The 115,343-nt window shown below is 42.0% G+C and carries 95 protein-coding genes, 3 pseudogenes and 2 other annotated features (1 of these 100 cut by a window edge); of the genes and pseudogenes, 73 read left to right on the forward strand and 25 right to left on the reverse strand.

The features are described 5' to 3' along the window. Positions 1-40: 40 nt before the first annotated feature. Positions 41-1,903: a beta-N-acetylhexosaminidase gene (locus DVW06_RS06325; RefSeq protein ID WP_003128608.1), complete on the reverse strand. Its 1,863-nt coding sequence runs from the start codon at positions 1,901-1,903 to the stop codon at positions 41-43. 28 nt (positions 1,904-1,931) lie between these two features. Beyond that, complete coding sequence (locus DVW06_RS06330; protein ID WP_041119810.1) at positions 1,932-2,558, reverse strand: YesL family protein; 627 nt, start codon at positions 2,556-2,558, stop codon at positions 1,932-1,934. 701 nt (positions 2,559-3,259) lie between these two features. Here DVW06_RS06330 and DVW06_RS06335 point away from each other — a divergent pair. From DVW06_RS06335 to DVW06_RS06365, 7 genes are all read left to right on the forward strand, one after another. Then, positions 3,260-4,603, forward strand: coding sequence for an alpha-L-fucosidase (locus DVW06_RS06335; protein ID WP_005472737.1), 1,344 nt, complete (start codon positions 3,260-3,262; stop codon positions 4,601-4,603). Between the two features lie 78 nt (positions 4,604-4,681). Further along, on the forward strand, positions 4,682-5,635 hold the full coding sequence (locus DVW06_RS06340) for an ABC transporter permease (protein WP_003128614.1): 954 nt from the start codon (positions 4,682-4,684) through the stop codon (positions 5,633-5,635). A 15-nt stretch (positions 5,636-5,650) separates the two neighbouring features. Continuing rightward, entirely contained in the window at positions 5,651-6,565 is a 915-nt protein-coding gene (locus DVW06_RS06345; RefSeq protein ID WP_003128615.1) for a carbohydrate ABC transporter permease, read from the forward strand. 19 nt (positions 6,566-6,584) lie between these two features. After that, entirely contained in the window at positions 6,585-8,234 is a 1,650-nt protein-coding gene (locus DVW06_RS06350) for an extracellular solute-binding protein (RefSeq protein WP_021149119.1), read from the forward strand. Between the two features lie 90 nt (positions 8,235-8,324). Then, entirely contained in the window at positions 8,325-11,351 is a 3,027-nt protein-coding gene (locus DVW06_RS06355) for an alpha-mannosidase (RefSeq protein ID WP_003128619.1), read from the forward strand. Positions 11,352-11,379: 28 nt separating this feature from the next. Further along, on the forward strand, positions 11,380-13,617 hold the full coding sequence (locus DVW06_RS06360) for a glycoside hydrolase family 3 protein (RefSeq protein ID WP_005472730.1): 2,238 nt from the start codon (positions 11,380-11,382) through the stop codon (positions 13,615-13,617). Next, positions 13,611-15,005 (forward strand): glycoside hydrolase family 1 protein, encoded by a 1,395-nt coding sequence (locus DVW06_RS06365; RefSeq protein WP_003128624.1) that lies wholly within the window; start codon positions 13,611-13,613, stop codon positions 15,003-15,005. The genes DVW06_RS06360 and DVW06_RS06365 overlap by 7 nt, the downstream gene beginning before the upstream one ends. A gap of 121 nt (positions 15,006-15,126) precedes the next feature. On the opposite strand, the gene DVW06_RS06370 is transcribed toward DVW06_RS06365, so the two are convergent. After that, positions 15,127-15,987 carry a MurR/RpiR family transcriptional regulator gene (locus DVW06_RS06370; RefSeq protein ID WP_003128626.1) on the reverse strand — a complete coding sequence of 287 codons (861 nt, stop codon included), beginning with the start codon at positions 15,985-15,987 and terminating at the stop codon, positions 15,127-15,129. Between the two features lie 217 nt (positions 15,988-16,204). Here DVW06_RS06370 and rpsO point away from each other — a divergent pair, with 217 nt between their 5' ends. The 5 genes from rpsO (at position 16,205) to celB (ending at position 22,858) form a co-directional block, all read left to right on the forward strand. Beyond that, entirely contained in the window at positions 16,205-16,474 is a 270-nt protein-coding gene (rpsO, locus tag DVW06_RS06375; RefSeq protein ID WP_003128628.1) for a 30S ribosomal protein S15, read from the forward strand. A 393-nt stretch (positions 16,475-16,867) separates the two neighbouring features. Next, positions 16,868-18,985: a polyribonucleotide nucleotidyltransferase gene (gene pnp, locus DVW06_RS06380; protein WP_003128630.1), complete on the forward strand. Its 2,118-nt coding sequence runs from the start codon at positions 16,868-16,870 to the stop codon at positions 18,983-18,985. 188 nt (positions 18,986-19,173) lie between these two features. Then, entirely contained in the window at positions 19,174-19,941 is a 768-nt protein-coding gene (locus DVW06_RS06385; RefSeq protein WP_003128632.1) for a DeoR family transcriptional regulator, read from the forward strand. 160 nt (positions 19,942-20,101) lie between these two features. Beyond that, positions 20,102-21,493, forward strand: coding sequence for a glycoside hydrolase family 1 protein (locus DVW06_RS06390; protein ID WP_137264509.1), 1,392 nt, complete (start codon positions 20,102-20,104; stop codon positions 21,491-21,493). 3 nt (positions 21,494-21,496) lie between these two features. Then, on the forward strand, positions 21,497-22,858 hold the full coding sequence (celB, locus tag DVW06_RS06395) for a PTS cellobiose transporter subunit IIC (RefSeq protein WP_029487281.1): 1,362 nt from the start codon (positions 21,497-21,499) through the stop codon (positions 22,856-22,858). Positions 22,859-23,037: 179 nt separating this feature from the next. On the opposite strand, the gene fni is transcribed toward celB, so the two are convergent. Genes fni through mvk form a run of 4 tightly spaced genes read right to left on the reverse strand, consistent with a single transcriptional unit; the run spans position 23,038 to position 27,098 of the window. Next, on the reverse strand, positions 23,038-24,078 hold the full coding sequence (fni, locus tag DVW06_RS06400) for a type 2 isopentenyl-diphosphate Delta-isomerase (RefSeq protein ID WP_003128636.1): 1,041 nt from the start codon (positions 24,076-24,078) through the stop codon (positions 23,038-23,040). Continuing rightward, positions 24,078-25,157, reverse strand: a complete 1,080-nt coding sequence (locus DVW06_RS06405; RefSeq protein ID WP_003128637.1) for a phosphomevalonate kinase — start codon at positions 25,155-25,157, stop codon at positions 24,078-24,080. The genes fni and DVW06_RS06405 overlap by 1 nt, the downstream gene beginning before the upstream one ends. After that, the gene (gene mvaD / locus DVW06_RS06410; RefSeq protein WP_003128638.1) at positions 25,154-26,173 is read right to left on the reverse strand and encodes a diphosphomevalonate decarboxylase; all 1,020 of its coding nucleotides are present in this window, start codon (positions 26,171-26,173) and stop codon (positions 25,154-25,156) included. Before mvaD ends, DVW06_RS06405 begins: the two co-directional genes overlap by 4 nt. Beyond that, positions 26,166-27,098, reverse strand: coding sequence for a mevalonate kinase (mvk, locus tag DVW06_RS06415; RefSeq protein ID WP_003128639.1), 933 nt, complete (start codon positions 27,096-27,098; stop codon positions 26,166-26,168). The genes mvaD and mvk overlap by 8 nt, the downstream gene beginning before the upstream one ends. Positions 27,099-27,512: 414 nt before the next feature. Between mvk and DVW06_RS06420 the strand changes: the two genes are divergently transcribed. Then, positions 27,513-28,157: a deoxynucleoside kinase gene (locus tag DVW06_RS06420; protein WP_003128640.1), complete on the forward strand. Its 645-nt coding sequence runs from the start codon at positions 27,513-27,515 to the stop codon at positions 28,155-28,157. Between the two features lie 95 nt (positions 28,158-28,252). Further along, positions 28,253-29,155: a magnesium transporter CorA family protein gene (locus DVW06_RS06425; protein ID WP_003128641.1), complete on the forward strand. Its 903-nt coding sequence runs from the start codon at positions 28,253-28,255 to the stop codon at positions 29,153-29,155. A 4-nt stretch (positions 29,156-29,159) separates the two neighbouring features. On the opposite strand, the gene DVW06_RS06430 is transcribed toward DVW06_RS06425, so the two are convergent. Continuing rightward, positions 29,160-29,795: a pentapeptide repeat-containing protein gene (locus DVW06_RS06430; RefSeq protein ID WP_021149133.1), complete on the reverse strand. Its 636-nt coding sequence runs from the start codon at positions 29,793-29,795 to the stop codon at positions 29,160-29,162. A 337-nt stretch (positions 29,796-30,132) separates the two neighbouring features. Between DVW06_RS06430 and nox the strand changes: the two genes are divergently transcribed. The 13 genes and pseudogenes from nox (at position 30,133) to DVW06_RS06500 (ending at position 41,078) form a co-directional block, all read left to right on the forward strand. Then, positions 30,133-31,467 (forward strand): H2O-forming NADH oxidase, encoded by a 1,335-nt coding sequence (gene nox / locus DVW06_RS06435; RefSeq protein ID WP_003128643.1) that lies wholly within the window; start codon positions 30,133-30,135, stop codon positions 31,465-31,467. 191 nt (positions 31,468-31,658) lie between these two features. After that, positions 31,659-31,780: a sequence feature (ribosomal protein L20 leader region), on the forward strand. 48 nt (positions 31,781-31,828) lie between these two features. Continuing rightward, on the forward strand, positions 31,829-32,350 hold the full coding sequence (gene infC, locus DVW06_RS06440; protein WP_003128645.1) for a translation initiation factor IF-3: 522 nt from the start codon (positions 31,829-31,831) through the stop codon (positions 32,348-32,350). Between the two features lie 60 nt (positions 32,351-32,410). Then, positions 32,411-32,611: a 50S ribosomal protein L35 gene (gene rpmI, locus DVW06_RS06445; RefSeq protein WP_003128650.1), complete on the forward strand. Its 201-nt coding sequence runs from the start codon at positions 32,411-32,413 to the stop codon at positions 32,609-32,611. Between the two features lie 61 nt (positions 32,612-32,672). Beyond that, entirely contained in the window at positions 32,673-33,032 is a 360-nt protein-coding gene (rplT, locus tag DVW06_RS06450; protein ID WP_003128653.1) for a 50S ribosomal protein L20, read from the forward strand. A gap of 243 nt (positions 33,033-33,275) precedes the next feature. Beyond that, positions 33,276-33,784 (forward strand): annotated as a pseudogene (locus DVW06_RS06460) (YitT family protein). Between the two features lie 622 nt (positions 33,785-34,406). Then, positions 34,407-34,640, forward strand: a complete 234-nt coding sequence (locus DVW06_RS17440; RefSeq protein WP_123836298.1) for a hypothetical protein — start codon at positions 34,407-34,409, stop codon at positions 34,638-34,640. Between the two features lie 12 nt (positions 34,641-34,652). Continuing rightward, the gene (locus DVW06_RS17040) at positions 34,653-35,321 is read left to right on the forward strand and encodes a pilin N-terminal domain-containing protein (protein ID WP_225585958.1); all 669 of its coding nucleotides are present in this window, start codon (positions 34,653-34,655) and stop codon (positions 35,319-35,321) included. A gap of 95 nt (positions 35,322-35,416) precedes the next feature. Further along, entirely contained in the window at positions 35,417-36,025 is a 609-nt protein-coding gene (locus DVW06_RS06475) for an MptD family putative ECF transporter S component (RefSeq protein ID WP_003128664.1), read from the forward strand. Then, positions 36,022-36,711, forward strand: coding sequence for an energy-coupling factor transporter transmembrane component T (locus DVW06_RS06480; RefSeq protein ID WP_003128666.1), 690 nt, complete (start codon positions 36,022-36,024; stop codon positions 36,709-36,711). The genes DVW06_RS06475 and DVW06_RS06480 overlap by 4 nt, the downstream gene beginning before the upstream one ends. A gap of 4 nt (positions 36,712-36,715) precedes the next feature. Continuing rightward, the gene (locus DVW06_RS06485) at positions 36,716-38,143 is read left to right on the forward strand and encodes an ABC transporter ATP-binding protein (RefSeq protein WP_137264510.1); all 1,428 of its coding nucleotides are present in this window, start codon (positions 36,716-36,718) and stop codon (positions 38,141-38,143) included. 136 nt (positions 38,144-38,279) lie between these two features. Then, a complete protein-coding gene (locus DVW06_RS06490; protein ID WP_123866861.1) occupies positions 38,280-38,987 on the forward strand; it encodes a response regulator transcription factor in 708 nt (235 codons plus the stop codon). Beyond that, a complete protein-coding gene (locus tag DVW06_RS06495) occupies positions 38,977-40,332 on the forward strand; it encodes a sensor histidine kinase (RefSeq protein WP_003128670.1) in 1,356 nt (451 codons plus the stop codon). Before DVW06_RS06490 ends, DVW06_RS06495 begins: the two co-directional genes overlap by 11 nt. Before the next feature lie 107 nt (positions 40,333-40,439). Continuing rightward, a complete protein-coding gene (locus DVW06_RS06500) occupies positions 40,440-41,078 on the forward strand; it encodes a PepSY domain-containing protein (RefSeq protein ID WP_029487279.1) in 639 nt (212 codons plus the stop codon). Positions 41,079-41,159: 81 nt separating this feature from the next. On the opposite strand, the gene DVW06_RS17190 is transcribed toward DVW06_RS06500, so the two are convergent. The 3 genes from DVW06_RS17190 to DVW06_RS06510 form a co-directional block, all read right to left on the reverse strand. Then, the gene (locus DVW06_RS17190; protein ID WP_005472698.1) at positions 41,160-41,330 is read right to left on the reverse strand and encodes a hypothetical protein; all 171 of its coding nucleotides are present in this window, start codon (positions 41,328-41,330) and stop codon (positions 41,160-41,162) included. Between the two features lie 75 nt (positions 41,331-41,405). Then, the gene (locus DVW06_RS06505; protein WP_003128673.1) at positions 41,406-41,849 is read right to left on the reverse strand and encodes an acyl-CoA thioesterase; all 444 of its coding nucleotides are present in this window, start codon (positions 41,847-41,849) and stop codon (positions 41,406-41,408) included. Between the two features lie 82 nt (positions 41,850-41,931). Continuing rightward, on the reverse strand, positions 41,932-42,876 hold the full coding sequence (locus DVW06_RS06510; protein WP_086269353.1) for an aldo/keto reductase: 945 nt from the start codon (positions 42,874-42,876) through the stop codon (positions 41,932-41,934). Positions 42,877-43,008: 132 nt separating this feature from the next. Beyond that, positions 43,009-43,212, forward strand: a binding site (T-box leader). 391 nt (positions 43,213-43,603) lie between these two features. On the opposite strand from DVW06_RS06510, the gene hisS reads away from it, so the two are divergent. The 4 genes from hisS (at position 43,604) to DVW06_RS06530 (ending at position 49,801) form a co-directional block, all read left to right on the forward strand. After that, positions 43,604-44,917, forward strand: a complete 1,314-nt coding sequence (gene hisS, locus DVW06_RS06515) for a histidine--tRNA ligase (RefSeq protein WP_003128675.1) — start codon at positions 43,604-43,606, stop codon at positions 44,915-44,917. Beyond that, on the forward strand, positions 44,914-46,686 hold the full coding sequence (aspS, locus tag DVW06_RS06520) for an aspartate--tRNA ligase (protein ID WP_003128677.1): 1,773 nt from the start codon (positions 44,914-44,916) through the stop codon (positions 46,684-46,686). Before hisS ends, aspS begins: the two co-directional genes overlap by 4 nt. 165 nt (positions 46,687-46,851) lie before the next feature. Then, entirely contained in the window at positions 46,852-47,727 is an 876-nt protein-coding gene (locus DVW06_RS06525) for a YitT family protein (RefSeq protein ID WP_005472693.1), read from the forward strand. Between the two features lie 205 nt (positions 47,728-47,932). Further along, entirely contained in the window at positions 47,933-49,801 is a 1,869-nt protein-coding gene (locus tag DVW06_RS06530) for an acyltransferase family protein (RefSeq protein WP_096711010.1), read from the forward strand. 129 nt (positions 49,802-49,930) lie between these two features. On the opposite strand, the gene dhaL is transcribed toward DVW06_RS06530, so the two are convergent. The 4 genes from dhaL to DVW06_RS06550 all read right to left on the reverse strand — a co-directional run bounded on the left by dhaL (position 49,931) and on the right by DVW06_RS06550 (position 54,481). After that, positions 49,931-50,530, reverse strand: a complete 600-nt coding sequence (gene dhaL, locus DVW06_RS06535) for a dihydroxyacetone kinase subunit DhaL (protein WP_003128682.1) — start codon at positions 50,528-50,530, stop codon at positions 49,931-49,933. Positions 50,531-50,544: 14 nt separating this feature from the next. Continuing rightward, entirely contained in the window at positions 50,545-51,528 is a 984-nt protein-coding gene (gene dhaK, locus DVW06_RS06540) for a dihydroxyacetone kinase subunit DhaK (RefSeq protein ID WP_137264511.1), read from the reverse strand. Next, positions 51,528-51,929 carry a dihydroxyacetone kinase phosphoryl donor subunit DhaM gene (gene dhaM, locus DVW06_RS06545; protein ID WP_137264512.1) on the reverse strand — a complete coding sequence of 134 codons (402 nt, stop codon included), beginning with the start codon at positions 51,927-51,929 and terminating at the stop codon, positions 51,528-51,530. The genes dhaK and dhaM overlap by 1 nt, the downstream gene beginning before the upstream one ends. 221 nt (positions 51,930-52,150) lie before the next feature. Continuing rightward, complete coding sequence (locus DVW06_RS06550; protein ID WP_137264513.1) at positions 52,151-54,481, reverse strand: HAD-IC family P-type ATPase; 2,331 nt, start codon at positions 54,479-54,481, stop codon at positions 52,151-52,153. Positions 54,482-54,756: 275 nt separating this feature from the next. Here DVW06_RS06550 and rpsN point away from each other — a divergent pair, with 275 nt between their 5' ends. After that, on the forward strand, positions 54,757-55,026 hold the full coding sequence (rpsN, locus tag DVW06_RS06555) for a 30S ribosomal protein S14 (RefSeq protein WP_021149158.1): 270 nt from the start codon (positions 54,757-54,759) through the stop codon (positions 55,024-55,026). Positions 55,027-55,298: 272 nt separating this feature from the next. Continuing rightward, a complete protein-coding gene (queG, locus tag DVW06_RS06560) occupies positions 55,299-56,489 on the forward strand; it encodes a tRNA epoxyqueuosine(34) reductase QueG (protein ID WP_021149159.1) in 1,191 nt (396 codons plus the stop codon). 223 nt (positions 56,490-56,712) lie between these two features. On the opposite strand, the gene DVW06_RS06565 is transcribed toward queG, so the two are convergent. After that, a complete protein-coding gene (locus tag DVW06_RS06565) occupies positions 56,713-57,069 on the reverse strand; it encodes a hypothetical protein (RefSeq protein WP_021149160.1) in 357 nt (118 codons plus the stop codon). Positions 57,070-57,240: 171 nt separating this feature from the next. On the opposite strand from DVW06_RS06565, the gene DVW06_RS06570 reads away from it, so the two are divergent. From DVW06_RS06570 to DVW06_RS06595, 6 genes are all read left to right on the forward strand, one after another. After that, on the forward strand, positions 57,241-58,116 hold the full coding sequence (locus DVW06_RS06570) for an SPFH domain-containing protein (RefSeq protein ID WP_003128704.1): 876 nt from the start codon (positions 57,241-57,243) through the stop codon (positions 58,114-58,116). A gap of 4 nt (positions 58,117-58,120) precedes the next feature. Continuing rightward, entirely contained in the window at positions 58,121-58,618 is a 498-nt protein-coding gene (locus DVW06_RS06575) for an LURP-one-related/scramblase family protein (RefSeq protein ID WP_003128705.1), read from the forward strand. 39 nt (positions 58,619-58,657) lie between these two features. After that, complete coding sequence (scrK, locus tag DVW06_RS06580; protein WP_003128707.1) at positions 58,658-59,527, forward strand: fructokinase ScrK; 870 nt, start codon at positions 58,658-58,660, stop codon at positions 59,525-59,527. A gap of 103 nt (positions 59,528-59,630) precedes the next feature. Then, a complete protein-coding gene (locus DVW06_RS06585; protein WP_060813023.1) occupies positions 59,631-60,386 on the forward strand; it encodes an alpha/beta fold hydrolase in 756 nt (251 codons plus the stop codon). Between the two features lie 120 nt (positions 60,387-60,506). Then, complete coding sequence (gene trhO, locus DVW06_RS06590; protein WP_003128711.1) at positions 60,507-61,460, forward strand: oxygen-dependent tRNA uridine(34) hydroxylase TrhO; 954 nt, start codon at positions 60,507-60,509, stop codon at positions 61,458-61,460. Positions 61,461-61,626: 166 nt separating this feature from the next. Then, a complete protein-coding gene (locus tag DVW06_RS06595) occupies positions 61,627-62,565 on the forward strand; it encodes a 2-dehydropantoate 2-reductase (protein ID WP_003128712.1) in 939 nt (312 codons plus the stop codon). Between the two features lie 224 nt (positions 62,566-62,789). On the opposite strand, the gene DVW06_RS06600 is transcribed toward DVW06_RS06595, so the two are convergent. Then, entirely contained in the window at positions 62,790-63,761 is a 972-nt protein-coding gene (locus DVW06_RS06600; protein ID WP_137264514.1) for an AraC family transcriptional regulator, read from the reverse strand. Positions 63,762-63,991: 230 nt separating this feature from the next. Between DVW06_RS06600 and DVW06_RS06605 the strand changes: the two genes are divergently transcribed. From DVW06_RS06605 to DVW06_RS06615, 3 genes and pseudogenes are all read left to right on the forward strand, one after another. Beyond that, entirely contained in the window at positions 63,992-65,308 is a 1,317-nt protein-coding gene (locus DVW06_RS06605) for an MFS transporter (protein ID WP_060813022.1), read from the forward strand. 18 nt (positions 65,309-65,326) lie between these two features. Continuing rightward, a complete protein-coding gene (locus DVW06_RS06610) occupies positions 65,327-67,333 on the forward strand; it encodes an alpha-L-rhamnosidase-related protein (protein WP_229080354.1) in 2,007 nt (668 codons plus the stop codon). 102 nt (positions 67,334-67,435) lie between these two features. Beyond that, positions 67,436-68,709: pseudogene (locus DVW06_RS06615) on the forward strand (MFS transporter). A 164-nt stretch (positions 68,710-68,873) separates the two neighbouring features. On the opposite strand, the gene DVW06_RS06620 reads toward DVW06_RS06615, so the two are convergent. Beyond that, positions 68,874-69,662 carry a PHP domain-containing protein gene (locus tag DVW06_RS06620; protein WP_003128717.1) on the reverse strand — a complete coding sequence of 263 codons (789 nt, stop codon included), beginning with the start codon at positions 69,660-69,662 and terminating at the stop codon, positions 68,874-68,876. A 137-nt stretch (positions 69,663-69,799) separates the two neighbouring features. Here DVW06_RS06620 and DVW06_RS06625 point away from each other — a divergent pair, with 137 nt between their 5' ends. The 6 genes from DVW06_RS06625 to DVW06_RS06650 all read left to right on the forward strand — a co-directional run bounded on the left by DVW06_RS06625 (position 69,800) and on the right by DVW06_RS06650 (position 75,502). After that, complete coding sequence (locus tag DVW06_RS06625; protein ID WP_003128718.1) at positions 69,800-70,663, forward strand: helix-turn-helix transcriptional regulator; 864 nt, start codon at positions 69,800-69,802, stop codon at positions 70,661-70,663. 255 nt (positions 70,664-70,918) lie between these two features. After that, positions 70,919-71,992 (forward strand): Gfo/Idh/MocA family protein, encoded by a 1,074-nt coding sequence (locus DVW06_RS06630; protein ID WP_003128720.1) that lies wholly within the window; start codon positions 70,919-70,921, stop codon positions 71,990-71,992. 26 nt (positions 71,993-72,018) lie between these two features. Beyond that, on the forward strand, positions 72,019-72,768 hold the full coding sequence (locus tag DVW06_RS06635; protein ID WP_060813021.1) for a sugar phosphate isomerase/epimerase family protein: 750 nt from the start codon (positions 72,019-72,021) through the stop codon (positions 72,766-72,768). Next, positions 72,765-73,484, forward strand: coding sequence for a ThuA domain-containing protein (locus tag DVW06_RS06640; RefSeq protein ID WP_003128724.1), 720 nt, complete (start codon positions 72,765-72,767; stop codon positions 73,482-73,484). Before DVW06_RS06635 ends, DVW06_RS06640 begins: the two co-directional genes overlap by 4 nt. Beyond that, positions 73,481-74,449 (forward strand): sugar phosphate isomerase/epimerase family protein, encoded by a 969-nt coding sequence (locus DVW06_RS06645; RefSeq protein WP_003128726.1) that lies wholly within the window; start codon positions 73,481-73,483, stop codon positions 74,447-74,449. The genes DVW06_RS06640 and DVW06_RS06645 overlap by 4 nt, the downstream gene beginning before the upstream one ends. A 15-nt stretch (positions 74,450-74,464) precedes the next feature. Next, positions 74,465-75,502: a Gfo/Idh/MocA family protein gene (locus DVW06_RS06650; RefSeq protein WP_003128728.1), complete on the forward strand. Its 1,038-nt coding sequence runs from the start codon at positions 74,465-74,467 to the stop codon at positions 75,500-75,502. Positions 75,503-75,626: 124 nt separating this feature from the next. Here the strand turns inward: DVW06_RS06650 and DVW06_RS06655 are convergent, their stop codons facing one another. After that, the gene (locus tag DVW06_RS06655) at positions 75,627-76,535 is read right to left on the reverse strand and encodes an ArsR/SmtB family transcription factor (protein WP_003128730.1); all 909 of its coding nucleotides are present in this window, start codon (positions 76,533-76,535) and stop codon (positions 75,627-75,629) included. Between the two features lie 246 nt (positions 76,536-76,781). Between DVW06_RS06655 and DVW06_RS06660 the strand changes: the two genes are divergently transcribed. The 9 genes and pseudogenes from DVW06_RS06660 (at position 76,782) to DVW06_RS06700 (ending at position 88,058) form a co-directional block, all read left to right on the forward strand. Continuing rightward, positions 76,782-78,026 (forward strand): extracellular solute-binding protein, encoded by a 1,245-nt coding sequence (locus tag DVW06_RS06660; RefSeq protein ID WP_005472664.1) that lies wholly within the window; start codon positions 76,782-76,784, stop codon positions 78,024-78,026. Between the two features lie 221 nt (positions 78,027-78,247). Continuing rightward, positions 78,248-79,129, forward strand: a complete 882-nt coding sequence (locus tag DVW06_RS06665) for a carbohydrate ABC transporter permease (RefSeq protein WP_137264515.1) — start codon at positions 78,248-78,250, stop codon at positions 79,127-79,129. A gap of 10 nt (positions 79,130-79,139) precedes the next feature. Further along, positions 79,140-79,973, forward strand: a pseudogene (locus DVW06_RS06670) (carbohydrate ABC transporter permease). A gap of 19 nt (positions 79,974-79,992) precedes the next feature. Next, complete coding sequence (locus DVW06_RS06675) at positions 79,993-81,783, forward strand: glycoside hydrolase family 2 protein (protein WP_137264516.1); 1,791 nt, start codon at positions 79,993-79,995, stop codon at positions 81,781-81,783. Positions 81,784-81,815: 32 nt separating this feature from the next. Beyond that, positions 81,816-83,210, forward strand: coding sequence for a glycoside hydrolase family 43 protein (locus tag DVW06_RS06680; protein WP_137264517.1), 1,395 nt, complete (start codon positions 81,816-81,818; stop codon positions 83,208-83,210). A 317-nt stretch (positions 83,211-83,527) separates the two neighbouring features. Beyond that, entirely contained in the window at positions 83,528-84,451 is a 924-nt protein-coding gene (locus tag DVW06_RS06685) for an alpha/beta fold hydrolase (RefSeq protein WP_003128737.1), read from the forward strand. Between the two features lie 128 nt (positions 84,452-84,579). Beyond that, entirely contained in the window at positions 84,580-85,653 is a 1,074-nt protein-coding gene (gene serC / locus DVW06_RS06690) for a 3-phosphoserine/phosphohydroxythreonine transaminase (RefSeq protein WP_003128738.1), read from the forward strand. After that, positions 85,654-86,838 (forward strand): phosphoglycerate dehydrogenase, encoded by a 1,185-nt coding sequence (locus DVW06_RS06695; RefSeq protein WP_003128739.1) that lies wholly within the window; start codon positions 85,654-85,656, stop codon positions 86,836-86,838. Next, a complete protein-coding gene (locus tag DVW06_RS06700) occupies positions 86,838-88,058 on the forward strand; it encodes a DUF1015 domain-containing protein (RefSeq protein ID WP_003128740.1) in 1,221 nt (406 codons plus the stop codon). The genes DVW06_RS06695 and DVW06_RS06700 overlap by 1 nt, the downstream gene beginning before the upstream one ends. Before the next feature lie 66 nt (positions 88,059-88,124). On the opposite strand, the gene DVW06_RS06705 is transcribed toward DVW06_RS06700, so the two are convergent. Together DVW06_RS06705 and DVW06_RS06710 are read right to left on the reverse strand one after the other, a co-directional pair. After that, the gene (locus tag DVW06_RS06705; protein WP_003128741.1) at positions 88,125-89,477 is read right to left on the reverse strand and encodes an Nramp family divalent metal transporter; all 1,353 of its coding nucleotides are present in this window, start codon (positions 89,475-89,477) and stop codon (positions 88,125-88,127) included. A 503-nt stretch (positions 89,478-89,980) separates the two neighbouring features. Further along, positions 89,981-91,909 carry a BglG family transcription antiterminator gene (locus tag DVW06_RS06710; protein ID WP_005472654.1) on the reverse strand — a complete coding sequence of 643 codons (1,929 nt, stop codon included), beginning with the start codon at positions 91,907-91,909 and terminating at the stop codon, positions 89,981-89,983. Positions 91,910-92,034: 125 nt separating this feature from the next. On the opposite strand from DVW06_RS06710, the gene DVW06_RS06715 reads away from it, so the two are divergent. The 4 genes from DVW06_RS06715 to DVW06_RS06730 are packed head-to-tail and all read left to right on the forward strand — an operon-like array spanning position 92,035 to position 95,424. After that, positions 92,035-92,346 (forward strand): PTS sugar transporter subunit IIB, encoded by a 312-nt coding sequence (locus tag DVW06_RS06715; protein ID WP_005472652.1) that lies wholly within the window; start codon positions 92,035-92,037, stop codon positions 92,344-92,346. A gap of 22 nt (positions 92,347-92,368) precedes the next feature. After that, the gene (locus tag DVW06_RS06720; protein WP_003128746.1) at positions 92,369-93,601 is read left to right on the forward strand and encodes a PTS sugar transporter subunit IIC; all 1,233 of its coding nucleotides are present in this window, start codon (positions 92,369-92,371) and stop codon (positions 93,599-93,601) included. A 31-nt stretch (positions 93,602-93,632) separates the two neighbouring features. Further along, positions 93,633-93,995 (forward strand): PTS lactose/cellobiose transporter subunit IIA, encoded by a 363-nt coding sequence (locus tag DVW06_RS06725; RefSeq protein ID WP_003128748.1) that lies wholly within the window; start codon positions 93,633-93,635, stop codon positions 93,993-93,995. Continuing rightward, positions 93,988-95,424, forward strand: a complete 1,437-nt coding sequence (locus DVW06_RS06730) for a glycoside hydrolase family 1 protein (RefSeq protein WP_005472648.1) — start codon at positions 93,988-93,990, stop codon at positions 95,422-95,424. The genes DVW06_RS06725 and DVW06_RS06730 overlap by 8 nt, the downstream gene beginning before the upstream one ends. A 257-nt stretch (positions 95,425-95,681) precedes the next feature. Here the strand turns inward: DVW06_RS06730 and DVW06_RS06735 are convergent, their stop codons facing one another. Then, the gene (locus DVW06_RS06735) at positions 95,682-98,024 is read right to left on the reverse strand and encodes an ABC transporter ATP-binding protein/permease (protein WP_003128750.1); all 2,343 of its coding nucleotides are present in this window, start codon (positions 98,022-98,024) and stop codon (positions 95,682-95,684) included. Between the two features lie 138 nt (positions 98,025-98,162). Between DVW06_RS06735 and DVW06_RS06740 the strand changes: the two genes are divergently transcribed. From DVW06_RS06740 to DVW06_RS06775, 8 genes are all read left to right on the forward strand, one after another. Then, a complete protein-coding gene (locus DVW06_RS06740; protein ID WP_003128751.1) occupies positions 98,163-98,648 on the forward strand; it encodes a MarR family winged helix-turn-helix transcriptional regulator in 486 nt (161 codons plus the stop codon). A 174-nt stretch (positions 98,649-98,822) separates the two neighbouring features. Beyond that, positions 98,823-100,607 (forward strand): glycoside hydrolase family 13 protein, encoded by a 1,785-nt coding sequence (locus DVW06_RS06745; protein ID WP_003128752.1) that lies wholly within the window; start codon positions 98,823-98,825, stop codon positions 100,605-100,607. A gap of 305 nt (positions 100,608-100,912) precedes the next feature. After that, positions 100,913-101,965, forward strand: coding sequence for an aspartate-semialdehyde dehydrogenase (locus DVW06_RS06750; RefSeq protein ID WP_137264518.1), 1,053 nt, complete (start codon positions 100,913-100,915; stop codon positions 101,963-101,965). Positions 101,966-102,085: 120 nt separating this feature from the next. Next, a complete protein-coding gene (locus DVW06_RS06755; RefSeq protein WP_003128755.1) occupies positions 102,086-103,768 on the forward strand; it encodes a ribonuclease J in 1,683 nt (560 codons plus the stop codon). A 349-nt stretch (positions 103,769-104,117) separates the two neighbouring features. Beyond that, positions 104,118-105,560: an MFS transporter gene (locus DVW06_RS06760; RefSeq protein WP_003128757.1), complete on the forward strand. Its 1,443-nt coding sequence runs from the start codon at positions 104,118-104,120 to the stop codon at positions 105,558-105,560. Between the two features lie 197 nt (positions 105,561-105,757). Continuing rightward, positions 105,758-106,441 (forward strand): metal-dependent hydrolase, encoded by a 684-nt coding sequence (locus DVW06_RS06765; protein WP_003128759.1) that lies wholly within the window; start codon positions 105,758-105,760, stop codon positions 106,439-106,441. A gap of 38 nt (positions 106,442-106,479) precedes the next feature. Then, entirely contained in the window at positions 106,480-107,811 is a 1,332-nt protein-coding gene (locus DVW06_RS06770; RefSeq protein ID WP_003128761.1) for a DRTGG domain-containing protein, read from the forward strand. Between the two features lie 47 nt (positions 107,812-107,858). After that, on the forward strand, positions 107,859-108,815 hold the full coding sequence (locus DVW06_RS06775) for a DHH family phosphoesterase (RefSeq protein WP_003128762.1): 957 nt from the start codon (positions 107,859-107,861) through the stop codon (positions 108,813-108,815). 188 nt (positions 108,816-109,003) lie between these two features. Here DVW06_RS06775 and dapD read toward each other — a convergent pair whose 3' ends face one another. Genes dapD through dapA form a run of 3 tightly spaced genes read right to left on the reverse strand, consistent with a single transcriptional unit; the run spans position 109,004 to position 111,379 of the window. After that, positions 109,004-109,717 (reverse strand): 2,3,4,5-tetrahydropyridine-2,6-dicarboxylate N-acetyltransferase, encoded by a 714-nt coding sequence (dapD, locus tag DVW06_RS06780; RefSeq protein WP_003128763.1) that lies wholly within the window; start codon positions 109,715-109,717, stop codon positions 109,004-109,006. A gap of 12 nt (positions 109,718-109,729) precedes the next feature. Further along, on the reverse strand, positions 109,730-110,485 hold the full coding sequence (gene dapB / locus DVW06_RS06785) for a 4-hydroxy-tetrahydrodipicolinate reductase (protein ID WP_003128764.1): 756 nt from the start codon (positions 110,483-110,485) through the stop codon (positions 109,730-109,732). A gap of 12 nt (positions 110,486-110,497) precedes the next feature. Then, positions 110,498-111,379, reverse strand: a complete 882-nt coding sequence (gene dapA, locus DVW06_RS06790; RefSeq protein WP_021149191.1) for a 4-hydroxy-tetrahydrodipicolinate synthase — start codon at positions 111,377-111,379, stop codon at positions 110,498-110,500. A 187-nt stretch (positions 111,380-111,566) separates the two neighbouring features. Here dapA and DVW06_RS06795 point away from each other — a divergent pair, with 187 nt between their 5' ends. From DVW06_RS06795 to DVW06_RS06810, 4 genes are all read left to right on the forward strand, one after another. After that, positions 111,567-112,763 (forward strand): M20 metallopeptidase family protein, encoded by a 1,197-nt coding sequence (locus DVW06_RS06795; RefSeq protein ID WP_005472632.1) that lies wholly within the window; start codon positions 111,567-111,569, stop codon positions 112,761-112,763. Continuing rightward, positions 112,747-114,051: a diaminopimelate decarboxylase gene (gene lysA, locus DVW06_RS06800; RefSeq protein ID WP_003128767.1), complete on the forward strand. Its 1,305-nt coding sequence runs from the start codon at positions 112,747-112,749 to the stop codon at positions 114,049-114,051. Before DVW06_RS06795 ends, lysA begins: the two co-directional genes overlap by 17 nt. A gap of 18 nt (positions 114,052-114,069) precedes the next feature. Then, complete coding sequence (gene dapF, locus DVW06_RS06805; RefSeq protein ID WP_003128768.1) at positions 114,070-114,900, forward strand: diaminopimelate epimerase; 831 nt, start codon at positions 114,070-114,072, stop codon at positions 114,898-114,900. A gap of 271 nt (positions 114,901-115,171) precedes the next feature. Further along, on the forward strand, positions 115,172-115,343 hold the 5' portion of the coding sequence (locus DVW06_RS06810; protein WP_005472630.1) for a zinc ribbon domain-containing protein YjdM. The gene runs 155 nt beyond the window's last position; only the first 172 of its 327 coding nucleotides appear in the window; its start codon is at positions 115,172-115,174; the stop codon falls past the right edge of the window.

A 115,343-nucleotide genomic window follows, 5' to 3' on the forward strand; every position in this document is an offset into this window, starting at 1 on the left:
CTCCTTGTTTTCTGCACTATTTTTTGTACTTTTTTTGTACTTATACATCAGATATCTTGCTGGCACTATAAATGCCATGGAAAAGATTTCTTCCCAAACTGCCGACACTTGAGGGATCATCTACTGGCAACAGTGGCATCTCTAGTTCTGGTAATCTAGTGATGTGACCATCCAAATAGTTCTGCAAACGCCATTGTGCCATCTCGGCACGTTTAGATAGAGCGCCGTAGCGAAGATCGATCACTTCAAACCCAAAGGGGCGGTTCCATTCAAACCACAGATCTCGATGAGATTGATGCAAGTGTTGTAATTCCTGCTGATAGTGCTGAATCATCTCAAGGGCTTTTTGAAGGTTCTCACGTTTTTTTTCATGATAGGCTTCTGAGATCCAGGGACTCAAAGAAGCTTTCAAAGCTAGTACCACCGCTAATTGGTGATAAAAGCGGAACATCCGTTGTGTGTCCTGTGTCCCCGTGACTGCGGCCAATCGTTGGGCCAGTTCCTCATAATGTTGGGTCAATGGCACCTCTCTGAATGTCTTTTCATAAAGGCCATAAAGAATATCTTGATAAAGCAATAATTTACTTGGATTTGATCCAGAAGGATTTTCGGCAGCAACACCGGGAGTTTGGTCAAAAAGATCCAGCAAAAGAAAATCTTCTGCTTGTGATCCATGAAATAGTTTCAAGTGATCTGTGACTATCTCCCGCGATGGCGTGGCATAAAACTGGGCCTCGCTAAATAATTGTAGACCTAACAAGCTGGCAATCATCGGGGTCTCTGCGCCGTCATCTCCCCATAAGGTAGCATAGACTTCAGTGATGCCATTTGCTTTGGCACTTCTTAATGCTTGCTCCATTGTAGCGATGGTTTTGCCATAATTGGGTGCCAGTCCATTCCATGTCCAAATACCGCCAGCAAATACTGTGGGTTGGTTTAGCTTTTTATGTTCAGCAAACAGTCGTTGATATGTTTGAAAATCATGATGATAATAATCCCAGTACACCATGTTGACTGCTGGAATTTGCTGAATGACTTCTGGAGGAATGACGACTGCTGGATCATAGTAATCGCCTGTTGGAGAACCAATCCGAAAGAACATGTCACTCCACATCATGGGTTCTAATTGTAGCTGTTCACAGAGAGTGATGACGTGTTTTAAATGTTTAATCATGATGGCAAAGCGATCTTCTAAACCATTGTGTTCGAGGTAACGGCCTTTTCCTAATTGGTGTGCTTCATCCATACCAATATGGATTTTATTTGTTTTGAAGCAGCTGCGAATGGAACGAAGAGCGGCTTCAAGAAAAATGTAAGTTTTGGGCTCACCAACTAGCAGAATGTCTTCCGTGTCACGTATCTCTTTGGCAAAATGCCACTTTAATGGATTTGTCAAATGAGCGAGTGTTTGGATCGCAGGAACTAATGTAACGCCTAATTGGTCAGCGTAATGGTCCAATTCCCGTAAGTCAGATTGACTGTATCTCCCTCGCAAATGACCAAAATAAGGATATTCAGGAATTTCGTAAGTATCTTCCATATATAGCATGAGACTGTTGAGCCCCATTTTGCTGCTCAACAAAATGAAACGTTTCAACTGAGGTACTGTCAGTACTGCATTTCGAGATAAATCGATCATAGGACCGATTTGGTCAAATTGCGGAGTCTCTTCGTGGACAAAATCGGTATCTGCTTGCATCCATAGAAGGAGCCCTCGAAATAAATGGGCTTTTTCCTGATAGTAAATCGTGGCTTTTTCTGTATTGGAAATGATTTTCAATGATCCTTTTCGGCGGATCAATTCAAGCGGTTTGCCGGTTTCTGATAGTGACAAGCCAAGTTCAGGAGCAACGATTTGAAAAAAAGCGGCGACGTTTTCGTTGGTGACAATCTTTATCTCCATGATTCACTTCTCCTTTAGTAAAAAATCGTCAGTGTTCATTTGTTAGCAACTCTGTTTTTTGGATCGCTTGATAGGCGAACCAACTGATTGGCCAGAGAAGCAAAGGGATGAAGGCAATGAATAACAAAATCGGCAAAAAGGTAGCGGCGAATGTAACCAAAAACACACCTAAGATCATGGCAATCGTTTGTGGCACACTAACGATCATTAAAAGAAACGCATTCCTGAAATAGACCCAAAAAGGAAGATGGTAGCGGACAAAGACCGGCAGCAAATAAAAGCTGATGAGCAAACCGCTGATAAAGAGTACCGTCAATCCGAAATGGAGAAAGGCATTTTGCAAGAATGTACTGGAGATCCGCAGCTCGATCCATAGCAGCAGCAAGATCGCCATTTGCAGCAAACCTAGTTGATTACTACGCCAAAAATTTTTGGCTGTCTGTTGTTTGAACCAATTATAAAGTTCAGCAGGCAGTGGTTTTTTTGCAAATAATTCAAAGAAATAGCGAATAACAGTAGCCGTCGCTGGAAAGAAGCCAAAAATGATTCCCCCCCGTAAGACAAAAAAGAACCACAAAAAATGCAATCGAATCACCATCAGCAAATAGTCACCCAACCGGTAAGATAGATCAAATAACCCTCGTGATTGTTTCATGGACACCCCTCTTTTAACTAATTGATAAAAAGTAGAAAACTACTAGCCAAATAGTAGCAAGAAATGGACCTTTTAGAAAGCGTATTCAAAAAATTACATAGCCGAACCAGCTAATACATACACCTTCCTAAAGCTATCTTTTGAAAACATTCGATTGCGACGAGGAGCGCTAGCCCGCAGGAGCAAGTTTTCTAGATAAAGAGAAAAGTACGACGAGGAGCGCTAGCCCGCAGGAGCAAGTTTTCTAGATAAAGAGAAAAGTACGACGAGGAGCGCTAGCCCGCAGGAGCAAGTTTTCTAGATAAAGAGAAAAGTACGACGAGGAGCGCTAGCCCGCAGGAGCAAGTTTTCTAGATAAAGAGAAAAGTACGACGAGGAGCGCTAGCCCGCAGGAGCAAGTTTTCTAGATAAAGAGAAAAGTACGACGAGGAGCGCTAGCCCGCAGGAGCAAGTCTTCTAGATAAAGAGAAAAGTACAACGAGGAGCGCTAGCCCGCAGTTTTCTTACAAATGAGAAAGGTGAAATTGCTAGAGTGAACATGGCGTCTGATACCGTAAGCTAAAACTTCAATTGAAGTGGTGTGTTTTTTAAAAAGAGTGCTCTTTTGTTACAAAAAAATAAAGTTTGACATAGCTGCTGAAACTACATATTGATAGCGCTTTATTTTTTCGTTAGATTAGTGGCGAAAGGGGTTGGATAAATTGACAACAATTCGTGGGGACATTGAGTCTGCGAAAAACAGTAAGCAGGATGATCGTTGGTACCCTGAGTCAGAGATGCTGGCCAAGCGTTTGGAATGGTTCCAAGATTTAAAATTTGGGGTAATTTTCCATTATGGCTTATACGCACAAGCGGGTATCGTTGAATCATGGCAACTATCAGAAAAAGATGAATGGGCAAGGGAAAATAAAGCTTATCGAGAAGATATCAACACATTGCGTCTTGATTATTGGCAACTGATCAAAGCGTTTGCACCGATAGAATTAGATACTGATCAGTGGGCTGAAACGTGTAAAAAAGCTGGCTTCAAGTATTGTTTGTTCACAACGAAACACCATGACGGCTTTAATCTCTTCAATACGCTGGAGTCAGAATTCAAAATTGGCGGTAAATTGAGTCCTTTTAAACGAGATATCCTAAAAGAAGTTTTTGCCTCGTTCCAGCAAGCGGGTATTGCTACTGGGGCTTATTATTCTAAGGCGGACTGGTACTCACCGTTTTATTGGCTGGATGATGAAACGATCAAAGGGCGTCACGCAAGTTATGATCCATTAGAACAGCCAGAAATCTGGTCGCGGTATGTGGATTTTGTTCATCGACAAATTCATGAAATCACTGGCAACTATGGAAAAGTGGATTTGCTATGGCTAGATGCCGGCTGGTGTGGGCAGGGGAAAGAAGATTTACAGATGGATCGCTTAGCGGAGATTGCCCGGCGAAACCAGCCAGAATTGATCATTGTTGATCGCATGATGGGCGGTAGACATGAGAATTATGTGACGCCAGAACGCAAGATTCCTTCTTTAGAAGAAATCCCAACAAAAGTTTGGGAGAGTAATATACCTATAGGCAATGACTGGGGCTATGTTCCCCATGACACCTTTAAAAGCAGCCAAGAGTTAGTCGATACATTAATCGATGTCGTCAGTAAAGGCGGAAACTTAATTTTAGGAGTGGGTCCAACACCAGAAGGAACTTTCACGAAAGAAGAGACCCAGCGCCTGCTTGAAGTGGGTGATTGGTTGGAACAATATGGGGAAGGCATTTACGAGACCCGAGCTAGACCAGAAGCGTGGACGGAGAATTGGCATCTTACCTATAGCAAAGATCAAAAAACACATTATGCCTTTCGCAGTATCACAACAAATTTGCAGCCGCGAATTTTTCTGAAGGAGATCCATGCAGATGAAAAATCCGTGATCACAGATTTAGCAACCAATCAATCACTGACGATTCATGGAACGGGTGAAAACGCCTATATTGCTTCATCAGAAGTGCATCAGCCTGAACTTGGAGCAGTTGGCATTCGCATTTCTACACATTGAAGAAAAAATACACATTGCTTTGAAAGCGAATTCATTTCATATTTAGTATACAAACCAAAAACACAAGGAGGAGTATGAATGGAAACAACAACGATCAGAGAGCCTGTGTCAGCATCAAAAAGTAAAATCAAAGAAATGAAGACTAAATTAAAAAAGAGTCGACAGTTATATTTGTTTGTCCTGCCTGCTTTTTTGATTATTCTGATTTTTTCTTATGGGCCGATGTATGGTGTGATCATCGCCTTTAAAGACTATATGCCTTCTTTGGGAATATTCGAAAGTCCTTGGGTAGGGTTCAAACATTTTCAACGCTTTTTTGATTCTTATTACTTCTGGGATCTAATGAAAAATACATTAGGTATCAGTTTGTACTCTTTGATCGTCGGATTTCCGCTACCGATCATCCTTGCACTGGCTTTGAATGAAATCAAGGATGGTCCATTCAAAAAAATTACCCAGACAGTCACGTATGCCCCAAACTTTATCGCAGTAGTGGTAATGGTCGGAATGGTTATTGCATTTCTGTCTCCTTCCACTGGGATCATCAATCACTTTCTAGATTTTATCGGCGTGGGAAGAATCAATTTTATGACTGAACCGCGGTGGTTCAAAACAATCTATGTATTATCAGGCGTCTGGCAAGGCACAGGTTGGGGATCGGTTATTTACTTGGCAGCATTGTCTGGAGTGGATACTCAGCTGCATGAAGCTGCCACCATCGATGGTGCTTCTCGGCTCCAAAGAGTTTGGTATATCAATATTCCAACGATAATGCCGACCATGGTGATTTTACTGATCATGAGTTTTGGTAGTTTGATGTCGGTGGGATTCGAAAAAATCATTTTGATGCAAAACCCATTGAATATGGAATCATCGAATGTCATTGCAACCTTCGTTTATCAGCAAGGGCTTTTAGATGCACAATATAGTTTTGCAGCAGCTGTTGGGTTATTCAACTCGTTGATCAATTCCATTCTCTTGATTTTAGTCAACGGGATTGCGAAACGGCTGAGCGATTCGAGTCTCTTATAGAAAGGTGGTATAGGAATGAAAACAACTTCATTAGTGAAAGATACACGTGCAGATAAAATCTTTTTGGTTTTTGTTTATTTCTTTTTAGCCATAGCATTACTAATCGTTCTCTATCCATTGATCTATATCGTTAGTGCGTCGATTTCAAATCCTCATTTAGTCAACTCGGGGGAAATGTGGTTATTGCCAAAAGGGGTCACCTTTGAAGGCTATCGAACTCTCTTAGGCAATAGCAGCATCTGGCGCGGCTACTTAAATACGATCTATTACACTGTTTTAGGAACATCCATCAATTTGTTGGTGACACTGCCTTGTGCTTATGCACTCTCCAGAGATGATTTTTATGGCAGAAGAGCTTTTACCAATTTCATGCTAGTGACAATGTTTCTTTCTGGGGGCTTGATCCCTAGCTATTTACTGATCCGCAGCTTAGGGATGTTGAATACGGTTTGGGCTTTGGTTATCCCAGGAGCTGTCTCTGTCTATAATGTGGTCGTTACGCGGACCTTTTTTCAAACGACGATCCCAAGAGAGATGGAAGAAGCGGCAATCGTGGATGGCTGCTCGGATTTTCGCTTATTCATGCAGATCGTACTGCCTTTATCTACGCCAATCATTGCAGTTATGGCACTTTTTTACGGGGTAGGACACTGGAACAGTTTCTTCAGCGCATTGATCTATCTGTCAGATAAATCCATGTATCCATTACAAATGATTTTACGGGAAATTTTGATTTTACAAGATATGTCATCAAATACTGTCAGCAATGTGACTTCCGAAATGGCCAGTATGTTATACAGCAAGCAACAGTTAGCAGAGGTCATCAAATACGGTGTCATGATCGTTTCATCATTACCGGTCATTATTGTCTATCCATTTTTGCAGAAATATTTTGTCAAAGGCATGATGGTAGGATCAATTAAAGGATAAAACATAGAGGAGGAAGAAGATGGGAATGAAAAAAATTTTAGGAGTAACAGGGGTGTTTTTGTGCAGTGCGCTTTTACTCAGTGGGTGCGGGAACACAAAAAAGGAAACAACCGGAGAAAATGAAGGGGTAGCCATCAATCATGACAGCCAATTTCCGATCATTAAAGAAGGCGAAGAACTGACGCTGAACATTATGGCGCCAGGAGTAGGTATGGCAGAATGGGAAGATATGCCGACGCTGCAGGATTATCAAGAAAAAACAGGAATCAAACTGACTTATACGACACCCCCTTCTGCTGACTTTAGTACCAAGTTGAACTTAGCATTTGCTTCAGGGGATCTGCCGGATATCGTTTATGGCGCAGGATCGAATTCGCTCACTTCTTCAATGGAGATCGATTATGGTTCCCAAGGAATTCTGCTGCCGTTAGAAGAATATATCACGCCGGAAATTATGCCTAATCTTTATGCATTGACCCAAGAAGATCCGTCCATCTTAAAATCGATCACCACACCAGATGGCCATATTTATTCATTGCCGATGATTTCGAGAAATGCGACATCTATTTGGTGGCAAGGTCCGATGTGGTACAACGGAACGTGGCTAGATAAGTTGAATGTCAAGGAACTGCCAAAGACAACGGATGAATTGTATGATTTGCTGACACGATTCAAGAACGAAGATCCCAATGGTAATGGCAAAGCCGATGAGATTCCTTTGACCGATGTCGATATGAATTCAACAAGGGTATGGCTGATGGCAGCTTTTGGGTTACGGACACGAGGCGTTCAAGTAGATGATGATGTGGTTTCTTATACACCAATCTCGGAAAACTATAAAGCATTCCTTGAGTATATGAACAAATTGTATAGTGAAGGTTTGTTGGATGCGGAAGTTTATGGCCAATCCGACGAACAGAAAAAAGCAAAAGGACAAAATGATCAGTTGGGCTTGTTCGCCGATTACTTCAGCTTCTTTACGACAGGCCGCAGCGAGATTGAAGCGATGAACGATGCCATGTTCCAACCATTGACTTCAAAATGGTCGCCAGAAGCAGTGATTCCAGGAAGTCCACGAATTTCTCGGGGCACCTTTGCCATCACAAATGTCAATCCATCGCCGGAAGCTTCGATGCGCTGGGTGGATTACTTCTATTCTGAAGAAGGTACGAAATATATCGAACAAGGACCTGAAGGCGTTCTTTGGGAGTACAAAGAAAATGCTGACGGCCAAAAAGTACGAGTTTATGCAGAAGGCATTGATACAGAAAATACAGAAGATGAACGTGGCAAGATCACACCAGCATACGGGTTGACAACACCGAACATTGTTATCGATACGACAGGTGAATATCAAATCTTGAAATCCGCGGATGAACAACCTGATACTCGTTTCAGTGACTGGGTGGCCAAAGAAACAGCAGATAAGATGGATGACATTGCGGAAGTGCCATTTCCATTACTTTATCTGACTGTAGAAGAAAATGATAAAGTGGCTGCTACGGCTACTGACTTGACAACGTATGTCGAACAAATGGAAGCCAAATTCATTACGGGTGTCGAGCCAATCAGTAATTGGGATAAATATGTTTCGACGATCGAGTCCATGGGGATCGATGACTACATTTCCGTTTACCAAACAGCATATGATCGTTGGAAAGAGAACTAGAGTCACGGCAATAGGAGAAGCGGGCTTGGACAATTTCTTGTCTACCCGCTTTTTTCCTCCTCAGAAACCGAGTAAAGGAGAGAATACAGCGTGCAGTTATTTGAATTTGAACGTATCCGTAAGATTTTATTTCAATTAAAGAATTACCGGATTCGCTATCAGGTGCCTGTTAATGACTTGCAGTTAAAGCAAGAAAACTGGGCACCCTATGTGCAAGGAACTTTTTTTGGAGAAAAGAATTGTTATTACACAATGAAAGGAACTTTTGAACTACCGGAAGATTGGAAAGAGATGTCGGTTGCTTTGCAAGTCTATTCTTCGCTCTCTGAATGGGACAATACGACAAATCCGCAAATGAAAGTGTTCTTGAATGGGAATTACATTCAGGCAATTGATGTCAACCATCGAGAAGTGCGGTTGGATCCCTCGGAGCTAACAGGAACAATAGCCTTACAGATCGATATTTTTTCGGGACGAGAAGAGAAGAAGTTTCCGCTTTACGTGAATCTATTGGCGATCGATCCTATCGTTGAGCAAGTCTGGTTTGATTTCTCGACGATTTTTGACAGTTGGCGTGCCATTAGGAAATTTGGCGGAGAAGAACAAATCTATCAAAGCTGTCTGTCACAAGCTGCCAATGCATTAGATTTTCGAGCCCCCTATACGCCGCGATTCTATGAAGGCCTCACAAACGCGCAAGAATGTCTGCAAGCGTGTTACAGCCAAGAGATTCGTCAAAAAGTGACCGCAGTCGGGCATACCCACATCGATCTGGCATGGCTTTGGACGGCACAGCAAGCGGTTGAAAAAGGAGAACGCAGTTTTCAGACCGTATTAAAATTGATGGATGAATACCCTGAATATACGTTTCTCCAAAGCCAACCCCAGTTATATCAAGCGATCAAAGAACAATATCCTGAGTTATATCAGGCAATCAAAGAGAAGATTAAATCTGGACGCTGGGAAGTAGAAGGTGCTATGTGGGTAGAAGCAGATTGCAACTTGACCTCCGGTGAATCATTGGTAAGGCAGATTTTATACGGCAAACGCTTTATCAAAGAAGAGTTTGATCATGAGAGTCAGATTTTGTGGCTGCCGGATGTTTTTGGCTATTCCGCTGCATTGCCACAGATCTTGCAAAAGACCAATACACCTTATTTCATGACAACTAAATTGTCTTGGAATCAATTCAATCAGATTCCTTATGATTCGTTTTACTGGCAAGGGATCGATGGCAGCAGAGTTTTGACTCACTTTATTACAACGATTAGTGAAGGCTACAGTCCAAGACCCTACTACACCACTTACAATGGGCTTTTAGACCCTTATACAGTCAAAGGCAGCTTTGAACGGTACCAACAAAAAGATCAGCATGATGAGATCTTGATTGCATACGGCTATGGAGACGGCGGCGGCGGACCTACTAGAGAGATGCTGGAGACAAAACAGCGGTTATCAAAACCACTCCCTCAGATGCCAGTGATCACTGGCGATCATGCGGGCAAATTTTTTGACCGATTAGCCGCAGCTTTTGCTCATTCAGAAGCCCCGGTCTGGTTTGGCGAACTCTATTTTGAGTACCATCGTGGGACACTGACCTCCATCGGTAAAAATAAGAAAGCCAACCGCAAAGGCGAATTTTTATTGCAAACTATTGAGAAGCTTTACAGTGCCTATCGAAGCGAAGCGTATCCGCAAGAGCTCCTCGAAAGGCTCTGGAAAAAATTGTTGTTCAATCAATTTCACGATATTTTGCCAGGAAGTTCGATTGGCGAAGTGTACCAGCAGACAGAAGAAGAGTATGCTGCTCTTTTTGAAGAAGGCGAGCAATTGATCCAGTCCCTCGTGGCAGGAGGAACCGCCAGTGATGCAAATCATCAGGTGGTCTATAATCCATTAGGCTTTACTCGTGATGCCGTAATCAAAGTTGATATTCCGGCGATTCAAGAAGATTATCTGACACAGCGAACCGAAGATGGTTGTTTGCTGGTCAAAGTTCCACAAGTCCCTAGCTTAGGTCTGCGTCCCCTAACGTTGAGGGAGACTATCTCAGAACCAGTAGAACAAGAGTGTGTTCCGTTGACTCGTCAACTGGAAACGACCGACTTTGTTGTAACATTTAACGCGGCATATGAAATGACTGCTCTTTTTGACAAAAGACACCAGCGAGAGGTCTTGCCAGCAGGAGAAGTGATGAATCAATTGATTGCTTATGAAGACTTACCGATGGATTATGATGCGTGGGATATAGACATCTACTACGATCGTAAAGCTTATCCAGTAGAGGATGTGACTGACGCATCAATCGTCGAGCAAGGCGAGATTCGTGACACGATCCGTATCAAACGGACGTTTGAGCAATCAACGATCATTCAGCTGATCCATTTCTATCATGGAACCGGCAGGATCGACTTTGAGACAACGGTCGATTGGCATCAGCATCATCTTTTATTGAAGGCGCAGTTGCCAATTGCCGTCAATACGCTAGATGCCACTTTCGATATCCAATTTGGGAATGTCAAACGTGCCATCCACAAAAATACCACTTGGGATTTGGCACGTTTTGAGAGTTGTGGGCAAAAATGGGTCGACTTGTCTGAAGATGGTTATGGCGTCAGTGTGTTGACGGATTGTAAATACGGATTCAGCACAGCTTACCAAAAAATTGGTCTCTCTCTTATCAAGTCGGCGACTGATCCCTATCCAGAAGCAGATCAAGGACTTCATTCGTTTACCTATTCTCTCTATGTTCATGAAGGTGACTGGAAAAAAGGACAAACGATGGAAGAAGCGTTGGCACTCAATGTACCAGCATATGTATTGGCAGATTTTGATCAGCAGCAAGAGCAATCTTTTTTACAAGTGGATCACAATAATGTGCTGATCGATTCGGTCAAAAAGGCTGAAGCAGATGAAGCCATCGTGGTACGTTTGTATGAATACCACAATCGCAAAACGACATGCCGCTTGACCGCAGCTAAAAAAATCAAACGAGCAGTGCTAACGAATTTATTGGAAGAGGAACAGCAGGAGTTAGTGGTCACGGGCGTGTGCCACCAAGTGGTGATTCCTTTCAACCCTTATGAAATTCAAACGGTCAAGGTCTATTTTGACTAATCGGCATTTTTGATGATAGGAGTTTAAAATGATCGAAGAAATTGTAAAGAAGATGTCCCTAAAAGAAAAAATCGGCCAGTTGAATCAGCGATTGTATGGCTGGCAAGTTTATCAGAAAAAGGAAGGAAAACTTTATTTGACAGACTACTTCAAGTCGGAAGTTGCTCGCTTTGGCTCGATTGGCTGGATCTACGGCGTTTTCCGAGCAGATCCTTGGTCGGGCAAGGACGCAACAACGGGTCTCTCGGTGGAAGAATCACGGGAAGTCAGCCGGATGATTCAGGACTATTTAAAAGAACATACTCGTCTTGGAATCCCAGCTTTTTTGACAGAAGAATGTCCTCATGGTCATCAAGGATTAGCAGCAACAACACTGCCGGTCAATTTCAGTACAGGGGCTAGTTGGAATCCTGATCTTTATCAGAGCGTGCAGACGTTCGTGGCACAAGAGTTACGAGCTAAAGGGGCGCAAGTTGGGCTGATCTCTACCTTGGATATCGTACGAGATCCTAGGTGGGGACGAACCGAGGAATGTTTCAGTGAAGATCCCTACTTAGCCAGTTGTTTTACGCAAGCTGCGGTCAAGGGAATGCAAGGGGAAATACTTGGTCATGAACCGACAACCCATGTACTGGCCGTGTTAAAACATTTTGCAGCTCAAGGTTCAAGTATGGGCGGGCACAATGCAGGACCAGTCAATATTGGGGAGCAAGAATTGCGAGAGATTCATTTACCCGCTATGCTGGCGGGAATTCAGGCAGGGGCACTAGGGTGCATGGCTGCTTATAATGATTGGGATGGTGTCCCTTGTCACGCGAACCCTCGCTTACTTCAAGAGATTTTGCGAGAGGAAGCCGGCTTTGCAGGAGTTGTGATGGCAGATGGTTGTGCGTTGGACCGTTTAGCGGATTGGCTAGGAAACAAACCAGAAGCGGCAGCCCGGGCCATGAACAGCGGCGTAGACATCAGTTTATGGGACAATGTTTTCCCTCAGTTGGAAGCTGCTGTTGATCAAGGGTTGATTAAGCAAGAAACCATTGATCGATCCGTGATGCGCGTTCTGAAACTGAAAGAGCAGCTAGGACTTTTTGACGAACCGGTGCCTACGGTGTCCGTTCCGGATCAAAAGCAGTTTCAAGAAAGTGCAACTCGTTTAGCAGAAGAAGCCATCGTTTTGTTGAAAAATGAGCAAGTCTTACCGTTAAAGAAACAAAGACAAACAATTGCTGTTATTGGTCCTCATAGCAAAAACAGCTATCATCAGCTAGGGGACTATACTCCTTTCAAAGAACTGTCTGAGTGCCGCAATCTGTGGGAGGGGTTGCTGGAAATCAAGGGGACCGAAACCACTTTTATTCAAGCAGATGGCTGCGGCATCACAGAAGGAACCAAAGAGCAACTGACTGCCGCATGCCAAGCGGCAGCAACAGCGGATCAAATCATTTTAACGATTGGCGGCTCTAGTATTCGTGACTTTTCGACGGATTTTGATAAGAATGGAGCTGCCTTGCAAGGATCTGCGGAGATGACCAGTGGGGAAAATATCGATCTGGCGTCTTTGGCATTGCCAGAATGTCAAAAACGATTGATTACTGAATTGAAAAAATTTCAGAAACCTCTGATCGGTATTGTGATTGCTGGCCGTCCTCATCTGTTAAGTGAGGTCAGTACCGCTTTTGATGCGTTGCTTTTTGCAGGTTATCCAGGGCAATTTGGCGGAAGTGCGCTAGCTCGGATTCTTTTTGGCGAAACGAATCCCAGTGGGAAACTAGCTGTTTCTATTCCAGATGAAAATGGGCAGCTGCCAGTTTATTACAACTACCGTGAGACTGCTTTCCAGAGAGATTACACAGATTGTTCAGGAACCCCTCGTTATGGGTTTGGTTATGGTCTAAGCTATGCAGAATTTATGCTTAAGGGAATCCATGCGCAGTATGCTCCGCAAGCAATCCAAATTAATGGAACAATCGAGAATCTTTCGGTGATAGCAGGAGCTGAAGTGGTACAAGTGTACCTTCGCAATTACTCACAGCAGGTCTTACCGCGTGTCAAAGTGTTATGCGGTTTTCAAAAAGTCTTTTTGCCAGCCAAAAGCACCGTCGACTTTTCTCTAACAGTTTCTTATGAAACGTTGAAACAGTTGAACATTTCACCAAATGAATTGCCAGCTGATTTTATCATCCAAGTCGAAGCAGCCAATCAGAAACAAGTATTCACGAAGCCATTGAAACAAGAAGAAAATGGAAAAGGAGAGAAATCATGTTAAAATTCCCGGAAGGATTTTTATGGGGAGCAGCTGCTTCTGCTCCTCAAACGGAAGGCGCTGCGGCGATTGATGGCAAAAGCCCTTCAACTTGGGATAAATGGTTCGAATTGGAGCCAGACAAGTTCTACGATCACGTAGGACCTAGTGATACTTCGAATACCTACCGACACTTTCGAGAAGATGTGGCGCTGATGAAAGCCATGAATCTGAACTCTTATCGGACGTCAATTGCTTGGACACGACTAGTACCTGATGGAAAGACGGTCAACCCTCAAGCAGTCACCTTCTATCGTGCCTATTTTCAAGAAATGGTCGATCAAGGAATCGAACCTATCATCAATTTGTTCCATTTTGATATGCCGTGGTGGTTAATGGAAAGAGGTGGTTGGGAAGCCAGAGAATCGGTAGATTACTTTGCCGCTTACGCTCGTATCGCCTTTGAGCAATTTGGCGACATTGTCAAAAAATGGGCCACATTCAACGAACCTTTAGTTCATATTGAATGCGGATATATGGGGGATGCCCATTGGCCTAAAGTTCATAATTTTAAACGAGCGATCCAAGTAGGCTATCATACACTGTTAGCTCACGCAAAAGCAGTAGCTGCTTTTCGCGAACTTGCGATTCCTAACGGAGAGATAGCGATTATCTTAAATTTATCGCCCGTCTATCCGAAAAGTCCGCAGTCTGCTGATCTTGAAGCTGCTGAATGGGCAGACTTACTCTATATTCGCAGTTTTTTAGACTGTACAGTCCTCGGACGATTTCCAGAAAAATTAGTCGCGATGCTGAAAAAGTCAGGTCTTGCTCCTGTAACAGAGGAGGGGGACCGAGAACTTTTTGCCTTAAATACGGTGGACTTTATTGGTTGCAATTACTACCAGCCATTACGAGTTCAAGCCCCGATTGCGCCGAACGATCCAATCACAGGGCCGAGGGATCTTTTTCGAGGCTATGATTGGCCGGACAAAAAAATCAACCCTCATCGCGGTTGGGAAATCTTTCCGCAAGGTATTTATGACATTGCCATGCGTCTAAAGAATAGCTATGGCACGATTCCTTGGTATATTTCTGAAAATGGTATGGGGGTTTCTCAAGAAGAACGCTTCGCAACGCAAGAGGGGGAGATTAATGACACCTATCGCATCGAATTTGTAACAGATCATCTCAAAGAACTGCAGCGGGCGATCGAAGCAGGAGCCCCTTGCTTCGGTTATCATATGTGGACATTTATCGATTGTTGGAGCTGGCTGAATGCGTATAAAAATCGTTATGGGTATTATCGAGTAGATTTGACAGATGATACCCGAACACCAAAAGCGTCGAGCTTTTGGATGGCGCAAGTAGCAAAGGACAATGGGATCGATTCAGGGAATGGACCTGATTAGCCAGCAAATAAAGCATGCTTCAGAGAGACGATTGGACCTCTGGAGCATGCTTTGAGTGTTTCAACTGATTTTATTTTATGCTTAAGTTTCGACCACTGAATTTAGCAGGCGCATTTGACGATCAGAGATATTTGTGACGATAGTCAGCAATGGCCTGTCTTGATTCGTAGATATTTTGAGCCAGCTGTTCATTTTTACTCAAAAAGACATAGAACAGCACATCAACTGCCAAAAGATGAGCAATAATCGAGTTGGTTGCTGCACTGCGCATATTGGCTTCTTTCGGTCGGGAAACTTGCAGCGGAACATCTGCTAATTTCGAAAGGGAATTACTGCCAAAGCGAGTCAAAGATAGAACTGGAATCCCCATCTCCTTCGTAAACTCCGCAAGGTGTAGGATTTCAGGTGTTTGACCACTGTTTGAGACAGCCCAGAGCAAACATTCTTTTTCGTGTTTGATCAATTGAGGCAACAGCGAATTATAGTCGGTTTCGAAAATAACCACTTTGCCTAAGCGAGTCCATTTTTGTTGGATATCTTGAGCAATCAAAGAGGAAGCACCGATACCACATACGAAGATCCGATTGCGGGTTTTCAGTAGGTCCGCTGCTGCCAGCATTACTTGTTCTTCTAAAAGGTCCGCAGTCTCATGCATAGTCACTTGGGCATTATGGCTCAATTTCGCAGTAATATCATGAAAAGATTCGTTCAATGCAACATCTGCATAGCCAATGATCTCCTCATGGGTTTGTCGGGAGCCAGATTCCGCAGAAAGCTGAATCTTAAGATCAGTTAGGCTGGAAAAGCCTGTTTTCTTTGCAAAACGAACAACTGTAGGGGCGCTGATCCCGGTAGCTTGAGCCAACTGACTCGCAGTCATCGAAGGAACTTTTTCAGAATTTTTTTTGATGTAATCAAAAAGTTTTTTTTCGGAATTGGATAATTCGCTCTGGATACTTTCAATGCGAGAAAGGACGCTCATAAGGTCACCTGCTTTAAGAAATTTCTAGATTCAGTATACCATAAGTTGGAGTGTTGCTTTCATTTTAAAATGAAAAGATTCAGCGAAGAAACTTGCATTTTTAGGTAGAATAAAGTAAAGTAATTACGTGTGAATACACGCTACCTGTTACTTGGTTCAACGAGTCACCAACGTTTTACTCAGTCGCAGGTGAAAAAAGAAAAAAGAGGTGAAAAACATGGCAATTACGAAAGAACGCAAAAACGAAATCATCAACAAATTTGCTCGTCATGAAGGAGATACTGGTTCTCCAGAAGTTCAAATCGCTGTTCTTACAGAAGAAATCAACCATTTGAACGAACATGCACGTATGCACAAAAAAGACCACCATTCATACCGTGGCCTAATGAAAAAAGTTGGTCACCGTCGTAACTTATTAGCATACCTACGTCAAAAAGACGTACAACGTTACCGCGAATTGATCCAAGCTTTAGGATTACGTCGTTAATCAAACAAAGAAAAGTGAGGTTCAACCCGAATCTCACTTTTTTGCTATGAATCACTGCGACTGGGCGGCACAAGCCGTACAGAGCAGATGATGAATAGTACTAGGCGACTAACCAGGAGCGTAGTCACCCGAGCGGAATCACTGCGACTGGACGGCACAAGCCGCACAGAGCAGATGATGAATAGTACTAGGCGACTAATAATAGTGGCCCCATCTTTTTAACAAACTCAATTAGCGGGACTTGACTGGTGAATCAAACCCGCAACTAAAAAAGAATCTCTGAGACACGGCGAGCAGCTTCCTACTAACCAAATGAAAGCAGCGGAAGCACCGATCCGCTTTTTTCATTTGTTTAGTAGTGACTTGCTTGGCTCAGAAAAAAAGGAGCAGATCATGACAGAAAAACAAGTATTCAAAACGACTTGGGGCGGGCGTCCGCTACAAGTTGAAGTTGGCCAATTAGCCAAACAAGCAAATGGCGCAGTACTCGTCCGCTATGGCGATACAGTAGTTCTTAGTGCAGCCGTTGCTTCAAAAGAAGCAAAAGATACAGACTTCTTCCCTTTAACGATCAATTATGAAGAAAAAATGTACGCAGTCGGGAAAGTTCCTGGTGGTTTCATCAAACGTGAAGGTCGTCCAAGTACCGAAGCAACATTGACTGCTCGTTTGATCGACCGTCCAATCCGTCCAATGTTTGCGGATGGTTTCCGAAATGAAGTCCAAGTGACAAATATTGTCATGAGTGTGGAACAAGATTGCTCACCAGCAATGGCTGCAATGCTAGGCTCTTCTTTAGCGTTGTCTATTTCCGATGTGCCTTTTGACGGACCAATCGCTGGTGTTGAAGTTGGCCGTGTCAATGGGGAATATGTGTTGAATCCAACCGTTGAACAAGCAGAGCAAACAGATATCGAATTGACGGTTGCTGGTACGAAAAAAGCCATCAACATGGTAGAATCAGGAGCGAAAGAAGTTTCTGAAGATGATATGCTAGGCGCTTTGCTGTTCGGTTTTGAAGCAATCAAAGAATTAGTTGCTTTCCAAGAAGAAATCGTTGCAGCAGTCGGTAAACCAAAAATGGAAGTGACTTTGCTTCAAGTAGATGCTGACTTGAAAAAAGAAATTTTCGATGGCTACTATCAAACAATGAAAACGGCTGTTATGACCGAAGAAAAATTGGCTCGTGAAGACGAGATCGACAACGTCAAAGAAACAGTTAAAGAAGTTTATGCAGAAAAATTTGCGGGTCATGAGGATGAAGGGCAGCTTCTAAAAGAAGTGAAACAAATCGCAGAAGACCTTGAAAAAGATGTTGTCCGTGAATTGATCACGATCGACAAAATTCGTCCCGATGGCCGGAAATTGGATGAAATTCGTCCATTAGCCTCAGAAGTCGGTCTGTTGCCTCGTGTTCATGGTTCAGGACTATTCACTCGTGGGCAAACGCAAGCATTATCTGCTTGTACATTGGCACCATTGGGTGAACATCAAATCATTGATGGTTTAGGGGTAGAAGAATCAAAACGGTTCATCCACCACTATAATTTCCCGCAGTTTTCAGTTGGTTCAACAGGACGTGCCGGTTCTCCAGGCCGTCGTGAGATCGGACATGGCGCTTTAGGTGAACGTGCCTTGGCGCAAGTAATCCCAAGTGAAGAGGATTTCCCTTACACAATCCGTTTAGTGGCAGAAGTATTAGAATCCAATGGTTCATCCTCACAAGCAAGTATTTGTGCGGGTACATTGGCATTGATGGATGCTGGTGTTCCAATCAAAGCCCCTGTTGCTGGTATCGCGATGGGACTTGTCTCTGATGGCGAAAACTATACGATCTTGACCGACATCCAAGGATTGGAAGATCATTTAGGCGATATGGACTTTAAAGTTGCCGGAACAAAAGATGGAATCACAGCCTTACAAATGGATATCAAGATCCAAGGAATCACCGAGCAAATCTTAACTGAAGCTCTATCGCAAGCGAAAAAAGCACGGATGGAAATCTTAAATGAATTGACTTCAACTATTGCTGCGCCACGGGAAGAATTGAGTCCATACGCACCGAAGATCGAGATGATCCAAATCGACCCAGCCAAAATCAAAGATGTGATTGGTAAAGGTGGCGACACGATCAATGGCATCATTGATGAAACAGGCGTGAAGATCGACATCGATCAAGACGGAAAAGTATCAATTGCTTCTTCTGATGCGGAAATGATCAAGAAAGCTATTAAGATCATTGAAGATCTAACAAAAGAAGTCAAAGTTGGCGAAGTTTATTTAGGAAAAGTTGTTCGTGTTGAAAAATTCGGCGCTTTTGTCAACTTGATCAAAGGCAAAGATGGGTTAGTTCACATTTCTCAACTTGCAAATGAACGGGTCAACAAAGTAGAAGATGTTGTCAAAGAAGGCGATGAAGTTCTTGTGAAAGTCACAGAGATCGACAAACAAGGTCGAATTAATTTGTCTCGCAAAGCATTATTGACTGACGATAAAGCAGAGAAGAAATAATTTTCTTAACTAGTTATCCGCAAGAGAAGATTTTGCAAACGTAAATCAACGTCCAACCCCCCAGTAATCGATTCGATTACTGGGGGGTTTTTACGACATAAGGCACAGACATTTCGCTGATAATAAGGTAAACTGACTCAAAGAGGTCGGGCAATCAAAAATTCAAAAAACGTATAGAAGGTGAAAAAATGAAAGCCACACAGGGAAGTGTTTTTCGACGACGAGAGGCCTTGATCACCTACTTAGATAAGTATGATTATGGGACTGTTTCAGAATTAGCGGATCGATTTCAAGTATCAGAAGTGACGATTCGCAGGGATTTGTTGTTTCTGGAAAAAAAGCAGTTGATTGAACGTTATTATGGCGGCGTGAAACGGATCAAGAAATCAGAAAAAAGAGAATCCCAGCAACTTGGATCGGTAGAAGAATTTCCTTGGCAGCGACTGCTTCCACCGTTACACCTTTTGCTGCAAGAAAAGAAATTGATTTTTGTGGGGGCTGGACGCTGGTCGAAAGAATTGATCCACGCAGTTGCTGATTTTGATTTAACGATTGTGACCAATGACCATTCCGCATTGATTGATCTAAAACCAGGACGGGCGATTGTTTGTCTGTGTGGAGGAGAAGTGGAAAGCAACTCCACTGCGTTAGTCGGAGATATAGCGACACTGGCTTTCAGCAAATATACGGCTGATTTGTGTTTGATTGAAGCCTCAGGAATCGACTCCCATGAAATCACAACAACGACACTAAGTGAATCCTTTGTGTATCGGACGATGCTTCAGCATACTCAAGGAGAGAAAATCATCTATACGGAAGGAGAAAATATCGGCCATGTCCGAGGATTTATGATTGATCGTACGTTTATGGCGAATCGCTTGTTTAGCAATAGGCAACTTACAGAGATCGAGACGGCGCAATTTTCTTCTCAAGGTCTGCAGTTTTCGCTGCTATGATTTTAATTTGGCATTGAAGCTTTTCTCAGACAATCAATTAAGGAGAATCGTTCATAAATATTCTTTCATGAACAGTTCTTGTCCGGCTATTGCTTTTGATCAAGGAGACGATTATCCTAAATACCAGAAAGCGATTTACTAAAAAAGACAGGAGAACATCATGACATCAAAATTTCCAACAGATTTTTTATGGGGAGCATCCATTTCCGCACATCAAACAGAAGGAGCTTATTTAGCGGATGGTAAAGGACTAAGTGTTCAAGATACTCGTCCCCGAGACAATAACGAGATCGCCGATTTTACAGTAGCGGTGGATCATTACCATCGGTACAAGGAAGATATCGCCTTGTTAGCAGAACTAGGAATCAAAGTTTTTCGCTTTTCAATTGCATGGTCACGGATCTACCCTGAGGGGCGGGGAAGTGTTAACCAGAAAGGATTGGACCATTATAGTGCTGTCATCGACGAACTGTTGAAGCAGGGAATCCAACCATTTATTACGTTAAATCATTTTGATTTACCACAAGCTTTGGAAGATCAAGGCGGCTGGACAAATCGCAGTACAGTTGAAGCTTTTGAAACCTATGCTAAGACATTGTTCAACGCTTATGGTGATCGGGTGACCCATTGGTTGACGATCAATGAACCGAATATCATGCTCTTAGTCGATCGCAAGATACTAGGCAAAACGATTCCTCTACCTGAGAAGTACCAGCAATTCCATCATCTGATGATTGCTGAAAAGCTTGCCTTCAAACATTGCCATGAACTCGTTCCAAATGGAAAAATTGGACCAGTCCCTAATATCTCGCTTGTTTATGCAGCAACCAGCAAGCCGGAAGACAATCAGGCGGCCCTTTATTTCAATAGCGTTCGGAATTGGGCGTATTTAGATTTTGCCTGCTTAGGACGCTACAATCCAGTCTTTCAAGATTACTTGAATCAAAGTGGGGTGAAGATCACTATCCACCCAGAGGATCAGGCTTTGATGACCAGTGCCTTCCCAGACTTTGTAGCTATGAATTTCTATACAACGGTCACAGTTGAACAGCCAACGATGGAAGGAGACATGACGAATGGGATCAGTGATCAACAAAGTGAAGACATCATGGAACGAGGGTTTTATAAAGGATTTACGAATCCCTATTTGAAGAAAAATGCGTTTAACTGGACCATTGATCCTCTGGGCTTAAAAACGACTTTGCAAACACTCTATGATCGCTACCATCTACCAATCCTCATCACAGAAAACGGTTTGGGAGCAGAAGATCATCTGGAAGAAAACGGCGCAGTCCATGATTCTTACCGTATCGACTATTTGCAGCAGCACATCCAGCAATGTCTAGCAGCTATCGAGTCAGGAGTGGAATTGATTGGCTATAGTCCTTGGTCTGCGATCGATTTGATCAGTGTCCATGAAGGCATCAAAAAGCGCTATGGTTTTATTTATGTGGATCGGAATGATGCCGATGAAAAAGAGCAAAAGCGTGTGAAAAAAGATAGTTTTTACTGGTATCAAAAGTTGATCGAAAACGGACATTGGGAGGGATAAGCAATGAATCATGTCTTTACTTTTTTAGAGCAGCGATTGATGCCGCCATTAAATAAAGTCGCTAACTTGCGTTTTATCCGGGCAATTATGCAAGCGGGAGTCATCACGGTTCCTTTCACGATCGTTGGCTCGATTTTTTTGATCATCAATAACCTGCCTCAAATTATTCCGCCGCTGGCCAGCTTTTTTGAACAGACGATTTTGAAATTTTCCCCGCTTTATAGTGTCGCGACAACTATGTCTATCGGCTCGATCGCACTCTTTTATTGTTTAGCCACTGCGTATTATTTAACGGACATCTATCGCAAAGAAGAAAAACTCCAATTGAGCAGCTTTGTTGGCGCAATTCTTGGGTTGTTTGCATTTTTGATGACGATCATTCAAGTCGATATTTCAGATAGTGGGGCACAATTGCTTCAAACAACTGGAGAGACAGCTATCATCTATAATGGTGTAGCACTTGGTTCTTGGGTGACACGGTTTAGTGGGGTCGGTATTTTTATCGGTATCCTTACGGCGGTGCTGGCAACCCAAGTCTATCGTTTTTGTGTTAAAAAGAAAATCACGATCCAAATGCCAGCGGGAGTACCAGATGGGGTCAGTAAAGCATTTGCTTCCCTGATTCCAGCGATTATTATTGCTTTTTTGATGATTCTGATCAATGGCTGTTTAGCCGTTTTTCATACCGACTTGCATGGTTTGTTGTCAAAACCATTTGAATTTGTAAAAGATTTGACAGGTTCTTGGCTAGGGATCATTGTAATCATGTTGTTGATTCATTTGTTGTGGGCCGTTGGTGTTCACGGAACAGCCGTCATCAAAAACAGTTTTATCAATCCTATTTTATTAGTTGCTTTAACCGAAAACATCGATGGAGCAACTAACATTTTTGCCGGTGATTTTGTCAATATGTACATTTTTATTGGCGGTGCTGGCAGTACGTTAGGGTTGGTCTTGTTGATGCTGTTTCGAGCTAAATCCCAACAGTTGAAAGTATTGGGCAAAGCGGCGATCCTTCCAGGATTGTTCAATATCAATGAACCAGTGATCTTTGGTGCGCCAATCGTCTATAATCCTTATTTGATTATTCCTTTTATTGTGACACCGCTGATCAATGTGACGATTGCTTATTTTGCTACATCCTTTGGCTTTGTAGCTAAAGTGATCACCGGGATTCCTTGGATCTCACCTGTTGGGATTGGAGCATTTCTTGGAACTGGCGGTGATTTTCGCGGAATCTTGATCGCTATCCTTAATTTATTGATTTCGGTTGTCTGCTATTATCCATTTTTCCGAATGTACGATAGTAAACTTTTTGCGGAGCAGCAAGCAAACGAAGCAGAAGCGACTCTCCATGATCAGTAGACAAAAAGAGCGTGGGACAAAAGTAAAAAACACTTTTGTCCCACGCTCTAAACACGTCTAAATGGCGGAAGCAGAAGCAACTCCGAGAAATTAATCGAACTACCCCAAAATTTGAAAAGCAATTTCCGTGTATTCCTCCTTATTTTGCGGAGTTTAACATTTCTGTCCCAGCCTCTTTTTTAGCGAAAACTATAATCCGACAACGAAATATGCCGGGCATGACACCAGTCTTTGACAGAACCGGAGAAAATTAGCGGTACATTGGTCAAATCCTGTGTCAGGGTTTGTCCGACCATGGTGTAGAGCAGCTGAAGCTGTTCTTTCCAAGACTGGATGGTGGCAATCGTTTCTTCAGGTCCTTTATCTAAGAGCATGGTCAAAATCGTAGCAGAGATTCCGACACTTTTGGCACCAAGACATAAAGCTTTGAAAATATCAAAGGCATCTCGAATCCCTCCTGAAGCGATTGTCGTGAAGGAGTGTTGCACTTCGTTGGCTTCTAGTAAAGAAATAACCGTCGATTGGCCGAAGTGATTCAAGTAAGCCATTTCTCGTTTTTTTCTGCGGGCATTTTCAATTTGGGTAAAACTCGTTCCGCCGCTACCAGCAACATCGATCGTTTGTACGCCTACCGAAATCAATTGCTGAATAGTCTCTCGGGTCATACCAAAACCGACTTCTTTTACGACAACTGGTACTGGAGCCGCCTTTACGATTTGTTCCAGCAGACTTAGCCAATTGCTGAATTCACGGTCCCCTTCTGGCATCACCAATTCTTGAGGGGCATTCAGATGGATCTGTAAGGCATCGGCTTCAAATAAGTCGATCGCACGCAAGGCATTTTCAACGGAACTACCAGCACCGACATTTGCTAAAAGAAAGCCCTCTGGATTGACTTGGCGAACGACTTGGAACGTGTCGGACAGCGCTGGGTCTTTTAATGCAGCTGAGACAGAACCAGTCGCCATCATCAGGTCACAAGCTTTCGCAACTTCAGCCAAGTCTTGGTTGATTTTTTTGCTTTTCTCACTTCCGCCTGTCATGGCGTTGATGAAAAAAGGGGTAGCGAAAGAGCGGCCAAAGAGTTCCGTTTCCAAAGTGACTTGTGCGCTATCGATCTCGGGAAAGGACTGGTGAATAATTTGAACCGCATCAAAATCATTCAACCGTGGCTTGTGAAAGGCTTTTGCCAATGAGACGTGTTCATCTTTTCGATTCATTAAATCTCCTCCCGATAATGATAGACATGCAGCGGCAATGGAATAATGTCGGCTTTTTCCCAAGCGCTCATCAATGGTAAGATCCCGGTTTTTTGATCGACGATCACAATGCCGCAATCCCCGCCGCCAGCGCCTGAAGACTTGGCGGCCCCGCGATAGGTTTCTGCTAAGTCACATAGTTTCTTTAAAGCGGGTGTTTCAATGGTTACACCAGTCAGACTAGATAATCCTACAAGTAATTTTCGATTTTCGGTAATCATTTTTTTGATTGTTCGGCTGTCTTCATTTAAAAAGCCATCAATCAAACGATTGACACAGTCTTTGCTGTCTGCCAAAAATTTGGCATAGCCCTTTTCTTTGGCTTCTTTTGATTGGTAGACTTGGTCAACTAAATCAGAAGTGGAAGCAGGACTACCTGTCCACCCAATCAACAGGCGCAATGATTTTGGGACAATCAATGGACGGATCGAAAGCTCTGGCCAATCACTGGTCAATAGCTGAGTCAATGTCCATTCCTGCTGTTTTCGTAAGACCCACTCATGATCAAATGTGGAAAAAGCCAGCCAGCCGCCATAGCAAGAAGCAGCAATGTCACCACACGAGCCATTCCCTTGCACGGCCAAATGGGCCAATGCGGCGATCTTGAATTGCGTCAAGCGATCCATTTTTAGATCATAGTAGAGGTTGAGTGCTTTGACGGTAGCAACGGTCACTGCACCGCTAGAACCAAGTCCATATTTTCGACCGTTGGAATTATCTAACTCACTCGTTACTTTTAAGTCATAAAAAGAGAGCAGGGTTCCTTTTTCTTGAGCGTATTTTTCTGTTAGACGAATAGCAGCTAGAATGTAATGAAAAGGATTTTCTCGGTGGTCCAGTACTAGTTCGCCATTGCGGCGGGTCCAGCGGATCGGCAAGTCACTGTACTGGGCAGATTGGATACTGCCGTTTTTGCGGGCGCCTTCGATCGTCACATTGATGAATTGATCCACCGCAACGATGATCGCTGGATGTCCAGGTTCAACGACCGCATACTCACCTGCAATAAATAATTTGCCGGGGACTGAAATTTCTATCATTTCGACACTCCTTCATTTGTCATAGACGGATCGGTCACTGTCATTGGTAAATCAACCAACCCTTGTCCTGCGTGAGCAACGATTAATTGTTCAGGATGAAAATCTTTTTTCAGCTGGGTTAATATAGCTTCTTCGTCTTTTCTTTGACAAAGCACTTTGACATTTGGTCCGGCATCCATCGTAAAGTAGCAGGCCAGCCCTTTTTGACGCAAGGAACGGACGCAATCCATTGCTCGCAAGGATTCAGGAGACCAGTAGGTGAACGGTGGAGTCGCCGCCATAGTAGTGGCATGCATTTTTAGGGCATTGGCTTCTGTCGTTTCACCTAATAACTGAAAGTCTTTTTCGCGGATGGCTTGCTTTAACTTTTTCAAATCGTGTGGTGTGCTTTCTAGCCAACCAGAATAATAGCTGGAAGTCTCTACAGTCCGACGCATCCCGTCACGACTGGAAACATCTTTTTCTTTGTCGTTGATCAAAATGAAAAGCATACTTAGCTCTTTTTCCCAGCCTTCCGAAGCAATCGGTGTTGCGTAAGACGTGTCATCATCACCAGTATGCCATTCGACAAAGCCGCCAAAAATACTGCGACAAGCAGAGCCAGATCCCCGCCGAGCGAGACGGGATAGTTCTGTTTGTGATAATTGTAAGTCAAGTGCTGCGTTACAGGCTCCGGCTAAAGCAGCTAGTCCACTAGCAGATGAAGCAAGACCAGCAGCTGTTGGAACGAAATTGCGGCTGTTGACTTGCGCGAAAAAAGGACAATTGGCTTTTGCGCGTACAAGATCCAAAAAAGCGGAGATTTTCTTCGTTGCAGCCTCACTCTGCTGTTTGTCATCCAGGAAAAAACGGTCTTGAGTATATTCCTCTGAAAAGGTAACAGAGGTTTCTGTATAGAAAGCATCTAACGTCAAAGATAAGCTGTTATTCATTGGCAAGATCAGTGTTTCGTTCTCCTTGCCCCAATATTTGATCAAAGCAATATTCGTGTAGGCTCGCGCCTTTCCTTTATACATGTTCGTAAGCTCCTAATCCTTGAATCCAAGTGGCATGGGCGCCATTGGACAATAAAATACGGCTGATCACTTCAGCCTGTGTTTTTGTTTGAGTCAAAGCGATCATACAGCCACCGCGGCCACCGCCCGTCAGCTTTGCGCCAAAAGCGCCGTTGGCTAATGCCAGTGACACGAGATCGTCCAGGTTTTGATTGCTGACACCTAGTTGCCGGAGGGTCTCATGTGCGTGGGTCATTGCCTGACCTAGCTGCGTCAGCTGATTATGTAAGATAGCTTCTTTAGCGGTCTTTGCTAAAGAACCTAAGCGGCTGATAGCCTGACTCGTTTGGTGTTTTTGCGTTTCAAACAGATGCGCGACGCTTTTGACAGCTGTGCGGGTCTGACCTTTGATCCCTGTATCGGCGACTAACAAAAAGCCATCGATCGTCAATGGAAAAGAAGTAATCGGCTGCCCTTTGGTAAAGTAGATCGCCTCGTTGCCGCTTGTTGCTGCAGCATCAATACCGCTAGGATTTCCATGCGCGATTTTCTCAGAAAAATCGACATAATCCAATAGCCGTTCTTTTTTTAACTCTTTGTGCTGCCAATCAAAAAAGGCCCGAGTCAACGCAACTGCAACTGCCGCACTTGAACCCATTCCTCGTTCTGAAGGGATTGTACTAACGATCGAAACAGAAAAGGGACCGGTTTGATGGTCTTGCTGCAAGCGATGAAGAAGTTCTTTCACATTTTTTAAATGCGAAGGAGCTTCTTCTAGTGGGCCGTGGTAATAATTGGAGGTTAAATCATTCGTTAGGCTGGCAGTGATCGTCACGTGGACCTTTGCGCCAGCAAATGGAAAAGCGATGGCGGGTTCACCATAGACGACCGAATGTTCACCCATTAATATGATTTTCCCTGTAGCTATGCCAGTACCGAGTGACATTCATTATCCTCATTTCTCTTAGAACTGCAGCAGAAGTCAAAAGAATGTCTCAGAGGAAGCAGCAGGCAAAAAAATAAAGGTTCCCCTTTGATCCTGTGAGTCATTCTTTTAAACTAAGCTGCAATCTACTTAATAATTACTAGTGATTTCATCATAGATCCTTGTTTTTCCGTTAGAACAGAAAAGTTCGCAGAAAAACGAATAAAAGATTCTTTCTTATTTTACTAGAAGAAGGCTGTTTCGTTAAGCATTCCGAAAAAGAAATCGTAAAAAACTGAAAATATTTAAACTTTTATTGAAAATTTTTTGTTTTTATGCTTCAAAAGCGCTGGGTTGACGATACAATATCTAGTAGTGTATAGTTGATTACGCAAATGAAACATACAATATTTAGTGATGAGTGAGTTGGGGGATATGAGCGTGATCGTATTAGCAGGAACTATCGGCGCAGGAAAATCAAGTTTAACTGCATTGTTAGCTGATCATTTAGGCAGTCAAGCATTTTATGAGTCAATCGATGATAATGAAGTGCTGCCGTTGTTTTATGCCGATCCAAATAAATATGCTTTTTTATTGCAGATTTATTTTTTGAATAAACGTTTTGATAGTATCAAAAAAGCATTGAATGATGATAATAATGTATTGGATCGATCCATTTATGAAGATTCACTGCTTTTCCATTTGAATGCTGATTTAGGGCGAGCAACGGATACAGAAGTTCGGGTTTATGATGATTTATTGGCCAACATGTTGGAAGAATTGCCTTATGCAGCTCATAAAAAACATCCAGATTTATTGGTCCATATTCGGGTTTCTTTTGAAACTATGTTAGAACGGATCAATAAACGGGGACGGGAATATGAACAGTTATCCTTTGATCCTACCTTGTATGACTATTATCAAGAATTGAATCTACGGTATGATCAATGGTATGAAGAATACCAAGAAAGTCCAAAAATCCAAATCGACGGCGATCAATTCAACTTTGTTGAAGATCCAGAAGCAGCCCAAAAGGTATTAGCGATGGTCGACGAAGCACTGGCAAAAGTGCGCAAATAAAGCAACAGCTGGAGTCCAGCCCATAAAAGTGGGGATTCCAGCTGTTTTCTTTTATAATAGAAGAAAGCGAACATGTAACGTGTGGAGGGAAACCAGTGGAAAAAAAACGATTTTACAATGGCCGTTATGAATGGATTCAAGTGGATCAACAAGACAGTAGCAGTATTGCGCGTTTACAAAGACAGCACCAGTTGACTGATGAGATGTTAACTTACTCATTAGACAAGAATGAACGTGCCCGTGTGGAGTTCGATACTGATGATCAAGCATTGTTGTTGGTGTTCAACGTACCTCAACAAGAAAAGAAAGACAATCATTTTGAAACAAGTCCGATGACGTTTATCTTAAAAAAAGATCGGCTGTTTACTTTTTCTTCGAGAAATACACAATATGTGATTCCGATGATGGAACGGATACTCGTGCAAAATCCTTTGCAAACACCGATTCATTTTCTTTTTAATAGTCTTTTTTTGATCTCAGGAACTTTTTTTCCTTTAGTCGAAGAAGTCAATAGCGATCGCGTGCATCTCAATCAACGGCTGCGGGAAAAGACCACCAATAAAAATTTGTTGGAGATGTCTGACTTGGAGATCGGACTCGTTTATCTGGTTTCGGCAACGAAACAAAATGCCGTTTTATTAGAACAGATCAAAGCTTTGTCGTTCTTTCGTTTAATGGACGACAATGAAAAAGAGCAGTTGGATGATGCACTGATCGAAGCGAAACAAGCCGTTGAAATGACTCAGTTAGCGTTTCAAATTCTGGAACAATTGTCAGGTACGTACAATAATTTGTTGAACAACAACTTGAACGACACGATGAAATTCCTGACTGTTTGGTCGTTGTTGCTGACGGTACCATCGATCGTTACCAGCTTCTTTGGCATGAACGTTCCATTGCCCTTCACGAATACCGTGTTTGGCTGGGGAATCGCTCTGCTGATCAGTTTAGTCTTGTCAGGATGGATGTTGATTGCACTCTGGCGCAGAATCAAGTGATGCTTCAGTCAATCACTAGACCTAACCCCGCTGCAATCACTAATGCTTGTTCTTGGTCAACGATCAATCCCCGCAACAATTCTTGCGAAAGAGCGATTTTCTGGAAAGGATTGGTCCGCAGATCCAGCTGATAGAGTTTGGTTCGGAACCAATTACTGTTTGTCAGCTGATTGTGCTGCAACTGGAGATTTTTCCATTGGACTTCGTAAAATTCTGTGTCATTCAGCTGGCACTCTGCAAAGCGGATCGTTTTGAGATTGGTGTTGCTGAAGGAAGCAAAATTGCCGACGCAAGATTCAAATGTACAGTCACGAAAATAACTTTCTGCAAAATTTGTACCGGTCAGCTTGCAGTTTTTGAAGTGTACTTGATGAAAGCTAGCGCCCAAACATTCCATGTTGGAAAAGTCGCAGTTTTCAAAGAAAACATTTTGGCATTCCCAATGCTCTAGTCTTGTCTTTTGCATGGTGACCTTTTTCAAGTGGCACTGTTTTAAAATGAGACCCGTACAAGCGTCATAACTGGCATCAGTTTCTGTAAAAAAAGCTTGTTCAAAAATTTCTTCATCTTCAAGATAAAAATCTTTTGTTTCTGAGTATTCAATAATCTGTAAAAGAGGATCCGGCTGCTTTTTTTTCATTTTGCACCTCAAAATTTTGTTTTTTTAATAGTATACCATGTTTTGAGCGATGCCTTTAGCAGTGCAAAGATGTTTGATGGATAGATTGTGAATTTAATTCAATAGGCTAACTTTAGTTGCTGAAATAGCAAGGTTTTATGAAAAATAAATACGCTTATATTCACAAGGTTATGAATTGTTTTAAGAAAAATCTTCATTTCAGAAGCATAATTCAAGGATAATTCGGCAATAACCAGTAAAAACTGTCATTTTTTTAACGGTTTGCGAAAATCTTGATAGTTTTTAAATTCACAATGTAGCTATAATGAAACCATAAACAAAAGGGGGAAATTTTTCCATGACAAAAACAGTGATTATTGGTGCGAACCACGCAGGGATTGCCGCAGCAAATACCTTATTAGACAATTACCAAGATCAAGAAGTTGTAATGATCGATCGGAATACAAACCTCAGTTACCTTGGTTGTGGGACTGCATTATGGGTTGGACGTCAAATCGATTCGTATGAAGGCTTATTCTATACAAAACGGGAAGATTTTGAGGCAAAGGGAGCAAAAATCTATATGGAAACAACTGTTGACCATATTGATTTTGAGAAAAAAACGGTTCATGCAGTAACAAAAGATGGTGAAGAAGTGGTAGAAACATATGACAAACTTGTTTTAGCAACAGGTTCAGTACCAATTTCGCCAAAAGTACCTGGTCGTGATTTAGCCAATATTCATTTCTTGAAGAGATTCCAAGATGGCCAATCTGTGGATAAAGAACTAGCAGCTGAAGAAGTAAAAAATGTTGCTGTCATCGGGGCCGGCTATATTGGAGTGGAAATTGCAGAAGCTGCAAAACGTCGTGGTAAAAACGTTCTTTTATTTGATGCCGCTAACCGTGCATTACCAAACTACTATGACAAATGGTTCACGGATGACATGGATCAAAACTTAGCAGAGCATGGGATCGAATTGCACTTTGGTGAATTAGCTCGAGAATACAAAGGAACCGACAAAGTAGAAGCAGTGGTAACGGATAATGGAGAATATCCAGTGGATCTTGTGATCAATGCGATCGGCTTCTTGCCAAACAATACATTAGGCAAAGAGCACTTGGAACTATTTACGAATGGTGCCTACTTGGTAGACCGTCACCAACAAACAAGTGACCCAGATGTTTTTGCGGTTGGAGACTGTGCAACGGTTTATTCAAATGCATTGCAACAAACGACCTACATCGCTTTAGCAACAAATGCCGTTCGCTCAGGGATCGTAGCTGGCCATAACATTGGCGGTACATCATTGGAATCAACTGGGGTCCAAGGATCAAACGGAATCTCAATCTTTGGTTACAACATGGTTTCTACCGGTCTTTCCGTAGAAGCAGCAGAACGTAACGGTGTGAAAGTGAAGTATTCAGATTATGAAGATACGCAAAAACCTGGATTCATGAAAGAAAACGATACCGTGAAAATCCGGATTGTTTACGAAGAAGAATCACGTCGGGTGATTGGTGCCCAAATGGCATCACGTACTTCAGAAATCGCTATGGGAATTCACATGTTCTCATTAGCAATTGAAGAAGGTGTAACCATCGACAAGATGAAATTACTTGATATCTTCTTCTTACCACACTTCAATCAACCATACAACTACATCACAATGGCTGCATTGAAAGCTGAATAATAAATAGCTGAGGGAGCTGTGACAAAAATCTTGTCGCAGCTTCTTTTTTCAAATAAACGATTAGAAGTAGCTTCTTTGGAACCAAGCCGAAACTTCAGGTGGCTGGTCACTTTTGTTAAGCGCTCTTTTTTGAAACAATCATGAAAATCATTGACAAGAACTAAAAAAAGCAGTATACTATAAAAGTTGAGAAATTAAAGCAGAAGCACCCGCTTCTCGCCTGAGTGACTGTATCGCTGGGCAGAATAGGATTCCTACATTTTGTGTATGGAGTACGTGCGGGTTCGTGAAGAACTCGTTTTTTTTATTGTCTGATTTCGAATCGACAAGCTTTTCTTTCTCTCAAAAAACTCGGAGGTGAATGACCATAGCAAAGGATATGATGGTAAACGACGGCATTCGTGCACGTGAATTGCGTTTGATTGATCAAAACGGCGAACAACTTGGTGTAAAGAGTAAAGCTGAAGCATTGCAAATTGCAGAACGAGCAAACCTTGATGTGGTATTGGTGGCACCAAATGCGAAACCACCGGTAGCAAGAATTATGGATTACGGAAAATATCGTTTTGAGCAACAGAAGAAAGACCGTGAAGCTCGTAAAAAACAAAAAGTAATCAACATTAAAGAGGTTCGTTTAAGTCCAACGATCGACGTCAATGATTTCAACACAAAGTTGCGTAATGCACGTAAATTCCTTGAAAAAGGGGACAAAGTAAAAGCTTCGATCCGTTTCAAAGGCCGTGCCATTACCCATAAAGAGATTGGTCAGAAAGTGTTGGATCGTTTGGCTGAAGAAACAGCTGATTTAGCATCCGTTGAACAAAAACCAAAAATGGATGGACGCAGCATGTTCTTAGTATTATCGCCAAAAAATGATAAATAATGACTCACTGAGTTTCAGTTTAAAGTCAGATAACGAAAGATTTTGAGGAGGAAATTAGTTATGCCAAAACAAAAAACACACCGCGGATTAGCAAAACGCGTAAAACGTACTGGCGGCGGCGGATTGAAACGCTTCCGTGCATTTACTAGCCACCGTTTCCACGGTAAAACAAAAAAACAACGTCGTCAATTGCGTAAAGCTTCTATGGTTTCAGCTGGCGATTACAAACGTATCCGTCAACAATTAGCACGCATGAAGTAATTGCGTCCCAGGCTTTACAAATTCAAACAACTATCGATTTTCATATTAGGAGGAATTATACATGGCACGTGTTAAAGGTGGAACAGTAACTCGTAAACGTCGTAAAAAAGTGCTAAAATTAGCAAAAGGTTACTACGGTTCTAAACACACTTTATTTAAAACAGCAAAAGAACAAGTAATGAATTCATACAACTACGCATACCGTGATCGTCGTCAAAAGAAACGCGACTTCCGCAAATTGTGGATTGCTCGTATCAACGCAGCGGCTCGTATGAATGGCTTAAGCTACTCAAAATTGATGCACGGTTTGAAATTAGCTGAAATCGACATCAACCGCAAAATGTTAGCTGACTTGGCTGTAAACGATGCAACAGCATTTACTGCATTGGCTGACCAAGCAAAAGACGCTTTAAACAAATAAACTCACGTTGTTCTACAACGATTGAACCCGCTCAATGAGCGGGTTTTTTGTTTCTTCCGCTAAGCAAAATACCAAATTCGCTTGACTAATGGTATAGTAGTCTACAATGAAATCGGATTCCTGTTAAGGCTGGGAGGATATCAAATGAAACTAGTAACGAGGAATGAAGTATTGGAAGAATCAAAGGCAGTCCTAAAAATCATCGCGGGTAATAGTTTGTTGGGATTTGCTTATGCGAAATGGATGAAACCTAATGGGATCATCAATGGTGGTGTCACTAGTATGGCGATGATTTTAGAAAAGGTGACCAATGTACCGATCGTTTATTTGACATCTGGTATTACGACCCTTCTGCTGGTTTTTTGTTGGCTATTTTTAGGAAAAGCCAATTTTTTCAAGTCCATTATCAGCAGTGTTTTTATAATTTATTTTTTGCTCTTTTTTATTATATGAAGATTGATTTTCAAGTAAACCTAATGCTTGATTTCTTATTTGCGAGCTTGTTCATAGCGGTAGGGTACTATTGCTGCATCACGGCTAACGCTTCAACTGTTGGGATGGATGTGATTGCCATGGCTATCAACAAAAAGCGGCCTGATTTTAGTATTGCTCGGGGTATCCGCTATATCAACTTTATGGTATTAATATTAGAATTTTTGACTTATGGCTTCAAATCAGTAGTAATTGGATTACTATTTAGTTTTGTCAATTCTTATCTATTAGATTTTTTGTTGAAAAGAAGCAGTCGGTGATCTATTTGGTGATTCTTGCTTCCTTTCATCCGCAACAAAAACGACAAACTAACAGTATTGATCCAATTCAAATTGGGGTTATTTCATTAATTGACTCGCCTCATAAATCTCTTGTTTATACGGAGATTTATGAGGTGTTTTTTGTTTTTTGTCTATCAACGAATAGAGAGAAACCGTTAAAAATGCGCAATATGACAAAATAAGTTGATTTATTTTGAATTTTGTCTTTTTCATAAACAGGTCAATAAGTGAAAGAGATTTCTCAATCCCAAATCATGTGATTTTTAACACATATTTCAGAAAAAACGAAGTTAAATGTCCTTATTTACTAAAAAAATGCTCAAGTCTGAGATAAAAATCGCTTTTATCCGTTCATTTCCAAGCGCAAAATGATAAGAATTACTCCTTTTTTAAAAAGATTACTAAGTAAGAATGAGACTCAAATACTTATTTTTTGAAAGGATTTTGTCAGTTCCTAATAGCAAAAATATCCGATAATCTGTTTAGATAATCTTTGCACTTTTTTAGGAGTGATCTTTATGTAAAACGAAAATGTTGGATTGGTTGTTTAGGCATGTATAGGTTAGGAAAGATTTAAAAAAATATGAAAGAAGGTACAGAAATGAAACGAAAGAAAAAATTAGTTACAAAGTTCGTTGTTGCAACAACTCTTTTCACAGCAGGTAGTTTGGTGGTTCCAGCTGTTTGCACTTTATCTGCCTATGCAGCGACTACAGGTCCTGTTGCAGATAATACTAGCCCTCGTTCCATTACACTTTGGAAATATGAAGTGAAAGATCTATCTGAACTGGGTGATCGTGGCGATGGAGAAAAGGATGATACAGTTACAAAGTAGCCGTTAGCAGGGATCAAATTCCGCATACAACGGGTAACGGCAATCGGTGATGCTGCTTTAACGAATCCATTAGATCAAAAAGAAGGAACCGATTATACGATTGACAACACATTTACTGCTCAAACAGTAACGACAGGAGCAGATGGGTCTGTCAAAGCGAATTTGGGTAGAGGCAATGCGGCAGATGGCATTTATTTAGTTACCGAATTAGAAGATGACCGTGGTGTCTCTCCTGCCGTTGCAAAACCAGCAGATCCATTCTTTGTGCAAGTACCTCAAACGGACCGTGATGATCTAGGCTCATTAATCTATGATGTAGTCGTTCAACCGAAGAACATTATGGAATCTTTGCTTGAACCAGATAAGACCGTTGAAGAAGGAAAAGGTTTCTCCAATAAAGCAGGAAATCATTTCACTTGGGAAGCCAATGCCACTCTTCCAAGCGGACTCTATCAAATTGCAGCGAAAGACATGGTTATTACACCAGTTTATGACAAAGATGGCAATCAAGTTGCGGATATTCCAGTCTCTGCAGGCGACGAAATTTACGCTGACTACTATACGATTCGCGATACATTGAACGAAAAGATTTTGTTGGATGGGTTAACTGTTAATACGAAGACAGATTCCAGTGACTGGGTAGCACTTGAATTTGGCACAGATTATACCGTCTTAGACTAGATAAGCATCATTTCCATTGTTTCGCGCGGGAATGTGCTATACTAGATGCTTGTAATCGCACCAAGAACCGGTGCTTGAAAGAAGGAGCATAAGAAATGAAAAATTTAAAAGTTCAAGACCTGATTGCTGTCGGGATATATACAGCTATTTATTTTTTATTGATGAGTTTTTGTCTGCTGATTTTACGGTTTGTTATTCCAGGATTTCATAATTTATTCATTCCAGCCGTTACAGCACTTTTTTCTGGGGTCATTTATCTATTGATGTTGAATAAAGTACCAAAGTTTGGCGCGATCACCATCATGGGCAGTGTGGTAGGTCTCTTTTTTTTGATTTCAGGTCACTTTCCGCTAGCCTTTATGCCGAATATTTTATGTGCAGTACTGGCAGATACGATTCAGTATAAAAGCAAGTGGAAAGGAAGTCTCAAGACAACTATTAGTTATACCGTATTCAGCTTTGGTTTAATGGGTCCCATCTTGCCATTGTGGTTCATGAAAAATGCGTATATTGATTCGCTAGTTGCTCGTGGAAAAGACCAAAGCTATATTGCAGGGGTCTTTGCTCATACTTCCACAGCGATGCTGGTGATTTGCGGGCTCGCTGTACTGGTTGCTTCGATTGTCGGGATAGGCCTCGGTGCTCGTCTATATCAAAAACATTTCCAACCAACGTTGCATCAAACAAACGGGAGATCGATGTGACTAGGCTCTCACTTGACCCCAGATGCAAATTATTTGTGACATTCTTTGCAAGTGTCACATTGATGATTTCATTGACGTGGACAAAAGAGTTGATTGTGATCAGCTTTTTGTTTATCTTGTTTCTACTTAGCGGTTTCTGGCGAAAGGGATTGTTGTTTTTCGGGCTGTTTCTATTATTGTCTTTGGTAGAAGGTTTTTTTGCAGGGCAAAACAATTCAATAGTAACCACCCTGCTGGATTTCTTTTCCGTAGGGTATCGCCGATTGTTACCGACGATCATGGCAGCCGTATTTGCGATGAGTGGGACGAAAATCAGTGAATGGTTAGCTGCTTTGCAAAAAATCCGCATTCCCTCGTTTTTGCTGGTACCGCTGGCCGTACTGTTTCGATTTTTTCCAACATTGTTGCAAGATGTCAAAAGTATTCGCCAAGCGATGCGCTTTCGCGGAATTGCTTTGAACGGCTGGTCCTATGTAAGACATCCTCTACAGACGGTGGAGTATTTTTTGATTCCTTTATTGATGTCTGCAGAAAATACTGCCACAGAATTGTCAGCGACCGCGTTAGTAAGAGGCCTGTCGGCTAAAAATCCTCATACATCGGTTTATACACTGCGGTTGAAACTTGCTGATTATGTAGTGTTTGGTACTGTGTTACTACTTATTTTTTTGTTTGTAAGGATGTGAAGGAATGATCACCATCGAAAAACTATCTCTTAAACGGGGCACCCAGCAGGTATTGAAAGATGTCTCTTGTCAGATTTTTGCTGGTGAAGTCATCGTGTTATGCGGTCAAAGCGGTAGCGGTAAGTCAACCTTGTTGAATGTTCTCAATGGCTTGATTCCTGAACTATATCCAGCAGAAATGACGGGGGCTGTTCAAGTGGCAGGGGATTCTTTGCCGACGGAAGACTTTCCCGCCTACGCCAGAAAAATCGGTGTTGTTTTTCAAAATCCCAAAACACAATTTTTTACAACAGATGTTTATTCTGAACTGGCGTTTACAATGGAAAATGCAGGGATAGAGCCAGTAGAAATACGAAAACGGATCAAAGAAGCGGCAGAACAATTTTCTTTGTCAGAATTGTTGGATGCAAGTGTTTTCGAACTGTCTGGTGGCGAAAAGCAGCGAGTAGCAATCGCTTGTGCAACGATGCTTTCTCATGATCTCTTTTTGTTCGATGAACCTTCCAGTAATCTTGATGAAGAAGCACTACAAAAAATTGCCGCAGCGATCCGCCTTTTGAAAGAGCAAGGGAAGACGATCGTCATTGCAGAGCACCGATTGTCCTACTTGACGGGGATTGCGGATCGTTACTTATTACTAGCAGAAGGGCGCTTGGTCACAGAGTATACCAGTGAAGCATTGCTTTCTCATACCCCGCAACAGATTCACAATCTCGGATTAAGGCGGATCAACGAGCCGCAGTTCGAGTTGGCAATCAACGAAACAGAGGGAGCGAGTTTCTCAGCTGATCTGATTGCGACGAATCTCCAAGTCACTTATCGACGCCAACAGCAACCAGCTCTTGATATTGCGAAACTTGTTGTGCCTACGCGACAAGTCGTGGGTTTGATTGGCCCGAACGGTGCTGGCAAATCGACATTGTTTCAAGTGTTCGCTGGCTTAAAAAAATGTTCAGCAGCTCAATTTTGGCTGCATGGTCAACCAATCAATCAAAAACAGTTATTGCGAGAAAGTTTTCTGGTTATGCAAGATGTGAACCTGCAGCTTTTTTTTGAATCTGTCGAAAAAGAATTGTTGGCAAAAGCTGCCAGACCGGAACGTTTTGAACAAGTCGTGACTTTGTTGGAACTAGAGCATTTACTGCGAAGACATCCACAATCTTTGTCCGGTGGCGAAAAGCAGCGAGTCGCGATCGGCAGTGCATTGCTTTCAGGTAAACGCTTGTTGTTTTTCGATGAACCGACTAGCGGATTAGACCTGAAACAAATGGAAGAGGTCGGAAATCTGCTGCAGGAAGTTGCCAAAGAAGTCGATCTGTTAGCCGTGATCAGTCATGATAAAGAGTTTTTGGATGAAACCTGCCCTTACGTGATCCAACTCGAACAGGGAAAGTTAGTTGATACCTATCAGTTAGCGACAAATGGGGGATAAAAGAAAAGCGGAGTGAGCATTGGTTCACTCCGTTTTTGTCTGAACATGAAAAAATCTTCATGATCTTTTTCTTTCAATCCGTTAGGAAGTTTTTACAAAATCCGTTATGATAGAAGCAAAAATAGGAGGAGAGCAGATGGCCTTGAGAATCTTGATAGTGGAAGACGAAGAAAGTTTAGCCAGTTTTATCCAGACTGAGTTGACTTTTGAGGGGTACGACACGGTATGGGCCAAAGATGGCCAAGAGGCATTGACCTTGTTCAATCAGCAAACTGATCTGTTTGATCTGATTTTGTTGGATTGGATGCTGCCAATCTATGATGGCATCACGGTGGCGCGGCGAATTCGCAAAGAAAGCGATATTCCGATTTTGATGATGACAGCCAGAAATCAAACTGCCGATGTCGTGACTGGTCTTGACGTTGGCCTAGATGATTATTTAACGAAGCCCTTTGAAATCGAAGAACTGTTTGCCCGGATTCGCGTGATTGAGCGACGGTTGCAGCGGGAAGCCCAACAGCAAAAGAACCAACAAAATCAGTTGGTGGTAGGCGAGTTGATGATGGACATCGCCAAACACTTGGTCCAGGTTGCCGGAGAGACCATTGAATTGACTCCTAAAGAGTTTGGAATCTTATATGAGTTGATGAAAGAACCAGAAGTAGTCAAAACCAGAGATGAGCTATTGAATGAGATTTGGGGGTATGAATACGATGGTCAAACAAATGTGGTAGATGTTTATATTCGCACCCTTCGCAACAAGCTGGATGTCTGCGGTAAAGGGAAAATGATCGCAACTGTTCGGGGATTAGGCTATGTGTTGAGGATCGCCCATGAAGAATAAGTTCGCCAACCCACGCAGAAAAACTGCCCAGTTTCAATTAACGAGCCGCTTTTCTTTGATTCTATTTGGTCTGTTGATTCTCTTCAATGTATTGTTTATCTTGTTATCCGTAGGGTATTTGTTTGAACATATCGAAAATCGTGCGAGCAATATTCTTGAGGCTATCGAAAACGGGGAAGCTTCAGGGGATGACTGGAATGATCTAGTCAATGCCTATGTTTCGGCAGATGAAGAAGATGCCTTGCAAGTGATCTTAGCTGATGGCAGTGTCATTTTATCAGAAGATGCAGCAGAGATTTTTGCCGAGATCAATCAAGGACGGATCATCCCATTTTTGGAGGGCATCGTCTTTACAGATGATGGTATCTATTATACGAAAACCCAAGAAATCGATAGGGATCAGGTGAAGATCGCCATCAATGGTGAGGACAGTGTGGAATTAGCCTATGGTCTCTTTATGATCAGCAGTTTCTTGAACCTGATCGCTGTAGTCGTTGGCAGTATATTGATTTATTGGAGCGTTGGGAAATGGAGCCGGAAATTAACAGGGATGGCGCAAGAAATTGCTGAAATCGAACAAAGCCAAAAAGGCGAATTGACGATTGTTGAAGAACCAATCGAGATTCGTTCTGTGGCGTTGGCTTTCAATAAACTACTGAAAGAACAGCGTGAGACGATCGCGCGAGAAAAACGGTTTGTTGCCGATGCTTCTCATGAGCTGCGGACACCTTTAGCCGCGATTCGCGGACATGTCCAATTGATCCAGCGGCGTGGAACCAAACACCCAGAAGTCATTCCTTCTTCACTGGCCTTTATCGATAAAGAATCGAAGCGTTTGGAAACATTGAGTAATCAACTGCTGGATTTGGAAAAAAACCAAACCCAAGAAATAAGTCTCGTTGATGTCTCGCAGATCGTGCGAGAAGAATGTGAAAAACAAGCAACGATCGTTCCGCAATCGATTGAATATTTTGTGGAAAACCAGTGTAGGAAGCAAGGGCACAAACGTGACTTCCAACAGATCATCCAAAATCTTTTAGAAAATGCAGCGAAGTATTCACCAGCAGATCAGCCCATTCATGTGAGACTGACACAAGATCAAACGCACTTGTCTCTAACCGTTGCCGACTTTGGTATTGGGATCCCCAATGATAAGAAAGCGTTGATTTTTGAGCGTTTCTATCGAGTGGAAGATTCTCGTTCCAGTCAAATTTCCGGTTCAGGAATCGGATTATCACTGGTAAAGCAGCTGGCCAACAAGTATCATGCTGAAATTACCGTCACGGATAATCAGCCGCAAGGCAGTGTCTTTAAAATTGATTTCCCAAGTGAAAGAGAAAGATGAAGATTTTTTTAGATTTTCTTCAAGCATTTTTGATTCTTTTTTCTGAAGGACTTGTTATTCTAAATATATAGAAAAAAGGAATAGACAATTAATTGGAGAAATGAAACATGAAAAAAACAACAATTTTGTTCGGAATCGCTGCCCTAGGATTATTGGCAGGATGTACACAAAATAACACTGGAAATTCTGAACCTGCACAAAACAGCAGTTCAAGCTCAGCAGTCGCATCATCAAATGAAACAACTTCTTCGCAAGCTGTGGACAGATCTTCAAGCAGTGCAGCCATCGCAAATGGCGGTTTGCCTACAGTGACAGTAGAAGAAGCCGTCCAAGTGTTCCAAAACAAATATCCAGATGCAGCAATCACATCGCTTGACTTGGATACTTCTTTTGGTAAGTACTTCTATCAAGTTGAAGGCGTAGACGACACGAATGAATTTGAACTAAAGATCGATGCAGAAACAAAAGAAACTTCTGAAGAAAGAACCGAAAAACTAGATGCGGACGAACAAAACGGTGTCAAAAAAGAAGCCGATCAATTGGATCTGACCAACTTGCTTTCATTGGAAGAGATTTCCGATAGTGCTGTGAAAGAAGCTGGCGGTGGACAAGCAACAGATTGGGATCTTGATAAAGAAATGAATGTGACTTATTGGGAAGTCAAAGTTGAAGACGGCAACAAAAAAACAAATGTTAAAATCAATGCGCAAACAGGAGAAATTTTAGAAACTGAACAAGATGACTAGCAAAAGCGATAAGCAATAAAAAAAGCAAGGCAGCGAATAATGAAACTTACGCCAGTAAGCGTTCTTTCGCTGTCTTGCTTTTTATTGATTTGGCTTTACTTCTGTGAGAGGTTTGACTCTTCCGCCTATTTTTGCTGCAAAGGCTTCCGACTGCTTCCGATCTTCAAAAATCCACAACTTGTCAGGTATTTTTTCACGAGTGCGACGACCATCTTTGCCAATGTAACCATGCAAGACTTTAACAACATACATTGTCATCATCCTCCCATAAAAATTACCTTTGATTATACAAAAAAGTGCTCTAAATGCAATTAATCTGTCTCGAGATTAATTTTTCGAGGCAGCCGATAATGTCGCATAATCTGAAAATACTTGATGGATCTCAGGAAAGCTGCGCTTCAAATGGACTAGGCGATAGGTCTCTTTACTCAAAAAACAATGTTTGGAAGCGCCAGTTGTGACTAACTGATTGTTGTCAGTTCTATAAATCTCATAACGAAAATCAAGTCGAGTACCGGTGTAATGATCGACGAGCACATCGATGCGTACTTGATCCTCATAACGGATCATTTCCTTGTATTGTGCATTGACTTCAAGAACGGGAACAATCAAACCCGCTTCTTCGATTTTATGGTATGGCAATTGTAAAAAGGCGAGCATATCTACTCGTGCTTCTTCGAACCAACGGATGTAATTTGCATGGTGAATGATTGCCATCTGATCGGTTTCATAGTAATGAGGTTGGCGGATATAGCCGGAATATAAGGACATCAGGGTTGCTCCTTTTCATAACTGTTTTCATCAGCATAATACAAAACAAGAGAAATGCAAAGTGCCTTCTCTTGTTTCGGGACTATTTAAATTCAGCAAACAGGTGATCAATCGCTTGATAATCGGTTGCGGATAAATGGATATCCAATGCCTGCGCGTTGTCAGCAACTTGACTGGCTTGTTTTGCACCTGGAATAACTGCTGCAACTGCAGGATTTTTCATGTACCAAGCCAACACAAGTTGAGGAATCGTTGCATCATAAGAGGCAGCGATTGGTCGCAATTGGTCGACAGCCGATACGATTTTTTTAAAGCGATCACCTTGAAAGTCCGGCTTTTTACTACGGATATCATCGTTTGAAAAGGTCGTTTCTTGTGTGTACTTTCCAGTCAACAACCCGGATGCTAGTGGAAAGTACGGAATAAAACTGATTGAATGTTCAGCTAAATAAGGGAAAAGTTCTGATTCAGCTTGGCGATGGATCAAACTGTACTCATCTTCCACAACATCAACGTACCCTTCGGCATTGGCTTCTTTTAATTGTTCAAGTGTGAAGTTGGAGACACCGATCGCACGGATTTTGCCAGCTTCTTTCAGTTGATGCAATGCGCGAATCGCTTCTTCTTTAGGGGTGGTTTCATCTGGAAAATGAATATAAAATATATCCAGATAGTTGGTTTTTAAGCGTGTTAAAGCTTCTTCAACGGCTTGGGTCAGGAATTCCGGCGAATTATCTTTTTTGTTTGGTTCTTCTGGTCGATGAGCTGCTTTAGTGGCAATGATGACTTGATTGCGATCGAACGCTTCTTCTTGCAAGACATCACCGATCAGTTCTTCTGATCGACCTTCACCGTAAATATAGGCAGTATCAATCAAATTGATCCCATTGCGCAGCGCCGTCCGCACAATTTCCTTGCCTTCTTCTTCATCTAAATTTGGAAATAAATTGTGGCCGCCGATGGCATTTGCACCTAAGCCAAGGGAGCGTACATAGACTTGTGATTTGCCGATTTGAACATCTGTCATAAAGCAATTCCTCCTTCTAATCTCTTCTTTTAGTGTAAAGGAAAAACTTGAAAAACGATATTCATAAGTATTGAAAAAGCCTATGAAACAGCTTGACATTTCCAAAGGATTCTTGTAGTTTATAGATAATATCAAAAATCTGTGAAAGATCGAGTACGTCATTATTGGACCTTCAAAGAGAAAACTGCCATGGCTGCAAGCAGTTTAGGACAAATGTCGGAAAGACAATCTGGAGATGAACAGAAGAAAAGCTGTTCCGTGAACGAGCGTTAATCGAAAGGAGAATGAAAGTTCTCGAATTTTAGGTGGTACCGCGTGTAATAACTCGCCCTTGTGTAGAAAACAAGGGCGAGTTTTTTGCTGTGAATCACTGCGATTGACCTGCGAAGCAGGGCAGAGCAGATGATGAACAGTAGTAGGCGACCGGAGGGAGAGTAGTCACCGCTTTTCGAATCATTGCGATTGACCTGCGAAGCAGATGATGAACAGTAGTAGGCGACCGGAGGGAGAGTAGTCACCGCTTTCCGAATCACTGCGACTGGTCGAAGACTATGCAAGTCCTTCTTAGCGACAGCTTAGAAGCGACGGTAGGCGTAACGCAGAGTAGACGAGCAGATGATGAACAGAAAATCGTTTCCCACAATGGATCAAATCAGTATAGTTGTAATGAATACATACGATCGTTTTTGATCGATCGAAGATACCCACAATAGGAGGATGAAAACAGATGAGTTATCAACGTCCAAAAGGCACCAATGATATTTTACCAGGAGAATCCGAAAAATGGCAGTTTGTTGAAGAAACAGCCCGTTTGGTTTTTCGTGATTACCAGTACAATGAAATCCGCACACCGATTTTTGAACATTTTGAAGTGATTGCTAGAAGCGTTGGTGATACAACCGACATCGTTTCAAAAGAAATGTACGATTTCTATGACAAAGGAGAGCGCCATGTGACATTGCGTCCGGAAGGCACAGCGCCGATTGCTCGTTCTTATGTTGAAAATAAACTTTTCGGACCTGAATACAACAAGCCTTACAAAGTCTTTTATATTGGACCGATGTTCCGCTATGAACGGCCGCAAAAAGGTCGCTTACGTCAATTCCATCAAATCGGTGTAGAAGCATTTGGTTCCGCAAATCCTGCGACAGATGTTGAAACGATGGCGATGGCGATGGATTTCTTTAAACAATTAGGGCTAAGTCAACTTCGATTAGTGATTAACTCTTTAGGGGATAAAGAAACGCGTAAGAACTATCGTCAAGCACTGATTGATTATTTATCGCCTCATGAAGCAGAATTAAGTGAAGATTCAAAACGTCGTCTGCATGAGAATCCACTGCGGGTTTTAGATAGTAAAGACAAACGAGATCAACAGTTCGTTGCGGATGCTCCTTCGATCTTGGACTATTTAAGTCCGGAAGCTAAAGCCCATTTTGAAACAGTCATCACGATGTTGGATGCTTTGGACATTCCTTATGAGATTGATTCAAATATGGTCCGGGGACTGGATTATTATACCCATACTATTTTTGAGATTATGAGTGAAGCGCCAAAAATGGGGGCGCAAGCTACGATCTGTGCGGGTGGACGCTATGACCATCTGGTCGAAGAATTAGGCGGCCCACAAACGCCAGGTTTCGGTTTTGCGATGGGCTTAGAACGTCTATTGATCACAATGGAAGCAGAAGAAGTCGTTATTCCAGCATTGAACGAATTAGATGCTTATGTTGTTGGTCTAGGAGAAGCAACCAATTTGGAAGCATTGAAAGTCGTTCAGGCGATCCGTAATTTTGGCTTTTCGGCAGATCGTGATTTTATGAATCGGAAAGCAAAAGCGCAGTTCAAATCGGCAGATAAGCAAGGGGCGCGTTTGGTGCTGACCCTAGGTGAAAATGAATTAGCTGAACAAGTGATCAACATCAAATCGATGGCAAGCCGGATCGAGAAACAATTTAAGTTAGCCGATCTGTATGATCATTTTGATGAAATCTATGATGAAATGACTACAATCTTAATCAAGCAAGGAGAAGAAGAATGAGCAAACGTACAGTATATTGTGGGCGCGTCTCAGAAGCCCATTTAGATCAAACCGTTACTTTAAAAGGCTGGGTCCAAAAACGTCGTGACTTAGGCGGAGTGATTTTCATTGATTTGCGGGACAGAGAAGGGATCGTGCAAGTTGTCTTTAATCCGGAAGTATCCAAAGAAGCATGGGCGATTGCAGATACTTGCCGCAGCGAGTATGTGCTAGAAGTGACAGGTCAAGTCATCAATCGAGCACCGGAAGCAATCAATCCTAAGATGAAAACCGGGCACTATGAAGTGATGGTCAGCGAGATCACTATTTTGAATACAGCCAAAACACCTGCATTTTCGATCGAAGATGATCAAATTGTAGGAGACGAAACGCGGTTGAAATATCGTTATTTGGATTTACGCCGTCCCAAAATGACTAAGAATATCATGATGCGGGCAAAAACGACACAAGTGATTCGTCATTTCTTGGATACCAATGACTTTCTAGATATCGAAACCCCTTATTTAGCGAAATCAACACCAGAAGGCGCCAGAGATTATCTCGTTCCTTCCCGGGTTTACCCTGGTCATTTTTATGCATTGCCACAATCGCCACAAATTTTCAAACAATTATTGATGGGTGCTGGATTCGATCGTTACTATCAAATCGTCCGTTGCTTCCGGGATGAAGACTTGCGGGGAGACCGTCAGCCTGAATTTACCCAAGTCGATATTGAAACAACCTTTTTGACGGCGGAAGAGATTCAAGCTTACACGGAGGAACTGTTAGTCAATGTCATGCGTGAAGTCAAAGGGCTAGAAGTAACTACGCCGTTTCCGCGAATGACTTACGATGATGCCATGGCACGTTATGGCAGCGACAAGCCAGATACTCGGTTTGACATGGAATTGATTGATTTGTCCGAAACCGTTAAAGATGTTGATTTCAAAGTTTTCCAAATGGCGCTTGAAAATGGCGGTGTGGTGAAAGCATTGAATGCGAAAGGTGCTGCGGATAAATATTCCCGAAAAGATATGGATAATTTGGGACATTACGCAGGACAGTTTGGTGCGAAAGGGTTAGCATGGGTCAAAGTAGAAGAAGATGGCTTAAAAGGACCAATCGCAAAATTCTTGACTGACGCTGCAGCATCGATCATTGCTGCTACGAATGCAGAAGTGGGCGATATCCTAATGTTTGGTGCGGATAAGTTTGAGATCGTTTCGGCGGCTTTAGGAGCAATCCGCAGCAAGTTAGGAAAAGAATTAGGCTTGATCGATGAAAGCAAGTTCAATTTCTTATGGGTAACAGATTGGCCACAATTTGAATACGATGCAGAAGCTGGCCGCTATGTCTCTGCTCACCATCCATTTACGATGCCTAAAGAAAAAGATGTACCCTTGTTGGCAACTGATCCTGCAAAAGTGTATGCGGAAGCTTATGATATCGTCTTGAACGGTTACGAGCTTGGCGGTGGGTCTCTCCGGATCCATCAGCGGGATGTTCAAGAACAAATGTTTGAAACCCTTGGTTTTTCTCGCCGTGAAATGGAAGAACAATTTGGTTTCTTGCTGACGGCATTAGACTATGGGTTCCCACCACATGGCGGAATCGCACTAGGCTTGGATCGTTTAGTGATGTTGCTGGCTGGTGAAGAAAACATCCGTGAAGTGATCGCATTCCCTAAAAACGGGAAAGCCGCCGATCCAATGTCACAAGCGCCAAGTAAAGTGGCGCCGCTGCAATTGTTCGAATTGAATATTGATGTCACGACAGTTGAAGAAGACTAAGTAAAAAGAAATGAACAAGTAAAGAACAAACGAGCGAATGATGAATGAAAATAGACGATTAAGAAAATTCCATGAGAATTTGTCTATTTCTTTCATTGTTCGTTTCTTTTTTTACTATCTGAAGTATAATAAGAGCAAATCAACAAAGCGAGGCTCTTGAATGAAATGAATACCCTCTTTAAATGGCTGCCACACCCTGATTATGCCAACAAATTATCGTTTTCGATCGTCTACGCCATTTTATCGGCGATCGCAGTCAATTTTTTTTATCAACCCGGCAAAATCTATTCTAGCGGGATCACAGGGATAGCTCAAATTTTGACCACCGTTTCCACGGATTGGCTTGGATTCTATATCCCCGTCTCAGTCGCCCTATTGTTGCTGAATATTCCGCTTTTCTTTCTCGGCTGGTTCAAGATTGGTCATAAATTTACGATTTTCACAGGAATTACTGTAGTCCTAACATCTTTGTTCGTACAGATTCTTCCCGAAGAAACACTGACGACAGATCCGATGATCTGCGGGATTTTTGGGGGAGCCATCAACGGAGCCGGTATTGGTTATGCGCTAAAAAGCGGACTTTCCTCTGGCGGCCTCGATTTTGTAAGTATCGCGATCCGGAAACGTACGGGGAAAACCATCGGGTCCATCTCGATTTTTTTCAATATTGCCATCATGTTTGCTGCGGGCATCCTGTTCGGCTGGCAGTATGCGCTATATAGTGCCATTGCGATTTTTGTCAGTGGTAAAGTCACCGATGCTGTTTTTACCAAGCAAAAGAAAATGCAGGTAACGATTATTACGAGAATTCCTGAAGAAGTCATCCATACGATCCAGAAAAGTCTGCGCCGAGGAATTACGATCATCAATGAAGCAGAAGGAGCCTACAAGCATGATAAACAGACAGTATTATTGACTGTCGTTACACGCTTCGAGTTGCCGATGTTACGTTCTGCCATGAAAGAAGCAGATCCCAAGGCATTTGTCAGTATTGCTGAAAATGTACAAATATTGGGTCGTTTTTATGAAGAAGAATTATAGGAGAGCTTGGATCAAAGCGTTTCGTGATGAAATGCTTTTTTCTTTTTGTAAAAATTAATTTTTTTAGAAAATAGAGTATTCTTGCTAGCTTTCTTGTTGCTTTATCTGGTAAATTATGAAGAAATGGGTCATTATTTTTTAATGGTTCCACATTGACTGTTTCTTACGAAAACAGTTGATCAAAAAAAAGAAAAGTGGTTGGAGAATGAACAAACGGTTAAAAACAAGCCGCTATATCACTGGTTTCGACGGTATCCGTACATTAGCCGTGATCGGCGTTATCTTATATCATTTATTACCTACTCAAATGCGAGGCGGGTATTTAGGAGTTCCTGTTTTTTTTGTAGTTTCTGGTTATTTGATCACCGATTTGCTTCGACAGGAGTGGGACCAGAACGGTCGTATTGCTGTCAAAGATTTTTATGTCCGCCGGATGAAACGACTGTATCCTGGCATGGTGGTGATGCTGCTTCTGTCTGCTGCCTATATTACATTGTTCCAGCGGAATTTACTGAATAATCTGCGGGGAGTCGTCGTCAGCAGTCTCTTGTATGTCAACAACTGGTGGCAGATCAATCACGGTCTTTCTTATTTTGACCGATTCGGCAATGAATCTCCCTTTACGCATCTATGGTCTTTGGCTGTTGAAGGACAGAATTATTTGATTTGGCCGTTACTCTTTATTTTATTGATGAAGTTAGTCAAAAATCGTGGGACGATTTTTAAAATCGTGATCGGCTGCTCGTTACTTTCGGCTCTTTTATTAGCGATCTGGTATTCACCAGGGGCAGACCCTACTCGAGTTTATTATGGTACCGACACGCGTTTGTTTTCGATTTGGATGGGAAGTGCGCTGGCTTTCATTTGGCCCAGCACCCATTTAAAAAAAGAAATTCCGAAGAAAGCGAAGCGGGTATTGAACCTAGCTGGTGGTCTTTCTTTTATTGGTTTAGTGATAACATTTTTTGTGCTAGATGATCATCTTTCCTTTGTTTATTACGGAGGAATGCTGCTAGTCAGCTTGCTTTGTACGATCTTGGTGGCGGTCACTGCCCATCCTGGAGCTAGTCTGAACCGTTGGCTGACAAATCCGTTATTCAGTTACATCGGCAAGCGGAGTTATGGGATTTATTTGTATCAGTTCCCTGTGATGATTTTTTATGAAGCAAAGATTGGGAATGTCGGCGAAAATGTTCTCCTGCATACATTGATTGAGATTGTATTGATTCTCTTGATCAGTGAATTGTCCTATCGGTTTATCGAAAATCCGTTGCGGAAATTCCACTACAAAGATACTTTCCGCACGGTGCGCAATTGGTTTAGTAAACCAGTGATCAGTCGACAAAAACCTTGGCTGCTTCCAGGACTGCTTGTTTCCTTAGTTGCTCTTTATGGAATAGCTACCGCTCCGGTGAATTATGTAGATGCGCAACAGCAGCAGTTAAAAGAAAATATTGCTGCCAATAAAAAAGCGGCAGAACAGACACAAAAAAATGCGAATGGCTCGGATACAGAAAGTACAGGAGACAATTCTTCAAAGGCAACGGAAGCCGAACAATCAGTAATGGAAAAATATGGGTTGACAGAAGCCCAGGTGAAGAAGGCTGAAGAGCTGGAAATTACCGCTTTTGGTGATTCTGTTATGCTGGATGCCACTGCCGACTTGCAAGAAATTTTTCCCAAAGCTGTCGTTGATGGGGATGTGGGACGACAATTGTATGAGAGTCCGGAACTGATCAAAGCGTTGAAAGAAAAAGATTTGTTACGAGATACGGTATTGATCGGTCTAGGAACGAATGGGTCCTTTACAGAAACCCAATTCGATAATTTGATGAAAGAAATTGGCGATCGCAAAGTCTATTGGATCAATGTGCGGGTACCTACGCAAAGATGGCAAAATGAGGTCAACAGCATGCTGGAGAAAATGGCTGCTAAATACGACAATATGACATTGATCGATTGGTATGATTTAAGTAATGAACATGAAGAGTGGTTCTATGAAGATCGAGTTCATCCAAATCCTGATGGCATGTTGCAATATTGTACACTAGTTTCTCAAGCTATTTTGCAATAATGGCGTTGACTATTTCTTAGAAAAATAAACTAACCGAGAGGTCTCAAGCACAGATTCTTGTTTATCTTCAAGAATCGCAAGAGATCTCTCGGTTTTTTGTATCGCCTTTCCTAAGTGGAATGAGGATCTTTATCCAATCGTTGCAACAAGCGTTTCAAACAACAATGCACTGGAAGCGGCACCTGGATCGATATGTCCGATTGCCCGCTCGCCTAAATAAGAAGCACGGCCTTTTTTAGCGACTAGGTCTTTTGTATGTTCTTTGGCTTCCTCGATTTGTTCTTTAGTCAGACTGCCGTTTTTTAACGCTGCGGCAACAGGTTGCCAGACATCGACCATCGTTTTGTCTTCGAATTCTGCTTTGCCTCGAGCTTTGATCCCATTAAGCCCTTCTTCGATGATGCTTCCTAATTGTTCATACGAATCAATTGTTTCTAGTTCTTTTGTAGCTTTGGTCATGTTCATGAATGCTGAGCCATAAAGTGGACCTGAAGCACCACCAACTTTAGAGATCAATGCCATCGAGAGTACTTTGAATGTGTCTGTGATTGTTTTAGGCTGTTGTTTTGCGAATGCTTCTTGATAGGCTGCGACGCCGCGAGCCATATTGTTGCCGTGATCGCCGTCACCAATAGGGGTATCTAGATCACTTAAATAGCCTTTATTTTCCTCAATGGCTTTTGTAAATGCATTTAACCATTGTTGGGTCATCTCTGTTGTCATTTGCATTGAAAATTCCTCCTTTACCAAGCAATCGTTTCAACAGGTTCGTTGAGCGCATCCGTCGCATCGTTGTTACTGAAATCGATCATGGTCAATGATAGACCTTGCATATCGATAGAGGTCATATAGTTGCCGACTTTATGGAATGTGACAGAAATGTCTTTGTCTGCGAGCAATTTCTGTACATCGTTGGCAAAGACGAATTGTTCCATCAGCGGTGTACCACCCATGCCGTTGATCAAGACACCAACTTTTTTCGGTGTTTGTTCATAATCAGCTAAAATTTTGTCCACCAATTCCTTGGCTAGCTCTTTCGATGGTTTCAATTTTTCTCGGCGATAACCAGGTTCTCCATGGATTCCCACTCCATACTCGATTTCATCATCTGCTAATTCAAAACCAGGTTTACCTACTTCTGGAACGGTTGCTGCTTTTAAGGCAACACCAATGGTTTTGATGGTCGGAACTAATGCTTCACCTAATTCTTTTAATTCAGTTAATGAACGTCCTTGACGAGCAGTAGCACCCAAAATCTTATGAACGAGAATGGTTCCAGCCACGCCTCGTTTTCCAGCAGTATAGGTACTGTTCTCGACGGCAATATCATCATCTACGACGACGATTTCAGCAGTGATGTCTTCCATCTCAGCCATATCTTTGGCCATTTCAAAGTTTAGGATATCTCCCGTATAGTTTTTAACGATCAAAAGCACGCCTTGCCCTTGATCGGCTTCTTTGATCCCAGTCAGGATCTGATCTGGTGTTGGAGAAGTGAAGACGTCTCCCAAGACGGCGGCACTCAACATACCATCACCAACAAACCCAGCGTGTGCCGGTTCGTGTCCGCTGCCTCCGCCTGAGACTAAGCCAACTTGTTCGTGGGTGGCGTTTTTTGCTACGACTCGGGAGTCTTCGACTTGATGAACCAGTTGCGGATAGCTGGCAACCAGACCAGCTAGCATTTCTTCGACGATCGCTGAAGGATCATTGATTATTTTTTTCATTATTGTTTCCATCCTTTCTCAGCTGCTTTTTGGGCTTCTGCTGTGATCTGGGATAGGTCATCACTGAATCCAGCGGTGATTGCTGCGGCAAAAGCACCTTCTACAAGCGGTGCATCAATCAAGTGATAGCGGGTTTGCTGTTCCGGTTCCAACATATCATAGGCTAGCTCTGCGTTTAGTATGGCACTACCCAAATCAGCAAAAACGAGAATCTGTTCGGCATCCGGAGACTGATTGACCGCTTCAACGATTTTTGTCGGATCAGACCCTAATTCGCCTTCAGCTGTTCCACCCAATGAAAAAAGAGTGACTGTTTCGCTGTCCGACATGTCTTCGATCATGGCTTTCAGTCCGTCTGTCAGTTGTTGACTGTGAGAAACAAGTAAAATACTTTTCTTCATTTCGATTCACCAACGCTTTCTTAAATAGATTCAGCGGCAGTAGACGAAACCGCCTTCACTAAAAGTATAACAAATTTTGTGAAACTTGCATGGATGACGATTGCTCCACTATATAAATAGAAAATAATTGAAGAACAGATAAAAAAACCGAGCAACTACAAATAAATATCCTTAATTAGGAGAATTTATCATAGTTGTCCGGAATCATTTTTTTCCATTGATCAAGCCGTAGCGTTTTGCTCTAGCCGGCGGGTGATCTGTGTTGCAAGGGCAGATAGCCCCCACTGCAATAAGCAGTTGATCGCCATCAATCCAACAAAGATTGGCAAGGTGATGCTAGTCAAAAAGCCTACTTCTAAAATGTGATGGAAGAGCATTGCGGCGATGTATGTTCCGCTAATCGTGGTTACGATCAAAAATAAGCGCAATGGATTTAGCGGCAAACAGCTGCGGATCACAGCTAAACAACTGATGCCGATCAGCAGATAATAGAACAATGTAGTTGCGGTCATTGGTTCCCAGCCATAGTCAGTTTGCAGGAACTGTACAGCGAAATAATTCAGAAGCACCAAAAGTGCGCTCGGCAACGCTCGCAGCAATGCGGTAGGCAAGTAACGGCCGGTGATTCGCTTTTTTTCTTCTTCAAAGGAAAGGAAGAAGGAAGGATATCCTTCAATCGCCAGGTCCAATAATGTGATTTGGATCGGAATAAAAGGAAATGCCGTAGAAGTGGCAACACATAGTAAGGACAATAGGAAGCTGTAGATCGTTTTGATAAAAAAGATCCCAGATACTTTCGTCACATTATTAACGACACGGCGACCTTCAAAGAGTGCTGCTGGCAGTGTCGTGAAATCGGAATCTAATAAAACCAGATTCGCGATTTGACGAGCCGCACTGTCCCCAGCAGCCATAGCGATACTGACATCGGCTTCACGCAGTGCCAACACGTCATTGACGCCGTCTCCAGTCATGGCGACCGTATTGCCTAGTGCCTTCAACTCAGAAACTAGCAGTTTCTTTCGCTGAGGCGTCACTCGCCCAAAAACGGTATAGGTTTGGGCAGCTTGACGAACGTCTGCTTCTTCTGTTAGTTGGGAAAGATCGATATAGTTCTCGGAATCAGGCAATCCGGCGCGTTTGGCGATGGCTGCAACAGTGATCGGATTGTCACCCGAGATCACTTTCAAGTCCACTCCTTCTGCAGACAGGTAGGCCAATGTGCTTTCTGCATTTTCCCGAATCACATCAGCAAGAACAAGTACTGCCAGCGGGGCAGCCTTTGCTGGATCAAAGGGCTGATTGGCGTCGTTATAATGAGGATCAAGAGCCAAGACGAGGACTCTTAAACCAGCCGATTGCGCTTCTTGAATTTGCGGCAGCTGTTGGTTGGCGATCGTCTTTTCAGGTGCTCCTAGATAGACTGCCCCTAATTCGTGAAATGCGATAGCACCCCATTTTCGATCAGAAGAAAATGGCATTGATGCAAAGGACTGGTAATGCTCAGATCCGGTGATGGTTTGGCGCAACGCTTGCATCGTCACATTGTTGTCGGTACTGGCAGCCAAATAACTGCCTAAGATTGCCGTTATATCTTGGGTGTCATCGATTGGCTGGATCGATTCGACGGATAATCGACCTTCCGTTAATGTGCCGGTTTTGTCTAAACAGAGGGTATCGACATGGGCCAGTGTCTCGATCGCGTACATATCTTGGACTAAGATCCTTTTTTTGGCTAGTTTGATGACACCCGTGGTCAAAGCAATGCTGATCAATAGGACGAGTCCTTTAGGCAGCATTCCCAATAAAGCAGCAGACGAAACGATCACTGCTTCTTTTAAGTCACTGCCACGAAATAAATAAGCTTGTAGAAATAGGATCACCCCTAATGGAACAATCACTAGACTGGTGAATTTTGTGACTTTGCGAATCGAAGAAACTAGCTCTGAACGCAGCGGTTTATGTGTTTTGGCTTCATTGCTTAATTTTGCCGCATAATTCTCTGCTCCTACGCGGATCACTTTTGCAGTGACCTCTCCACTGGCGACAAAACTGCCAGATAAGAGAGTCGCGTCGTTTTCTTTGACGACGAGATCGGCTTCGCCTGTCAGCATCGACTCATTGACATCGGCTTGTCCAGATAAAACCACCATGTCGGCTGGAATCTGTTCTCCTGCACCAATGACAACAAGATCATCAAGGACCAGGGATTTGGCATCCACCGACTGTGTAACGCCATCTCGTATCACACGTATTTCTTGTTGGGCGATGATCGAGAGTTTTTTGACTAGATTTCGAGCATGGATCTCTTGACTGATCCCTACAGTGATATTGATCAAAATGATTACCAGATAAAATAAATTGGAATAGGCGCCAACTGCTAGAAGACAGACACCAATCAACAAGTTCAGCAAATTGAACAATGTGAGGATATTGTCCTTAAAAATTGCTGTCGTAGACTTCGATGTTTTTGTTTCATAATCGTTGTGTTGGCCTTGTTCGGTTCGTTGTGTGACTTCTTCTGAGGTAAGTCCCGTATCTATTTGCTTCATATAATTCTCCATTTCTTTCAGATTCCTTGTTTAGTCTAGCATGCCAAGAAGTCATTGCAAGAAATGATGAAAAAATAATTGAAATCTTAAAAAACAGTAGCGGTTTGTTCGAAAGAAGGGGCTTTTCATTGACTTGTTCCCAGAAACTTGATATAGTCATAATGCTCAAATAGTAATGATTTCGATTTGTTGTTTTTGAATCGAAAATGGAGGACTCTGCTAGCTGATTTCTTTTCTTTTTAGAATGATGGATAGAAAAAACAAAGGAGAAAATAATGGCCAAAAAATCAAAACAAGCAAAAGCAAAAAAACAAGCCGCAATGATCGAGCAATACGCAGAGATCCGTTACCAATTGAAACAAGCAAAAGATCACCAAGCTTTAGCAAAATTGCCTAAAGATTCTAATCCGAATCGCTTGAAGAATCGGGATATGACTGATGGTCGTCCACGGGGCTATATGCGTAAATTTGGTCTTTCACGGATCACTTTTCGACAATTGGCACATGAAGGCAAATTGCCAGGTGTAAAAAAAGCTAGTTGGTAAACGTTTAATAGGTGTAACAAAAATAATACAATCAAACGATCTCCCTTCTAGATAGCTCAGAAATGCGCTGTATGGAGGGGTATTCAAGGAAAACTATCTGAATGCTGAGGCAGCTGATCTCCTAAAAAGACTGGGAGATAGACGCCGAGCGTTTAGGTAGTTTTTTGTTTGAATTTTTTGAGGGCAGCGATTCGACTAATCGGAAGTGGTCTCGTATAATAGAAAAAGCAAAGACGAAGGTCTGATGAACACATGTTGGATAGGAGTATATCATGTCTTTAAAAGAGAAAATCATCGCAGAAAGCAAGCGTTTAGGTATTGATAAAATCGGCTTTGCTTCTGCTGAACCGTTTTATGAATTAGAGTCCTCGTTGAGGGAGCAGCGCGCGAAAGGCCATACATCTGGTTTCGAACATCAAGTGATCGAAGAGCGGATATATCCAGAAAGAACCTTTGAAAATCCGCAAACAATCATTGCGATCGCTCTGGCATATCCGACAAAAATCAAAGAGAAAGTGCCGCGAGATGAGAAACGGGGGATGTTTGCCCGCGCCTCTTGGGGGATCGATTACCATGATATTCTACGTGATCGCTTAGAAAAATTGATCCAGTTTATCAAAGCGCAAGCAGAGAATCTGGAAGAAGCAGAAAACTGGCGGTTTGCCCCGCAAGTGGATACCGGTGAGCTGGTGGATGTGGCAGTTGCACAGCGTGCTGGTTTGGGGTTCATTGGCCGCAATGGCTTATTGATCACGGAAGAATTTGGTTCTTTTGTTTATTTAGGCGAGATCGTCACCAATATTTCCTTCGAAACAGATGAAGCGGTACCCTTTGGCTGTGGGGATTGTATGCGCTGTGTTACTGCCTGTCCTACAAAAGCGCTCTTAGGGGATGGGCGAATGAACGCACAGCGCTGCCTTTCCTATCAGACACAAACAAAAGGCATGATGCCTGAGGAATATCGTAAAAAGATGCATAATGTCATCTATGGCTGTGATATTTGTCAGTTGGTCTGTCCCTACAATCGAGGCAAGGATTTCCATTTTCATCAGGAAATGGAACCGGAAGTAGAAACCGTTTATCCTAAGTTGCAGCCAATGCTTTCTTTATCAAATAAAGCTTTTAAGAATCAGTTTGGGCATTTATCTGGTTCTTGGCGCGGGAAGAAACCATTGCAGCGTAATGCGATCATTGCCTTAGCAAATCTGGGAGATCGTACCGCATTGCCAGCCATCTGGCGGTGTGCGACAGAAGACGTCCGACCTGTCATTCGTGGAACAGCCTATTGGGCCATTGGACAATTAGGTATCAAAGAACCCGAACAATGGCTAGAACGCTTACAGCAATGCGAAGAACTAGAACCGGAAGAAGAAGCACGCGTTGAACTACAAGCGGCGATCGAACGCTTAAAAACGATCGTGGCATCCCCTGGTGCAGATCGGAAAAACAAGTCAGTTGATTGATTGCATGCTAGGCGGAACTCCATAAGCACGTGAGCAATCGTACAAAAAATTGAAGCACGCGATTTTTGATAATAAAGAGCCGAGCAATGTTTAGAATACGTCAACTATGCCGCAAATGCGACATGACCTGAAAGGTCTGGAAGTATTCCGACATTGCTCGGCTATTGGTCGAATGGATGCTATTTTTAGGGGAAGATTTTTCACAGTAGTCTATTTTTTCAGCTTAATCCAGCACATCATCGCTTTCAACGATTTCTTCTGAGTCTAATTCAAAGTCTGGTGCTGGATGGACACGTTCCGGTAATTCCATCTCTAGTTCAGCTGTTTGTTGGTATTCGTTGTCGCCATCAGCAACGTCAATCAATATATCCGTTGGCAGTTCTTGATCGATTCGATAGCCTTGTGCATGGCGCGCATCGAGTAGTTCTAAGAGGTGCTGCCATTCATCTTTGGCAATCACCACGACATCGATTCCTTCTTGATTTTGAATTTCGACAACAGAAGATAGATCAGTCCCAACAGTCTGAATGATTTCTTCTAATGACCATTTTACGTTTTCTAATGAAATTTTTTGTGCCATTTGGATACCCCTTTCTTGTCAATTGACTCTCATTTCATTGTAGCGGGAATTTGGTTGATTGCAAAATAGTATGATCGCAGGTCTATGAAAGGGGTTAAAAAAATGAGAAGAAGAATTGAAGTCTTTTGTGAACAAAGGTAATATGGTATTAAAAGAAATGAGGGAGTAAAGATGAAAGAAAAACAAACGTTTCATGTTAACGGTTACTTAGCACTGATCGTCTTGATCGCCTTAATGATCGGCGGCGGCTATCTCTTTTATGATGGGATCGTTCGCAATGCGGTTTGGGAGTTAGTCATCAGTGTCGTGTTGTGGATCATCGCTATCTTGTTCATTAGTTCATTGACGATTGTGCAGCCGAATCAAGCGAAAGCGATTCTTTTCTTTGGTCAATATTTAGGTACCATCAAAGACAATGGACTCTTTGTGACTGTGCCGCTAACACAGAAAATCAATGTATCACTGAAAGTTCGTAACTTCAATAGCTCTTTATTGAAGGTCAATGATTCTGATGGCAATCCGATCGAAATCTCAGCAGTCGTCGTCTTTCGAGTCGTAGATACGGCCAAAGCATTGTTCGATGTCGATTACTACCAAGATTTTGTTGAGATCCAAAGTGAAACAGCGATTCGCCATATCGCTACCCAGTATCCTTATGACACTTTTAATGATGATGATTTGACTTTGCGAGGCAATACCAATGAAGTTTCTGAAGAACTGGCACAAGAACTGCAAGAGCGTTTAGCGGTAGCCGGTGTCGAGGTGATCGAGACGCGGTTGAATCACTTGGCGTATGCCACTGAGATCGCTAGTGCCATGTTGCAGCGTCAGCAAGCCAAAGCAATTTTATCGGCACGACAAATCATTGTTGAAGGAGCGGTCTCCATGACACAAATGGCCTTGGAACAGATCGAAGATGGTCAGGATATTAACTTTACTGACGATCGAAAAGTCCAATTGATCAACAATTTACTCGTATCGATCATTACTGACAAAGGCACTCAACCTGTGATCAATACAGGCGATGTGAAAGAAAAGGCGGTGTAATCAAATGAAAAAACTTTACATCAAGCAAAAAGTCTTCAGTATCGGTGAAAAATTTACTGTCATGGATGAGCAGCAAAAGCCGCGCTATTTTGTCGAAGGGAGTTTCATGAAGATTCCTAAAAGCTTTGCGATTTATGATGAACGACAACAGCAAATCGGTGAAGTCACAAAGAAAGTGTTTAGTCTATTGCCCAAGTTTTTTGTTGAGGTACATGGAGAAGAAGCAATTGTTCTAGAAAAAGAATTCACGCTTTTCAAAGCGCGTTATTCCATCCATGCCCAAGGAATTGAAATTCAGGGGAATTGGTGGGACATGGACTTTGTCGTCAATCGACAGGGACGTCAAATTGCTGAGATTCATAAACGATGGATCTCATGGGGGGATACCTATGAAGTAACGGTTTATGAGGAAGATCTGGAGGACTTGATTATTTGTCTCGTCATTGCCATCGATCGCGTAAAAGCCGATGATGGTGCAGCTGCGAGTTCTGCCAGTACTTAAACAGAAAATGAAAGCAACGATGGAAAAGGAGACGAAAAGATGTACGGATCGATAGAAGCAGGCGGTACAAAATTTGTTTGTGCGATTGGTGATGAAGAAATGACCATTAAAGAACGGGTCAGTTTTCCCACCACCACACCAGAAGAAACAATGGCATTAGTGATCGATTTTTTCAAAAAGTATGAAGACCAGTTAGTGGGGATCGGTATTGGTTCCTTTGGCCCAATCGATATCCATCGAGATTCCGCAACGTATGGCTACATTACCTCCACACCCAAATTAGCTTGGCAGAATTTTGATTTTGTAGGTACGATGAAACAAGCCTTTCCCATCCCCATTGCTTGGACCACAGATGTCAATGCTGCAGCTTATGGGGAATATGTTTTCGGTAAAGGAAAAGGACTATCCAGTGTAGTTTATTATACGATCGGCACCGGTGTTGGCGGCGGTGCATTACAAGATGGCCGCTTTGTTGAGGGATTCAGCCATCCGGAGATGGGACATATGCTGGTAGTGCCTCATCCTGATGATTCATTCGAAGGCAGCTGTCCATTTCATGGCAACTGTCTCGAAGGGATGGCCGCAGGTCCAGCGATTGAAAAACGCTTAGGAAAGAAAGGACAGGAACTGTCTGAAGATGAGCCTTTCTGGAGCATCGAAGCTGAATATATCGCGCAATGCGCCTACAACACTACATTGATGCTTTCACCGGATGTCATTATTTTTGGTGGTGGCGTAATGAAGCAGCGTCACATGGTGGAAAAGGTTCATCAAGCTTTTGAACGATTGGTCAACGGCTATGTCAAAACACCAGCAGTTGCAGACTACATCGTGACACCTGAATTAGAAGACAATGCAGGAACATTAGGCTGTCTGGCACTAGCACGAGAAGCTGTGTTACATTCCTGATACATGTGATCACACCAAAACATTGGTGTGATTTTTTTGTGATTGAAGGGATTATTTGGCAGGTAAGAGCAGAATGCGTATACTTAAGCAGAGGTGGAAAGAGATGAAAATTGCAGTTCGTAAAAGAAAAATCGGGAATATCCCAGTATTGGAAGTCGTTCCAGAACATTTGATCTATGAACCGTTGCCGTTGATCATTTATTATCATGGTTGGCAAACGAGTAAAGAATTGGTACTGACGCAAGGTCGAAAACTAGCACGGGAAAACTTTCGTGTGATTTTACCTGATGCCGCCAATCATGGCGAACGAAAGACCCAACTATCCGAGATTCCTTCATTGATTTTCTGGCAAAGCATTCATACCAACTTATTTGAGTTTTCTTATTTGGTGGATTTCTTTGAAAATCTAGGCTTGGTAAATGGGCAAATCGCTGTAGGAGGCGTTTCAATGGGAGGGATGACGACTTGCGGCTTGCTATGTCAACATCCGGAGATCACCGCTGCTGCGTGTGTGATGGGCTCGCCATCGATGATCGGTTACCGTGAACGGATCCAGAAACATGCGGGTGCTGCAGGTTTCTTTGTCCCAGATGACTATCAGTTGCTACTGGGATGGATCGAAGCTTATGATCTCCAGACGCAACCAGAAAAACTAGCTGGACGTCCATTGTTGTTCTGGCATGGGACGGAAGATGAGAAAATCCCTTACGCCGATGTAGAAACCTTTGTGCAAGAGAATCCAGAAGCGAATCTGACATTTATCTCTCGCGAAGAACGACATTTAGTTCGTGGAGAGACCATGGATCAGGTAACGGCCTTTTTTGTTGAACAATTAGGAAAAAGCACTGATTCACTCTGACAACAAAAAACGACAGGTATCTAGGTAAGCAAAGGGATTGTGTGGTTATGTACAAGCATAAAATTCGTGTTCTTCATTTTTCTTTTTTATACTGTAGGGTGGAAAAAAGGAGGAATGACTGTGAACTATCGCGTTTTATTATTTTATAAATACACGACCATCGAAGATCCAGAAAGTTTTGCGAAAGAGCATTTAGCTTTTGGGAAAGAGATCGGTATCAAAGGTCGAATTCTTGTTGCGAAAGAAGGAATCAACGGAACGCTTTCTGGAACGATTGAAGCAACGGATGCCTATATGGAAAAAATGGAAGCGGACCCCCGTTTCAAAGGAATCTACTACAAAATCGATGAGGTGGAAGAACACGCCTTTAAAAAATTGTTTGTTCGACCGCGAAAAGAATTGGTGTCATTGAACTTAGAAGATGATATCGATCCTTTAGAACTAACCGGAAAGTATCTAGAACCGAAAGATTTCAAAGAAGCGTTGTTGGATGAAAATACCGTAGTGATCGATGCGCGGAATGATTATGAATACGATCTTGGTCATTTTCGAGGTGCGGTCCGTCCCGATATCCGCAGTTTCCGTGAATTGCCTCAATGGATCATTGAGAACAAAGAGAAATTCATGGATAAAAAAGTGGTCACTTACTGCACAGGTGGGATTCGCTGCGAGAAATTCTCGGGCTGGTTGTTGCGAGAAGGATTCCAAGACGTAGCACAACTTCACGGGGGAATTTTTGCTTATGGCAATGATCCAGAAGTTCAAGGAGAGTTGTGGGACGGTAAGATGTATGTCTTTGATGAACGTATCAGTGTTGAGATCAATCATGTCGACAAGACCGTGATCGGTCGCGATTGGTTCGATGGCACACCATGTGAGCGTTACGTCAATTGTGCAAATCCAGAGTGCAATCGTCAGTTCCTCACTTCGGAAGAGAATCAAGCGGCACACTTAGGCGGCTGCTGCTATGAATGTGCCGCCAATGAAAACAATCGTTACGTCATTGAGCACAATATCTCTCAAGAAGAACAAGCAGCAGTTTTAGCACAACTAGCGTCTGAAGTGACGGTTTAAAAAGATCCTGAAAAGGATCTTTTTTTGTTCTTTAATTATCTGAAAAATCAAACGATTCCAATTGATTTTTTTAACAAATTTCACTTTAAAAAAGGCAAGCTCCTCGCATATTTGTTTGATTTGGAGTAAACTATACCTAATTGTCAGATAGGAAAGAGGAATAGAGATGAAAATTGTTATTGCTGGTGCTGGTGCCATGGGCAGCCGATTTGCCATTAAATTAAAAAGAGGCGGCAACGATGTAACGTTGATCGATGGTTGGCCAGCGCATATCGAAGCGATCCGTACCAATGGACTACAAGCAAATTTGGATGGAGAAGAAATCACAGAATCTTTCCCCATTTATCCACAGTCCGAAGTAACGGCGGATACGCCAGCGGATCTGATCATTGTTTTTACAAAAGCGATGCAATTAGACCAAATGATGCAAGACATTGCTTCACTAATCGGTGATCAAACAAGAGTACTTTGCTTACTTAATGGCATTGGACATGAAGATACAATTGAAAAATATGTCGCTACCGATAAAATTTTCTTAGGAAATACCCTATGGACAGCAGATTTGATTGGACCTGGACAAGTTCGATTGTTTGGGGAAGGATCGGTTGAACTGCAAAACATTGGTGAAGGCAAAGAAGCAGCGGCCAAAGAACTGGCTGAGGTACTAACTGCTTCTGGATTGAATGCGTCATACTCTGAAAATATTCGCTATTCAATCTATCGTAAAGCCTGTGTCAATGGTACATTGAATGGTTTATGTTCAATTTTGGATGTCAACATTGCACAGTTTGGAAATACAGCCACTGCACGACAAATGGTGCAAACCATTGTTGGAGAATTCGCAGCTGTTGCGGCTCATGAATCGGTAGAACTAGATGTTCCAGAAGTCGTTGCCCATATTGAAAAAACCTATGATCCTGCAGGTATTGGCTTACACTATCCTTCCATGTATCAAGATTTGATCAATAATCATCGTAAAACGGAGATCGATTACATCAACGGGGCTATTTCGCGTAAAGGTCGAAAATACAATGTTCCCACGCCTTATTGCGACTTCTTGACCCAATTGATCCATGCCAAAGAAGATGTGCTTGAAGCGAAGTAGTAGTAAAAATAAAAAACTATGATATAAGTCTAATAATAAAAGATCCGAATCATCTATGTAATGCCCTGGTAGTTTAGGAGAACATCGTCACACATTTTGGACGTTCAGGAGCAATCAAACATTTATGGTCCGGATCCTTTTTTTTGTTCATATCGTAGTGACTTTAATTCAATTGACGATAAAGAATTTTTCCTGCTATTGCTTATTACAAATTTTACTTGTGATTAATTAACTTTTTTTGAAAAGTGACGGTATTGAGTAGGAGTCATCTGCATTTTGTTTTGAAAGAGCTTGAATAAGGAGGGCGTACTCTTGTAACCTAAATTTTCAGCGATAGTATCAATAGTCATGGAAGATTCTCTAAGTAATCTTTGTGCTTCAATCAAACGTTTTTGGTCGATCATTTCTTGAAAAGTCGCGCCAGTTTTTGTCTTGAGCATATTACCTAAATAGTTTTGGTTATAACCAAACTCCGTGGCTAATTTTTTGAGAGTGATAGTTGTGTAATGATCGTTAATATATTTTAAGAGTGCAGCTAAATCATTTCTTTGAGAAGTTAACGACAGTTCATTCAAACTAGGAATTGCTGCTAATTCCAATAAACATGATCCTAAAAGGAGACTTAAGGAACGATGATAGAAGATTTCTTTGAGATAAAATTTGTGAATCATCAAGAATAAAAGCTGATTGATGATCGCGTGTTCTTTTAAATCAAAAACTAAAAAAGTATTATGAACACTATCCTTTTTAGCAGCATTCAAAAAGAAGTCCGTGACTGGATTACTTGAAGCGGGCAAGTGGTTCAAGAGCTCTGTTTGTAAAGTATGTTTGTCAATTAAAATATTGAGAATCAAATCATCTTTTCCTACATAATCAATTTGCTGAATCACTTCAGTGTCCATAATAATCAATTGCTGTTCAGTGAACCTCCATGCCTCCCCGTTTATTTTTTGCCGACAACATCCTCTTAGAAGGTAATTCATTTCAATGAAACTATGAGTATGAGCAGACGTATAAGAGTAGCGATGATGCTTATTGATATAAATAGATCCCTCTTCAAAAAAATCATTAACGGGTATTTTTGGAATTACTGATCCATGATAGTCTAAATTCATTTCATTAATATTCTTCCCAGTAGTTATTTGCTGGGCTTCAATTCGATCTTCTATATCAAAAAGTTTAATCAAACTTTCCATCCGTCAATCACCTAATTTTTTTATATAGTTAGTTCTATATATAAGTTATTCCCAATAAATAGTCAATATTTACTTTGCTATTAAAGGGTTTGTCAGATCAAACAAATAGCCTTTCAAAAAAATTCAAATTTATGACCTGTGAATTTGATAGTAAAGACCTACATTTTTGAAATTGTACCATTTTGTGTAAGCGTTTAATATAACCCTATGAACAAGAAAGGATGTTTCAAATGGACACAAATGGAAAGCAGCAATCATTAGTGAAAAAGTATTCTCCTTTAGCAACTGCAGCCGGTGTAGGTTCTATGTTGGGTTCTGGATGTATCGTTGGTCTCTCGGCAACCATACCGGTTTGGCAAAAAGGGTTGAACTTATCTGCGGGACAAGTTGGATTAATCTCTGGTGCACTAACCTTTGCAATTGCGTTCGGCTCTTTGTTTGCAGGACAAATTACAAAAATCTTCGGCCTGATTCGAGCGTTCAACTGGATCAATTTGTTTTATGCTATTGGAGCAGCAATTTGTGTATTTTCAGGAAATTTTGTGGCTTTATTATTAGGAGTCATCGTCATGGGGATTGCATCTGGGGCGGATTTACCAATCAGTTTAACCGTTGTCTCTCATGATGCACCAGATGAAAAAACTTCTGCAAGTTTAGTATCTTCGACACAAATATTTTGGCAAATTGGTATTTTTATTTCCTATATTTGTTCTTTCTTACTTTCCGGAGTCAATGGAGTTTTGGGAGCGCGTATTGTTTTTGTTATTTTATTGGTCTTTTCAATCTTTGCGTGGGTTTGGCGGACAGTCTCAAAAAAATTTCGGATGTTCCACGAAGAAGGTGCAGCACGTCAGTCTGCGTTGAATCTGGTTAGCAATCAACAAAAAATTTCACTAAAAGAGATTTTTAGTGGGAACAATGCAAAAATTTATCGCAACTTTTTCTTCGCTATTTTAGTCTTTTATGTTTGTTGGAATTTGTTAGCGAATACATGGGGACAATTTCAGACATACGCTTTGACTAATGCTGGTGCTACACAAATGCAAGCAACAGGGCTAGGTATTGTGCTGAATATCATTTCTTTAGTGACTACGATTATCTTTGCTTCAGTAGCGGGTGGAAAGCATCGGAATAAAGCATTTTTTGTTGGCGCTTTTGTTCAATTCATGGCAATGGTTGGTATGGCAGTTATTGGCGGTAGTGCAGGATTCATCGCATTGGCGATAACGATTGCTTTTTATAATTTTGGAAATCCATTAGCAGGGGAAGCCATCTATAAAGTTTGGACTCAAGAATCATTTCCAACAGAATCTCGGGCATTCTTACAAGGCGTTATCAATGGTTTTTCACGGTTGTGTTGCGGATTGTTTGCCTTTGTCACACCATTTTTGGTATCGCCAAACAATATTCAATTTTCGATGTATGGCTTTGCGGCGATTGTTCTAGTAGCAGCTATTGCAGGAGCTGTCATGATGAAATTGCAAAAAGGAGCTAAAACGAGAGCAAACAGTCGAAGAGATTCTAATCTAGCTGATTTAGTAAAGTAGTTGATCGATAGAATATAAATGAGTAAACGAAAGGAACGGATAATAGTGATAACAAATGAACGGCCACGATGGATCTGGTATGCTGGCGATTTTGAAATACGTCAAGGACTTTTACAAAATTTTTCTAGAGAAGAACGAGGATACGATTGGCCAGCTTACTGGTATATTGATGACTGCCATAAAAATGTAAAATTTAAACGTGAATATGAATTACAAAGTCCCACGACATTTGTTGTATATGCAACAGGGATTGGCTTTGTAGAAGTGAATGAAGTGAAATATTCTTTTGAACAAGAGATTGTCTGTCAACCCGGTTTTAATAAGATTAGGGTGAATGTAGGGAATCCAAACGGTTTGCCAGCCATCTATATTGAAGGAGAAAGAATCAAGAGTGATGAAGGCTGGTATTGCAGTAACTTTGTTGAAGAAGCTCCAGTAGGATGGAGCAATCTTTATATGAATAAAGAGCAAGACCCTAATAAAGTCTATTATGAAATAGAAACTTGTTTCCCTGTTTCGAAGACGGCGGTTGCTGGCGGCACGTTGTTTGATTATGGACGGACGATTTTCGGTTCATTAATGATCGATAAATTGTTGTCGGAGATACCGATATCTATTTGCTATGGAGAATCAGAAGCAGAAGCATGTGATAGTCAAATGTGTTATTACAAACAGGAAAATGTAAGAAAAGAAACAAACATTCGCAAACGTGCTTTTCGTTATCTTTTCATTCCTAATATAGCACCAGAAGCAATTGATATTCGTGCGATGCATGAATATCTTCCCATACACAATCAAGCCACATTCAAATCAGATGACTCTGTGATGAATCGAATATGGGATATATCTATAGAAACCTTTACATTGTGCAGTGGGCTTTTCTTTATTGACGGAATCAAACGAGATCGCTGGATCTGGTCAGGGGATGCTTACCAAAGCTATTTTATCAACCAATACTTATTCTTTGATGAAGATATCAATAAGCGAACGATCATGGCATTGCGAGGTCAAAATGAAGTAAAACAGCATATGAATACAATTGTTGATTATTCCATTTTATGGATCATAGGGATTGAAAATCACTATATGATGTCTGGGGACAGCTCATTTCTTGCACAGATTTATTCGAAAATGGTGACTATGATGGACTATCTTGAAAAACAAACCAATGAGTTAGGATTTATTTATGGTCGCGAAAAGGACTGGATTTTTATTGATTGGTCTGAAATAGATAAGGAAGGGACATTGGCAGCGGAACAAGTCCTGTTATTGAAAGCATACAAAGCTATGACTGTTTGTGGCTCTATCTTGAATCGTGATATTGATCACTATGTGACAAGATATGAACAGTTGAAAGCTAATTTAATGAGTTATTTCTGGGATGAAGAAAAAGGGGCATTTATTGATTCTTATCTATCTGGAAAGAGAAATGTGACACGCCATGCCAATATTTTTGCGGTCTTATTCGACTTTGTAGATGAAACGAAAAAGCAACAAATTTTGAAAAATGTATTGCTTAATGATGAAGTCACTCAAATCACAACTCCTTACTTCAAATTCTTCGAACAAGATGCCCTTTGTAAACTGGGACAGACAAGTCAAGTACATGAGATTATTCTTGACTACTGGGGTGGAATGGTGGAACAAGAAGCGGTTACTTTCTGGGAGGAGTATATTCCTGGAGAAAGTGGAAATGCTATTTATGAAATGTATGGGGATCCTTTTGGGAAAAGTTTATGTCATGCATGGGGAGCCAGTCCTATCTACTTATTAGGACGTTATTTCGCAGGAATTCAACCTATTCGACCAGGTTATGAAACATTCTTAGTTGACCCTAAGCTCGATTCTTTTCATCAATTAACGTGTATATTCCCAGTTAAAGGTGGCTGGGTGAAGATTGAGAAGACAGATACGTGCTTAACAATTTGTACAAATCGAGACGGTGGGATCTTGCGGATAGATGGAAAAGAGCAGCCAATGTTTGCCAATCAACCTGTAAGTTATGAGGTTGTAAAAAAGGTCTAAGCTGGATTCATCAAAGAAAGGAAGAAAGCAATGAATAGTGATCGGTTAAAAGTGTCTGAAAAACTCGGATTTGCCTTAACAAATCTAGGGAATATTCCTATTATGACACTATTAAATACGTATTTGTTAATTTTCTATACGGATGTCATTGGTGTTAATCCAGCTTTGGTAGGAATGTTATTCCTTGTTTCGAGACTTTTAGATGGCGTTAGTGATCCACTTATTGGTTTTGTGATTGATCGTTTTCCAAGAACAAAGATAGGGAAATACAAACCTGTGTTGATTTTAGGAGTCATCATCTGTTGCTTAAACTATTTGCTTGTTTGGTTTTCGCCTCTCCTATTTCCAGCTCAAAAAATCATTGCTATTAGTATTTCTTACATCCTTCTAGGAATTACTTTTGATTTTATGGATATTCCTTTGAATAGTTTAATCCCCGTACTGACGCAAGAGGATGAAGGGCGTAATCAACTTTCATCAATCAAAGGGATTTCATATACGGTAGGTCCAGCTATCTTAAATGTAGCAGCACCTTTGGCAATCGCAGCTTTTGCAACGTCTTTGAAAGGATACGTTTTATTGATTGTAGGGACGGTACTAGTTGTTCTATTTTTTACGATTGTAGGGACGTTGATGGTAAAGGAAAGAGGGACGGAAGCTGCCTATGTAACAAAGCCGGTAAAAGAAAAATATACAATGAAGGATGCGTTATCTGTATTCAAACTGCGTCCAGTTGTTTCATTGTTTCTAGCAATGCTATTCATTACAGCGGCAACGAACATCTTCAATGGTTCACTTCTATATTATCTTAGTTATATTATTAGCAACCCTAAATTATTGAGTGCAGCCAGTTTCTTAGGTATGCTGGGGGCATTGGCAGCAGGGCTTCTGGTTCCAAAATTATCGCAGCGATATGGAAAAAACATCTGTACATTACAGGTTTGGTATTGATTTCATTATGTATGCTGGGATTTCTGGTCATCAATCATCACTCAGCCGTTTTCGTTTTATGCTATTGCGGGGTGCAATTTGCATTAGGGTTGACGAATACACTGCAATACAGTATTTCGGCCGATAATGTTGATACGATAAGAAACGAATTAGACATAGAGGCGACAGCATTGATTGCTTCTCTCACTTCATTAATCATGAAATTTGCGATGGCTATAGGTGGTGCTGTTCCGGGATTTGTGTTAAGTTTTACCGGCTATGCAGCGAATCAGTCACAATCAAGCACTGCGGAAAAAGGGATTTTATTCGTGACTTTCGTTATCCCGCTGATTTTATATGTAGTGACGATCGCTGTGTTCAGCAGTGGTTTTAAAAGTAACAAAATTAAAAGTTTGCATGTGCAAAAACGAAAAACAATGAACTAAGAGCGAAGTAGCATTTTCATTAAAACGATCTTAAAGCGAGAAAAATCTATCTTGAAGATGGAAAGAAATAAATCCATTCTCCGGATAGATTTTTTCTGCTATTGTTATTCGACTAGCTATACGGATGCTTCGCAGGAAGAAGTTTTTGTTTACAGTATCCTCCCTCAACCTTCAGGCAAATCTGCCATGTATCTTTCGGTTCCTTGAAAGACGGCCAATTGTTCTACACCGAAGGAGCACAGCATCTGGCTCATTTCGGCAAATAACAAGCGATAATCACTGGACTTATGCGCATCTGAACCTAGTGTAAAGAGTTTGCCCCCCACACTTTGATAGAGCGGGATCGCATATTCGTAAAGTGATGCATTTTGATAAGGACCAAAGCTTTTGGCATTGACTTCAAAAGCTAGCTCGCGAGCGACGACTTTCTTGAAAATAACTGTCAGTTCTTTTTCGAAATGCTGTGCAAGTTCTTCTGCTGTAAAGTCGAAGCGCCGCAACCCGTAGTCAAAATGGGTCAGGATATGTCCGTCAGAAAAAGTATCTAAAACTGTGGCCATCTGATCAAAATAAGACTTGACGACGGTAAGTTTGTCTTTCTCCAATACGGCATCATCCATATAGTCAAAGGAACCGTTTTGATGGATGCTGACTAACTTCAGGTCATAAGGATGCTGATCCAGATAGTCGCGTATTTGTGTTTCTTGCCCAGGAACGACACCGATTTCGATCCCTTTCAAAAGTTTCGTTGCTGTTTGTTCCTGTAAAGTCTGATGGCATTGTTGAAGCTGTTCATAATCGGGAATATCATCGCGATAATTTGAATAAGGGTTCTTGAGATCAAAGTGGTCAGTCGCCACAAAAAATTCCGGTTGAAAAGCTAAATAATTTTCGAAGCGTTCTTCTGAATCAAAAGATAAAAAAGTATGCAAATGCTGATCGTAGTAATTCATAATAACCTCCTTTTTGTACAAGATACCATAAAAAGCGAGAAGCGACTATTTTTTCATAAAAAATCAGAAAAGCATTTCGTACAAAAATTCTTTGTTCTATAATGGATGAGAATGGAAGCAAAGGAGTAAATAGCAGTATGAGTATGTATCTTGAGATTCCGGAATTTGAAAGCGATTTTCGCTTTCGGACATTCCTTAATGATGGGCTGACGATCGTTTATCCCCATGTACATAAAGAAATCGAGCTGATTTATGCGAAACGAGGAAAAGTCAATATTGGGGTAGCTGATGAGATCATTGAGTTGGAAGAAGGCGAGCTGTACATTTTTGCCAGTGGCCAGCCCCACTATTTTTTGGCTTCTCCAGAGAGTGAGCGTTATGTGTATCAGTTTGATTTCGCACTGTTTGATGAAACCATTTTGCGAGAAAAAGAACTTTCTTTAAAAACACTTTTTGACGAGGGGGAACCCCACAGCAAGCATTGGCCAGTCAGTTTTACCGAAAAAATCACAGGATTGTTGATCGAACTCTACCAGTTAGAGGAAGAGCAAGTAGCTGGTAAACGCTATTTGACTATGGGTTTTTTGTATCAGTTGATCGGCGAATGTTATCAAGGGTTGCCGCCGCGTGCCAAAAAGATCGCTCCTTTAAAACGTTCTGCAGCTCAATACAAAGAAACGCTGCAACGTCTGGATGAAGTGTTTGAATATATTGAATCCCATTACCAAGATGTCTTAACGATGGAAGAAACAGCGAAGCATGTTGGATTCAGTCCCCATTACTTTACCCGCTTTTTTAAGACGAATACTGGAAAAACATTCATGCAGTTTCTGACGGAATACCGGATCAATCAAGCCAAATTCATTTTGGCAAACGAGAAACTTCCAATGGCAGAAGTAGCGGAAAAAGCCGGATTTGCCAGTGTCAAAACGTTCCATCACGTGTTCAAAGAGACCGTAGGACAATCCCCATTGCAGTATCAGAAACAATTAAATAATTGAATACTTGATGAAAGCTAGATCAACGAGCCAATCTTGTCAATCACTCGAACCCTTGAACAAGCGCAATTTTTAAGCGATTGTTCACTGTTTGTTTGGGTGCTTTTATTTGGTGTGAAGGAGTCTTTGATTCGTTTTAGTGAGAGTTCCATAAGATAAATTTCGGGAATTTTTTAAGAGGAAATTGGGAAGAACCTGTCAAATCCTTTCGCTATAATGAATGAGTAGAAAATAATAAGCGTTTTCAGGAGGAAAGAGATGACAGTAAGAATTGGAATCATTGGTTGCGGTGGGATTGCGAATGGCAAACACATGCCGGCATTATCACAAGTAAAAGAAGCGGAAATGGTCGCATTTTGTGATTTGATCGTCGAACGAGCAGTGGAAGCTAAAACAGCTTTCGGTACAGAAGATGCCCAGGTATTCAGCGACTACAAAGAAATGTTAGCAGAAGCTGAATTAGATGTTGTGCATGTTTGTACACCAAATGCTTCTCACGCGGAATTGTCCATCGCAGCATTAGAAGCAGATTGCCATGTAATGTGCGAAAAACCAATGGCAAAAACGACAGAAGAAGCAAAAGCAATGATCGATGCCGCTAATCGAACAGGCAAAAAATTAACGATCGGTTATCAAAATCGTTTTAGAAAAGATTCCCGCTACTTGCACGAGGTTTGTGCGGAAGGACAATTAGGCAATATCTATTTTGGGAAAGCCCATGCCATCCGTCGTCGTGCAGTACCAACTTGGGGTGTCTTTCTAGACGAAGAAGCTCAAGGCGGGGGACCATTGATCGACATCGGTACGCATGCTCTTGATTTAACATTGTGGATGATGAATAACTACCAACCTAAATTTGTTGTCGGAAAAGCTTACCATGAATTATCTCAGACAAAGAATGCGGCGAACGCTTGGGGGTCATGGGATCCAGAGAAGTTTTCGGTAGAAGACTCTGCTTTTGGATTTGTCGTGATGGAAAATGGCGCAACGATTTTCTTGGAAGCTAGCTGGGCGTTGAACAGTTTAGATGTCAAAGAAGCAAAAACAACATTGATGGGCAGCAAAGCTGGCGCGGATATGAATAATGGCTTAACAATCAATGGCGAAGACCATAGTTTGTTGTATGAAAAAAATATTGAGTTGGAAACTGGTGGTGTCGACTTCTATGAAGGGGACGGCGAAACGCCTGAAATCTTGGAAGCACAATCTTGGATCAACGCCATCATCAATGACACAGAACCTGTGGTCAAGCCGGAAGAGGCAATGGTAGTTACTGAGATTTTAGAAGCAATCTACAAATCCTCAGCAACTGGCGAACCGGTCTACTTGTAAAAGCAGTCGCTAAAAAGGAGCAAAGCATGAAACCAAAAATCGGACTACAGTTATGGAGCATCCAAGAAGCGTGTAAAGAAGACTTGTTCCAAGCACTTGAAAGTGTCAAAAAAAGCGGGTATGACGGAGTCGAATTCGCGGGTTACTACGGTTATTCCGCAACAGAGGTCGCAAACGCGCTAAAAGAATACGACTTGGGAGTTGCTGCTTCTCATCTACCCTTTGAAACATTGCGGGATCATTTTGAAGCAACACTGGCCTATGAAAAAGCGATCGGGAATCACCGACTCGTGGTTCCATATGCTTCATTTGAGACATTCGCAGAATGGCAACAGTTTGCCCGAGAGTTTGCAGAAGTTGCTAAGAAAGCAGCTGCTCAGGGCTTTGAATGCTACTATCACAATCATGCCCATGAATTTACCGAGATTCCTAATAAATCAATGATTGAAGAATTGTTAGCTGAAAATCCAGCACTTAAATTAGAAGCAGATCTTTATTGGATCGCTTATTCCGGCACTGATGTTTTCACTTGGTTGAAAGAACATCAAGAGTCCGTTGGTCTTTTGCATATCAAAGATATGCAGGAAGAACCAAAAGAAAGCACAGAAATCAATAATGGCATTTTACCTATCAAGGACTATGTCACAGTTGCGCAACAATTCCAATTGCCTTGGTTGATCGTGGAACAAGAAGCGTTCCAAAAATACGCACCTTTAGAAGCGACGGCCATCGATTATTTGCAATTAAAAGCTATCGTTGAGGAGGTTTACCAATGATCCATGTCACTGTTTGGAATGAATTTAGACACGAAAAAACAGATGAAACCGTTCAGGCAATGTATCCCGAAGGAATCCACGGACAAATCGCTGCCTTTTTGCAAGCAGATGATTTTCAAGTTCGCACAGCAACCTTGGATGAACCAGAACACGGATTAACAAACGAAGTATTAGCTGATACCGATGTGCTCGTTTGGTGGGGGCATATGGCCCATGATGAAGTACAAGACGAAATCGTTCAGCGCGTTCAACAACGGGTGTTAGAAGGAATGGGTCTGATTGTCCTCCATTCTGGTCACTTCTCAAAAGTCTTCAAGAAATTGATGGGCACTTCCTGTGACTTGAAATGGCGCGTGGATGATCAGCATTGTCGAATTTGGAATATCAACCCGAGTCATCCAATCGTAGAAGGTGTCGGCGAATTTATTGAACTTGAGAAAGAAGAAATGTATGGGGAACACTTTGACATCCCAACTCCAGACGAATTGATCTTTGTTAGCTGGTTCCCAGGAGGCGAAGTCTTCCGCAGCGGCTGCACCTTCCGTCGTGGCAATGGCAAGATCTTTTATTTCCAACCTGGGCATGAGACGTTTCCGAGTTATTACAACGAAAAAGTACAAAAAGTTATCAAAAACGCGGCACGTTGGTGCGCACCAACAGAAAATACGTACCCAACGTACGGCCATTATCAAGCCAATGAGGAGGTAGGCAAATGAAATTAGGAGTATTTACGCCATTATTCAATCATTTAACGTTTGAAGAAATGATCACAGAAGTTGCAGAAAAAGGATTGCAGACAGTTGAGATCGGTACAGGAGGTTCTCCAGGCAATGCCCACTTGGATATCGATAAGTTGCTTGCTAGTGAAGCAGACCGGAAAGAATATTTAGCTAAATTAGCCGACAAAGGACTAGAAATCTCGGCGTTAAGCTGTCACAACAATCCCATTTCGCCTTTAAAAAATGAAGCGCAGGAAGCAGATGAATTATTACGCAAAACGATCAAGCTGGCCAGTTTGATGAATGTCCCTGTCGTCAATGGATTCTCTGGTGTTTCGGGAGGAAATGCAACAGACACGCAAGTCAACTGGCCTGTTCTGCCATGGCCAACGGAATACGATGATAATTACAACTATCAATGGGAGCAAAAGCTGATCCCTTATTGGAAAGAAATCAATACCGAGGCAGAAGCTGCTGGTGTAAAAATCGGTATTGAGCTGCATGGCGGATTCTTGGCTCATACGCCTTATACGATGTTAAAACTTCGCGACGCTGCAGGTAAAGCAATTGGTTGTAACCTTGATCCAAGCCATTTGTGGTGGCAAGGGATCGATCCAGTGGCAGCAGTCAAGATTTTAGGTGAAGCAGATGCGATTCATCATTTTCATGCCAAAGATACGTATCTTGATCAAGATAATATCAACATGCATGGGTTGACAGACATGCAGCCATACAGCAATGTCAAAACAAGAGCTTGGACTTTCCGCTCTGTTGGCTGCGGGCACAGCTTGCAAGTTTGGTCGGACATCATTTCCGCATTGCGGATCTATGGGTATGATTATGTCTTGAGTATCGAGCATGAAGATCCAATCATGTCTGTTGATGAAGGATTGAACCGAGCAATCACTAATTTGAAATCGATTATGATCAAAGAAGAACCATCCGCAATGTGGTGGGTGTAACGAGGAGTATAGAAAATGAGTGCAATCAATTTTGTTGTCATCGGTTATGGCGGTATGGGTGCTTACCATGTGCACAACATCCTGCCGAATGAAAATGAACGGATCCATATTGTGGGAACCTATGATATTTCGGAAGAAAGACAAGCTATTTCACAAGAAAAAGGGCATAAAATCTATAAAAGTTATGAAGAAGTCTTAGCAGATGAAACCATTGAAGCAGTGCTGATCGCAACGCCGAATGATTTGCATAAGGATTTGTCGATCGCAGCCCTCAGAGCGGGTAAGCATGTTGTATGTGAGAAACCTGTTGCTTTAAACACTGCTGAACTAGACGAAATCGTTGCTGTGGCCAAAGAAACAGGCAATACATTTATGGTCCATCAAAACCGTCGCTGGGATCCAGACTTTCTGATCGTTCGCGATTTATATCGTAATAGGCAGATCGGTGATCTTTTCCAAATCGAATCACGGGTCCAAGGTGCAAATGGCATCCCAGGTGATTGGCGCCATGTGAAAAAACAAGGAGGCGGCATGGTATTAGACTGGGGCGTTCACTTGTTGGATCAAATACTTTGGTTAGTGGACAGTCCAGTGAAAGATGTGAAAGCTGACTTAAGCTATATTCTGGGAGAAGAAGTCGACGATGGATTCTTTGCTTTGATCACATTTGAAAATGGTGTCAAAGCAATCGTGGAAGTTGGGACCTCCAATTACACCCAATTGCCTCGCTGGTACATTAAGGGAATTGAAGGAACTGCTACGATCCAAGATTGGGCGTTGAATGGTAAGATGGTTCGGGCAACTGGCCGCGAAGATGTTGCCGCACCTAAACCTGTCCAAGCAGGTGTTGGATTAACGAAAACAATGGCACCGCCATCTGAATTGGCTGCAGAATCAATCCCATTTCCAGAAGCGAAAGCCGATTTTGATCCTTTCTACAAGAATTTTTATCATGTAGTCCGTCACGGTGCTGAACCAATTGTCAAAAATGAAGAAGTTCGCAACGTCATGGAATTGATCGAACGAATCTTTGCCGTAGCCAGCGCAAAATAAGAGCAATCAAGACACAGAAAAACGAATCCCGCCATAGCAAATGATCCCTGTTAAATCTTGCAGTCAAAGGAGAGTTAACAGAGATCATCAAGTGATGCAGGTGATTGTTTGCCTGTGTCTTTTTTTATTCCGAAATATAAAAATTGAAAAGCAGATCCTGCGGGTAATTGCCCCAACGATCGCCAAAAATAGTTAGACCGCCAGCGTTTTCTGCGGTTGCCGGTGCTGCAATTTTGAATGTAAAGAAATCACTGTGATCCAAATCGATCTCGCTTAAGTTATGGTCGGTCAGCTTTTCTCCGTCGATCGAAGTATCAAAACGGTTGATCCGCAGATGTTTCAACAAGCCGTATTGACTGAACTCATCGATCCACCATTGAGGGGTCAATGCCCCCCGTACATCTGAAAAGTTTCCTGGAACAGTATAGGTTCCTAAACAGACATCGTTGATATAGAAAGAAATATCACTCGGCCAATAATTATTGGAAATAGGGAATTCAGAAGCAATCTCCATGCTGATTTCCAGCATTTCGATTTTTTCCCCATTTTTTAGCGGTTTCGGAATTTTGTACTCTAAGAATCCATTGTTTAACCAGATAATACTGGCATCTACTCGTTCTTGTGCCAAAAAGGATTTAGGATCATCCAATGCGCCGATCAGGCGATCTTTTGTAGCCATTCCACAAGAAGCTTCGGCTCTAAAATCAGTGAAGTGACCAATTTTCACAGGTAATGAAGTCAAATTCATTTCTGGAAATACTTTTTCGGGGAAGTTGATGTTGATGAAATCAGTCTTTAAAGCTAGAAACTTCTTTTTCCAATCTTTTCCCGTTCCTTTTTCTAATCTGATCAATTGTGCCTGCTCTAATTTTTTGATGTGCTTGGTCATGAGTGCGTTGCTGATTGCCAGTTTTTCCCCAATCTCACTGATGCTTTTTCTTTCCCCGCCTAACTCTCTCAAAATTGCCAAACGCGTCTCATTGGCTAAAGCTTCATAAACCGGTAAAGAGGTTTTCTCTAAATTTAATTCCATTCTATTCACCTCGTTATACTTTTTTGTTAATTGATTGCGCAGGTTTATTATAACATAACTTGATGATTTTACACTATAGTTAAACGATATAAATATTTTATTTTAGTTGTTAAATAGCTGTTGATAACGCTTTATTTTGATGTTAATTTAACGGTGTAAACAGTTTGGTTTTTATTGTTGTTGAAAAAAGTAAAGTGAGTTGGAATATCGTTTTACAAATAAGTTAAATAATAGGAGCGTGGAAAAATGAAATTTAGTAAAGCAGCTATAGTAGTAGGGGCGACGTTGCTGTGTGGCATCGTATTGTCAGCATGTGGAAGTGGCGGCGGCAACTCAAGCAAGAGTTCTGAAATTTTGTTATGGTCATCCACAACTGGACCAGATGGGGAGAAAATCAAAAAGACGATTGACGAATACAATGCGACGGATCCGGATTTCAAAGTGAAATTAGTGAGTATGCAAGGGGATACCTTCACCTCAAAACTAACTACAGCAGGTAAATCGGGGAAAGGTGTACCAGATTTGGCTTTAGTCGCTTCAGAAGCACTTCCCACCTATAAGAACCAAGAGATGCTGGATTCTTGGGATGACATGATCAAAGGTACAGAGCTAGATCGCAGCAATTATGTTGAAGCAGCTTGGGATACCGGCACTCTTGAGGACAGCCAGTATGGGATTCCTGCCACCATGGGGTCGTGGGTCATGTATTACAACAAAGATCTGGTAGACAAATACATTCCTGGAGCATTAGATGATGGCATCGTGACCTATGAAGAAATTAATCAGGCAGGTGAAAAAGCAAAAGCAGATGGCGTTTATAGCTTTGGTTATACCTGGGGGATGCAGAATTATTCCAATCTATATCAGCAAATGGGCGGGCAATGGCAAGATCAAGATGGCAAGATCAATATCGATAATGAGTATTCGTATAACACGGTACAGGAGTTCAAAAATTTGTATGATGCGGGCTACATGGTGCCAGACGGGGAAGATGCCAATAAACTTTTTGCGAATCAACAGCTGATCTTCTTGCCAGAAGGAACGTGGATGTTGAGCAATATGGAAGAAATCAGTGACTTTGAGTGGGGAGAAACCTTTACACCGCAATGGGATGCGGAAAATATCGTTCAAGGATCGGGAGTTGATCAGTTTGCGATGTTTAAGACAAAAGAAGAACGGTCTGATGAAAAGAAAGAGGGAATGGTGGATTTCTTGACTTGGTTGCAGGCAAACCAGTTAGAATGGGTGAAATCTGGCGCCAATCCAACTTCACTAGCGATGCTTGACAATGAGGAATATGTCAAGATGCCGCAATCTTTCTTGTTGAAAACAGAAAAAGGACAGGCGGCGATCTCTGTGAATGCAGTCGATGGATTGTCTTACATTTTTGATGAATACGACAATCGTTCTTGGGACATGATCACTGGAAAAGCCGATATTAAAGATACCTTTGGTGAAATCCAAAAAGTCGTGGAAGAGAAAATGAAATAGTCGCAGGGTCTGTGACAAAAGCTGAAGGCAAAGAAGATAGTGCTCAGACATGTCGAGAAGGCACATACCAAAAGAGGACTCATATAAGATTTCTCAAAGAGTGGCCTTTTGATCTGGTTAGCTTGGCAACTTACACGAAAGAGCATCTTCCATGCAGAAGTGGTTTTTGTCACAGTCTTTTTCTAGTCGATTTTATCAAGGCATGAAAGGATGCGTAATGTATGAGTAGCAAAAAAAAGCTCAGTGGTTGGCCCGTTTTGTTTATCGGTCCCCACATGATTCTTTTTATTTTATTCTTTTTGGTTCCTGCTGTAATTGGTGTTTATGTTTCCTTTACCGAATGGGATCTTTTTAGTTCACCGATTTTTATTGGTTTAGACAATTTTAAGACGATTCTATTTGATCAAGACTCGCTGTATCATACGCAATTTTTCAATGGGATGAAAAACACGCTATTCTTTGCAGTGATATCAGTACCTCTGTGTATCGCGATTCCATTGCTATTAGCTGTGGCATTGTCCGCAAAGCCAAAGATGATGCGCTTTTTTCAATCGGTTCTTTACTTGCCGACATTGTTTGCCATCTCTGCTGTAATGATCATTTGGGGGTTTCTGTTAAGTAAATCCTTTGGCCCGATCAAAGAAGTTTTTGGGATAGATATCAATTTTGTCGGGGCACAACCATGGGCCTGGATCGCGATTTTGATCGTAACGATTTGGTGGACATTAGGAGGAAATTTGATCATTTATGTAGCTGCGTTGAACGGTGTGCCCAGGGAACAAATGGAGGCAGCCGAGCTTGACGGAGCCAGCAGTGTAGTGAAGTTTTTCCGGATTTCGTTGCCGAGTATTCGGAATCAGCTGATTTTTACAACAGTCATGACGACTATTGCTCAATTCAATATTTATGGACAGCCATTGATGCTGACCGGGGGTGGTCCGAACAATTCGACGAGAGTACTCATGATGTATATTCAAGAGAATGCTTTTGGCAGTAGTACGTCCGTTGCCGGTATGTCATCGGCGATGGCGATTTTACTAGGGATCGTTATCATGATCGTTTCGGTCTTTCAATTTATCATGATCAAAAAATTAGAGAGGTAAGGGGACAGCCATGCGAGAAAATAAAGTAGGAAAAAGAGTCGCATTTATCGTATTAGCTATTGTTTGTATTGTCTGGATTTTTCCTCTGATATGGGCTATTTTTACCTCTTTCAAATCAGATGCTGAGATTCAAAAAGTTGGCTTTAGCCTGATTCCTAAAGAGTGGACTTTCGCAAACTTTTTAGGGTTGTTGCAGGGGAATGATTCATCGCCAGTCTTTCGCTGGTTTTTGAATTCGATGATCATTTCAACAGCCCACATATTGTTGGTGATGGTGATCGTTTCTTTTGCGGCTTATGGCTATACACGGCTGACGTTTAAAGGTCGAGACTTGATTTTTGCATTATTGCTGGGAACGATGATGTTTCCTGGTGTCGTCAATTTGATCCCCAATTTCAAAATCGTGGATACATTAGGCTGGACCAACACGTTTCTAGCCGTGATCGTTCCTGGCGCAGCAGGTGTCTATAACATTTTTCTAGTTCGTCAGTTTATCTTAGGGATTCCTAAAGAATTGGATGAGTCGGCTGTAATCGATGGGGCCAATGAATTTCAGATTTTTTATCATATTATTCTGCCACTGATCAAGCCGGTTTTAACCGTCGTTGCGTTATTTAGTTTTACTGGTTAGTGGAACGACTTCTTGTGGCCTTCTATCGTTATGAGCGATATTGATAAACTGCCTATCACGCCGGGACTTCAGTTGCTGCAAGGGCAATATATGACGTATCCGGGAGTAGGAGCTGCAGGAGCTCTTTTAGCATTGATCCCGACATTCCTTTTATATTTAGTGGCGCAAAAGAGTTTCATGGAATCAATGTCATTGCAAAGTGGTATAAAATAAATTGTTTTTTGGAGGAACTATGAGCAGAAATGAATACCCTAGACCCCAGTTTCAACGAGAAAACTGGCTGAATTTAAATGGAGAATGGCACTTCGCCTTTGATGATAAAAATGTAGGACTAAAAGAGAAATGGTATCAAGAGGAGGAAGCCTATCCGCATAGAATCAAGGTGCCCTTCGTCTATCAAAGCGAATTGAGCGGGATCAACCAACGAGAATCTCGCGATATTGTCTGGTATTACCGGACATTCACAGTGCAGGCAATGGACAGTCAACGTGTAGTCTTGCATTTTGGTGCGGTGGATTACGAGGCGGATGTCTTTGTCAATGGTTGTCATGTAACGAATCATCAAGGCGGTCATACCTCTTTTGAAGTAGATATTACCGATTATTTGGTCGACGGTCAGCAAGCGATAAGTGTGCGTGCATTTGATCCTCATGCAGATGAAAGTATTCCTCGAGGAAAACAATTCTGGGAGACAGAATCTGCTGGTATCTGGTATACGAATTCTACCGGGATTTGGCAGCCAGTATGGTTGGAAGTCGTTTCAGAGACTTATTTGAAAGAAATCAATTTGACTCCAAATTTTGATGAGGGGACCGTGACTGTTGAAACGATCTTGAATCAGTTCCAGCCGCAGTGTGAACTGGACTATCGGATCTCTTTTAAAGAACAGCTAATCGCAGCGGGGAGACTGTCTGCAGATTCGGCAAAAATGAAGTTCAATGTCGATCTTTTTCAGGAACATATTTTCAGAAGCAATTTCCATCATGACGGTTGGTCTTGGACACCGGAAAATCCCCAGTTATTTGATATTAAACTTTCTTTAATCAACGATGGAGAAACAATTGACTACCTGAAAAGTTATTTCGGCATGCGTAAAATCCATACGGAAAACGGCATGGTCTATTTGAACAACAAACCTTACTATCAAAAGTTGATTTTGGATCAAGGGTACTGGCCTAGTGGCCTCTTGACTGCACCGTCAGATGAAGACTTTAAAAAAGACATCTTACTAGCAAAAGAAATGGCCTTCAATGGTTGCCGCAAACATCAAAAAACAGAAGATCCGCGCTTTTTGTACTGGGCGGATCAGTTAGGTTTTCTGGTTTGGGGAGAATGTGCGGCTCCGGCGATTTACAATGAAGATTCTGTTGAACGACTGATGCGGGAATGGACCGAGATCATTGCCAGAGACTTTAGCCATCCCTCCATTGTGACTTGGGTGCCGATCAATGAAAGCTGGGGCGTGCCAAAGATTTCCTTTGACCGAACACAGCAACATTTCTCTCAAGCAATGTATCATTTCTTGCACGCATTGGATAAAACACGATTAGTGATCTCAAATGATGGTTGGGCAATGACAGAAACAGATATTTGCGCCATTCACAACTATGCCCATGGCCAAAAAGAAGAAACTGAGAAATATGATTACTTTAAAGAAACCCTCCGAACTCGCGAAAATCTGATTAAGCGGCTTTCTACTCCGTGGCCGATTTTTGCCAACGGCTTTTCTTATCAGGAGCAACCAATCTTGTTAACGGAATTTGGTGGCATCGGCTTTGATGTATCGGGACAACCAGGTTGGGGGTATACGTCAGTCGACAATGAAGTTGAATTCTTAAAGGACTACCAACGGGTGCTGTCGGCTGTCTATGCTTCAGTAGGGCTCTGGGGATATTGCTATACGCAATTGACCGATGTCGAACAGGAGATCAATGGGTTATTGACTTATGACCGTCAGCCTAAAGTGGACTTGGCAGCAATCAAAGCTATCAATGATCAATTTCATGTTTCTCAAGTTGAATGATATGCAGACGGCAACATTGGAAAGGAGAGACAATGAGAAAAAATGGTATTATTTGTGCATTGATTTTGGCGACTCCTTTCGTAGGAGGTTGCGGTACTTCTCATGAAACGCTGGTTGACGATTTCACAGCGATCATCGACAACGATGGTGCAGACCCGTGGATTTTTCAAGATGAGAAATATTATTATTATACGAAAACTACTGGTAACAACTTAACCCTTTGGCGTTCGGAAAATCTGACTGAAGTAGCAGCGGGGGAGAAAAAAGTCATCTGGGAAATGCCTGCGGAGTTTGAAAGTATCTGGGCACCGGAACTTCATCAGCTGGATGGTACGTGGGTCGTTTATTTTGCGGCCAATCATCCCTCAGAAACCCACCGGATGTATGTACTAGTCAACGAAAACCAGGATCCTTACAGTGATGATTGGCAGTTGGAAGAAATCAAAGGACTGGATGACAAGTTTGCTATTGATGGAACTGTCCTCGAATTAGACGAACAACGGTATTTCCTTTGGTCAGGTTGGGAAGGATATGAAAATATTGCCCAAAATATTTATATTGCTGAAATGATCTCACCTACAGAAGTCATTGGTGAAAAGCAGCTGATTTCGACTCCGGAATACGAATGGGAAATGCGGCAAACGCCGTTGATTAACGAAGCACCTCAAGTGATCATCAAAGAAGATACGGTGAATGTGGTCTATTCGGCTAGTGGAAGTTGGGACAATGATTATGCACTGGGACTTTTGACAATGGATCGCCAAGATGATCCATTAGATACCCGAAGTTGGACGAAAGAATCCGAACCGATTTTTCAGCAGACAGAAACTGTTTTTGGTCCCGGGCACAATGGGTTTGCCAAGTCGAAAGACGGCACCGAAGACTGGTTGATATTTCACGCTGCTCGTTGGGATCATTCTGGCTGGCAACGCTCGATTCGTTTGCAGCCGATCAAATGGGAAGAAAACAAGCTGAAATTAGAAGTTCCTTTAGCGGATAATGAAACACAGAAGCTTCCCAGTGGTGAAGCAAAAAGGATCCGAATGACCGCCAGTGATGCGCTTCTTGAAGGTGATTTAGTAACAGTGACAGACGAGGAAGCATTGATGAAAAAAGTGGTTCAAGGGTTTGAATCGATCGAAGATCGTTTGGTTTTTCAACCAACAATGGGACAGGCTAGTGAAGCGACGATCATCGTTTATCTTAAAACTCAAGATTATTTGTCATTGAATGAGCCCGTGTATGTTCAACTGAAAACAGATGATGACAGCCAACGTTTGGCGGTCTATCCGTCACAATACTATCAGCCTATCCAAACTACTATGAATTTGAAAGCAGGCACTATCAAAATCGAAGTGTCTTCAGAAATTGGGGTCGACACACTGAGTGTCGATCGGATGGAGATCATACCAAAAGAGGGAGAATAGTTTCTAGAGCTGCTTTCAGTGGTTTAGATATCATAACACTGAAAGCAATGGCGTGGCTCAAATGGCCATGCTGTGATCTGTCTTGTTCAATTTAGGGCTGTTCTTCGATCCGAATGAAGCAAACTAACATCCTAAAGCAGTGTCATGGACAGACGTGCCATGATACTGTTTTTTTTTGAGTAATTAGGATGAGCCGCTGATAGAGCTCTAGGCCAAGATAGGCAGTTTTCCTTCTTCCATGTATAATAAAGACAAATGGGACGGAGCAAATCGTTTTACAAAGTAGACGTAAAAGTAAATGCAAATGAGGTGAATGGATGAAAACCAGGCAAGAAATGATTCGATCTTCAAACGGCAAAGATCAACTTTATGTGAAAATTTGGCAGCCGGAGGGACAGTCCAAAGGAATGCTTCAGCTGATCCATGGCATGATTGAACACATTGAACGGTACGATCCGTTTGCTCAATATCTCGTTTCAAAAGGATTCACAGTGATCGGTCATGATCACTTGGGACACGGGAAAACAGTAGCTGAGCAAAACGAGTATGGGACATTTGGAGAAACAAATGGTGCGGATTATCTTGTAGCAGATGTGGGATTGGTTCAGCGTTTTGCGTTGGAGCAGTTTCCAGCTCAACCTTATTATCTTTTAGGTCATAGTATGGGCTCTTTGGTTTTGCGCAATTTTTTGTATCAGAAAAATACAAAATTGGCAGGAGCAATCATTATGGGGACGACACTGGAAGCGCCGGCCAAAATGACCAGTGCCGCTTTATTGACGAAGTCGTTGATGCCTTTTCGACAGCAAGCATGGCCCTATCGCGTGATGGAAAATCTGGTTTTTGGTCAACATAATCGGCGGTTTCAGCCCAACCGAACGGCGAAAGATTGGTTGTCCAGTGATCCCCAACAAGTAGATGCTTATTTAGCAGATCCGCATACGCAATTTCATTTTTCATTAAGTGCCTATCGAGATTTGTTTTTATTGACAAAAAAAGCGAGTGCCCCCCGCCTGTTGCAGAAAATCGATCGCGAATTGCCGTTACTGCTGATTTCAGGAAAAGAAGATCCTGTGGGCCATTATGGCAAGAGTGTCCGTAAGCTAGCAAACTATTTGAACCAGCAAGGGCAGCGGCATCTGACAGTTTATTTGCTGGAAGGCGGTCGTCACGAGATCTTAAATGAAACCAATAAACAAGTCGTATTTCATGAAATCTGGCAATGGTTAGAAAGCAATTGAGGAACGTTATCAATTGCTTTCATCTTTTTTTCAGAAAATTGAGAATTTTAATTATTTTTAACCTTTTTTCATATTCCTCCTTCTGCTATAATGGGTGTCACATCTAACAACAAAGGAGAGATTTTTGTATGACTGTTTATAACTTTTCAGCTGGTCCCGCCGTCTTGCCCCGCCCCGTATTGGAAAGAGCTCAATCCGAGCTTTTGGATTATCGTGGCAGTGGGATGTCCGTTATGGAGCTGAGTCATCGGTCTTCCTTGTTTGAAGAGATCATTCAAGACGCAGAAGCCCTCTTGCGGGAATTGATGGCGATCCCGGATAACTATCGGGTGCTGTTTTTGCAAGGTGGAGCAAGTCTGCAATTTAGTATGGTGCCATTAAATTTAGCGAAAAACAAAAAGGCCCTTTATATCAACACGGGCTCTTGGTCAAAAAAAGCGATTCAAGCGGCTGAAGCAGTTGCTACGGTTGAGGTGATCGCATCAAGTGAAGATAAGCATTTTACTTATATTCCAGAAATCACAGTAGATAACATCGACCAAACAGCGACTTATCTGCATATTACTACGAATAATACGATTGAAGGAACAGCTTTTCAGACGATTCCGGATGCTGGCAAAGTCCCGATCATTGCTGACATGTCATCAAATATCTTGGCCAATGAGTATCGTGTAGAAGATTTCGGTATGATCTATGCAGGTGCCCAAAAGAACATTGGACCAGCAGGATTGACGGTGGTTATTATTCGAGAAGATTTATTAAATGAAGAAGCGGTCTTTGCTCCAATGTTGGACTATCGTCTTCAAGCTGACAACGGTTCCCTTTACAATACGCCGCCTACTTACAGCATTTATATCGCAAAACTGGTTTTTGAGTGGTTGAAAGAATTAGGCGGTGTAGCAGCGATTACTGCGCAAGACCGACAAAAAGCTGCACTGCTCTATCAAGCGATCGAAGCATCGAACTTGTTTAGCAGTCCCGTAGACAAAAATAGCCGCTCCCTAACGAACATTCCTTTTATCACTGGCGATAAGGAGCTGGATCGACAATTTAATGAAGCTGCAGAAGCAGCCGGCTTTAAAAACTTAAAAGGACACCGTTCGGTAGGCGGTATGCGAGCAAGTTTGTACAATGCGTTCCCTATCGAAGGCGTTCAGGCACTTGTCGATTTCATGAAATCATTCGAAGCGGAGGTCAAATAAATGTATCAGATCAAGACATTCAATGCGATTGCACCAGAAGGGCTTCAAAGGCTAAACAAAGAAAAATATGCCATCAATGAAAGTGATGAGCCAGAAGGAATCTTGCTGCGAAGCCAAAAGCTGCATGACTATCCTTTTCCAAAAAGTGTATTAGGGATTGCGCGAGCTGGAGCTGGTACGAACAATATTCCGGTCAAAGAATGTACAGAACAAGGCATCGTCGTCTTCAATACCCCAGGAGCTAATGCAAATGCAGTCAAAGAGTTGGTTATTGCAAGCTTGTTATTAAGTGTTCGCCCGATTCTCCAAGGTGCTCAATGGGTCCAAACACTGAACGGATCAGATGTAGAGGAACAGGCAGAAGCCAACAAAAAGCAATTCGCCGGTACGGAACTAGAAGGCAAAAAGCTTGGTGTGGTTGGGTTAGGCTCGATTGGTGCCATGGTCGCTAACGATGCCTACCGCTTAGGGATGGAAGTTGTGGGCTATGATCCTTATGTTTCGGTGGACACAGCGTGGACCATCTCCCGCAGAGTCAAACGGGCCAATGATTTAGCAGAAATTTTCACAACCTGTGATTTCATTACTCTTCACGTGCCATTGATGGAAAACACCCGCCATTTAGTGGGCAAGAATGAATTGGCCAAAATGAAGCCAACGGCTAAACTGTTTAACTTTTCTCGTAGTGAGATCGTTGATACAGCTGCAGCTCTTGCTGCGTTAGATAATAATGAGATTGCTGGTTATACAACTGATTTTGCAGATGAACGCTTACTGGGCCATGACAACGTGCTAGTTCTACCGCATTTAGGAGCATCGACAGAAGAGGCTGAGATCAATTGTGCCAAAATGGCTGCCCGCACATTGAAGAAATTTTTGGAGTTTGGGACGATCAAACGCTCAGTGAATTTTCCAACCGTAGAAATGGCGTTCCATTCGCCGTATCGTTTAACAGTGATTAACCGCAACGTGCCAAATATGCTAGGACAAATTTCCTCGATCATCGCTGAATCTGGAATCAACATCGATAATATGTTGAATCGCGGACGTGACGACTATGCCTACACATTGGTGGATGTCGGAGCAACAGATGCTGCATTGCTTGAAGCGGTGGCAGATAAATTACGAGCTAAAGAAGATATTATTCGCGTGCGAGTGATCAAGAATCAGGAGGTAGGCTATTAATGGTTCAAGTTTTTCCTTTTAAAGCAATCCGCCCACAAACTGACTTAGCAGAGAAAATTGCGGAGTTGCCCTATGATGTAGTCAACACGCAAGAAGCAGCGGCATATGCTGCCGGCAACCCTTACAGCTATTTTCATATCGATCGCTCAGAAATCGATCTGCCAAATATTGCTCCTTATGATCCGCAAGTGTATGCGAAAGCAGCAGAAAATTTGGCTGCTTTTCGAGAAAAAAAATGGCTGATCCAAGACAATGCACCGTCCTATTATTTATATGAGCTGACAATGGCGGGGCGGAGTCAAACTGGGCTTGTTGTTTGCACATCGATTGAGGATTATGTAGCTGGTAAAATCAAAAAACATGAGTTTACTCGACCAGAAAAAGAAGTTGACCGCATCAATCACATCCAAGCTTGTGATGCAAACACGAGTCCAATCTTTCTAAGTTACCGTCAGCCTGAGTCCTTAAAAAAAACGATCCAGGATTGGCAGAGTCACCATCAACCGATCTATGATTTCACGAGTTACCATGAGGTCCATCATCGGGTTTGGCTGATCGATGATTCTGCGGTGATTGCTGCTTTATCACAAGAATTCTCAGCGATTGATGCGTTGTATATCGCTGACGGCCATCATCGTACCGAGTCGGCAGTGAAAGTCGGCTTGCAAAAGCGCAAGGAAAAAAACAATAGTGAGGAAAGCGAGCGCTTCTTAGCGATTTTGTTTCCGGAAAATGAATTGGCGATCTGGGAATACAACCGAGTGGTCAATGTACCGATTCCAGATCATTTCTTCGATCATCTAGCAGAGAAATTTCACATTGAGAAGCCAACTAGCAGCAAGCCTTCTCAAAAGGGAACCTTCTATTTGTATTTGGGCCACGAATGGTTCTCTTTAACCATCAAAGAAGCAGGGAATGACGCAGTCGAAAGTCTGGATGTTTCTCTTTTGCAAAAAAATATCTTAGCGCCATTACTCGGTATTGAAGATGTCCGCACAGATAAGCGCATCGATTTTGTAGGAGGAATTCGTGGTCCAGAAGAATTGGAACGGATGGTGGATTCCGGAGAATGGACAATGGCCTTTTTGATGTATCCAACGCAGATGAAAGATTTATTGGCTGTTGCCGATGCGAATGAGATCATGCCGCCTAAATCTACATGGTTTGAACCCAAATTGTTAAGTGGTCTGTTTTTACATGATTTAGAAACCAAAAGCTAGAAAGCTAAAAAGAAAAAAGCCGCACGTCTGCAGAGAAAACTGCGATCGTGCGGCTTTTTTCTTTTTTTAAAAAATACCAGACATTGTTTCGATGATCAAGCGAATGTTGAGGACTGTTAATGCGATGGCGCAAATCCAGCCCAGAGAAGTGACCCACAGAGGGTTCTTGAACTTTTCGCCCATGATTTTTTTGGAACTAGTAAAGTAAACCAATGGAATCATTGAGACTGGTAATGCAATACTCAAAAAGACCTGTGAATAGATCAAAAGATTATCTAGTGCCTGTTCATTACCGCCAAAGTAGAGGGTACATAGTAAAACAGGTACGACAGAAAGGCCACGAGTGATCAATCGTCTTGCCCATGTTGGAATCTTCATATGGATGAAGCCTTCCATGACGACTTGTCCTGTCAGTGTTCCAGTGATAGTTGAGTTTTGTCCGGAAGCCAGTAATGCTACGGCAAAAAGAACACTAAGGGCTGGACTAGCCACCGCTCCCGCGATCGCTGAATTTTGTAAGGCATCATACAGCGCTGAAAAAGTACCGACTTCTTCGCTGTGACCGAAGAACAATGCGCTCCCTAAAATCAGCAACAGACAATTAACGACAAAAGCAGCCGAAAGCTGAATATTTGAATCCCATGTGGCAAAGCGAACAGCTGTAGCGACTTCTTGCGGATTCGTCCGATCAATCTTTCTTGATTGTGAAATCGACGAATGCAAATACAAATTATGGGGCATGACGGTCGCGCCAACGATCCCTAATGCCATGGTCAGCTGTCCAGGGTTCAATACTTGTTTTTGGGGAATGAAGCCTTGAACAAGTGCCGGAAGATCAGGTTGGGCAATAATCACTTCGTAAACAAAAACAAGCAGAATCACCAATATTAAGGTCATTACGATGGCTTCGATTTTTCGAAAGCCTAATTTCATCAAGAAAAGCAGTAAAAAGACATCGAAAATCGTCAAAAAGACCCCTACAACTAATGGTAGACCGAATAATAGATTCAAAGCAATTGCTCCACCGATTACTTCGGCGATATCTGTTGCCATGATCGCCAACTCGGTAATAATCCAAAGGAAAAAGCCCAGCTTTTTACTGGTGTGTTTACGGGTTGCTTGTGCGAGGTCCATATGGGTGACAATCCCTAGTTTAGCTGCCATGTATTGGAGCAACATCGCAATCAGACTTGAAATCAAGATGACGGATAGCAGGAGATAACCATATTCGGCACCACCCCCGATTGAAGTGATCCAGTTACCAGGATCCATATACCCAACCGCGACTAACGCTCCGGGACCAGAAAAAGCTAAAAGATTACGCCAAAAATTCCCATCCTTGGGAATAGCTACGGTATTGTTTATTTCTTCCAAGCTAGGTCCATTTGCTGCCTGGATCAATTTTTTTTCTTCATTCATTCTGTCACATCCTATCTTTTTAGGTGTACCTAAAAACAATCTTATTGTATTCCTTGTTTATGAATTTTTCAAGAGAAAAACTTCTGAAAGTTTGCATTAACTAAAAAAACAGATATTAGAAAAGGACAGATTTCGTTTGCCAAGGTGATTGGTGATTGTTGGATTGATCAATCCTAATCTAAAATAGGGAATGTTGCTCTACATAGAATTGATGAATGAAGGAAATCTATTTGATCCCACTTGTTTAGAAAGACCGAAAATTTTCTTAAGAAACATAAAAAAACAAGAAGCACTCAAAATTGATGATTTTGAGTGCTTCTTGACGCTGGATTGTATGTCGAGGATGAATGAACTTTTATCAGGATCTTTTTTATATTCTTATTATGTCAAAAGAACAAGAAGAGCAGCCTTTAGAATGTTAATAACCAAGTTTATTAATCAAAGAACAGCCAAGAGGCTGCCCACTATTGTGCGACGTGTATGGCTATCAATAATAAAAAGTATCATTGTTTTGTGTTGTTGCTGATAAAACACTGTGTCAGCGTGTCTACAAATTCATCGAAGGTGGTTATGGCACTTAATTTATGAATGTTTTGTTCATCTGTACAAATCATGGCCAGATCATCAAAAATTTCCCGAAACACATGACGGTTATGGTAATTGATGGAAATCAAAAAAACCAATGTGACACGATTATTTCCCCACTGGATCCCCTTTGGATTGACGGCAATCGCAACCCCCGTACGATTGGCATTCATTGTCAGTGAATGTGGAATAGCCACTGAACCAAAGGCAGTAGAAGAAAGTTGCTCCCTCTCAATTACTTGTGGATAAAAGGTCTCGTCCACGATTCCTTCTTCTTTCATTTGACCACATAATTGTTTGAGCAATTCTGCGGAGTTTTGATTTTCAGTTGTATATGAGAATCGCTTTTTATCAACAAGCGATAGAAAGGTTTTCACAAATTGTTCTTTTCGTTTTTTTTCTTTGATATCAAAGATCTTGGCGGTAATTTGTTGCCGATCTTCAAGGGTAAAAAAAGGATTAATGATCACGTATGGGGTAGCGATCACTTGCTTCAGTTTAACAGCAGACACAATCAGTTCTGTATCTACATACTGCAACTCTTTTTCACTAGTAAGAATATTCTGGATCTCAAGGTCATCAGAGAAATTTTTCTGAAGCTTTTCCATCACCTGAATATTCATGTTGTAGTAATGAGGCACTAGAATCGTGCAGTTTATTTTATTCGTACGCTGTTTTTGAATTTCTAACGCATAGCCTAAATGAAAAGCTATGTAGGCAATTTCGTCTTCACTAATCGTATAACCGATTTCTTTTTGAATGACATGAGAAACCTGGACGGCACAATCATAGATGAGCGGACATTCTTTTTTTAGTGTTTCTGTCATTGGGTTTCTACAAGAGTAGCCGTTATTGATCCGATACAGTAAATTCTTTATATGGAGGGCAAATCGAATGAAGAACTCAGGTTCATTGCCATCAATAAAGTATAATTCATCCACTTTTGCTAGAATTTTTCTTACTAAGTCAAGGCAGTTTTTGTCCGTGACCTTCTCTAACTCATCAGGTGAAATTTGAGTGAAATTCACGCTAGTTCCATTCGCTGAAATTAGGATAGCTAAATCACGAATTTCTTCTTTGGGAAAACGAATACCGTACCGTTCCGCTACTTTTTCCGCGATTTTTTCGGAAATTTTTAGTACTGTCGGATGGATTGAGTGAGGCGCTTGAGCTTCTGCTTCAGGAGACTGAAAATTTCCTTTCATACGGTCTACGGCAATTGCTAGATGAATAACTATATTTGTTAACGCATAATCATTCGTGAAAAAATCATAGTCTGAAAAAAGTTCGGCAATAATTTCCTTGATATAATCAAGGTCAAAATCTATAAAACTTTCTTGTAGCTTAGTCATATCAACGAAATGATTATCCAATTCGGATAGCAATGTCTGATGGATTAATTGTCTTTTCGCTTTTTCTGTCCCAATCAACTGTAGTGTATCTTTGGTTAGTCTGACTTCGATAGCCAGTTCAGAACATTTTTTTTTAAGTTTTTTTGCATCACTCAATAATGTGGACTCGCTGATAAATAGTTCTTCTGCTAGATCATAAACAGATAGAGCTTCCTCGGTTGAAATCAGTCGCAAAAGGAGATAAGCAGTTCGTTCAGTAGGTGTTTCAGGGACACTTGTTTCTGTGTTATTGAAAAAAGTGACCAGATTACTTGCTATCACTCGATAGCCTTTGTTTGAAGAAAGGATCAAATCAGATTCATTGTCTTGAATATCTGCGATATACGATTTTATCGTCCGTTTGGATAACCCAAATTTTTCCGCTAATTGAGTGGAGGAAACCCAATTGTCTTGCTCATTTAGATAGTGAAGAAGTTTTATATACTTTGCTTTCATTGGCTGACACCCTCTCTTTCACCACTGCAGTGCAAAAGAATATTTGTTTCACCGCTGTAGATTGACTATAGTATAACTGTAATTGATAGCGCTATCAATGAAAAATGAATTGGGGGAGAAAAATCATGAAAAAATTGAATGTTTTACTTGTGTGTGGATCTGGAGCCAGCTCAGGTTTTATGGCTGCTAATATTCGCAAAGCTGCTGCTGAAAAAGGATTGGACATAAAAATTACTGCTCGCGGTGAAAGTGAGATTGAAAACTACATTGACGACATTGATGCGTTAATGGTTGGTCCCCATCTGGCGTATATTTTGGATGAAGTAGAAGAATTTGTTGGTGATGCACCAGTGAAAGTGATTTTGATGAAGCCTGAATACTATGCCACATTAAACGGAAAACAAGCTTTGGATCACTTGTTGGAAGAGGTACAGTAGCTTTCAGAATGGAGGGAATAAAATGCAATCCTTAATTAACTGGCTGGAAAACAGCTTTACGCCCAAAATGAATAAAATCAATCATAACGTTTGGATCGTGACTCTTAAAGACTCAATCATGCAGGCTTTGCCATTAATTTTCTTAGGATCGGTCTTTTGTATGCTGGCAATTTTAAATGATTATTTTCCAAGTTTACCCAATTTCTGGACGCCATACGGATGGACGATGGGGATGATCTCACTTGTCATATCTTTTCTGATTCCTTTCAACTTGATGGAGAAAAAAAGACTGCGTAAGCAAAGAATCAATGCTGGAATGTCTGGAATCATCTTATTTTTGATTATTATTTCTCCACAAGTCATTGCTGACGGAGAACCTGGTTTTAGTCATAGTGCGCTTGGTGCAGGGGGAATGTTTATTGCAATTGTTGCAGGACTATTCGCTGGTATGGTGTTGAATTTATTTGGAAAGTTTTCTTTTTTCAGTGAGGAATCGGTGATTCCCGATTTTGTCCGCTCTTGGTTTGATGCTATGCTGCCAATCGGTATTGTTGTCCTTACCGGATGGATCTTCGTTGATCTTCTTGGCTTTGATGTCTACAATGCTGTTCTAGCCATCTTTATGCCATTACAAAGTGTGATTGAGACGCCATGGGGCTTTTCATTGATGATGTTGATTGTTTGTTTCCTCTATTCGTTGGGAATTTCAACATGGGTATTAACGCCTGTTTTAAATCCAGTTTTATTGACTGCTATTCAAGCAAATATTGACGGAAAGGCAATGAATTTAGTAACTGATCCAACTATTTATTCTGCTTATCTATGGATTGGCGGTATCGGCTGTACAATGCCTCTTGTTTTTATGTTGATGCGCTCCAAATCAAAAAAATTAAAAGCCTTGGGTACGGCTTCGGTTGCTCCGACGATTTTTAATATCAATGAACCGATTGTTTTTGGCTGTATTGCTTGGAATCCACTATTGATGGTCCCGATGTGGTTACAAGGGTTGATATTGCCATTAATTGTCTGGTTATTTACGAAAGTCATTGCTTTTGCACCTATTCCAACAGTCATGTTTCAAATGTGGTACTGTCCATTTCCGATTGCCACTTGGCTAACTACCGGAACAATTTCAGGCATTCTGCTAATGCTGATTGTTTTTGTCGTGGCGGCAGCGATTTGGTATCCATTTTTTAAAGCCTATGAAAAACAAGAATGCGAAAGAGAAGCTGCTGAAGCAACTGAAAGAGTATAGAAAGATAATTGTGAAAGAAGGTCTTAGAATGGTGAAAGAACAAATCGTTCAACATGCCATGCAGATAATTCTACATGCTGGAGATGCCAGAAAGCATTGTATGGATGCCTTGAAAGCGATTGAATCATATGATTTTGCACTGGCTGAAGTGGAAATAAAGCAAGCAAATGAGGAGATTGTACAGGCACACCGCATACAGACAGATGCAATTACGGCTGAAACATCTGGTGAAGATGGAGAGTATTCTGTGTTGTTCGCACATGCACAGGATACATTGATGACTATTTACAGTGAGATAAATATTGCTAAACGCATGCTGGCAATTTTTAAAGCCTATGATCGGCGCATTGAGCAATTGGAGAGTAGACTGGAAAGAGAGGAAGAAAATGACTAAAATACCTGAAGGTTTTCCAAAAGATTTTTTATGGGGCGGTGCTATTGCAGCTAATCAAGCTGAAGGTGCGTGGGATGTAGACGGAAAAGGCTGGTGTGTGGCAGATATTAATGAGTTTCTTCCAGATGTTGACTTAGAAAAGAAATCTAATATGGAAATAACGACAGCTTATATCAAAGAAGCAATGAACAGTACAGAGCGAATTTTTCCAAAACGGTGGGGAATTGATTTCTATCACACGTATAAAGATGACTTGAAATTGCTTGCTGAATTAGGGCTAAAAACATTTCGGACTTCTATCAACTGGGCAAGAATTTTTCCAAACGGAGATGAGTTGGAGCCGAATGAAGCGGGTTTGCAGTTTTATGACGATTTATTTGATGAAATAATAAAAAATGGTATGGAACCAATGATCACAATGTCTCACTATGAAATGCCACTTCATTTGACAACTTCGTATAAAGGCTGGTATTCAAGAGAAGTTATTGATTTCTTTGTCCGTTATGGTCAAGTTCTGCTAGATCGCTATCATGACAAAGTAAAGAAGTGGATAGTGGTTAATCAAATCAATTTAATTGTCCATGAATCGTTCAATCATCTTGGAATTCCTGAGGATGCAGTAGAGGATTTGCTTTCTGCTAAATATCAAGGAGTACACAATGAAATGGTTGCTAGTGCATTGATTACAAAATATGCGCATGCACATTATCCAGATAATGAGATCGGCATGATGCTTTGTGGCGGTCCATCTTATGCCGCATCTAGCAAGGCGGAAGATGTTCTAGCTGCATTAAAATTAAATCAAATGGAGTATTTCTTTGCAGACGTCTTACTTCGCGGCCGCTATCCTGGTTATGCTTTCCGTTACTTTGATGATAAAGGCATTCATGTAACTTTTGGAGAAGATGACGAAGAAGCACTGAAGCATACGGCAGACTTTATGTCTTTTTCTTACTACTATACACAAATATGCGATCAAGACTCTTACGATAAGGATTTAGGACCACACAGAAATAAGGAACTACCAGCAAATCCTTGGGGGTGGACAATTGATCCCATTGGCTTGAGAATTCTTTTAAATGAGTTTTATGATCGCTATCAGTGTCCAATTTATATCACTGAAAATGGGATTGGCTATTTTGATAAATTGGAAAATGGGAGCATTCATGATTCCTATCGTATAGAGTATTATCGAGATCATATTCGAGCCATGAAAGAAGCAATCAAAGATGGTGTGGATCTGCGCGGTTACTATGCTTGGGGACCCATTGATATAGTCAGCTGTTCGTCTAGTGAAATGAGCAAACGCTATGGATTTATTTATGTAGATAGTGATGATTATGGAAAAGGCAGTGGCGAAAGAATCAAAAAAGATAGCTTTGCTTGGTATCAAAGAGTTATCCGCAGTAATGGAGAAATCATTGACTAAGATTAAAGAGAGTTAAAGAGAATAGAAGATAAGTGCTGGCTGCTCTAGCTGAATGCTTTCTTTTAGTGGAAGCAGACCATCCACAAACTCAAAGGAGCAGTCCTCTATAGCCCGGATTTTCAGGTTACAAAAGAGCTTATCGCAGGCATAAAACAAAAAGTACTCGAAAATGACTTTTCGAGTACTTTTTGTTTTGCTGAGAGCACCATTAACTGACAGCTGTAATGCTCTCTTTAGCTGTGACTAGTTAGAAAGAATTAATCTGCCCGCAAAGCGATCGCAGCATCTTTTTTTGCTGCCATCCGTGCTGGGATATGGCCGCCGATCATGGTTAGGATCGTGCTGACCAGAATTAAGATCAATCCATGGACTGGATTCAGTTGTGCAACATTTTCCAGATCAGTCATATTGTATAAGACCGCGTTGATTGGGAAAGTAGCTAACCAAGCAATCAAGACACCTAATGCACCAGAAGCAATCCCAAGGATACATGTTTCAGCATCGAAGACACGAGTGATATCTTTTTTACGCGCACCTAAAGCTTTTAGGACGCCGATTTCTTTCGTACGTTCCAAAACTGAAGTATAGGTGATGATACCGATCATAATCATGCTCGTCACTAATGAGATAGCGGCAAAAGCAATCAGAACATAAGTGATGGCATCCATCAAGCCGCCGGTCAATTGCGTCATGGTTCCAGCTAAATCAGAATAAACGATTTGATCTTTACGATCTTTGCCTTTGTTGTAAGCATCAAGATAGTCCAAGATTTTTTCTTTGGAACTAAAATCATTTGGATAGATCATAATACTGTTTGGCAAGTCGCTGCCACCTAAGTAATCGATTAGAGAATCGCGCGTGCTAGCATCGATTTTTTCGTTGGTCATAACATTGATATCACTGTCTTTTTGGGCTTTGACGATTGCCGAGTTTTTGTTTTCTTTGATAACTTCTTGGGCTAATGCATCGCTATAAGCGATCCCGGTAGAAAGCAAATTCATCGTAGATTTTTCTTTGATACGTAAAATCCCGCTGATTTTTAATTCTTTATTTGCACTGTTGTCATAAACAGCTGTTAAATCTTGATTTGGGATAAAGTTCCCAGTTGGCAATTCAGTATAAAAGGCATCGTTAAGTGCCAACTTGACTGTTGTTCCTACGATATCATCGAAAGACACTTTATCGCCGTCTTTGATATCAAATCCTAAGTTGATCAATGCGTTGACGTTCGTCACGTTGTTCTCGTCAACGATCAGTACAACGTCATTTGCTGATGCAGGATATTCTCCCTGCAGCAAATCATAGTTGTCTTTCAGGAAGTTGCCGTTTTCCTCAGATAGTTGTTCTGGGAAGGTTGAAACGCCGATTCCCGTCGAAGCACTCATTGCGGACATCATGGCATTTGTCTGCTCGTTATCAGCTGAAGCATTTGAAAAGCTGACTTGTTCTACTTTATCATCGACCTTACGCAGTAAGTTCAACGAAGTCGAACGAGTGTAGCCAATGTTGTTGCTTAACTCAGGATCAATTTTATTGAGATAGTCAAGAAAGTCCTGATCAATATTATTGATATGGGTTGCCCGGTCAGCGTCACTCAGTTTTGCGGTCACTTCTTTAGTGGACGGGAAATTCTCTTCTTTAGTACGAGTACTGATTGCAGAAGGGTCTTGTTCCGTCGTTACTTTAGAGATCGTGATCGGGAAACGGGCCAATGTTTCAGACTGTGTATTATCGATTTGCTTTTGGAATCCGGTCGATAAAGACAAGACGATGGCAATGCCGATGATCCCAATGCTTGAAGCAAATGCCGTTAAGAAAGTTCTGCCTTTTTTTGTCCGGATATTATTGAAAGAAAGACGCAATGCAGTGAGGAAACTCATCTTCGTGTGCTTTAATTCAAATTGATCTTTCTTTTGTTCTTCAATATGCGGGTTAGAATCTTTTAAGATTCGACCATCCTTGAACTCAATGATTCGATCTGCATACTGATTCGCTAGTTCCGGGTTATGGGTAACCATGATTACGAGCTTTTCATTGGAAAGCTCTTGGATCAGCTTCATGATTTGGACGCTAGTCTCTGAATCCAACGCACCCGTCGGTTCATCACAAAGCAGAATATCTGGGTCGTTGGCTAATGCTCGGGCAATCGCTACCCGCTGCATTTGCCCACCAGAAAGTTGATTTGGCTTTTTGTGCATATGGTCCGCAAGACCAACCCGTGTCAGCGCATCTTCGGCTTTCGCTCGTTTGACTTCTTTTGAAACACCGCTTAGTGTCATTCCTAGCTCAACGTTATCAATAATCCCCAAATGACTGATTAAATTGTAACTTTGGAACACAAAACCGATCGAATTGTTCCGATAGGCATCCCAATCACGGTCCTTGAAAGATTTGGTCGATTTTCCATTAATGACCATGTCTCCAGAGTCGTAGTTGTCTAATCCACCGATCACATTTAGCATGGTGGTTTTTCCAGAGCCGCTTGGTCCCAAAATGGCTACAAATTCTTGTTTTCGGAAAGCAACCGAGACACCGTCCAATGCTTTGGTGGTACTTGATCCTACTTTATAATACTTCTTGATATCTTTTAATTCTAGCATGCTGTCACTCTTTTCTTGCCATTTTCATGTTTTTTTCATCCTGTTTAAAAGCTATCATAACAGTTAACAAAAATCAACAATCGTTATTGTTTTGCAGAAGTTCTTATACTAAACTATAGAGAAGAAAAGAGGGAGAAAATGACAAAAGCGATAGAGAAGTTTGATATATCAGTATTTGCAGAAGTTTTCTCACTACTGGGAAACCTTTTGTTTGAAGAAGTTGGGTTTGAAGATTTAAAATTGACAAAGATGGAAATACTTGAATTGGTTATCATCGCAGCTAATGAAGGGATGACGATGTCGGAATTAGCAAGACAAATCGGCACATCGAAGGTCCAGATTAGTCGTTCGATTGCTGGATTGGAAAAAGCTGGGTTTGTCATTCGCAAAACCAATGAAACGAATCGGCGCAGCGTCAATGTCTTTATGTGTGAAGCGGGAAGAGAATTGTTTAGTCGCAAAAAACAACAAATTGAGGATCGCTTGAATGAGAAGGTTTCGGCAATGCGCCCTTCGGATTTTACAGAGCTTTATCAGGCGCTGACTACAGTGATTGGTTTGTTGCGGAAGTATGACATTTTAAAAGAACACGCTTGCTCGAACAATTCTAAACCAAGTAAATGATCCCCAATTTATAGCAATGCAAACGATTGCTTCGTTTGTGTTATTTGATGTTTCTATTATATTTCTCGCCCTTTTGTAAAAAGAATAGGATAAAGCAATCGATTGCATATTTTGCTTGTATTCTCTTCTTGTGTGTGGGAAAATAGAGGCAACAAATAATTAAAGGAGTCTGCTATGAATACTACTGCTATTTATCATCGTCCAGAAAGTGAATTTGCTTATTTATTTGAAAAAGACAAAATGCACATTCGGCTGCGCACAGCTCGTCAAGATGTGCGTCACGTGCAATTATTATGCGGGGATCCGTATACCTTATACAAAGAAGCTTGGTACCAACGAAGGATCGAAATGGATAAAATCTTGTCTACGGACTTGCATGATTATTGGCAAGTGACTGTAAGTGCAGAATTTCGCCGATTGTCTTACGGCTTCTCAATTGAAAGTTTTGACGGTCTCCATGTTTTTTATGGGGATCATGGGGTCTATCCTTTTGAAGAGCAATACTTAGAAATGAACAACAATTATTTCCGGATGCCTTACTTTCAAGAAGCGGATCGGTTCAAAGTGCCGGAATGGGTCAAAGAAACCGTCTGGTATCAAATTTTTCCGGAGCGCTTTGCCAATGGCGATCCATCGAATGATCCTGAAGGCACATTGCCCTGGGGGTCCAAAAATCCTGATCGGCAAGATTTTTTTGGTGGAGATTTACAAGGTGTGATCGACCATCTGGATTATCTCGTTTCGCTAGGGATCAATGGGATATATTTCTGTCCGATTTTTGAAGCCTACTCCAACCACAAATACGATACCATCGACTATTTAGCGATTGATCCGGCATTTGGGGATAACGAGACCTTTAAACGGTTGGTGGAGGAATGTCATAAACGAGGAATCAAGGTCATGCTTGACGCAGTTTTCAATCACATAGGAGATACTTCCCACCAATGGCTCGATGTCATTAAGAATGGTGCAGATTCTCCCTTTGCCGATTGGTTCCATATCAATGAATTCCCTGTCAATTATAAAGAAGGCGAAGATTTTGAAGATGCTTATGATATCACGTATGATGTGTTTGCATTTACCCCGCATATGCCGAAGCTGAATACAGAGAATCCGGATGTTCAAGACTATCTCCTGAAAATTGCTCGTTACTGGATCGAAGAATTTGATATCGATGCTTGGCGCTTGGATGTAGCCAATGAGGTGAGCCATAATTTCTGGAAGAAATTTCGTCAGGTCTGTGATGAAGCCAAAGACGATTTTTATATTTTAGGAGAGATATGGCATTCTTCTCAAAGATGGCTCCAAGGGGACGAATTCCATGCAGTCATGAACTATGCTTTTACAGATGCAATCATTGAATACTTCGTCAAAGGCGAAATATCAATGACAAAGATGGTCTCGGAACTAAATAATCAATTGATGCTTTATCGGGACCAGACAAATCAAGTCCAATTCAATATTTTGGATTCTCACGATACGCCGCGTCTATTGACATTGGCACGAGGCGATAAGGACCTGATGCGGCAGGTGATGGCTTTTACCTACTTGCAGCAAGGGGTTCCCTGCCTGTATTATGGCGATGAAATCGGCTTGACCGGGGATATGGATCCGGATTGCCGGAAATGTATGGTTTGGGAAGAAGAAAAACAAGACCGCGATTTGTTGCGCTTCACAACTGATTTGATTCATTTGCGCAAGAGTCATCAAAAAATCCTTTCAGAGGGCTCTTTGAATTGGAACGTGATTTCTGAAGAAGAAGGATTGATCATTTTTGAGCGGGAATTAGGTGCGCAACGAATCATTGGAATCTTTAATACCGGGGAAGACCAACTCACATTGTCTTGCCCAGAGGAAATTTTATTAGATCAGTTTATGCAGATCGAAGATGAGACAATGATCATTGATAATAAAGGATTTGTCATTGCAAAAATCAACAATGAAATCAGCAATAATTAAAAAATAAAATGAGGCAAGATCTGTTAAAACAGGTCTTGCCTCATTTAGGCTGATTGGGTTTTATTTCCCCATGCACGTTGGAAAGAATCTTCCCCAAAATTCTTTCTACTAATATTATAGCCTATAACCCGTAGATGTGACAAATAATAACAGTCGAAAAATAACCCTTTTTTGAAAAAAAGCGAAAGAAGAGGGAATTTTCAGATTTTTTCTTTTTCTTTCTGAGAATGCTTATGTAAGGTCTTTTCTTTTTGCTTAAATATGATAAACTAGTAAAAATGTATTTTTATTCGAGGAGTGATCAAATGGATAGAGGGTACCGGGTAGCTGTTGTTGGTGCGACTGGCGCAGTTGGAACAAAAATGATTGAGATGTTAGAAAAGACTACATTGCCGATCAAGGAATTGATTCTATTGGCTTCAAAGCGATCAGCTGGGAAAACCTGTGTCTTCAAAGGAGCCACTTTGGTCATTCAAGAATTAACTACGACCTCATTTATTGGAGTAGATTTGGCTTTATTTAGTGCTGGCGGCAGTATCTCCAAGCAATTTGCCCCAGAAGCGGTTAAAAGCGGTGCGGTCGTAATCGACAATACGAGCTACTTCCGAATGGATCCGAATGTCCCTTTAGTGGTTCCCGAAGTAAATGCTCATGCTTTAGCAAAACACCAAGGGATTATCGCAAACCCAAATTGTTCAACGATTCAGATGATGGTGGCATTAGAACCGATTCGGCAACACGCAGGTTTATCGCGGATCATTGTTTCGACGTATCAAGCTGTTTCAGGTGCCGGTGCTAAGGCAATGGCAGAATTGACACGGGAATCTCAAGCTTACTTGTCAGGAACACCAGCTGATCAGTTGGCACCAGAGATCATGCCAGCGGGCGGTGACAAGAAACACTATCCCATCGCATTCAATGCCTTGCCGCAGATCGATGTTTTTGCGGAAGATGATTACACCTATGAAGAGTGGAAAATGATTAATGAAACCAAAAAGATCATGGAAGACTCAGCGATCCAAGTAGCGGCTACTTGTGTTCGGATCCCAGTCTTTAGCGGGCACTCAGAATCTATTTATATCGAAACAAAACAACCTGCGGAATTGACTGCAGTCAAAGAGTGGATCAAAGCAGCTCCCGGAGCAGTTCTGCAAGACGATCCAAGTCAGCAGATTTATCCACAAGCACTGACGAGTGTCGGTAAGACAGAGACCTTCGTCGGTCGGATTCGAGAAGATTTAGATGTAGCGAATGGTCTGCACCTTTGGGTGGTAGCGGACAACTTGCTGAAAGGTGCTGCCTGGAACTCTATCCAAATCGCAGAATCGCTGCATGAACAGTCTCTAGTTCGAGTGTAAATCATAAGTTTTTCAGAAAAGTGTAGCGAATGCCACGCTTTTCTTTTTTTTGTTGTATAATGAAAGAGACGGCTTAGGCTAGGGAAATAAATAGTGTAAAAAAATCAAGAGGTGAATAGATTGGAAACTATCAAAATCATTCCTCTCGGTGGTGTACGTGAAAACGGAAAAAATATGTACATTGCTGAAGTTGGAGAGGATATATTTGTTCTGGATTGCGGTGTCCGTTATCCAGAAAACGAGTTATTGGGAATCGATACGGTCATTCCTGATTTCACGTATCTAGAAGAAAACGCAGATCGCGTAGCGGGGGTCTTTTTGACTCATGGACATGCCGACGCCATTGGGGCGCTGCCCTATTTCTTGGAGAATGTTCCAGTTCCGGTGTTTGGAACAGAGCTAACGATCGAATTGGCAAAATTGACCGTAGCAAAAAACGAAGCAACAAAGAAATTCAAAGATTTCCATATCATTGATGAACATTCAGAAATCGATTTTGGTCATGCAACCATCAGCTTTTTCCGGACAACGCATTCGATTCCTGATTCTGTCGGAATCAGCGTCAAAACCAGCGCTGGAAATATCGTCTATACAGGGGATTTCAAATTTGATCAAACAGCTATCCCAATGTATCAAACGGATTTCGGACGTTTGGCAGAGATCGGTAAAGAAGGCGTTCTGGCATTGCTGAGCACCTCAACAAATGCAGAAAACCCAGCACCGATTGCTTCTGAATTGACGATTCAAGATGAAGTGTTTGACAACATTCGCTATTGGGAAGGTCGGATCATTGTCGCAAGTGTAGCCAGCAATCTGCAGAGGGTTCAACAAGTGCTGGATGCAGCATATCGTTCCGGACGAAAAGTAGTTTTGACTGGTCAGGACTTTGGACGGATCATCCGCACTGCGATGAAGTTGGGTAAACTAAAATTACCAGCAGAGGATTTGCTGATCACCCAAAAAGAAATGAAAAAGTATGCCAATGAGCAATTGCTTATTCTAGAGACTGGCCGTATGGGTGAACCGATCAAAGCATTGCAGAAAATGGCGAACGGAACACATCGTACATTACGGATTCAAGAAGGGGATCTCGTTTATATTACGACGACGCCTACGACAGCTATGGAAACGGTCGTTGCCAAAACGGAAGATATCATTTACCGAGCGGGTGGAACCGTGAAGCAAATTTCAGATAATTTTCGTGTTTCCGGTCATGCGAATCCGAATGATCTGCAATTGATGCTGAATTTAATGAAGCCAACGTATTTCCTACCAATCCAAGGAGAATATCGTCAGTTGGCAGCACATGTGGACTTGGCTCATGAAGTGGGCATTCCGTTGAAGAATATTTTCATTACCGCACGCGGGGATGTTTTAGAATACAAAAAAGGCGAAATGCATTCAGCTGGTGCTGTACCAGCTGAGAATGTCATGATCGATGGGATCGGTGTCGGTGATATCGGCAATATTGTTTTACGCGATCGTAAAGTCTTATCTGAAGACGGTATTTTCGTCGCAGTCGTAACGATCAACCGTCGCGAAAAGAAAATCATTGCAGCACCGCAAATCACTTCCCGCGGCTTTGTTTATGTCAAAGCAAGTCGTGATTTGATTCGGGAAAGTGGTGAGATCGTTGCAGAGATCGTTGAAAAACATTTGCATGATGAAGAGTTTGAATGGAGTAAATTGAAACAAGACATTCGAGATCGCTTAAGCCGCTTCTTGTTTGAACAGACAAAACGCCGACCAGTGATCTTGCCTGTGATCATGGAATCCAGTCAAAGAAATCGATCACGCAAATAAAACATCCAGAAAACTAGGACGCCAGCTACAAACGTCCTAGTTTTTGCTTTGATTTTTGTGGTGTCTCTTTAGATACATAGCGCAGAAATACGAGAACATTGTCCGATCGATAATATCTAGGTCTTCATTGACAGGGTGTTGTCTAAAGCAAGTGTTCCAATAACCAAACATTGAAATTGCTCCTGTTTTCCGGTGCGGATTGGTGGGGTCTCTCAAGGCGTGTCAGTTATTTTTGTTAGTCTGGCTAATTTGACTTGTCCGAATGCTGGAGTGATGTCTGGATAAAAAACAATTCCACGAAGAAACTCGTGTTAAAAGAAAATTGATTGGATCGAAAGGATGGTTTTGAGTGAAAAGTTATCAAGAAGATACGCTTGTCCAGCAGAGAAAATGGTGGATCTTGATTGCTGTTGCGATGTTCACGTTTATGTCTACATTAGACGGCAGCATCGTGAATATTGCGTTGCCGACGATATCGGCAAATATGTCCGTACCCATGAACCAAGCGGAATGGGTCGTGTCGGTTTATTTGATGGTGGTTTGTGCTTGTTTGTTGCTATTTGGTAAGATTGGCGATAGTTGGGGGAAAATCAAGGTCTTTCGTCTCGGCATGTTGATTTTTACCATCGGTTCTTTATTGTGCGGGTTCAACCATTCGTTGGCTTTTTTGCTCTTTGCACGAGTCGTCCAAGCGATCGGTGCAAGTATGACGATGGCAACAAATACTGGAATCATTACGGAAGTATTTCCTATTAGTGAGCGAGGACGGGCACTGGGGATGATCGGCGCTTTCGTGTCGCTAGGATCAATTGCTGGTCCAGGACTAGGCGGGATCATATTGTCTCATTTTTCATGGCCTTATATTTTTTGGATCAATGTTCCTGTCGGAATTCTGACTATGATTGCCGGGGAGAAAATTTTACCCAAAGATATCACCATGAGCCGCAACTCCATCGATAAAAGTGGATTTGGTCTATTCTCTGTGGCGATCTTGACCTTTTTCGGTGGAATTTTCATCGGTCAGGAGCAAGGCTTCTTGACATGGTTGCCATTAGTATTGATTTTCGTTGCAATCATTGCTTTTATTGCTTTTATTCAAGTAGAAAAACGGGTGGCGATGCCGCTGATTACTTTCAGCATTTTCCGAAATAAAATTTTTACGTTAAGTTTGTTTACGGCACTTCTGATCTTTTCTGCTAATTTTTTTGTTAATGTCGTGATTCCATTTTATCTGCAAAATGCCCGTGGGTTGACTCCAAGTGTAGCCGGGATGTTGATGATGGTCTTTCCTTTGATGATGGTTATCGGATCGCCTATCAGCGGTTATTTGACAGACCAAGTCGGTCCAGAAATCTTGGTGTTGATTGGCTTGGCCTTACTATCGATTACCCAACTGATGTACATGTTTATGAACCAGCATACACCTATTTGGTATTATGTGGTGGCTACAGCAATCATGGGATTAGGAAATTCCTTGTTCCAATCGCCGAATAATACCATGGTCATGAGCAGCGTGACCAAAGAAAATTTGGGAGTGGCCGGTAGCTTGAACTCTTTTGCTCGTAATCTAGGCATGGTGCTAGGGATTGCAATGTCCACAACGATTCTATATTCTGCGATGAGCAGTGCCTATGGTCAGCATGTGACGACATATATCAATGGACGACCAGATATCTTCAATTATGGAATGAAAGTTACTTTCTTCGGTGCGTTTCTTTTATGTGCTGTGGCCCTATTGATGACTATGTGGCGTATCAAAAAACAAGGTGGCTTCCAGAAACATTCTCTGTAAGCTGCGAACCTAAAAAAACTGTTCTAGTTCTTTTTTCTGAAGACTAGAACAGTTTTTTTGTGATTTCTTGACTAAGAGAAGAATAACGTCATGAATGAAATGGATACACCGAATTGATTGTTTGGAATTTTGTATTAGTCTGTTATAATAGAAAATATTAGTCTGTATTACTTATGAATAGGAAAGGGGTAATTGTTGTGAAGATTACTTTTCATGGACACGCGGTTCTTTCGATCGAGTTGGAAGATGGACAAAAGTTGTTGTTTGACCCTTTTATAAATGGAAACGCTATGACTGATCTGGATGCAGAAACAGTTGATCCAGACTGGCTGCTGATCACTCATGGGCACAGCGACCATGTAGGAGATATGGTGGCGATTGCCAAACGTACAGAAGCACCTATTATCAGTGTAGTGGAAGTTTGTCAGTATGCAACAAGTAAGGGAGTAACGAAGACTCACGGTATGAATATCGGCGGCTCATATACTTTTCCCTTTGGCAAGGTACGGTTCGTTCAAGCTCAGCACAGTTCCGGTCTGGAAGAAGACGGCAAGATGATCTATATGGGAAACCCAGCGGGAATCATTTTAGAAGCGGAAGGCAAAACAATATATCACGCGGGGGATACAGCCCTCTTTGGTGATATGGCACTGATTGGCGAACAATTTGCGATCGATGTGGCTTTCTTGCCGATTGGTGATAACTTCACTATGGGACCTAAAGATGCAGCCGCAGCTGCCCACTTATTGAAAGCAAAAAAAGTTGTACCAGTTCACTACAACACATTCCCACTGATCAAACAAGATCCCGCCGCTTTTATCGACTTGCTGCCTGAGGGAGTAGGCACCGTTTTGGCTGTGGGAGAATCGATTGATTGTTGACCGTCTGATTGACGGATTTTATTAACTAGGAGAAAATTATGGCGACGAAACATGACTTGATTTTAGCGCATATCGAAAGTTTGCCGGTAGGAGACCGTATTTCAGTACGGGGAATCGCAAAGGATTTAGGTGTCAGTGAAGGAACCGCCTATCGGGCAATCAAAGATGCAGAAAATATCGGTCTGGTCTCTACCATTCAACGGGTAGGAACCATTAGGATCGAGCGTAAGTTAAAAAAACATATTGAAAAATTGACCTTTGGAGAAGTCGTACAAATCATTGAAGGAGAGGTTCTAGGAGGCGCAGCCGGTCTAGATAAGGACTTGAATAAGTTTGTTATCGGTGCGATGAAAGAATCAGCAATGGAACGATATATCACCCCGGGATCGCTCGTGATCGTAGGGAATCGAAATGAAGTTCACCAATTAGCATTAGAAGATGGTGCTGCTGTCTTGATCACTGGTGGGTTTGAAACATCAGAAGAAAACTGTCGTTTGGCCGATAAGCTGGAACTGCCAATATTGCAGACGACTTATGATACGTTTACCGTTGCAACGATGATCAACCGGGCATTGAGTGACCAGCTGATCAAAAAAGATATTATGCTCGTTAGCGATATCTATATGCCGCTGGAAAAAACAAAGTATCTGCATACGTTTGACACTGTCAAAGACTATAAACGTCTTTCAGAAGAAACCAATCATTCTCGCTATCCGGTAGTTAACAAGAACATGCGCGTGGTTGGGATCATTACGGCAAAAGATGTTTTGGAAAAACCCGATACGCAAATCATTGAACGAATCATGACTCGTGAACCGCGAGTCGTGAAAAAAGAGATGAGTGTTGCTTCTGCCAGTCATCAAATGATTTGGGATGGCTTGGAAGTGATGCCAGTAGTAGCAGATGACTTATCTTTGATCGGAATCGTGACTCGGCAAGACATTATGAAGGCGATGCAACTAGTCCAAAGACAGACCCAGATTTCCGATACGATCTCTGATCAGATTTCTGGTCAGATCCAAATCATTGAACAAGATTTTGAAGGCAATAAATTGGCACAGCCAAACTTTCGTTTCGCTGTGACTCCACAAATGGTCAATGAAGTAGGAACGATTTCTTTTGGTGTGCTCAGTGAAGTGATCGCCAATGCTGCCAAACGAACGATGCAAGTCAATCAGCGGCGAAACAGCTGGATCGAACAAGTGAATCTACACTATTTCCGCTTGATCCAATTAGAAAGTGAGATCATTATTCAGCCCAAAATTTTGGAGCTGGGGCGCCGATCTGCTAAGATCGATATTGAAGTCTATATCGAAAATTCCATGGTAGCTAAAGCAATTGTCGTCTGCCAAGTAATGGAGCGCCCTTAATTCGAACAGCAGTCATCAGATAAATGCTTAGAAAATGGAGATATGCAATGAACGTACAAGAGGAAATATTGACAGCAATTAAGGAATATCAGACAATTATTATTCACCGCCATCAGCGACCTGATCCGGATGCACTAGGGTCACAAGTTGGATTGGCAGAAATTTTACGAGCTAGTTTTCCTGAAAAAGCGATCTATCAAGTGGGAGGGCCTGTTGAAGGGCTAGACTACTTAGCAGAAATGCAGGAGATTTCGGATGAAGTCTACAAAAATGCCTTAGTGATCGTGACCGATACCGCCAATTCACCAAGAGTCAGTGATCAGCGCTATGCCAATGGTGCAAAATTGATCAAAATCGATCACCATCCTAATGACGAACCTTATGGAGATTTGGTCTGGGTGGATACTACTGCTAGCAGCTGCAGTGAAATGATTACGGCATTCTGGAAAATGTTCGCTGAAGAACTTACTATGTCGCAAGAAGCTGCGCGCCTGCTTTATGCCGGAATCGTAGGGGATACGGGTCGTTTCCTGTACCCAGCAACGACCTCCGCGACATTGCGTTACGCAGCTGATTTGTTGGATTATGGTTTTGATGCACCAAAAATCAATCGTGAGATTGATCAGGTTTCGAGAGCAGTGGCTCGTCTTTCCGGCTATGTCTTTGAAAATTTAGAAGTTGATTCACTAGGAGCTGGCAAAGTGATTCTGACAAATGAGATTCAACAGCGTTTTGGCGTTGTTGATTCAGAAACATCTGCTATCGTGTCCTTACCAGGGAAGATTGAAGATGTCTTAGCATGGGCAATTTTTGTTGAGCAGCCAGAAGGCTATTATCGGGTCCGGATGCGTTCGAAAGGACCTGTGATCAATGAGATCGCCAAACGTCATCATGGTGGCGGACATCCGCTTGCCAGCGGAGCGAATGCAGCGGATCTGGAAGAAGTGGCAGCCATCTATCAAGAAATCCAGACCGCAGTTTCAGCTTTTCGAGAACAAGCATAGACTTTATTCGTCGTGATCAGTGTTCTTTTGCAGAAGAAAAAACCAACAGCGAGGAATCTTAGGACTTGCTAGGGGAATGATCGGTGAGTTTTTGATTGTAGTAAATAACTGTAGTAAAAAATTACGCAAATAAAAAAAGCGTATGACTCGCGGGTCATACGCTTTTTTGCAAGTTGCAACAGGCGAGATCAGCCCCGCAAGTCGTCAAGAAACTCGGTTTTACTAGCCGTCTTTTCATCTTTCATCTTGATGACTTTAGCCGGGGAACCAGCAACTACAGCCCCTGCCGGTACATCTTCTGTGACTACAGATCCAGCAGCAACCACAGCACCTTCACCGACACGAACACCTTCAAGGACTACGGCATTGGCGCCGATCAACACATGATCTTCGATAATCACTGGGCTAGCTGAAGGTGGCTCTAAGACACCAGCTAAAACAGCCCCAGCTCCGATATGGGCTTTTTTACCGACAGTAGCCCGGGCGCCTAAAATCGCCCCCATATCGATCATTGTTTCTTCGCCGACAACGGCACCAATATTGATGACCGCTCCCATCATGATGACCGCATTCTTCTCAATGATTGCTTGATCACGAATGAAAGCCCCTGGTTCGATCCGAGCATCGACTGTTGTTAAGTCCAACAGAGGGATCGCAGAATTCCGACGGTCATTTTCTAAATAGAAATCAGTGATTTTATCTTGATTGGCCGTTAGAAAATCAGCTACTTCTTGACTGTCTCCAACAATAAAGTAAAAGGAGCCAGCCCCAAAAATTTTCAGTGTCTCGGAAGAACAGGTAGATAGATCACCATTCAAATAGACTTTGACTGGGGTCTGCTTATTGGCTTCTTTGATGTATTTGGCTAATTGATAAGGATCAGAAAATTGTAATTCAGTCATACGTTACCACCTTTACTTGTCAAGTAGATTTTCCATGTCATATAGTCCAGCAGGTTGTTGTGCAAGATATTCGGCAGCCTTCAACGCACCATTGGCAAAAATATCCCGTGATAATGCGGTATGTTTCAGCTCAATGATCTCGTCTGCTCCTGCATAGATCACCGTGTGTTCGCCCGGGATCGTGCCACCGCGAACAGCGTGAATACCTAATTGTTTTCGATCATTGGTCAGATCGTTGCCAGAACGGCCATAAAGATATTCTTTTGGTTCTTGACAACTTTCATTGATGCTGTCTGCCAGTAACAATGCAGTTCCGCTTGGCGCATCGATTTTTTGATTGTGATGTTTTTCAATGATTTCAATATCGAAATCTGCTTCCAAAGGTGGGGTGATCGCTTTTAGGGCTTTGATCAATACATTGATCCCCACGGACATATTCGCAGAATAAAAAACAGGAATCTTTTGAGCAGCGGCGACCATTTTTTCTTGGGTTGCTTGACTTAAACCAGTCGTAGCCACAACGATGGGCAGTTGGTTGGCAACACAGAAGTCAAGGAGGCCTGCTACATTGCTATGATGTGAAAAATCGATCACCAAATCAACAGGTTCTTTGACTGCTTCTGGTGCAGAATAGATTGGAAAGTCGCCAGTTGCTTCCGTGTGACGGTCTAATCCAGCACTGATCACAAATTCAGCATGTCCAGCAATCATGTGCTGCAAAACTTTTCCCATTCGACCATTGGCACCGCTCAATAAAATATGTCTCACTTGATTGCCTCCTTATAAAAGCCCATAAGCGGACATTTCTTTTTTTAGACGGTTGATTGTTTCTTTCTCAGGCGGTCCTAATGGCAACCGATAGTGCAAGTCAGACTTTCCTAATAAGGAAACTGCCGCTTTGATGGGCACTGGATTGACTTCACTAAAAATCGCATCGATCAAAGGTTTTTGTCGTAACTGCTCCTGAATCGCTGCTTGAATATTTCCAGAAAGAAAATCTGCCACCAAAGTCGCTGTTTGTTTAGGGGCAATATTACCGATCGTCGAAATCACACCAGAACCGCCTAATGCTAAGATTGGTGTGACTTGATCATCATTGCCGGAATAGAGAGAAAATTCATCATCCACTAGTTGCGCGATAGACGCAATTTGTGAGATATCTCCACTGGCCTCTTTGATTCCTTTGACATTCGGAATCTCTTTTAATTCAGCAACCATGTCGTAAGTCAAGTTCATTCCTGTTCTTGATGCGACCGAATATAAGATGACAGGCAGTTCAACGCTTTGACAAATTGCCTTGTAATGAGTAACCAAACTCTTTTTTGTTGCTTTGTTGTAATAAGGGGTTACAACCAATAATGCGTCGGCACCGACACGCTCTGCTTCTTGGGAAAGATGGATCCCATGTTGCGTATTGTTTGAACCAGTGCCACCGATCACAGGAATGCGGCCCGCAGCCTGCTTGACAACCGCCTCGATAACAGCAATGTGTTCTTCATCGTTCAATGTTGAGGCTTCACCGGTCGTTCCACAAGCGATCAATGCATCGCTACCTTGCTGGATATGCCACTCAACCAGTGACTTCAACTTGTCGAAATCCACCGAACCATCATGAAACATCGGGGTGATCAATGCAACGCCAGAACCTTTAAAAATCGTCAAACTACTCCACATCCTTTCAACCTTTTTATTCTTTCTCTAATTGTACTAAAAATCAAAAAATTTTGATTATTTATACTATAGATTATTCGAATTATATACTATAATATTATCCAATATCAATGAAAATGTGGATATCCATACATTTTCAGCCGATATTGCTGATCAAATGAAAGAAAGGTGCCCACGAATGCAATTATCTCAAGCAGTAATGAAATTAACCGAAGACGTGGTTCGTTTTCGACGGGAACTACATAAGATTCCCGAGTTAGGATTAGAAGAATTCAAAACGAAGGAATATTTGCTTAAACAGTTGCAGTCTTTCGGGATCAAAGAAATTTATCCGGTTCTGGATACCGGATTGATCGCTGTTTTTCGCAGTGAAAAACCAGGGAAGACGTTAGCATTCCGCACGGATATCGATGCATTGCCTATCAAGGAAGAAACGAATGCTCCTTTTGCCTCGCAACATCTCGGCAAAATGCATGCTTGTGGACATGATGGACATATGGCGACGCTTTTAGGTTTTGCAAAGTACTTATCCGATTACCCGGAAGCTGTTCGCGGGACCATTGTGTTGATTTTTCAGCCAGCAGAAGAAGGCCCTGGTGGTGCGCAGCTAATGATTGATGAAGGAATCTTAACCGATTTTGCGATTGATCAGATTATCGGTCTGCATGTTTTTCCAGACTATCCTGAAGGTGTGATTGCTTGCCGCAAGGGACCAATGATGGCTCGAAATGGCGAGATCACGATTCGAGTCCTGGGAGAAAGTGCTCACGGGGCCCAACCTCATCAAGGCAGCGATGCGATCTTAGCGGCAGCTGCGGTCATTCAAGGTCTCCATGCAATCGTTTCTCGCAACATTAGTCCATTGTCTTCGGCCGTCATTACATTCGGCAAGATTCGCGGAGGAGATGCAGAAAATATTATTCCCGGAGAAGTCGTGTTGAACGGAACGATGCGGGCTTTTGAAGATGGGGTCTATGAAACATTGACGCAACGAGTAAAATTGGCGGCTGAAGAGATTGCTAAAGGGTATGGCTGTTCAGCAGAAGTTTCTTTCGAACACTTGTATCGGGTGGTAGACAATGATCCAGACATGGTAGATGCTGTTCGGGATGTTGCTGGCGACAGTTATATCGAGACACCGCCGTACATGTTAGCGGAAGATTTCTCCATGTACCAAAAAGAGATCCCTGGTGTCTTTTTCTTTGTCGGGACTCGGGATGAAGAAAAAGGGTATACCTATCCGCTGCACAGCAGCAAGATGAATTTTGATGAGAAAGTCTTATTAGGAGGCATTGAGTGCTACCTGCGATTGATTGAAAGATTGAATCAGAGTCAGGTACTAAGAGAGGAGCGCAGTAATGATCAAAGAGATTAAAGACAATCACCTGTTTTGGGATGGATGCGATACAGTGGCATTAGCAAAAGAATTTGGCACACCCTTGTACGTTTTTTCGGTGACCGAGATTCGCACTCAATGTCGTGCTATTCGCGAGGAATTTCTGTCTCGCTATGAAAACACCCGAGCTGCCTATGCTTCGAAAGCCTTCAATACACTAGCCATGCTGCGGTTGATTGATGAGGAAGGCCTGTCTTTGGATGTTGTTAGTGGCGGTGAACTATACACAGCCATCCAAGCAGGATTTCCAGCGGAACAAATCGAATTCAATGGCAACAATAAATCTATTGATGAATTGGCATTAGCGATCGATTATGGTGTAGGTCGGATCATTGTCGATGGCAGTCAGGAGATCGGTTTGATTCGAGCGCTATGTCAAGAGAAACAGCGGAAAGCAAAAGTGATGTTCCGAATCACACCAGAAGTGAATGTCCAGACCCATGCGTTTATTTCAACTGGACAGAAAGATTCGAAATTTGGGATCCCATTGGATGAAGAGATTTTATTTCCTTTGATTGAAGAAGTGATTGACGCACCGGAAATCGATTTTTATGGGTTGCATTTCCACATCGGAAGTCAATTGTCTGACAATCATTCCCATATTGCTGCGACAGAGGCTGCGCTAGCATTAGTTCTAGAAATCCATCATCGATTTGACTATACTGTTAAAGAGTTGAATGTTGGCGGCGGATTTGGTGTCCGCTATACGGAAAAGGATATTCGTCAACCCTATTCTTACTTTTTGGACCCGGTGATGGCGACGATTGAAACGTTTTGCCAAGCGCATCAGCTCCAACGTCCGACTGTGGTGATCGAGCCTGGGCGTAGTATTGTAGCGGAAGCAGGTATCAGTCTGCATACTATTGGTACGATCAAGACATTGCCACAGATTCGAACCTATGCCAGTATTGATGGCGGCATGACAGATAACATTCGTCCCGGTCTTTATCAAGCTGAATATACGGGGATTCTAGCCAATCGGGCAGCAGAAGCTGCCACAGAGACAGTTACGATTTCTGGCAAGGCTTGTGAAAGCACGGATATCTTAGTCAAAGATCTGCAATTACCCAAAGTAGAGACGGGAGATCTTTTTGCGACTTTTGCGACGGGAGCATATGGTTATTCAATGGCTAGCAATTACAATAAACTTGCGATTCCAGCGGTAGTTTTTGTTGAAAAGGGGCACGCGGAATTGGTGGTTGAACGTCAGACTTTCCAGCAGTTGATTCAAAATGAACGTATCCCTTCGTTTTTGATGAAAGAATAAAAAAAAGCAGGTGAAATCATGGAAATCGTTTATACCAAGATGCAAGGTGCCGGAAATGATTTTATTGTGATCGACAATCGTCGCTATAATTTTTCTTCGAAACAGTTGGCTAAGTTAGCGGCTCAAGTTTGTCAGCGGAAATTTTCAATCGGCGCAGATGCGTTGATGGCTGTCGATCATCCCGAAGGAACGGGAGATTTCCGCATGCGTTTTTATAATGCGGATGGTACGGAAGCGGAAATGTGTGGCAATGGTGCACGCTGTATCGCTCGCTATGCTTATGAAAATAAGGTTGCTTCAGAAGCAATGGTGATCGAGACTGTTGCAGGACCTGTTCCTGCTTGGCGATTGGATCGGCAACAGTACAAAGTGACGTTAAATCCCCCCACCGTTGCGAAGTTTGACCAACCTTTCGCTGACAGAGAGGTTCCTGTCGTTGATTATATCGAGTTAGGTGATCCAGGAATCCCTCATGCGGTGGTGAAGTATCCCGGTCTGCAAGAAACATCCCTCGATGCATTGACAGATTTAGCACAACGGATTCGCTATTGGTCAGCATTTCCTAAAGGCGCCAATGTGAATTTCTACGATGCCGATTCAGCTGGGGAGCTCGTTGTCCGCACCTATGAACGGGGAGTCGAGGGCTTTACGTATGCTTGTGGGACCGGCTCTGGGGCAACTGCTTATGCGGTGGCGCGACGCCGGGAACAAACGCAAGCCAATCTTGTGCTGCATGTTTTAGGCGGAGAGCTGCGAGTCGAAGTTGCATCAGAGGAGCTCCAACTGATTGGGGATGCGATTTTTGTTTCTGAAGGGCGTATTTTAGACGAAAATCTATTTTTAGACTGAGGGTGGTCTTGCGACGGAATTATCCTGTTCATAGAATCATTTAGGCGACAGTTCTTATGGAAGCCTTATTCTTAGAAGCCATCTTTAGCTAGAACTGAGAAGATCATCAAATGCAATCGATAGAACTTAGTTTGTTCTATCGATTGCATTTTTTTGTGCAGGATATTGCAGGATAGTCAGAAATTTTGTATGCTACAGTTATATTTATTTTTTCACGATCGTGCTCGATCGTTGAATAAACACAGAATACATCACTATGAGGAGTAAGAATATGTCTCAAATTCCAAATTGTCCAGTTTGTCAATCCGCCTATGCATATGAGGATCGCGGCTTGTTTGTCTGCCCTGAATGTGGCAATGAATGGCAGGAAACAGAAGAAACTGCTGCTGTCGTCAAAGATGCCAACGGAAATGTTCTTCAGGATGGCGATGCCGTGACGGTCA

The sequence above is a fragment of the Enterococcus sp. ARL09-542 genome (assembly GCF_005234805.1).
GTDB lineage: Bacteria > Bacillota > Bacilli > Lactobacillales > Enterococcaceae > Enterococcus_D > Enterococcus_D gallinarum.

Bases quoted from the DNA above. Each gene is read 5' to 3' on its own strand.
- DVW06_RS06500 (WP_029487279.1), top strand. From the start codon at position 40,440: ATGAAAAAAACAACAATTTTGTTCGGAATCGCTGCCCTAGGATTATTG.
- DVW06_RS06360 (WP_005472730.1), top strand. From the start codon at position 11,380: ATGATCGAAGAAATTGTAAAGAAGATGTCCCTAAAAGAAAAAATCGGC.
- rpmI (WP_003128650.1), top strand. From the start codon at position 32,411: ATGCCAAAACAAAAAACACACCGCGGATTAGCAAAACGCGTAAAACGT.
- DVW06_RS06550 (WP_137264513.1), bottom strand. From the start codon at position 54,481: ATGAAGCAAATAGATACGGGACTTACCTCAGAAGAAGTCACACAACGA.
- DVW06_RS06735 (WP_003128750.1), bottom strand. From the start codon at position 98,024: ATGCTAGAATTAAAAGATATCAAGAAGTATTATAAAGTAGGATCAAGT.
- lysA (WP_003128767.1), top strand. From the start codon at position 112,747: ATGATCAAAGAGATTAAAGACAATCACCTGTTTTGGGATGGATGCGAT.
- DVW06_RS06705 (WP_003128741.1), bottom strand. From the start codon at position 89,477: ATGAATGAAGAAAAAAAATTGATCCAGGCAGCAAATGGACCTAGCTTG.
- queG (WP_021149159.1), top strand. From the start codon at position 55,299: ATGTCTTTAAAAGAGAAAATCATCGCAGAAAGCAAGCGTTTAGGTATT.
- DVW06_RS06625 (WP_003128718.1), top strand. From the start codon at position 69,800: ATGAGTATGTATCTTGAGATTCCGGAATTTGAAAGCGATTTTCGCTTT.
- serC (WP_003128738.1), top strand. From the start codon at position 84,580: ATGACTGTTTATAACTTTTCAGCTGGTCCCGCCGTCTTGCCCCGCCCC.
- DVW06_RS06605 (WP_060813022.1), top strand. From the start codon at position 63,992: ATGGACACAAATGGAAAGCAGCAATCATTAGTGAAAAAGTATTCTCCT.
- DVW06_RS06370 (WP_003128626.1), bottom strand. From the start codon at position 15,987: ATGAGCGTCCTTTCTCGCATTGAAAGTATCCAGAGCGAATTATCCAAT.
- pnp (WP_003128630.1), top strand. From the start codon at position 16,868: ATGACAGAAAAACAAGTATTCAAAACGACTTGGGGCGGGCGTCCGCTA.
- DVW06_RS06665 (WP_137264515.1), top strand. From the start codon at position 78,248: ATGAGTAGCAAAAAAAAGCTCAGTGGTTGGCCCGTTTTGTTTATCGGT.
- rpsN (WP_021149158.1), top strand. From the start codon at position 54,757: ATGGCCAAAAAATCAAAACAAGCAAAAGCAAAAAAACAAGCCGCAATG.
- DVW06_RS06430 (WP_021149133.1), bottom strand. From the start codon at position 29,795: ATGAAAAAAAAGCAGCCGGATCCTCTTTTACAGATTATTGAATACTCA.
- DVW06_RS06740 (WP_003128751.1), top strand. From the start codon at position 98,163: ATGACAAAAGCGATAGAGAAGTTTGATATATCAGTATTTGCAGAAGTT.
- DVW06_RS06655 (WP_003128730.1), bottom strand. From the start codon at position 76,535: ATGGAATTAAATTTAGAGAAAACCTCTTTACCGGTTTATGAAGCTTTA.
- DVW06_RS06650 (WP_003128728.1), top strand. From the start codon at position 74,465: ATGAGTGCAATCAATTTTGTTGTCATCGGTTATGGCGGTATGGGTGCT.
- DVW06_RS06675 (WP_137264516.1), top strand. From the start codon at position 79,993: ATGAGCAGAAATGAATACCCTAGACCCCAGTTTCAACGAGAAAACTGG.
- DVW06_RS06645 (WP_003128726.1), top strand. From the start codon at position 73,481: ATGAAATTAGGAGTATTTACGCCATTATTCAATCATTTAACGTTTGAA.
- nox (WP_003128643.1), top strand. From the start codon at position 30,133: ATGACAAAAACAGTGATTATTGGTGCGAACCACGCAGGGATTGCCGCA.
- DVW06_RS06525 (WP_005472693.1), top strand. From the start codon at position 46,852: ATGAATACCCTCTTTAAATGGCTGCCACACCCTGATTATGCCAACAAA.
- DVW06_RS06795 (WP_005472632.1), top strand. From the start codon at position 111,567: ATGCAATTATCTCAAGCAGTAATGAAATTAACCGAAGACGTGGTTCGT.
- DVW06_RS17190 (WP_005472698.1), bottom strand. From the start codon at position 41,330: ATGTATGTTGTTAAAGTCTTGCATGGTTACATTGGCAAAGATGGTCGT.
- DVW06_RS06730 (WP_005472648.1), top strand. From the start codon at position 93,988: ATGACTAAAATACCTGAAGGTTTTCCAAAAGATTTTTTATGGGGCGGT.
- mvk (WP_003128639.1), bottom strand. From the start codon at position 27,098: ATGTCACTCGGTACTGGCATAGCTACAGGGAAAATCATATTAATGGGT.
- DVW06_RS06325 (WP_003128608.1), bottom strand. From the start codon at position 1,903: ATGGAGATAAAGATTGTCACCAACGAAAACGTCGCCGCTTTTTTTCAA.
- DVW06_RS06660 (WP_005472664.1), top strand. From the start codon at position 76,782: ATGAAATTTAGTAAAGCAGCTATAGTAGTAGGGGCGACGTTGCTGTGT.
- DVW06_RS06530 (WP_096711010.1), top strand. From the start codon at position 47,933: ATGAACAAACGGTTAAAAACAAGCCGCTATATCACTGGTTTCGACGGT.
- DVW06_RS06405 (WP_003128637.1), bottom strand. From the start codon at position 25,157: ATGATAGAAATTTCAGTCCCCGGCAAATTATTTATTGCAGGTGAGTAT.
- DVW06_RS06385 (WP_003128632.1), top strand. From the start codon at position 19,174: ATGAAAGCCACACAGGGAAGTGTTTTTCGACGACGAGAGGCCTTGATC.
- DVW06_RS06775 (WP_003128762.1), top strand. From the start codon at position 107,859: ATGAACGTACAAGAGGAAATATTGACAGCAATTAAGGAATATCAGACA.
- celB (WP_029487281.1), top strand. From the start codon at position 21,497: ATGAATCATGTCTTTACTTTTTTAGAGCAGCGATTGATGCCGCCATTA.
- DVW06_RS06620 (WP_003128717.1), bottom strand. From the start codon at position 69,662: ATGAATTACTACGATCAGCATTTGCATACTTTTTTATCTTTTGATTCA.
- aspS (WP_003128677.1), top strand. From the start codon at position 44,914: ATGAGCAAACGTACAGTATATTGTGGGCGCGTCTCAGAAGCCCATTTA.
- DVW06_RS06635 (WP_060813021.1), top strand. From the start codon at position 72,019: ATGAAACCAAAAATCGGACTACAGTTATGGAGCATCCAAGAAGCGTGT.
- fni (WP_003128636.1), bottom strand. From the start codon at position 24,078: ATGAATCGAAAAGATGAACACGTCTCATTGGCAAAAGCCTTTCACAAG.
- DVW06_RS06505 (WP_003128673.1), bottom strand. From the start codon at position 41,849: ATGTCCTTATATTCCGGCTATATCCGCCAACCTCATTACTATGAAACC.
- hisS (WP_003128675.1), top strand. From the start codon at position 43,604: ATGAGTTATCAACGTCCAAAAGGCACCAATGATATTTTACCAGGAGAA.
- DVW06_RS06495 (WP_003128670.1), top strand. From the start codon at position 38,977: ATGAAGAATAAGTTCGCCAACCCACGCAGAAAAACTGCCCAGTTTCAA.
- dhaK (WP_137264511.1), bottom strand. From the start codon at position 51,528: ATGAAAAAAATAATCAATGATCCTTCAGCGATCGTCGAAGAAATGCTA.
- DVW06_RS06715 (WP_005472652.1), top strand. From the start codon at position 92,035: ATGAAAAAATTGAATGTTTTACTTGTGTGTGGATCTGGAGCCAGCTCA.
- DVW06_RS06720 (WP_003128746.1), top strand. From the start codon at position 92,369: ATGCAATCCTTAATTAACTGGCTGGAAAACAGCTTTACGCCCAAAATG.
- DVW06_RS06340 (WP_003128614.1), top strand. From the start codon at position 4,682: ATGGAAACAACAACGATCAGAGAGCCTGTGTCAGCATCAAAAAGTAAA.
- DVW06_RS06485 (WP_137264510.1), top strand. From the start codon at position 36,716: ATGATCACCATCGAAAAACTATCTCTTAAACGGGGCACCCAGCAGGTA.
- DVW06_RS06345 (WP_003128615.1), top strand. From the start codon at position 5,651: ATGAAAACAACTTCATTAGTGAAAGATACACGTGCAGATAAAATCTTT.
- DVW06_RS06770 (WP_003128761.1), top strand. From the start codon at position 106,480: ATGGCGACGAAACATGACTTGATTTTAGCGCATATCGAAAGTTTGCCG.
- DVW06_RS06700 (WP_003128740.1), top strand. From the start codon at position 86,838: ATGGTTCAAGTTTTTCCTTTTAAAGCAATCCGCCCACAAACTGACTTA.
- DVW06_RS06640 (WP_003128724.1), top strand. From the start codon at position 72,765: ATGATCCATGTCACTGTTTGGAATGAATTTAGACACGAAAAAACAGAT.
- DVW06_RS06630 (WP_003128720.1), top strand. From the start codon at position 70,919: ATGACAGTAAGAATTGGAATCATTGGTTGCGGTGGGATTGCGAATGGC.
- DVW06_RS06710 (WP_005472654.1), bottom strand. From the start codon at position 91,909: ATGAAAGCAAAGTATATAAAACTTCTTCACTATCTAAATGAGCAAGAC.
- scrK (WP_003128707.1), top strand. From the start codon at position 58,658: ATGTACGGATCGATAGAAGCAGGCGGTACAAAATTTGTTTGTGCGATT.
- DVW06_RS06680 (WP_137264517.1), top strand. From the start codon at position 81,816: ATGAGAAAAAATGGTATTATTTGTGCATTGATTTTGGCGACTCCTTTC.
- DVW06_RS06585 (WP_060813023.1), top strand. From the start codon at position 59,631: ATGAAAATTGCAGTTCGTAAAAGAAAAATCGGGAATATCCCAGTATTG.
- DVW06_RS06565 (WP_021149160.1), bottom strand. From the start codon at position 57,069: ATGGCACAAAAAATTTCATTAGAAAACGTAAAATGGTCATTAGAAGAA.
- DVW06_RS06420 (WP_003128640.1), top strand. From the start codon at position 27,513: ATGAGCGTGATCGTATTAGCAGGAACTATCGGCGCAGGAAAATCAAGT.
- DVW06_RS06595 (WP_003128712.1), top strand. From the start codon at position 61,627: ATGAAAATTGTTATTGCTGGTGCTGGTGCCATGGGCAGCCGATTTGCC.
- DVW06_RS06685 (WP_003128737.1), top strand. From the start codon at position 83,528: ATGAAAACCAGGCAAGAAATGATTCGATCTTCAAACGGCAAAGATCAA.
- DVW06_RS06570 (WP_003128704.1), top strand. From the start codon at position 57,241: ATGAAAGAAAAACAAACGTTTCATGTTAACGGTTACTTAGCACTGATC.
- dapF (WP_003128768.1), top strand. From the start codon at position 114,070: ATGGAAATCGTTTATACCAAGATGCAAGGTGCCGGAAATGATTTTATT.
- DVW06_RS06600 (WP_137264514.1), bottom strand. From the start codon at position 63,761: ATGGAAAGTTTGATTAAACTTTTTGATATAGAAGATCGAATTGAAGCC.
- DVW06_RS06745 (WP_003128752.1), top strand. From the start codon at position 98,823: ATGAATACTACTGCTATTTATCATCGTCCAGAAAGTGAATTTGCTTAT.
- DVW06_RS06390 (WP_137264509.1), top strand. From the start codon at position 20,102: ATGACATCAAAATTTCCAACAGATTTTTTATGGGGAGCATCCATTTCC.
- DVW06_RS06475 (WP_003128664.1), top strand. From the start codon at position 35,417: ATGAAAAATTTAAAAGTTCAAGACCTGATTGCTGTCGGGATATATACA.
- DVW06_RS06330 (WP_041119810.1), bottom strand. From the start codon at position 2,558: ATGAAACAATCACGAGGGTTATTTGATCTATCTTACCGGTTGGGTGAC.
- infC (WP_003128645.1), top strand. From the start codon at position 31,829: ATGACCATAGCAAAGGATATGATGGTAAACGACGGCATTCGTGCACGT.
- DVW06_RS06510 (WP_086269353.1), bottom strand. From the start codon at position 42,876: ATGACAGATGTTCAAATCGGCAAATCACAAGTCTATGTACGCTCCCTT.
- DVW06_RS17440 (WP_123836298.1), top strand. From the start codon at position 34,407: ATGAAACGAAAGAAAAAATTAGTTACAAAGTTCGTTGTTGCAACAACT.
- rplT (WP_003128653.1), top strand. From the start codon at position 32,673: ATGGCACGTGTTAAAGGTGGAACAGTAACTCGTAAACGTCGTAAAAAA.
- mvaD (WP_003128638.1), bottom strand. From the start codon at position 26,173: ATGTATAAAGGAAAGGCGCGAGCCTACACGAATATTGCTTTGATCAAA.
- DVW06_RS06490 (WP_123866861.1), top strand. From the start codon at position 38,280: ATGGCCTTGAGAATCTTGATAGTGGAAGACGAAGAAAGTTTAGCCAGT.
- rpsO (WP_003128628.1), top strand. From the start codon at position 16,205: ATGGCAATTACGAAAGAACGCAAAAACGAAATCATCAACAAATTTGCT.
- DVW06_RS06575 (WP_003128705.1), top strand. From the start codon at position 58,121: ATGAAAAAACTTTACATCAAGCAAAAAGTCTTCAGTATCGGTGAAAAA.
- dhaL (WP_003128682.1), bottom strand. From the start codon at position 50,530: ATGCAAATGACAACAGAGATGACCCAACAATGGTTAAATGCATTTACA.
- dhaM (WP_137264512.1), bottom strand. From the start codon at position 51,929: ATGAAGAAAAGTATTTTACTTGTTTCTCACAGTCAACAACTGACAGAC.
- DVW06_RS06610 (WP_229080354.1), top strand. From the start codon at position 65,327: ATGAGTAAACGAAAGGAACGGATAATAGTGATAACAAATGAACGGCCA.
- DVW06_RS06750 (WP_137264518.1), top strand. From the start codon at position 100,913: ATGGATAGAGGGTACCGGGTAGCTGTTGTTGGTGCGACTGGCGCAGTT.
- DVW06_RS06350 (WP_021149119.1), top strand. From the start codon at position 6,585: ATGGGAATGAAAAAAATTTTAGGAGTAACAGGGGTGTTTTTGTGCAGT.
- dapD (WP_003128763.1), bottom strand. From the start codon at position 109,717: ATGACTGAATTACAATTTTCTGATCCTTATCAATTAGCCAAATACATC.
- DVW06_RS06695 (WP_003128739.1), top strand. From the start codon at position 85,654: ATGTATCAGATCAAGACATTCAATGCGATTGCACCAGAAGGGCTTCAA.
- DVW06_RS06365 (WP_003128624.1), top strand. From the start codon at position 13,611: ATGTTAAAATTCCCGGAAGGATTTTTATGGGGAGCAGCTGCTTCTGCT.